Origin of the sequence: Sphingomonas sp. (assembly GCF_035944535.1) — a bacterium.
GTDB lineage: Bacteria > Pseudomonadota > Alphaproteobacteria > Sphingomonadales > Sphingomonadaceae > Sphingomonas_B.
This window is the reverse complement of sequence record NZ_DASZBC010000007.1, coordinates 222156-331799: the sequence shown is the minus strand read 5'-3', so window position 1 is coordinate 331799 and position 109644 is coordinate 222156. Positions and strand designations below refer to the sequence as shown.

116 protein-coding genes, 4 tRNA genes and 1 pseudogene (2 of these 121 running past the window's edge) are annotated in these 109644 nt (G+C 65.8%); 41 read left to right on the top strand and 80 right to left on the bottom strand.

Annotated features, from left to right (window positions below):
• From VGT77_RS08630 to VGT77_RS08620, 3 genes are all read right to left on the bottom strand, one after another.
• Positions 1-247, bottom strand: partial view of a division/cell wall cluster transcriptional repressor MraZ gene (locus tag VGT77_RS08630; RefSeq protein ID WP_327461533.1) — the 5' portion only. The gene continues 224 nt to the left of window position 1, outside the view; the window shows 247 of its 471 coding nt (coding positions 1-247); it begins with the start codon at positions 245-247; its stop codon lies off the left edge, out of view.
• Positions 248-542: 295 nt separating this feature from the next.
• Positions 543-788, bottom strand: a complete 246-nt coding sequence (locus VGT77_RS08625; RefSeq protein ID WP_327461532.1) for a hypothetical protein — start codon at positions 786-788, stop codon at positions 543-545.
• A 63-nt stretch (positions 789-851) separates the two neighbouring features.
• A complete protein-coding gene (locus VGT77_RS08620) occupies positions 852-1826 on the bottom strand; it encodes a cysteine synthase A (RefSeq protein WP_327461587.1) in 975 nt (324 codons plus the stop codon).
• Positions 1827-1902: 76 nt separating this feature from the next.
• Between VGT77_RS08620 and VGT77_RS08615 the strand changes: the two genes are divergently transcribed.
• On the top strand, positions 1903-2397 hold the full coding sequence (locus VGT77_RS08615) for a DNA-deoxyinosine glycosylase (RefSeq protein WP_327461530.1): 495 nt from the start codon (positions 1903-1905) through the stop codon (positions 2395-2397).
• A 100-nt stretch (positions 2398-2497) separates the two neighbouring features.
• Positions 2498-2881, top strand: coding sequence for a hypothetical protein (locus VGT77_RS08610; RefSeq protein ID WP_327461528.1), 384 nt, complete (start codon positions 2498-2500; stop codon positions 2879-2881).
• A gap of 39 nt (positions 2882-2920) precedes the next feature.
• Here the strand turns inward: VGT77_RS08610 and VGT77_RS08605 are convergent, their stop codons facing one another.
• Both VGT77_RS08605 and VGT77_RS08600 read right to left on the bottom strand, forming a co-directional pair.
• A complete protein-coding gene (locus VGT77_RS08605; protein ID WP_327461526.1) occupies positions 2921-3742 on the bottom strand; it encodes an acyl-homoserine-lactone synthase in 822 nt (273 codons plus the stop codon).
• A gap of 27 nt (positions 3743-3769) precedes the next feature.
• Positions 3770-4420 (bottom strand): helix-turn-helix transcriptional regulator, encoded by a 651-nt coding sequence (locus tag VGT77_RS08600; RefSeq protein ID WP_327461524.1) that lies wholly within the window; start codon positions 4418-4420, stop codon positions 3770-3772.
• A 236-nt stretch (positions 4421-4656) separates the two neighbouring features.
• Between VGT77_RS08600 and VGT77_RS08595 the strand changes: the two genes are divergently transcribed.
• A complete protein-coding gene (locus VGT77_RS08595) occupies positions 4657-6636 on the top strand; it encodes a putative bifunctional diguanylate cyclase/phosphodiesterase (protein ID WP_327461522.1) in 1980 nt (659 codons plus the stop codon).
• On the opposite strand, the gene VGT77_RS08590 is transcribed toward VGT77_RS08595, so the two are convergent.
• Positions 6637-7320 carry a transposase gene (locus VGT77_RS08590; protein ID WP_327461520.1) on the bottom strand — a complete coding sequence of 228 codons (684 nt, stop codon included), beginning with the start codon at positions 7318-7320 and terminating at the stop codon, positions 6637-6639.
• Positions 7321-7456: 136 nt separating this feature from the next.
• Here VGT77_RS08590 and purL point away from each other — a divergent pair, with 136 nt between their 5' ends.
• Positions 7457-9679, top strand: coding sequence for a phosphoribosylformylglycinamidine synthase subunit PurL (gene purL, locus VGT77_RS08585; RefSeq protein ID WP_327461518.1), 2223 nt, complete (start codon positions 7457-7459; stop codon positions 9677-9679).
• A 56-nt stretch (positions 9680-9735) separates the two neighbouring features.
• Here purL and VGT77_RS08580 read toward each other — a convergent pair whose 3' ends face one another.
• The gene (locus VGT77_RS08580) at positions 9736-10368 is read right to left on the bottom strand and encodes a choice-of-anchor C family PEP-CTERM protein (RefSeq protein WP_327461516.1); all 633 of its coding nucleotides are present in this window, start codon (positions 10366-10368) and stop codon (positions 9736-9738) included.
• A 145-nt stretch (positions 10369-10513) separates the two neighbouring features.
• Between VGT77_RS08580 and VGT77_RS08575 the strand changes: the two genes are divergently transcribed.
• Both VGT77_RS08575 and VGT77_RS08570 read left to right on the top strand, forming a co-directional pair.
• Positions 10514-10888 carry a hypothetical protein gene (locus VGT77_RS08575; RefSeq protein ID WP_327461515.1) on the top strand — a complete coding sequence of 125 codons (375 nt, stop codon included), beginning with the start codon at positions 10514-10516 and terminating at the stop codon, positions 10886-10888.
• Entirely contained in the window at positions 10888-11376 is a 489-nt protein-coding gene (locus tag VGT77_RS08570; protein WP_327461514.1) for a 5' nucleotidase, NT5C type, read from the top strand. The genes VGT77_RS08575 and VGT77_RS08570 overlap by 1 nt, the downstream gene beginning before the upstream one ends.
• Here VGT77_RS08570 and VGT77_RS08565 read toward each other — a convergent pair.
• The 3 genes from VGT77_RS08565 to VGT77_RS08555 all read right to left on the bottom strand — a co-directional run bounded on the left by VGT77_RS08565 (position 11373) and on the right by VGT77_RS08555 (position 15694).
• Positions 11373-12221 (bottom strand): copper resistance protein B, encoded by an 849-nt coding sequence (locus VGT77_RS08565; protein ID WP_327461512.1) that lies wholly within the window; start codon positions 12219-12221, stop codon positions 11373-11375. The genes VGT77_RS08570 and VGT77_RS08565 overlap by 4 nt on opposite strands.
• Positions 12218-13945 (bottom strand): copper resistance system multicopper oxidase, encoded by a 1728-nt coding sequence (locus VGT77_RS08560; protein WP_327461510.1) that lies wholly within the window; start codon positions 13943-13945, stop codon positions 12218-12220. The genes VGT77_RS08565 and VGT77_RS08560 overlap by 4 nt, the downstream gene beginning before the upstream one ends.
• Positions 13946-14125: 180 nt before the next feature.
• Positions 14126-15694, bottom strand: coding sequence for a long-chain-fatty-acid--CoA ligase (locus VGT77_RS08555; protein ID WP_327461509.1), 1569 nt, complete (start codon positions 15692-15694; stop codon positions 14126-14128).
• A gap of 107 nt (positions 15695-15801) precedes the next feature.
• Between VGT77_RS08555 and VGT77_RS08550 the strand changes: the two genes are divergently transcribed.
• Together VGT77_RS08550 and sigJ are read left to right on the top strand one after the other, a co-directional pair.
• Positions 15802-16218, top strand: a complete 417-nt coding sequence (locus VGT77_RS08550; protein ID WP_327461507.1) for a hypothetical protein — start codon at positions 15802-15804, stop codon at positions 16216-16218.
• Entirely contained in the window at positions 16215-17045 is an 831-nt protein-coding gene (gene sigJ, locus VGT77_RS08545; RefSeq protein WP_327461505.1) for an RNA polymerase sigma factor SigJ, read from the top strand. The genes VGT77_RS08550 and sigJ overlap by 4 nt, the downstream gene beginning before the upstream one ends.
• Before the next feature lie 45 nt (positions 17046-17090).
• Here sigJ and VGT77_RS08540 read toward each other — a convergent pair.
• Positions 17091-17165 (bottom strand) — tRNA-Val (locus tag VGT77_RS08540).
• Between the two features lie 43 nt (positions 17166-17208).
• Positions 17209-17586: a cell cycle two-component system response regulator CpdR gene (gene cpdR, locus VGT77_RS08535; RefSeq protein WP_327461503.1), complete on the bottom strand. Its 378-nt coding sequence runs from the start codon at positions 17584-17586 to the stop codon at positions 17209-17211.
• Positions 17587-17722: 136 nt separating this feature from the next.
• On the opposite strand from cpdR, the gene VGT77_RS08530 reads away from it, so the two are divergent.
• A complete protein-coding gene (locus VGT77_RS08530; protein ID WP_327461501.1) occupies positions 17723-18577 on the top strand; it encodes an N-formylglutamate amidohydrolase in 855 nt (284 codons plus the stop codon).
• 200 nt (positions 18578-18777) lie between these two features.
• On the opposite strand, the gene VGT77_RS08525 is transcribed toward VGT77_RS08530, so the two are convergent.
• Positions 18778-19347 (bottom strand): cytochrome b, encoded by a 570-nt coding sequence (locus VGT77_RS08525; RefSeq protein WP_327461499.1) that lies wholly within the window; start codon positions 19345-19347, stop codon positions 18778-18780.
• Positions 19344-20117 carry a SapC family protein gene (locus VGT77_RS08520; RefSeq protein WP_327461497.1) on the bottom strand — a complete coding sequence of 258 codons (774 nt, stop codon included), beginning with the start codon at positions 20115-20117 and terminating at the stop codon, positions 19344-19346. Before VGT77_RS08520 ends, VGT77_RS08525 begins: the two co-directional genes overlap by 4 nt.
• Between VGT77_RS08520 and VGT77_RS08515 the strand changes: the two genes are divergently transcribed.
• The 3 genes from VGT77_RS08515 (at position 20116) to VGT77_RS08505 (ending at position 22165) form a co-directional block, all read left to right on the top strand.
• On the top strand, positions 20116-20292 hold the full coding sequence (locus VGT77_RS08515) for a hypothetical protein (protein WP_327461495.1): 177 nt from the start codon (positions 20116-20118) through the stop codon (positions 20290-20292). The genes VGT77_RS08520 and VGT77_RS08515 overlap by 2 nt on opposite strands.
• Complete coding sequence (locus tag VGT77_RS08510; protein ID WP_327461493.1) at positions 20289-20699, top strand: hypothetical protein; 411 nt, start codon at positions 20289-20291, stop codon at positions 20697-20699. The genes VGT77_RS08515 and VGT77_RS08510 overlap by 4 nt, the downstream gene beginning before the upstream one ends.
• Positions 20700-20785: 86 nt before the next feature.
• Positions 20786-22165 carry a DEAD/DEAH box helicase gene (locus VGT77_RS08505; protein ID WP_327461491.1) on the top strand — a complete coding sequence of 460 codons (1380 nt, stop codon included), beginning with the start codon at positions 20786-20788 and terminating at the stop codon, positions 22163-22165.
• Here VGT77_RS08505 and VGT77_RS08500 read toward each other — a convergent pair.
• Positions 22162-22584 (bottom strand): Lrp/AsnC family transcriptional regulator, encoded by a 423-nt coding sequence (locus VGT77_RS08500; protein WP_327461489.1) that lies wholly within the window; start codon positions 22582-22584, stop codon positions 22162-22164. The genes VGT77_RS08505 and VGT77_RS08500 overlap by 4 nt on opposite strands.
• Positions 22585-22686: 102 nt before the next feature.
• On the opposite strand from VGT77_RS08500, the gene VGT77_RS08495 reads away from it, so the two are divergent.
• On the top strand, positions 22687-23253 hold the full coding sequence (locus VGT77_RS08495; protein ID WP_327461487.1) for a cysteine hydrolase family protein: 567 nt from the start codon (positions 22687-22689) through the stop codon (positions 23251-23253).
• Between the two features lie 87 nt (positions 23254-23340).
• Here VGT77_RS08495 and VGT77_RS08490 read toward each other — a convergent pair whose 3' ends face one another.
• The 3 genes from VGT77_RS08490 to tgt form a co-directional block, all read right to left on the bottom strand.
• The gene (locus VGT77_RS08490; protein ID WP_327461485.1) at positions 23341-24246 is read right to left on the bottom strand and encodes a sulfotransferase domain-containing protein; all 906 of its coding nucleotides are present in this window, start codon (positions 24244-24246) and stop codon (positions 23341-23343) included.
• Positions 24247-24344: 98 nt separating this feature from the next.
• Complete coding sequence (locus VGT77_RS08485) at positions 24345-24938, bottom strand: PilZ domain-containing protein (protein ID WP_327461483.1); 594 nt, start codon at positions 24936-24938, stop codon at positions 24345-24347.
• Between the two features lie 33 nt (positions 24939-24971).
• Entirely contained in the window at positions 24972-26120 is a 1149-nt protein-coding gene (tgt, locus tag VGT77_RS08480) for a tRNA guanosine(34) transglycosylase Tgt (protein ID WP_327461481.1), read from the bottom strand.
• A 71-nt stretch (positions 26121-26191) separates the two neighbouring features.
• Between tgt and VGT77_RS08475 the strand changes: the two genes are divergently transcribed.
• On the top strand, positions 26192-27751 hold the full coding sequence (locus tag VGT77_RS08475; RefSeq protein WP_327461479.1) for an MFS transporter: 1560 nt from the start codon (positions 26192-26194) through the stop codon (positions 27749-27751).
• A 3-nt stretch (positions 27752-27754) separates the two neighbouring features.
• On the opposite strand, the gene VGT77_RS08470 is transcribed toward VGT77_RS08475, so the two are convergent.
• The 16 genes from VGT77_RS08470 to VGT77_RS08395 all read right to left on the bottom strand — a co-directional run bounded on the left by VGT77_RS08470 (position 27755) and on the right by VGT77_RS08395 (position 41343).
• Complete coding sequence (locus VGT77_RS08470) at positions 27755-28285, bottom strand: superoxide dismutase family protein (RefSeq protein ID WP_327461477.1); 531 nt, start codon at positions 28283-28285, stop codon at positions 27755-27757.
• 131 nt (positions 28286-28416) lie between these two features.
• Positions 28417-29553: an OmpA family protein gene (locus VGT77_RS08465; RefSeq protein WP_327461475.1), complete on the bottom strand. Its 1137-nt coding sequence runs from the start codon at positions 29551-29553 to the stop codon at positions 28417-28419.
• Positions 29554-29703: 150 nt separating this feature from the next.
• Positions 29704-30201 (bottom strand): DUF2793 domain-containing protein, encoded by a 498-nt coding sequence (locus tag VGT77_RS08460; RefSeq protein ID WP_327461473.1) that lies wholly within the window; start codon positions 30199-30201, stop codon positions 29704-29706.
• Positions 30202-30212: 11 nt separating this feature from the next.
• Positions 30213-32354 carry a phage tail protein gene (locus VGT77_RS08455; RefSeq protein ID WP_327461471.1) on the bottom strand — a complete coding sequence of 714 codons (2142 nt, stop codon included), beginning with the start codon at positions 32352-32354 and terminating at the stop codon, positions 30213-30215.
• Positions 32336-32710, bottom strand: coding sequence for a peptidoglycan endopeptidase (locus tag VGT77_RS08450; protein ID WP_327461469.1), 375 nt, complete (start codon positions 32708-32710; stop codon positions 32336-32338). Before VGT77_RS08450 ends, VGT77_RS08455 begins: the two co-directional genes overlap by 19 nt.
• A complete protein-coding gene (locus tag VGT77_RS08445) occupies positions 32707-33519 on the bottom strand; it encodes a DUF2163 domain-containing protein (protein WP_327461467.1) in 813 nt (270 codons plus the stop codon). Before VGT77_RS08445 ends, VGT77_RS08450 begins: the two co-directional genes overlap by 4 nt.
• Entirely contained in the window at positions 33516-35732 is a 2217-nt protein-coding gene (locus VGT77_RS08440) for a DUF2460 domain-containing protein (protein ID WP_327461465.1), read from the bottom strand. Before VGT77_RS08440 ends, VGT77_RS08445 begins: the two co-directional genes overlap by 4 nt.
• Before the next feature lie 165 nt (positions 35733-35897).
• Positions 35898-36428, bottom strand: coding sequence for a tail tape measure protein (locus VGT77_RS08435; RefSeq protein WP_327461463.1), 531 nt, complete (start codon positions 36426-36428; stop codon positions 35898-35900).
• On the bottom strand, positions 36421-36696 hold the full coding sequence (locus VGT77_RS08430) for a phage tail assembly chaperone (RefSeq protein WP_414713370.1): 276 nt from the start codon (positions 36694-36696) through the stop codon (positions 36421-36423). The genes VGT77_RS08435 and VGT77_RS08430 overlap by 8 nt, the downstream gene beginning before the upstream one ends.
• A gap of 1 nt (position 36697) precedes the next feature.
• Positions 36698-36991: a gene transfer agent family protein gene (locus VGT77_RS08425; protein WP_327461584.1), complete on the bottom strand. Its 294-nt coding sequence runs from the start codon at positions 36989-36991 to the stop codon at positions 36698-36700.
• Positions 36992-37158: 167 nt separating this feature from the next.
• Positions 37159-37566, bottom strand: coding sequence for a phage tail protein (locus VGT77_RS08420; RefSeq protein ID WP_327461461.1), 408 nt, complete (start codon positions 37564-37566; stop codon positions 37159-37161).
• A gap of 2 nt (positions 37567-37568) precedes the next feature.
• Complete coding sequence (locus tag VGT77_RS08415; RefSeq protein ID WP_327461459.1) at positions 37569-37952, bottom strand: DUF3168 domain-containing protein; 384 nt, start codon at positions 37950-37952, stop codon at positions 37569-37571.
• Between the two features lie 175 nt (positions 37953-38127).
• Positions 38128-38661 carry a head-tail connector protein gene (locus VGT77_RS08410; RefSeq protein WP_327461583.1) on the bottom strand — a complete coding sequence of 178 codons (534 nt, stop codon included), beginning with the start codon at positions 38659-38661 and terminating at the stop codon, positions 38128-38130.
• 98 nt (positions 38662-38759) lie between these two features.
• Positions 38760-40340, bottom strand: a complete 1581-nt coding sequence (locus tag VGT77_RS08405; RefSeq protein ID WP_327461457.1) for a hypothetical protein — start codon at positions 40338-40340, stop codon at positions 38760-38762.
• A gap of 48 nt (positions 40341-40388) precedes the next feature.
• Positions 40389-41036 carry a hypothetical protein gene (locus tag VGT77_RS08400; protein WP_327461455.1) on the bottom strand — a complete coding sequence of 216 codons (648 nt, stop codon included), beginning with the start codon at positions 41034-41036 and terminating at the stop codon, positions 40389-40391.
• A gap of 22 nt (positions 41037-41058) precedes the next feature.
• Entirely contained in the window at positions 41059-41343 is a 285-nt protein-coding gene (locus VGT77_RS08395) for a hypothetical protein (protein ID WP_327461453.1), read from the bottom strand.
• A 176-nt stretch (positions 41344-41519) separates the two neighbouring features.
• Between VGT77_RS08395 and VGT77_RS08390 the strand changes: the two genes are divergently transcribed.
• Positions 41520-42245, top strand: a complete 726-nt coding sequence (locus tag VGT77_RS08390) for a hypothetical protein (protein ID WP_327461451.1) — start codon at positions 41520-41522, stop codon at positions 42243-42245.
• Here the strand turns inward: VGT77_RS08390 and VGT77_RS08385 are convergent.
• From VGT77_RS08385 to clpP, 9 genes are all read right to left on the bottom strand, one after another.
• On the bottom strand, positions 42242-43663 hold the full coding sequence (locus VGT77_RS08385) for a DNA-packaging protein (protein WP_327461450.1): 1422 nt from the start codon (positions 43661-43663) through the stop codon (positions 42242-42244). The two genes, VGT77_RS08390 and VGT77_RS08385, sit on opposite strands and share 4 nt — an antisense overlap.
• Before the next feature lie 70 nt (positions 43664-43733).
• Positions 43734-44045, bottom strand: a complete 312-nt coding sequence (locus VGT77_RS08380; RefSeq protein ID WP_327461448.1) for a GIY-YIG nuclease family protein — start codon at positions 44043-44045, stop codon at positions 43734-43736.
• Between the two features lie 114 nt (positions 44046-44159).
• Positions 44160-44663 carry a hypothetical protein gene (locus tag VGT77_RS08375; RefSeq protein WP_327461445.1) on the bottom strand — a complete coding sequence of 168 codons (504 nt, stop codon included), beginning with the start codon at positions 44661-44663 and terminating at the stop codon, positions 44160-44162.
• A 391-nt stretch (positions 44664-45054) separates the two neighbouring features.
• A complete protein-coding gene (locus tag VGT77_RS08370) occupies positions 45055-45192 on the bottom strand; it encodes a hypothetical protein (RefSeq protein WP_327461443.1) in 138 nt (45 codons plus the stop codon).
• 311 nt (positions 45193-45503) lie between these two features.
• The gene (locus VGT77_RS08365) at positions 45504-45905 is read right to left on the bottom strand and encodes a hypothetical protein (protein WP_327461441.1); all 402 of its coding nucleotides are present in this window, start codon (positions 45903-45905) and stop codon (positions 45504-45506) included.
• A gap of 2 nt (positions 45906-45907) precedes the next feature.
• The gene (locus tag VGT77_RS08360) at positions 45908-46702 is read right to left on the bottom strand and encodes a hypothetical protein (RefSeq protein ID WP_327461439.1); all 795 of its coding nucleotides are present in this window, start codon (positions 46700-46702) and stop codon (positions 45908-45910) included.
• A 385-nt stretch (positions 46703-47087) separates the two neighbouring features.
• Positions 47088-48053 carry an IS1595 family transposase gene (locus VGT77_RS08355; protein ID WP_327461437.1) on the bottom strand — a complete coding sequence of 322 codons (966 nt, stop codon included), beginning with the start codon at positions 48051-48053 and terminating at the stop codon, positions 47088-47090.
• Positions 48054-48172: 119 nt separating this feature from the next.
• On the bottom strand, positions 48173-48817 hold the full coding sequence (locus tag VGT77_RS08350) for a glutathione S-transferase family protein (protein ID WP_327461435.1): 645 nt from the start codon (positions 48815-48817) through the stop codon (positions 48173-48175).
• A 215-nt stretch (positions 48818-49032) separates the two neighbouring features.
• Positions 49033-49680, bottom strand: coding sequence for an ATP-dependent Clp endopeptidase proteolytic subunit ClpP (gene clpP, locus VGT77_RS08345; protein ID WP_327461433.1), 648 nt, complete (start codon positions 49678-49680; stop codon positions 49033-49035).
• Between the two features lie 128 nt (positions 49681-49808).
• Here clpP and VGT77_RS08340 point away from each other — a divergent pair, with 128 nt between their 5' ends.
• A complete protein-coding gene (locus VGT77_RS08340) occupies positions 49809-50423 on the top strand; it encodes an ATP-dependent Clp protease proteolytic subunit (protein WP_327461431.1) in 615 nt (204 codons plus the stop codon).
• A 106-nt stretch (positions 50424-50529) separates the two neighbouring features.
• Here VGT77_RS08340 and tig read toward each other — a convergent pair whose 3' ends face one another.
• Both tig and VGT77_RS08330 read right to left on the bottom strand, forming a co-directional pair.
• Entirely contained in the window at positions 50530-52152 is a 1623-nt protein-coding gene (tig, locus tag VGT77_RS08335) for a trigger factor (RefSeq protein WP_327461429.1), read from the bottom strand.
• 51 nt (positions 52153-52203) lie between these two features.
• Positions 52204-52288 (bottom strand) — tRNA-Leu (locus tag VGT77_RS08330).
• A 94-nt stretch (positions 52289-52382) separates the two neighbouring features.
• On the opposite strand from VGT77_RS08330, the gene VGT77_RS08325 reads away from it, so the two are divergent.
• Positions 52383-52547, top strand: coding sequence for a hypothetical protein (locus tag VGT77_RS08325; protein WP_327461426.1), 165 nt, complete (start codon positions 52383-52385; stop codon positions 52545-52547).
• 121 nt (positions 52548-52668) lie between these two features.
• Here VGT77_RS08325 and VGT77_RS08320 read toward each other — a convergent pair whose 3' ends face one another.
• The 3 genes from VGT77_RS08320 to VGT77_RS08310 form a co-directional block, all read right to left on the bottom strand.
• The gene (locus VGT77_RS08320) at positions 52669-52854 is read right to left on the bottom strand and encodes a hypothetical protein (protein WP_327461424.1); all 186 of its coding nucleotides are present in this window, start codon (positions 52852-52854) and stop codon (positions 52669-52671) included.
• A 97-nt stretch (positions 52855-52951) separates the two neighbouring features.
• Entirely contained in the window at positions 52952-54175 is a 1224-nt protein-coding gene (locus tag VGT77_RS08315) for a pyridoxal-dependent decarboxylase, exosortase A system-associated (RefSeq protein ID WP_327461422.1), read from the bottom strand.
• Positions 54172-55731 (bottom strand): acyl-CoA ligase (AMP-forming), exosortase A system-associated, encoded by a 1560-nt coding sequence (locus VGT77_RS08310; RefSeq protein WP_327461420.1) that lies wholly within the window; start codon positions 55729-55731, stop codon positions 54172-54174. Before VGT77_RS08310 ends, VGT77_RS08315 begins: the two co-directional genes overlap by 4 nt.
• A gap of 49 nt (positions 55732-55780) precedes the next feature.
• Here VGT77_RS08310 and VGT77_RS08305 point away from each other — a divergent pair, with 49 nt between their 5' ends.
• Both VGT77_RS08305 and VGT77_RS08300 read left to right on the top strand, forming a co-directional pair.
• Entirely contained in the window at positions 55781-56776 is a 996-nt protein-coding gene (locus VGT77_RS08305; protein ID WP_327461418.1) for a GNAT family N-acetyltransferase, read from the top strand.
• Positions 56777-56787: 11 nt separating this feature from the next.
• The gene (locus VGT77_RS08300) at positions 56788-57057 is read left to right on the top strand and encodes an acyl carrier protein (protein WP_327461416.1); all 270 of its coding nucleotides are present in this window, start codon (positions 56788-56790) and stop codon (positions 57055-57057) included.
• 122 nt (positions 57058-57179) lie between these two features.
• Here the strand turns inward: VGT77_RS08300 and trxB are convergent, their stop codons facing one another.
• Positions 57180-58145, bottom strand: coding sequence for a thioredoxin-disulfide reductase (trxB, locus tag VGT77_RS08295; RefSeq protein WP_327461414.1), 966 nt, complete (start codon positions 58143-58145; stop codon positions 57180-57182).
• A 102-nt stretch (positions 58146-58247) separates the two neighbouring features.
• Between trxB and VGT77_RS08290 the strand changes: the two genes are divergently transcribed.
• The 6 genes from VGT77_RS08290 to VGT77_RS08265 all read left to right on the top strand — a co-directional run bounded on the left by VGT77_RS08290 (position 58248) and on the right by VGT77_RS08265 (position 61694).
• Complete coding sequence (locus tag VGT77_RS08290; protein ID WP_327461412.1) at positions 58248-59879, top strand: methyl-accepting chemotaxis protein; 1632 nt, start codon at positions 58248-58250, stop codon at positions 59877-59879.
• Positions 59880-59967: 88 nt separating this feature from the next.
• The gene (locus tag VGT77_RS08285; protein WP_327461410.1) at positions 59968-60489 is read left to right on the top strand and encodes a DUF2975 domain-containing protein; all 522 of its coding nucleotides are present in this window, start codon (positions 59968-59970) and stop codon (positions 60487-60489) included.
• Between the two features lie 2 nt (positions 60490-60491).
• The gene (locus VGT77_RS08280) at positions 60492-60722 is read left to right on the top strand and encodes a helix-turn-helix transcriptional regulator (RefSeq protein WP_327461407.1); all 231 of its coding nucleotides are present in this window, start codon (positions 60492-60494) and stop codon (positions 60720-60722) included.
• Positions 60719-61177: a hypothetical protein gene (locus VGT77_RS08275; protein ID WP_327461405.1), complete on the top strand. Its 459-nt coding sequence runs from the start codon at positions 60719-60721 to the stop codon at positions 61175-61177. The genes VGT77_RS08280 and VGT77_RS08275 overlap by 4 nt, the downstream gene beginning before the upstream one ends.
• 90 nt (positions 61178-61267) lie before the next feature.
• Complete coding sequence (locus tag VGT77_RS08270) at positions 61268-61399, top strand: Entericidin EcnA/B family protein (RefSeq protein ID WP_327461404.1); 132 nt, start codon at positions 61268-61270, stop codon at positions 61397-61399.
• Positions 61400-61484: 85 nt separating this feature from the next.
• Positions 61485-61694, top strand: a complete 210-nt coding sequence (locus VGT77_RS08265; RefSeq protein ID WP_327461402.1) for a hypothetical protein — start codon at positions 61485-61487, stop codon at positions 61692-61694.
• Positions 61695-61803: 109 nt separating this feature from the next.
• Here the strand turns inward: VGT77_RS08265 and VGT77_RS08260 are convergent, their stop codons facing one another.
• From VGT77_RS08260 to VGT77_RS08230, 7 genes are all read right to left on the bottom strand, one after another.
• On the bottom strand, positions 61804-62040 hold the full coding sequence (locus VGT77_RS08260) for a hypothetical protein (RefSeq protein ID WP_327461400.1): 237 nt from the start codon (positions 62038-62040) through the stop codon (positions 61804-61806).
• Between the two features lie 24 nt (positions 62041-62064).
• Positions 62065-62322 (bottom strand): hypothetical protein, encoded by a 258-nt coding sequence (locus VGT77_RS08255; protein WP_327461398.1) that lies wholly within the window; start codon positions 62320-62322, stop codon positions 62065-62067.
• Between the two features lie 177 nt (positions 62323-62499).
• Entirely contained in the window at positions 62500-62790 is a 291-nt protein-coding gene (locus VGT77_RS08250) for a hypothetical protein (protein WP_327461396.1), read from the bottom strand.
• Between the two features lie 26 nt (positions 62791-62816).
• Complete coding sequence (pspC, locus tag VGT77_RS08245) at positions 62817-63197, bottom strand: envelope stress response membrane protein PspC (protein ID WP_327461394.1); 381 nt, start codon at positions 63195-63197, stop codon at positions 62817-62819.
• A gap of 1 nt (position 63198) precedes the next feature.
• Complete coding sequence (gene pspB / locus VGT77_RS08240) at positions 63199-63477, bottom strand: envelope stress response membrane protein PspB (RefSeq protein WP_327461392.1); 279 nt, start codon at positions 63475-63477, stop codon at positions 63199-63201.
• Positions 63478-63481: 4 nt separating this feature from the next.
• Positions 63482-64150 (bottom strand): phage shock protein PspA, encoded by a 669-nt coding sequence (pspA, locus tag VGT77_RS08235; RefSeq protein WP_327461389.1) that lies wholly within the window; start codon positions 64148-64150, stop codon positions 63482-63484.
• Positions 64151-64221: 71 nt separating this feature from the next.
• A complete protein-coding gene (locus VGT77_RS08230) occupies positions 64222-64365 on the bottom strand; it encodes a hypothetical protein (protein ID WP_327461387.1) in 144 nt (47 codons plus the stop codon).
• Between the two features lie 174 nt (positions 64366-64539).
• On the opposite strand from VGT77_RS08230, the gene pspF reads away from it, so the two are divergent.
• Together pspF and VGT77_RS08220 are read left to right on the top strand one after the other, a co-directional pair.
• Positions 64540-65574: a phage shock protein operon transcriptional activator gene (pspF, locus tag VGT77_RS08225; RefSeq protein WP_327461385.1), complete on the top strand. Its 1035-nt coding sequence runs from the start codon at positions 64540-64542 to the stop codon at positions 65572-65574.
• A gap of 32 nt (positions 65575-65606) precedes the next feature.
• Positions 65607-66161 carry a tetratricopeptide repeat protein gene (locus tag VGT77_RS08220; RefSeq protein ID WP_327461383.1) on the top strand — a complete coding sequence of 185 codons (555 nt, stop codon included), beginning with the start codon at positions 65607-65609 and terminating at the stop codon, positions 66159-66161.
• A 104-nt stretch (positions 66162-66265) separates the two neighbouring features.
• On the opposite strand, the gene VGT77_RS08215 is transcribed toward VGT77_RS08220, so the two are convergent.
• Both VGT77_RS08215 and VGT77_RS08210 read right to left on the bottom strand, forming a co-directional pair.
• Positions 66266-66502 carry a hypothetical protein gene (locus tag VGT77_RS08215; protein ID WP_327461381.1) on the bottom strand — a complete coding sequence of 79 codons (237 nt, stop codon included), beginning with the start codon at positions 66500-66502 and terminating at the stop codon, positions 66266-66268.
• 49 nt (positions 66503-66551) lie between these two features.
• Positions 66552-67004 carry a DUF6456 domain-containing protein gene (locus VGT77_RS08210; protein WP_327461379.1) on the bottom strand — a complete coding sequence of 151 codons (453 nt, stop codon included), beginning with the start codon at positions 67002-67004 and terminating at the stop codon, positions 66552-66554.
• 96 nt (positions 67005-67100) lie between these two features.
• Here VGT77_RS08210 and VGT77_RS08205 point away from each other — a divergent pair, with 96 nt between their 5' ends.
• Complete coding sequence (locus VGT77_RS08205) at positions 67101-67664, top strand: helix-turn-helix transcriptional regulator (protein ID WP_327461377.1); 564 nt, start codon at positions 67101-67103, stop codon at positions 67662-67664.
• Between the two features lie 1253 nt (positions 67665-68917).
• Positions 68918-69022, top strand: a pseudogene (locus VGT77_RS15615) (PEPxxWA-CTERM sorting domain-containing protein); the annotation flags it as partial.
• Between the two features lie 114 nt (positions 69023-69136).
• On the opposite strand, the gene VGT77_RS08195 reads toward VGT77_RS15615, so the two are convergent.
• From VGT77_RS08195 to VGT77_RS08185, 3 genes are all read right to left on the bottom strand, one after another.
• A tRNA-Val gene (locus VGT77_RS08195) sits at positions 69137-69212 on the bottom strand.
• A 114-nt stretch (positions 69213-69326) separates the two neighbouring features.
• Entirely contained in the window at positions 69327-69623 is a 297-nt protein-coding gene (locus tag VGT77_RS08190; RefSeq protein ID WP_327461373.1) for a PilZ domain-containing protein, read from the bottom strand.
• Between the two features lie 10 nt (positions 69624-69633).
• Complete coding sequence (locus VGT77_RS08185; protein WP_327461371.1) at positions 69634-71679, bottom strand: FecR family protein; 2046 nt, start codon at positions 71677-71679, stop codon at positions 69634-69636.
• Between the two features lie 164 nt (positions 71680-71843).
• Here VGT77_RS08185 and VGT77_RS08180 point away from each other — a divergent pair, with 164 nt between their 5' ends.
• The gene (locus tag VGT77_RS08180; RefSeq protein WP_327461369.1) at positions 71844-73496 is read left to right on the top strand and encodes a ShlB/FhaC/HecB family hemolysin secretion/activation protein; all 1653 of its coding nucleotides are present in this window, start codon (positions 71844-71846) and stop codon (positions 73494-73496) included.
• Positions 73497-73503: 7 nt separating this feature from the next.
• Here VGT77_RS08180 and VGT77_RS08175 read toward each other — a convergent pair whose 3' ends face one another.
• Both VGT77_RS08175 and VGT77_RS08170 read right to left on the bottom strand, forming a co-directional pair.
• The gene (locus VGT77_RS08175) at positions 73504-75783 is read right to left on the bottom strand and encodes a putative bifunctional diguanylate cyclase/phosphodiesterase (RefSeq protein ID WP_327461367.1); all 2280 of its coding nucleotides are present in this window, start codon (positions 75781-75783) and stop codon (positions 73504-73506) included.
• 80 nt (positions 75784-75863) lie between these two features.
• Positions 75864-77117 (bottom strand): hypothetical protein, encoded by a 1254-nt coding sequence (locus VGT77_RS08170; protein WP_327461365.1) that lies wholly within the window; start codon positions 77115-77117, stop codon positions 75864-75866.
• A gap of 653 nt (positions 77118-77770) precedes the next feature.
• Here VGT77_RS08170 and VGT77_RS08165 point away from each other — a divergent pair.
• A tRNA-Gly gene (locus tag VGT77_RS08165) sits at positions 77771-77844 on the top strand.
• Positions 77845-78033: 189 nt separating this feature from the next.
• On the opposite strand, the gene VGT77_RS08160 is transcribed toward VGT77_RS08165, so the two are convergent.
• Together VGT77_RS08160 and VGT77_RS08155 are read right to left on the bottom strand one after the other, a co-directional pair.
• Complete coding sequence (locus VGT77_RS08160; protein ID WP_327461363.1) at positions 78034-79650, bottom strand: recombinase family protein; 1617 nt, start codon at positions 79648-79650, stop codon at positions 78034-78036.
• Positions 79647-80072 carry a DUF2924 domain-containing protein gene (locus tag VGT77_RS08155; RefSeq protein ID WP_327461361.1) on the bottom strand — a complete coding sequence of 142 codons (426 nt, stop codon included), beginning with the start codon at positions 80070-80072 and terminating at the stop codon, positions 79647-79649. Before VGT77_RS08155 ends, VGT77_RS08160 begins: the two co-directional genes overlap by 4 nt.
• A gap of 368 nt (positions 80073-80440) precedes the next feature.
• Here VGT77_RS08155 and VGT77_RS08150 point away from each other — a divergent pair, with 368 nt between their 5' ends.
• From VGT77_RS08150 to VGT77_RS08140, 3 genes are all read left to right on the top strand, one after another.
• Complete coding sequence (locus VGT77_RS08150) at positions 80441-82744, top strand: TonB-dependent receptor (protein ID WP_327461359.1); 2304 nt, start codon at positions 80441-80443, stop codon at positions 82742-82744.
• A 78-nt stretch (positions 82745-82822) separates the two neighbouring features.
• Entirely contained in the window at positions 82823-84115 is a 1293-nt protein-coding gene (locus VGT77_RS08145; protein ID WP_327461357.1) for an alpha/beta hydrolase family protein, read from the top strand.
• Between the two features lie 19 nt (positions 84116-84134).
• The gene (locus tag VGT77_RS08140; RefSeq protein WP_327461355.1) at positions 84135-84893 is read left to right on the top strand and encodes an SDR family NAD(P)-dependent oxidoreductase; all 759 of its coding nucleotides are present in this window, start codon (positions 84135-84137) and stop codon (positions 84891-84893) included.
• Here VGT77_RS08140 and VGT77_RS08135 read toward each other — a convergent pair.
• From VGT77_RS08135 to VGT77_RS08125, 3 genes are read right to left on the bottom strand one after another with little or no spacing between them, the layout of a single operon-like run.
• Entirely contained in the window at positions 84855-85553 is a 699-nt protein-coding gene (locus VGT77_RS08135; protein ID WP_327461353.1) for a TetR/AcrR family transcriptional regulator, read from the bottom strand. The two genes, VGT77_RS08140 and VGT77_RS08135, sit on opposite strands and share 39 nt — an antisense overlap.
• 25 nt (positions 85554-85578) lie before the next feature.
• Positions 85579-86568 carry a VOC family protein gene (locus tag VGT77_RS08130; RefSeq protein ID WP_327461581.1) on the bottom strand — a complete coding sequence of 330 codons (990 nt, stop codon included), beginning with the start codon at positions 86566-86568 and terminating at the stop codon, positions 85579-85581.
• A gap of 5 nt (positions 86569-86573) precedes the next feature.
• Entirely contained in the window at positions 86574-88382 is a 1809-nt protein-coding gene (locus tag VGT77_RS08125; RefSeq protein ID WP_327461351.1) for a PQQ-binding-like beta-propeller repeat protein, read from the bottom strand.
• An 89-nt stretch (positions 88383-88471) separates the two neighbouring features.
• Here VGT77_RS08125 and VGT77_RS08120 point away from each other — a divergent pair, with 89 nt between their 5' ends.
• Positions 88472-89509, top strand: coding sequence for an alpha/beta hydrolase (locus VGT77_RS08120; RefSeq protein ID WP_327461349.1), 1038 nt, complete (start codon positions 88472-88474; stop codon positions 89507-89509).
• On the opposite strand, the gene VGT77_RS08115 is transcribed toward VGT77_RS08120, so the two are convergent.
• Both VGT77_RS08115 and VGT77_RS08110 read right to left on the bottom strand, forming a co-directional pair.
• Positions 89457-91397 carry a beta-galactosidase gene (locus tag VGT77_RS08115; protein ID WP_327461347.1) on the bottom strand — a complete coding sequence of 647 codons (1941 nt, stop codon included), beginning with the start codon at positions 91395-91397 and terminating at the stop codon, positions 89457-89459. The two genes, VGT77_RS08120 and VGT77_RS08115, sit on opposite strands and share 53 nt — an antisense overlap.
• The gene (locus tag VGT77_RS08110; protein ID WP_327461345.1) at positions 91397-93481 is read right to left on the bottom strand and encodes an alpha-galactosidase; all 2085 of its coding nucleotides are present in this window, start codon (positions 93479-93481) and stop codon (positions 91397-91399) included. Before VGT77_RS08110 ends, VGT77_RS08115 begins: the two co-directional genes overlap by 1 nt.
• 24 nt (positions 93482-93505) lie before the next feature.
• Here VGT77_RS08110 and VGT77_RS08105 point away from each other — a divergent pair, with 24 nt between their 5' ends.
• Entirely contained in the window at positions 93506-95017 is a 1512-nt protein-coding gene (locus VGT77_RS08105) for a sodium:solute symporter family transporter (protein WP_327461343.1), read from the top strand.
• Between the two features lie 149 nt (positions 95018-95166).
• Here the strand turns inward: VGT77_RS08105 and VGT77_RS08100 are convergent, their stop codons facing one another.
• The 3 genes from VGT77_RS08100 to VGT77_RS08090 are packed head-to-tail and all read right to left on the bottom strand — an operon-like array spanning position 95167 to position 98746.
• Positions 95167-96624 carry a porin gene (locus VGT77_RS08100; RefSeq protein ID WP_327461341.1) on the bottom strand — a complete coding sequence of 486 codons (1458 nt, stop codon included), beginning with the start codon at positions 96622-96624 and terminating at the stop codon, positions 95167-95169.
• Positions 96624-97625 carry an inorganic phosphate transporter gene (locus VGT77_RS08095; protein ID WP_327461339.1) on the bottom strand — a complete coding sequence of 334 codons (1002 nt, stop codon included), beginning with the start codon at positions 97623-97625 and terminating at the stop codon, positions 96624-96626. Before VGT77_RS08095 ends, VGT77_RS08100 begins: the two co-directional genes overlap by 1 nt.
• Positions 97625-98746, bottom strand: coding sequence for a DUF47 family protein (locus tag VGT77_RS08090; protein WP_327461579.1), 1122 nt, complete (start codon positions 98744-98746; stop codon positions 97625-97627). Before VGT77_RS08090 ends, VGT77_RS08095 begins: the two co-directional genes overlap by 1 nt.
• Before the next feature lie 173 nt (positions 98747-98919).
• Between VGT77_RS08090 and VGT77_RS08085 the strand changes: the two genes are divergently transcribed.
• The 4 genes from VGT77_RS08085 (at position 98920) to VGT77_RS08070 (ending at position 104110) form a co-directional block, all read left to right on the top strand.
• Positions 98920-99603: a hypothetical protein gene (locus tag VGT77_RS08085; protein WP_327461338.1), complete on the top strand. Its 684-nt coding sequence runs from the start codon at positions 98920-98922 to the stop codon at positions 99601-99603.
• Between the two features lie 178 nt (positions 99604-99781).
• A complete protein-coding gene (locus tag VGT77_RS08080; RefSeq protein ID WP_327461577.1) occupies positions 99782-100504 on the top strand; it encodes a response regulator in 723 nt (240 codons plus the stop codon).
• Positions 100501-101841 (top strand): ATP-binding protein, encoded by a 1341-nt coding sequence (locus VGT77_RS08075; RefSeq protein WP_327461336.1) that lies wholly within the window; start codon positions 100501-100503, stop codon positions 101839-101841. The genes VGT77_RS08080 and VGT77_RS08075 overlap by 4 nt, the downstream gene beginning before the upstream one ends.
• 115 nt (positions 101842-101956) lie before the next feature.
• Complete coding sequence (locus VGT77_RS08070; protein WP_327461334.1) at positions 101957-104110, top strand: penicillin acylase family protein; 2154 nt, start codon at positions 101957-101959, stop codon at positions 104108-104110.
• Positions 104111-104204: 94 nt separating this feature from the next.
• Here VGT77_RS08070 and VGT77_RS08065 read toward each other — a convergent pair whose 3' ends face one another.
• The 7 genes from VGT77_RS08065 to VGT77_RS08035 form a co-directional block, all read right to left on the bottom strand.
• Positions 104205-104882 carry an ATP12 family chaperone protein gene (locus VGT77_RS08065; protein ID WP_327461332.1) on the bottom strand — a complete coding sequence of 226 codons (678 nt, stop codon included), beginning with the start codon at positions 104880-104882 and terminating at the stop codon, positions 104205-104207.
• Entirely contained in the window at positions 104879-105085 is a 207-nt protein-coding gene (locus VGT77_RS08060; protein WP_327461330.1) for a hypothetical protein, read from the bottom strand. The genes VGT77_RS08065 and VGT77_RS08060 overlap by 4 nt, the downstream gene beginning before the upstream one ends.
• A gap of 91 nt (positions 105086-105176) precedes the next feature.
• On the bottom strand, positions 105177-105848 hold the full coding sequence (locus tag VGT77_RS08055) for an HAD-IA family hydrolase (protein WP_327461328.1): 672 nt from the start codon (positions 105846-105848) through the stop codon (positions 105177-105179).
• Complete coding sequence (locus VGT77_RS08050; protein WP_327461326.1) at positions 105845-106441, bottom strand: FMN-binding negative transcriptional regulator; 597 nt, start codon at positions 106439-106441, stop codon at positions 105845-105847. The genes VGT77_RS08055 and VGT77_RS08050 overlap by 4 nt, the downstream gene beginning before the upstream one ends.
• Positions 106441-107568, bottom strand: a complete 1128-nt coding sequence (locus VGT77_RS08045) for an RluA family pseudouridine synthase (protein ID WP_327461324.1) — start codon at positions 107566-107568, stop codon at positions 106441-106443. The genes VGT77_RS08050 and VGT77_RS08045 overlap by 1 nt, the downstream gene beginning before the upstream one ends.
• Positions 107523-107873, bottom strand: coding sequence for a fluoride efflux transporter CrcB (gene crcB / locus VGT77_RS08040; RefSeq protein WP_327461322.1), 351 nt, complete (start codon positions 107871-107873; stop codon positions 107523-107525). The genes VGT77_RS08045 and crcB overlap by 46 nt, the downstream gene beginning before the upstream one ends.
• 123 nt (positions 107874-107996) lie before the next feature.
• Entirely contained in the window at positions 107997-108449 is a 453-nt protein-coding gene (locus VGT77_RS08035) for a peptidylprolyl isomerase (protein WP_327461320.1), read from the bottom strand.
• 115 nt (positions 108450-108564) lie between these two features.
• On the opposite strand from VGT77_RS08035, the gene mgtE reads away from it, so the two are divergent.
• Positions 108565-109644, top strand: partial view of a magnesium transporter gene (mgtE, locus tag VGT77_RS08030; protein WP_327461318.1) — the 5' portion only. 324 nt of this gene lie beyond the right edge of the window; only the first 1080 of its 1404 coding nucleotides appear in the window; its start codon is at positions 108565-108567; the stop codon falls past the right edge of the window.

Genomic DNA, 109644 nt, shown 5'->3' with positions numbered 1-109644 from the left:
GCGCCCGGCGCTTGGCGTTGAAGTCGATCGCGTCGCCCTGCGCTTCCAGCGTTTCTTCGCGGCGCTCCAGGCGCTCGTGGCTGCGCTTCAACCAGGCGGGGTCGTAGGCGATCAGGCACGGATCCTGGGGGTGAAGCGAAATGACGACGGTGCGGGGATCGCCGCCGCCGGCTTCGACATTGCGTTCGATCACGGCGCGCATGGATGCGGGGATCGCGACGCGGCCTTTGCCGTCGACCGCGGTCATCGCAAATCCGTTAAAGGCCTCTCTTTCGCCCACGCACACCCTCTCGGACGGGGCGCAAAACCTCTCGTTCCGAAAAGCGCGTCTGCCACGCGCCGCCCGGTCACGAATCGCATCAAGGGATTAGCCCCGCCTGTCCAAGTGTCATAACTCGGGCAGCCGTGGGAAACAACGGGATTTTACGGGAAAATACGGGTTCTACAGCATGGGAAGCACGGTTCTCGCAGGGGTCTGCCGGCAGAGCGGCTGCTGTTCATGTTCTGTTGCCGGGAAAGCACGGGAATTTGCCCCTGGCAGGCTATTTGGAGGCTTGGGCGTTGTTAGCCGGGGCACCGGGCGTAACGCCGATTTCGGCCAGTGGTTCGCTCGGCGCCTCGCTGCCGTTGGCGGATACCATGTTGGCCACACTCTGCTCCGACTGATTGAGCGTCGTGTTGGTGCCGCTGCCAGGCTGGTGGCTGGCGGTTTCGAAAATAGCGGCAGAGATGGCGACGATGAGCAGCACCGCGCCCAGGCCGGTCAGCCCGACGCGGATTCTCTGCATGCCAGCGCGTTTGTCATCCGACATTGCGGCCAACTGTAACTTGCAAAAACGCCGAACGCAAAATCAGGCGTTTGACGCCAGTCCTTTTGCCGCCAGCCACTCCGGATTGTAGAGGGTAGACAGGTAGCGAAAGCCCGTATCGCACAGGATGGTCACGATCCTCTTACCGGGCCCGAGCTGCCGCGCGAGCGCGACGGCACCCGCGACGTTGACGCCGGACGACAGGCCGAGGCACAGCCCCTCCTCCTTCAGCAGCGACTGGACATAAGCCAGCCCTTCCGCGTCGGAGATGCGGAACTGGGTATCAATCGGGGCGCCCTCCAGATTGCCGGTGATCCGCCCTTGGCCGATGCCTTCGGCCACCGAGTTCCCTTCCGAACGAAGCTCGCCACAGGCGAAATATTCGTAGAGCGCGGCGCCATGCGGGTCGGTCAGCGCGATGGTGACCTCCGGATCCTTGGCTTTCAGCCCGAGCCCGACACCGGCCAAAGTGCCGCCCGTGCCGACCGCGCAGGTAAAGCCGTCGATCCGCCCTTCCATCTGGGCCCAGATCTCTTCGGCGGTCCAGCGGATATGCGCCCGGCGATTGGCGATATTGTCGAACTGGTTTGCCCACAGCGCATTCGGCGTTTCTTCCGCGATCCTTCGGGAGGTGTGCACGAAATGGCAGGGGCTGGAATAAGGCGCGGCCGCGACGAGGACCAGTTCGGCGCCGAGCGCCCGCAGCGTATCCATCTTCTCGCGGCTCTGCGTCTCGGGCATGACGATGATCGTCTTATAGCCCTTGGCGTTCGCCACGAGCGCCAGGCCGATGCCGGTGTTGCCGGCCGTGCCCTCGACGATCGTGCCGCCGGGGGTAATCAGCCCCCGCTCCTCCGCATCCTCGACGATGCCGAGCGCAGCCCGATCCTTCACCGAGGCGCCCGGGTTGAGGAATTCGCACTTGCCATAGATTTCGCAGCCGGTCGCCTCACTCGGCCCTTTAAGGCGCACGAGCGGCGTGTTGCCGATGAGCGCCAGCGTGTCGGATATGGTCATGCCCAGCAGGTAGGCGGCAGCGGTGGCGCGAACAAGCAGCCTTGTCTTCGCCACGGCGAAGCGATCATTGGCACCGATGCGTCATGCTTCCTTCCCCGCGGTCGTCGACGCGCACACGCATACGCTGCTGCTCGGCAGCCTGCCGGGTGCCGCATCGTTGGCCGCCCGTCGCTACTATGCCCATCCTCGCAATCAGTTCTGGCGCTTGATGGGCGACGTCTCGGGGCTGCCGTTGCCGGAGCTTAGCTACCAGGAACGTCTCCAAGCCCTGCTGTCGCGCGGCGTCGGGCTATGGGACGTGGTCGCCGATGCCGAGCGGCAGGGCAGCCTGGACGCCGCCATCAAGAATCCCGCCGCCAACGATCTGCAAAGCCTCGTTCTGAGCCTGCCGTCGCTGCGCCTTATCGCCTTCAACGGCGGCACCGCTGGCCGGATCGGAACCTCGGCGCTCGGCCGGCTGGCGAATCGCTATCGTTTCCTCGTGCTTCCCTCCAGCAGCCCGGCGCATGCGATTCCCTACGAACGCAAGCTCGAGCGCTGGCGGCAGCTCGTCGATTGCCCGGCCAAATAGCGGATTTTCCACGAATGACATCGCTGGACAGGCGAACGTCATGTGACAGAATAACGACACACTTGACCGATGTTGCTGCGCCCGCGAAGACCGGACTCCTATGACGAAGATCATTCCCCTTTCCGCCGTTGCGGCGCTGCTGGTCCTCGGCGCGTGCAACAAGTCCAACGAGCCAGAAGTGCTCGACACGAATCCGGATCCGATGGCGAATCAGATCGCCAATGCGGCGCCGGTCGAGCTACCGCCGGCAGTGACTGACAGCGGTATCTATCGCTGCAAGGACAACTCGGTGGTCTATGTCGACTTCCTTGGCGACAAGACCAGCGCGAACGTGCGCACCTCGAAGGACGGCACGCCCACCCAGGTCAAGGCCGGCCCCGAAGGCGGCACGATGACCGGCGGCAACGGCTTCTCGGTCTCCGGCACCGGCAAGACCATCCAGATCGCCGTCAATGGCGGCGCTGCGCAGAGCTGCACGCGCTAGGCGGCTTGTATAAGGGGCCGGCGCCAGCGCCGGCCCGCTTCAGGCCGCGCTGCCCGCGGCCGCCACTCCGAACTGATTGCGGCGGACATATTCGAACGCGCGCTTGTTGAGCTTAGGGTTCGACACCGTCCGCATGATGCTCTGCGCGACTTCCCGCGAATCATGCTCTTGCGGCATCAGCGATGCGGTGAGAGCAGAGGACAGCGCCAGGTCCGCGGCCCGCTCGTGAACGGACCGATCATCGGCCGCGTCAGGCATCAGCTTGATATAGCCCTGTTCAGGCAGGTCGAAGTCCCGACGGATCTTGGCGATCGCCACGTCGCTGGCATCGATCTCGAATGCGATTCCGGTGCCCTCGCCGAAATCGATCGGATCGCCGAGCAGCTTCACCCGCCAACCCATCTGAATGAATAGCGGCAAGAGCCGCACCTCGGCAAAGGCGACGCAACGGGTCCCGCCAGCAGCGCGGGCCAGTTCCAGCGGCGTGATCATCTGGCAAGCGCGCCGGCGCTGATTGTGGCGCGCCCCGCCCGTTTCGAGGCAGATGCCGCGAGTGATCTCCCACACGCCCGGGCCCGTCGGATCGGGCGTGCCGGGGGCAAGGGCGTGGCTGAACACGTCCATCAGCAGCGAGCGATCGTCCGTGGGGCGGTAACGGCACGCCATCGTCAACTGGTCGTTGGCATCGAAGGAGAAGCCATAGACGGCGCGATCGTCGTCATACTGATCGATCTCGAGACCATCCCGCACAGGGATTTTCCAGCCGAGCTCGTCGACGAAGACGGCTTTTCTCAGGCGATGGAATTCCTCGATCTCACGCTCGTAGAGCGCGCGATTGTCCTTCGCGACAACGTGCAGCATGGTAAGCGACCCCCGCCCCGACGGCTGTTAACCGTTCTGGGTCAGCTTATACGTGAATTTTTGGGAACTTGAAGAGCAGTTCTCAAGATTCGTCACAGCTAGCCAGCCACGCCGTGCGGCAAGGGCGATCGCCTCGCCCAAACTGGCCGCGCCGAGCTTCCCGATCGCACTGTCCATCGCTTCGGCAACGGTAGCGACGGTCAGTTCCGCTTCCGCCGCGATATCAACCGGCGCGAAGCCGGCCAGTCGCCGCCCAAGCACAAAGCGCTCGCGCAAGGTGAGGCCGCAATCCGTCTCAATGTCATCAGCGAGTTCCTGAAGCGCGAGCACGCGCGCCGCGAACAACTGCGCATAGCCGCGAACCCGCGCCAGCTGGTCGCGATCGAGGGGCCGGCCCGGGCCGGCGAGCAGCACGCGCGCACCTGGCAACACGCTCGCGTCGAGATCGACGCTTAGGCAGTCGGCCTTGGTCATCAAGCTCGGCATGTCGCCAGCCACAGGGACCAGCGCGTCGCCCGAGCGAGCCAGGCAGAAATGGCCGGAGATGCCGTGCTCAGCGAGCGCGCCGGCGAACAGCTCCACCAACGACTCCGTATCGGGAGCGATGAGCAGCCCGGCGCGCAGCCGCGCGGTCGCGGGCAGATCATTGGGGGCGGCATGGCGAAGGGCGGCACTCACGGTTTAAAGCAATGCCTCAAGAAGGTTAACAGAGGGTTTCCGCGCTAGGGGGTGAGAAGGTAAGAACGCGTTAACCCTTCGCCGGTATCCCCCCTCTTGTGAGGGAAGCGAAGCGACAGGGGGAGGTCGGGAAAAGCCGGCCAGGCGCAAGGGCGCTGTGCAGCCCGGAGGCCGCTGCAAAGGCGCTCGAGCTTGCCGGTCTCGCAACCCTCATCGTCCCTTCGTTACAAGGCACGGTGACCGCGGACCCACGGGCGACTGCCCTGCTCGCGTGCAAGGCGCGAACTCAAGGCTGCTCCCTCCTCCGCCTGGTCGATCGCGCAATGGGACCGGTGGTAATCCGGGCAGTGCGCCAGGCGCTGAGCGGCTCGCCGGTGACGATCGCCGTCCAGGGGAAGACGACCGGCGGCGCGGTGCTGCACGTCGATGCCGGCTTCAGCATCACGCATCTGGATGATGGCAGCCCCGCGCTCTTCGTGACCCTGATCGACCGCACCGAAGAGCGCGAAGAGATCGCCGATCTGAACCGCACGGTCGAGCACCTCTGGTACACGGTGGAACTCAACCCCCAGCTTCCCTGGGTGGCCGACAATGACAAGGGTGTCACCCGCGTCACCGAACGCTATCTGAAGATGGTCGGGCTGAGCGAAGACCAGGCGCTCGGCTTTCTCGGCTGGATGCATGTGCTCCACCCGGAAGACCTGCCTCGAATGCAGGCGACCGTCGGCACGGCGATGATGAACGGCGCTCCGCACGACGTGCGCTGCCGGTTCAAGATGGCGGACGGCAGCTATCGCTGGATGCGATCGCGCGCCTTTCCCCGGCGCGACGACGAAGGCAATATCGTCCGCTGGTACGGCTATACCGAAGACATTCACGAGATCGTGCTGACCGAAATCGAGACGCGCTGGGCGGCCGAGCACGACACACTGACCGGCCTGCCCAACCGCAACCTGTTCAACCAGCGCCTCGACGAACTCACCGGCCGCGCCGCAGACGGGCTGGGCCGTTTGGGGCTCGTCATGCTCGACCTCGACCATTTCAAGGACGTCAACGACATCCTCGGCCATCATGCAGGCGACCGGCTCCTCACCCAGTTCGCCAAAGTGCTGCGCGAGACGATCACGATGGAGGCGACGGTCGCGCGGCTGGGCGGCGACGAATTCGCGATTCTGCTGCCGAACATCGAAGGCCCCGAAACGATCGAGACGCTCGTGGAAGATCTGTTCACCGCGCTCAAGACGCCGCTGCGGCTCGGCGGTCGCGAGTTCGACTGCCGGGCGAGCGCCGGCTCGGCCATCTTCCCGCTGCATGCGACCAACGCGTCGGAGCTGTTCAAACATGCCGACATCGCGCTCTACGAAGCTAAGAATGCCGGGCGCGGCCGCTTCATGAGCTTCGAGCCGGCGATGCGCAGCAAGATGCAGCGCAGAGTCGCCATGATCAACATCGGCCGCGAGGCGGTCGAGAACAAGCGGCTCATCCCCTATTACCAGCCCCAGGTCTCGATGGAGACGGGGCAAATCGTCGGCTTCGAGGCGCTGCTCCGCCGCCGCGATCGCTCTGGCCAGATCTGTCTGCCGGGCACCATCTCCGAAGCGTTCAACGATTTCGAGGTGGCCGAAGCGATCGGCATTGCGATGCTCGACATGGTCATCGCCGACATGATCGAGTGGCGCGACCAGGGGCTCGAATTCGGCAAGATGTCGATCAACGCCTCGGCGGCCGAGTTCCGCAACCGCGACTTTATCACCCGCTTGGTCGACCATATGGATGGCGCCGGCATCCCCCGCGACCGGCTGGTCATCGAAGTGACCGAAGGCGTGTTCGTCGGCCGCTCCGCGCCGATGGCCAACGACCTGATCACCGAGCTCAAACAGGCCGGCTTCGGCATCTCGCTCGACGATTTCGGCACGGGCTACGCGTCCCTCACCCATTTGCGTGAAATCCCGGTCGATGCGCTGAAGATCGACCGCAGCTTCATCCAGGACCTGTTCGCCGACACCGGCGTCGACAGCGCGGCCATCGTCTCCGCCATCATCAAGCTGGGCCAGGGTCTCGGCAAGACGGTTGTGGCCGAAGGCATCGAGACCGAACGCCAGGCCGCCTTCCTGCGCCAGCATGGCTGCTCGGCAGGCCAAGGCTATCTGTTCGGCCGCCCCGCCCCGAAGTCCGTCGTCGAAGACCTTCTCTCCCAGCGTTTGCAGATCGCCTGACTAACGGCCTCCGGACCTCAAAAAATAGGGACCAGTCCCTATTTTTCGGGGACGACCGCGCGGACGCCGCAGGCTCTGTTCACTCGTTCCTCCAATCGCCGTATTTCCGATCGGCCGTCCACTGCGCAACGCTGCTTCGATAGCATCATCCCGATCCGCAGCTTCGGCTCCGTCGGTGAGATACGCTTTCCAGTTCGACGCAAGCCCGCCAAGCTCGCCGATCTCTGTCAGGCCATCGTTCGTGAGGCCAAGGTGCGCTCGGGCGCTCGACCAGCGCCAATCTGCCGCATTGGCGGCCATTCCGGCCTTGACGGGATTATTCTCGACATACCGCACTGCCGCCAACAGGTGACGGTCATCCATCGGGTAACTGGCAAAGCGCCCTTGGAAGAGGTGCCCCGACTCGCCCAGCCGCTTGTTGATCCTGAACGAGTAGGCCGTATGCACGCTCGCGAGCGGCGCGCGCAGCCCGTCGGGCGTGGTGGGCCTCAGGATCAGATGCACATGATTATCCATTAGACACCAGGCAAGGCACGTGGTCTCAAAGCGCCTCAGCGCATCGCGCAGCAGCGTCACATAGAGGCGCCGATCGGCATCGTCGTGAAATATCCGCTGCTGCCGGTTGCCGCGCTGAATGACGTGGTGCGGAAGTCCGGGAACGACGATCCTCTGGCCACGCGGCATATCAGCTCGAAAAACAGGGACAGTCCCTATTTTCTACGCGTCAGCGCCGGCGCGCACAAGTGGCAGTTGAAAATAGGGACTGTCCCTATTTTTGGAGCGGTTGGCGTTCGGACGCGGTGAAGCTAGGGCGCGGGGCATGTCCGAGATTACGCCTGAAATCGTTGCCGAACACGGCCTGTCCCCGGAAGAATATGAGCGCGTGCTGCACGCGATGGGGCGCGAGCCGAACCTTACCGAACTCGGCATCTTTTCGGTCATGTGGTCGGAGCATTGCTCCTACAAATCGTCGCGCATCCACTTGAAAAAGCTGCCGACCAAGGCGCCGTGGGTAATTCAGGGTCCGGGCGAGAATGCCGGCGTGATCGACATCGGCGACGGGCTCGCCGCCATCTTCAAGATGGAGAGCCATAACCATCCATCTTACATCGAACCCTATCAGGGTGCGGCGACCGGCGTCGGCGGCATCCTGCGGGACGTGTTCACCATGGGCGCCCGCCCGATCGCCAACATGAACGCGCTGCGCTTTGGCCGGCCCGACCATCCGAAGATGCGGCACCTGATCGCTGGCGTCGTCCACGGCATCGGCGGCTATGGCAATTGCGTGGGCGTGCCGACCGTCGGCGGCGAAGTGAACTTCCACCCGGCCTATGACGGCAACATCCTGGTCAACGCCATGACGGTCGGCATCGCCGCGACCGACAAGATCTTCTATTCGGCCGCTGCCGGCATCGGCAATCCGGTGGTCTATGTCGGATCCAAGACCGGCCGCGACGGCATTCATGGCGCGACCATGGCTTCGGCCGATTTCGACGATGCTTCGGACGAGAAGCGTCCGACCGTGCAGGTCGGCGATCCCTTTACCGAAAAGCTGCTGATCGAGGCCTGCCTGGAGCTGATGGCGTCAGACGCCATCGTCGCCATCCAGGACATGGGCGCCGCCGGCCTTACTTCATCTTCGGTCGAAATGGCGTCGAAAGGCGGCGTGGGGATCGAGCTCGACATGGATGCCGTGCCCTGCCGCGAGACCGGCATGACGCCCTATGAAATGATGCTCTCAGAAAGCCAGGAGCGCATGCTGATGGTGCTGAAGCCCGGGCGCGAGGCGGAAGCCGAGGCGATCTTCCGCAAATGGGAACTGGACTTTGCGGTCATTGGCCGGATCACCGACACTGGCCAGCTGGTGCTGAAGTGGCAGGGCGAGACGGCAGCGGACATTCCGCTGGGCCCGCTCGGAGACGATGCGCCGGCTTATGACCGGCCCTGGGTTCCGACTCCGAAGCCTGCACCGCTGTCCAACGTTCCGGGCGAGAATATCGACATCGCCGCCGACCTGCTGAAGCTGATCGGCTCGCCCGACCTCGCCTCGCGCCGCTGGGTGTGGGAGCAGTACGATCACATGGTCGGCGCGGACACCGTCCAGCGCCCGGGCGGCGACGCGGCGGTCGTGCGCGTGCACGGGACGGAGAAGGCGCTCGCCATCACCACCGACTGCACGCCCCGCTATTGCTTCGCGGACCCGGTGGAGGGTGGCAAACAGGCCATTGCCGAAGCGTGGCGGAATCTCACGGCCGTGGGCGCACGCCCGCTCGCCGCCACCGACTGCATGAACTTCGCCAACCCGCAGCGGCCGGAGATCATGGGCCAGTTCGTCGGCTGCATAGAAGGCATGGCCGAAGCTTGCACTAGGCTCGACATGCCGATCGTGTCCGGCAACGTGTCGCTCTACAATGAGAGCAAGGCGACGGGCGGCGGCTCCGCCATCCTGCCCACGCCGGCGATCGGGGCGGTTGGTCTCCTCGAAGACTGGACCAAGTCGATGACGATCGGCTTCAAGGGCGTCGGCGACGTGATCCTCTGCGTCGGCGAGCGGACCGGCCATCTCGGTCAATCCCTTTGGCTACGCGAAATTCATGACCGGGAAGAAGGCCCGCCACCGCCCGTCGATCTAGATGCCGAGCGCCGCACCGGCGACTTCATCCGCGCCGCGATCGAGCATGGCCATGTCTCGGCCTGCCACGATGTCTCGGACGGCGGCATCGCGATTGCATTGGCCGAAATGGCACTGGCGAGTGGCATTGGCGCAATGATTGACAAGCCCCAGCCATTCGGTTGTGCGCGCAGCTTCTTCGGCGAGGACCAGGGAATTTACGTCGTGACGGTGCCCGACGGCGCGCTGATCGAGTTCCTCAACACCGCTCACGTCGCCGGGGTCACCGTCGAGCCGCTCGGCCGCACGATCAAGAACCGGCTGATCTTCGAACGGCCCGAGCGCGACTGCGTGGTCAGCATCGAAGACCTTCGTGCCGCGCACGAAGGCTTTTTCCCACAGCTAATGGGTGCTGACGCCGCGCTCGCCTGACCACGAGAAAGGGCGCGGAGATCGAACCTCCGCACCCTTTCAATCGGTCGAAAACCTCAGGCGAAAACGGCGTTGCTCCGGCGGCGCCGAGCGGCCGCGCCGAGCAAGGCGAAGCCGCCGATCATCATCGCCCAGCTGGCCGGTTCCGGCACCGCGGCGATGCGGACATTGTCGAGCGCAGGGCCGAAGCAGCAGCCTCCCGAACTGTCCGAAGCGAAGCTGATCAGCGCCGACGAGCCGGTCGCCAGGAAACTGTAGCTAACCGTTTCCCATTTCATGTTCGCGCGGTTGCTGGTCGCGTCGCTATAGCTGAAGTTGAAGGTCTGGCCGCCCGCCGTGAACACGCCCGTGCGCGGCGTCACGCCGCCGTCCGGATTGCGCGACACGTCGAAAGTTACGGTGTAGGACTGGCCGGCAGTGAGGCCCGTCACGACCTGGCCGAGCGTACCGATTGCGTTGCCCGAAAGGTCGACGCTGCGAACTCCGTCAGACGCCTGCCAATAGGAGCCGATATAGTCGACCGAGCCGCCAAGAACGGTCCAGTCGGTTATCCCATTGCTGCCGGCGCCCAAGGTCGTGAAACTACCGGGATCGATGCCGTTCTCGAAACTGCCGTTCGCGATCGTCACGGCACCCGCCGCCGCCGGCAGAGTCACGGCAACAAGTGCCGAAATCAATAACTTGCGCATATCCACCCCCTTACGCAGCTGAACTCCGCTGTCTTCTATATATTAACCATGATGTCCTGGCCACGATGCATGCAAAATCTTGTGTGCCGATACGGCACACAGGTGCCGGCGCAACTCCTGCAGCACGTTCCCCGTTGAGACGGAAATGGGACGATCTCAAGTGACCGGATGGCGGCTTGACGCGGAGGAGCGCAAGCAGCTGCTGGATCGGTTCGCGCCGAAATTCCGGGACATTGTCGCCGACCATGTGACGCTTCAGTTCGGCGGAAGTTGCGCGCTGCCCACGGAGCGGTCGGGAGAGGTGATCGGCGAGATCGACGATGGCGCCGGCGTGCAGGCACTCATCGTCCGGATCGGCGGCACCAGCGATCGGCCGGACGGCTCGACCTATCACATCACCTGGTCTCTTGACCGCAGCCGTGGCCGCAAGCCGGTCGAGAGCAACGACGTGATCCGCGCGCTCGGCTGGCGCCCGCTCGCCGAGCCGGTGCCGATTACGCTCCAACCGGCGAGGCTTTGATGCAGCTTTATCTCGATTGCGATGGCGTGCTCGCAGACTTCGACAAGGCAGCGACCGAGCTGCTGGGCATGCCGCCGCGCGTGTTCGAAAAGCGGCACAATCCGGGCGAGTTCTGGAAGCGGCTGGCGCGGCATCCGGACTTCTATGGCACGCTGCCGCTGATGCCAGATGCAATGGAGCTGTTCGAGGCGGTGCGGCACCTCGATCCGATCATTTTGACCGGCCTGCCGCGCGGGAACTGGGCGGCGCCGCAAAAGGTGCGCTGGGCGGCCGAGCACTTCCCCGGCACCCGGATCATCACCTGCATGGCAGTCGATAAAAAGCGCCATGCGCGCGACGGCGATATCCTCGTCGACGACACGGTCAAATACCGGCATCTGTGGGAGGAGGCGGGGGGCATATTCATCCACCATCGCTCGGCCCGCACCACGATCGAAGAACTTAGAGCCGTGATCCCGGAACTCACGTCACCGGCAGCAAGCGGCTAGAACCAGGCCCGCAGGCCCAGAAGGAAGTTCCAGCTGCCCGCCCGCTCTCCCTCCGCACGGGCAAAGCGCGCCGTGTCGCCAAAGCGGCGCTCGTAACCCACGCCGAGATAGGGCGCGAACTCGGGGACGAACTGGTAGCGGAGCCTTAGGCCCAGGTCTGCGGAGGACAGGCCTGAGCCGATGCCAAGTTCCGGCACGTCCTGCGCCGCCAGCTCGAATTCAATGCGTGGCTGAAGGATCAGCTTGTTGGTGATGCGCTGGTCATATTCCGCTTCGAACCGGGCCGTCAGGTCGCCCGTGGTCGATAGAAAGGCGGCGGCGTCGATCTCGAACCAATAAGGCGCCAAGCCCTGAATGCCGACGACGAGGTGAGCGCGATCAGGCCGCGGCCGGACGTCATACCGAACGCCAAGTTGAAGATCGAAAAAGGGCCGTATCGCGCGGCTCCACAGCGCCTGCACTTCGGCTTCGTCGAGACTGCCGTCGAACTCGCCCTCGCCTTCGGTCTTGAGCCACAGCTTGTCGTAATCGCCGCCGGTCCAGGCATCGCCTTCCCAGGCATAGCCGTTGCGGCCTTTGCGTGCCTGCAGCTCCAGCCGATCGATCAGCATGCGGCCGGTGGTCATGCCGCCATGTTCAGCGATCAGCGCAGTCCGGCGCTTGGCTGCCATGAGGGCCGGATCCCAGATGGTGTCTGCCGCATGCTCGGGTCCGGATGACGCAGCGGGAGGCAGCAGCGTCTCCGCCTTCGCAGCCTTCGGCGTGCAATGGCCCATGGCAGCGTGCTCAGGCGTACAGGGATCGGCCTGAGCGAGCGCTGCAGCCAGCGCGAGCGGCCCGATCACGCCTTCGGCTCGTTAAGCGGCCGCACCTTGACCACGTTCATCATGCCTGCGTGCATGTGGTAGAGGAGGTGGCAGTGGAACGCCCAGTCGCCGGGCGCGTCCGCGGTCAGGTCGAAGCTCGCCTTGCCGCCCGGCATCACATTCACTGTGTGTTTGATGGGGTTTCCGTGCGGCTGGCCGGTGACGACCTCGAAGAAGTGTCCGTGCAAGTGGATCGGGTGGTTCATCATCGAGTTGTTGATCAGGTTCACCCGCACCCGCTCGTTCCGCTCGAAGCGGATCGGCTCGGCGCCCTCGTTGAGCTTGCGGCCGTCGAACGACCACATGAAACGCTCCATATTGCCGGTCAGGTGGATGTCGACCTGACGCGCGGGGGGGCGCTTGTCCGGGAAGGGCACCAAAGGCGAAAGCTGGTGATAGGTGAGCACCCGATGCGGCGCGTCCTCCAGCCCCGTCGGCCGGTCGCCGGTGCGATCGGCTGGCATCGGCGCGACCATGTCGATCCCGGGCCCGCGCTTCACGTGCGGCGGCAGCAGCGACAGGTCGCGCATCTTGTGGTTCATCGCGCCGCCCCCGGGCGTGCAATGGCCCATGGCCGCGTGCTCGGGCGTGCACCCGGCATCGCCATGGCTCATGCCCATGTCTTTCATGCCGAGCGTCGGGCGGGGGCGGAGCGCCGGCACCGGCGCGACCATGCCGAGCCGCGGCGCCAGCGTCGCCCTGGCCATGCCCGACCGATCGATCGACTCCGCGACCAACGTATAGGCCCGGTCGCCGGGTGTGACGACCACGTCGTAGGTCTCGGCGACCGAGACCTGCAGCTCATCCGTCTCGACCGGCCGCACATGCTGGCCGTCGGCCTGCACCACCGTCATCGGCAAGCCCGGTATGCGGATGTGGAAGATCGACATTGCCGAGGCATTGATGATGCGCAGCCGCACGCGCTCGCCGGGACGGAACAGCCCGGTCCAATTCTCTTGCGGGCCATGGCCGTTGATCAGGTAAATGTAGGTGGCGCCCGTCACGTCCGCGATGTCGGTCGGGTCCATGCGCATGCGGCCCCACATCAGCCGGTCGGACGCGCTCATCTGGCCGCTCGCGAGCGTCTGGCGCTGACGGTTGAAATAGCCGCCTTCCTGCTTGAGCTTGGCGATCACCTGGTGAGGGTGCCGCCAGGTCCAATCGCTCAGCACGATCACATGTTCGCGGTCAAACGCGATCGGATCGGCGCCGGCTGGGTCGATGACGAGCGGCCCGTAATGGCCCATCTGCTCCTGCAGGCCGGAATGGGAATGGTACCAATAGGTCCCGTTCTGGACGACCGGAAACTCGTAGGTGAAGGTCTTGCCGGGTGCGATCCCGGGAAAGCTGATGCCGGGCACGCCGTCCATGTGAAAGGGCAGGATCAGCCCGTGCCAGTGGATGGAGGTGTCTTCGTCCAAGCCATTCTCGACATGCAGCCGCACCCGCTGGCCTTCGCGCAGCCGAATGAGCGGCGCCGGCAGCACGCCGTTGATCGTGATCGCATGACCTTCCCTGCCGCCGACGCGAAAGGCGCTGTGGCCGACGCGCAGGCGGATATCCTCACCCGACAGGGTCTGCGGACTCGCCATTCCAGTGCTGCCGCTGGTTGCCCAGGCGGGCAGAAGCGCCGACAGCGCAAGACCGCCGGACCCGAAGGCCGCACCTCGCAGCAACTGCCGACGATCAATCACGAAAAACATACCTCCGCGCTCGTGGACTAGATAGTGCTCACCCCCTTCACCGCAACGATAAAGCCTCTCGTCGTTGCAGCAGCGGGCGTTCGGGCGTCTCCCAAGATCGCGAAGGCGGCCCAGCAATAGGGATGGGACGTGTTCGCGTCGTTTATCAGCCCGACCGGCGCATTGCGCAGAACATACGCCTTAGCCGATGCGCCGCTCTCCCTCTGGCCAATAGGGCCGGCGCAGCTCCTTTTTCAGGATCTTGCCGGACGGATTGCGCGGCAGCGCATCGACGAAATCGATCGATTTCGGAACCTTGTAGCCGGCGATCCGCTTACGCGCGAAAGCGATCAGTTCGTCGGCTTGTGGCTCGCGTCCCGGCTCCGGCACCACCACCGCCTTCACCGCCTCGCCCCATTTCGGGTCCGGTACGCCGATCACCGCGCAGTCGCGCACTCCCGGATGCTCGTGCAGCGCATTCTCGATTTCGACCGGATAGATATTCTCGCCGCCGGACACGATCATGTCCTTCACTCGGTCGTAAAGGTAGAGATAGCCGTCCGCGTCGAGATATCCGGCGTCGCCCGTCCGGTACCAGCCGCCCTCGACGAACGCTCCGGCGGTCGCATCCGGCAGCCTGTGATAGCCGCCCATCACCAAGGGCGATCGCACCAGCACTTCGCCGATTTGGCCGCGCGGGAGCGGATTGCCGGCAGCGTCGGCGATCCTTAGCTCCACCTCGGGAAAGGGCTTGCCGCAGCCGGCCATGCGGGGCGTGCCGTCGACATGGTGATCCTCGGGCGGCAGATAGACGATGGTGCCGCTGGTCTCGGTCGCGCCATACATCTGGACGAAGCGGGCGTTCGGGAACAGCGCCATCGACCGCTTGAGGATGTCGAGGGGGATCGGCGAGGCGCCGTAGAGCAAGGTCGTCAGGCTCGAAAGGTCGGCGCCTCGTGCGCGCGGATGGTTGAGGATCATCGCCAGCACGGCAGGCACCGCGAACATCTTGGTGACGCGCTGCCGCTCAATTGCGTCGATGATGTCCTCGATCTCCGGCTTGCCCAGCAATATGCCGGTCGCTCCGGCGTTGAGCGTGTTCACCGTCCAGCCGGTGCCGCCGATATGGAATTGCGGCATGGCGATCAGCGAGACATCCTCCTCCACCCATGCCGCCCAATCCTCGCCGAGCAGGCGGCTCTGGTGCATCGCCGCGGATAGGCTGCCATGGGTCAGGATGGCGCCCTTTGGCGCGCCAGTGGTGCCGCTGGTGTAGAGCTGGATCGCACCATGATGCGCCTCGCAGGCGTGGCAATCGGGATCGGGCGCAAAGCCGCGGATCCAGGCTTCGAACGGCGGCAAGCCGTCATGCTTTGCGTCGACCAGCAGCACACGCCCGACCGTGCCCGGCGTGATCTGCGGCAGCCGCTCGGCTTCGGTGACGAGCAGCGCCAGCTCGGCATCTTCGGCAATGTAGGCGACTTCGCGCGCGACCAGCCGCCAGTTGATGTTGACCGTCACTGCGCCAATCCGCAGCGCCGCCTGCATCAGAACCGCATAGTCGATGCTGTTCAAACCAAGATAGCCGACCCGGTCGTCCGGTCCGATGCCCAGCAACCGGAGCGCCGCGACTGCCCGCAGCACCAGATCGTGCAGTGCGCCATAGCTGAGCCGCCGGTCGCCCAGCACCAGCGCGGTCCGGTCGGGTGCGGCAGCGGCTCCGCGCTCGGTCATGTCAGCCAGTACCAGCGGCCGCGCTTCTCTCTGCATGGGCCCTCCCCATTTCTGGCAGCAGGTTGCGCGAGAGGGGGAGCAAGCGCAACTTGCCCTGTCACAGATTGGAGTGTCACGCCGTCTAAGGGGGGATGGAGGGTGCGATGAACAAGATCATGCGCTCAGCCGCGGTGCTGGCGGCGTTGCTCGGAGCGGCAATGGCGGCGAATGGCTTGGCGATGCTCGGCGATCCGCAGGCCTGGTATGCGCGCGTACCGGGCGTGACCGCGACCGGCGCCTACAACCAGCATTTCATTCGCGACATCGGCCTTGCCTATCTGCTGACCGGCCTTGGTTTCATTGCGGGGGCCGTGCGGCCGGCGCAGCGCACCTGGCTATGGTTCGCCTCGAGCCTGTGGCTGGCGGGCCATGCGCTGTTCCATCTGTGGGAAGTGGCGGTAAGCATTTGCGGCCCGGACGCGATCGGCCGGGACTTTACGGGCGTGACCCTGCCTGCGCTGATCGGGCTGGCTCTGGCCTGCCTTGCGTGGAGGACCGGCCCGGCCGAGGCGGCGCGATGAGCGATCCCTTCACTCAGGTCGAACCGCGCCTGCGGGCGCTCGCCTATCGCATGCTCGGTTCGCATGCCGATGCGGCCGATGCGGTGCAGGACACGGCGACCAAATGGCTGGGCGCAGACCGAGCTGCGATCCTGAACCCCGAAGCCTGGCTGGTCAGGACCTGCACCCGCGCCTCGATCGACCTGCTCCGCCGCCGCAAGCGCGAGGCCTATGTCGGGCCGTGGCTGCCAGAGCCCAGCACCGAGGAACCGACCGAAGCTCCGGCGCTCGCCGAGTCGGTACGGCTTGCTTTCCTCCTGATGCTGGAGCGGCTGTCACCCGCCGAACGTGCCGCCCTTCTCCTCCACGACGTGTTCGACGAAGATTATGCCGACATCGCCGCCGTGCTCGGCTCCAGCGAAGCGGCGGCGCGCCAGCATGTCTCGCGTGCCCGGCGCCGGATCGCGGAGGATCGCCAGCGCTTCGTCGTGGCGCCTCATGCGGAGCGCGCGCTGATGGAGCGCTTTCAGGCGCTCACCGCTGCCGGCGATCTGGCCGGGCTGACGGCGCTGTTCGCGCCCGATGCGCAGTTGGTGAGCGACGGCGGCGGCAAGCGGATCGCAGCGCGGAACATCATCACCGGCGCCGATCGTATCGCCCGCTTCTTCCTGGGCGTTGCCGTCAAGCGCCCGCTGGCCTGGCGTCAGACCGTGCTGAACGGTGCGCTGGGCTGGATCGCGACTGAAGGCGACGATGTCATGGGCGCGCTCGGCTTCGCCACCGACGGCGAGCGCATCACCGGCATTTTCCTCCAGCGGAACCCGGACAAGCTGGCCCGCGTGCACTGAACAAGCAAAAGCCCCAGAAAACCTAAGTTTTCCGGGGCTTTAGAATGGTGGGCGCGGCAAGGATTGAACTTGCGACCCCTGCGATGTCAACACAGTGCTCTACCACTGAGCTACGCGCCCAAGAGGTGCGGCCTCTAGCGAAGGCCTATGCCACGCGCAAGCGTCAGTTGAGGCCGCTCGCACTGCCGATGTCGAACAGCCGGTCGACTTCCAGCACCAGGTCGCGCAGGTGGAAGGGCTTGGACAGAACCTTGGCCTGAGGGACTGCCTTGCCGGCCTTGAGCGTGACCGCCGCAAAGCCGGTGATGAACATGACCCGCATGTCGGGCGCGATGGCGCCGGCGCGCTGGGCGAGCTCGATGCCGTCCATTTCCGGCATCACGATATCGGTCAACAGCAGGTCGAACCGCTCCTGCTCCAGCAGCGGCAGCGCAGCCGTGCCGCGATCCACTGACGTCACGGAATAGCCGGCCCGCTCGAGCGCGCGCTCCAGATACTGGCGCATCGCGTTATCGTCTTCGGCCAGCAGGATACGGATCATCGACAGCCTCATCGCGCCGCTTCCAAACGCATGAGAAGCGGACCGCGACGCGAGTTATGCGCGTAGAGATTAATTTTTTCTAGGCCGCGCGCCAAAGCGTTGCCGCAGGGCGGTGCGAAGCCTAGCAAAGCTGTGGATGACAGGCGCATCACCCGCGTTCGAGCTGATCGAAGCCGCGGCCGCAGGGCCAGTGGTGCTGTCCGTGCCCCATGCCGGGCGCGAATATTCGGCCGAACACCGTGCGCTGGTCCGCCCTCCCGTCGAGCGGCTGCTGGCGCTCGAGGACCGGCTGGTCGACGAACTGGTGCGGGGCCTGCCCGACACGCCCACGCTGATTGCCACTGCCCCGCGCGCCTGGATCGACCTCAACCGGCACGAAGCGGAGTTGGACCCGGGCCTTGTCGAGGGCGCGGTCGCGTCGCGGCTGATGTTGACCGCAAAGGTGCGAAGCGGTCTGGGGCTGGTGCCACGGCGCTTGGCCAATGTTGGCGAGATTTGGCGTGGGCGATTGCCGCTGTCGGACGTGGAGACGCGACTCGCCGCGGTCCACCGGCCCTATCACGCAGCGCTCAGATCGCTGCTGCGGACCAGCCTCGATGCGCACGGCACCGCCATCCTGCTCGACATTCACTCTATGCCGCCACTTACCGCGAAAGAGGGACAGGCCGCGCAACTGGTGATCGGCACGCGGTTCGGTCAAAGCGCCGCCAGTTGGGTTGCTTCAGCGATCGGCGCAACCTGCGATCGGCTCGGGCTCGCCTGGCAGGAAAACACACCCTATGCCGGCGGCCATATCGTCGAGCGGCATGGCAGCCCGCAGCATGGCATCCATGCCGTGCAGCTGGAGTTCGATCGCTCGCTCTATCTCGACGATCAACTGCGCGCCTGCGACCCGGCCCGGCTCGTCCGCACGCGGCGTCTGCTCGCAGAGATTGTCGGCGATCTCAGACATGCCGCCCTCGATCAGGCGCTGCCGCTTGCCGCTGAATGAAAGAAGCCGCCCCGTGCAGATGCACGGAGCGGCCAAGGTTCAGGGAGGAACACGCCCGAAGGCGTGATCGACGCGGGGAGAAAGGGGGGAAACTCCCGGGCGTCGAAACATAAATTAATGAGCGGTCGAAAAGTTTCAACCTGCTCGTCCCGAAAACGGCACGGCTGGCAAAGAAATGCTTTTTCCTGGAATGGTTTGGCTCAGACGCCCCGTCGCGGCCACATGCGCCAGAGAAAGCCGGGCGCGTCGGCGAAATGGTGCTTCAGCGCCGCTCCGACATGCAGCACCAGCAGCGCGATCAATGCATAGCCCAGGATTTCGTGGCTCTCATGCGCGAAGTCGCCGATGCCCTTGTTTCCCTGCACCGGCAGATAGGGCAGGTCGAACATGCCATACCAATGGAACGGCCGGCGCTGCCCGGCGGCGGAGATCATCAACCAGCCGGTGAGCGGGATCGCGATCATCAGCAAATAGAAGAGGCCGTGCACCGCGCGGGCGCCGACCGCTTCCCAAGGTCGGATTGTGTCGGGGAAAGGCGGAGGGCGATGCGCGAGCCGCCAGGCGCCGCGCAGCAGGCTCAGCACCAAAATGGTAAAGCCCGTCGCCTTGTGCAGCGCCATCGCGCTTGCCCGCGCCGGGCCTTCCCAATCCTCGGTGGCAAACGCGCCGATCAGATTGGCGATGATCAGCAGCGCGATGACCCAGTGGAAAGCTATGGCGCCGCCCGAATAACGGGAGCGCGTGGCACCCGGTTCGGGCGGCCGGCTCACGCGGCCACCCCGATCGGCGGCACCTTGCCCTGCTGCGCCTGCCGACCATAGATTTCGCGCATCAGGTCGAGCGAGAAGATATGGGCCATGATCAGCGTGATCATGCCGTTCTGCGTCATCTTGCGCAGCTGGTCGCCACGCAATTCGCGAAGCTTCTCTTCATTGACCATCTTGAAGCCGCGATAGATGTGCGGCTGCTCCGCGCCTTCGGGCTGGATGGTGACCTCGCCGTCCATCAGCAGGGCCAGGTCCATCAGTTCCTTGACGAAGGCGCCGGTCCGCTGGGCCGACTGCTCGAAATGCTCGCAGAACTGGAGGATGTCCTTGGTGCCCTGGCTGGGCTGGCCATTTTCGAAGAACTTGATGAAGTCGCCATCGGGGCCGACCGCGTCGGACGTCGGGTCGAAGCATAGCGATAGCTCGTTGGCGTCTTGGCCGAGTTGCGCGAGCATGAACGGATAGCGGCGAATATAGGCTGGCACATAGAGCCGCTCGGCGAACTTTCCATCTTCGCCAAGGAAGACGTTCACGCCCTCGTTCAGCCCCATCAGCGCCAGCGGCACGGGATTTTCGGCATCGGCGAAGATGATCGGGAAGTGGCGCTGCACCTGCACGAACTCATCGACCGTGACCGGCACCGCATGCTGGCTTTTCAGGAAGTGCGCGCCTTCCAGCGTCTTAGTGCCCCAGTCCCCATGCTGGGTAGAAGAAAGTGGAACCAGGTCGCGATAGAGGATGGGTAGGCCGGTGGCCTGGGGCGCGGTCGCCATGAACAACTCCGAAGAAAAACATGGGGCCAAAACAGCCCCGGACAGAGCGGCGGTCTATGAGGCGGCGGCTCCGGACGCAAGGCTCGAAGGTCTCTGCGCGCCGATGATAGGTAAAACATTCATCTGGCGTTCAATCTTCGCGCTTCATCCGCAATCGATGGGGTGCCTGCGGTGACAGTCGGAATGATTGTCGCGCTGCTGCTGGCTGGCGGCGCGCAAGAGGCTCCCATGCTGCTTGCTCAGCTGACCATCCGCCAGCAGGTGATCATCCGCGTGCCGGCGCGGCCCCAGCCCGTGCAGCCAATGCGATGGAAGGAAAAGGGCGGCCCCAAATGCATCCCCGCCGCCGGCCTCGCCGGAGCGCAGATCTCACGCGAGGGCGTCGACCTGCTGCTGAAAGGCGGCGCGCGGATTCGGGCCAAGCTGCAGCGCTGCCCGCCGCTCGACTATTATTCAGGCTTCTACATCAGGCCGGGCATTGACGGACGTGTCTGCCAGGACCGGGACACGATCCGCGTCCGCTCCGGCGGCAGTTGCGAAATCGACGTGTTCAAAAGTCTGGTGCCGGTGCGCAAGAAATAGCCTTTTCCTTGACTTCGGAGCCCGGTTCCAGCAAGCGCGCGACGGGCTGAAGCGGCCTTTTGCCGCCCCATTTTCTCGGATTTTAGATGAGCTTTGCCGATCTCGGCCTTTCCGATGAGCTTTTAAAGGCCGTCAGCGACTCCGGATATGATGATCCGACGCCGATCCAGCGCCAGGCGATCCCGCCGGTGCTGATGGGCAGGGACCTGATCGGCATCGCCCAGACAGGCACCGGCAAGACGGCGAGCTTCGTGCTGCCGATGATCGACATCCTTGCGCATGGCCGCAGCCGCGCCCGCATGCCGCGCTCGCTGATCCTCGAGCCGACACGCGAACTCGCCGCTCAGGTCTCCGAGAATTTCGACAAATACGGCAAATATCACAAGCTCTCGATGGCGCTGCTGATCGGCGGCGTGTCGATGGGCGACCAGGTCAAGGCGCTGGAAAAGGGCGTCGATGTGCTGATCGCGACGCCCGGCAGGCTGATGGACCTGTTCGGCCGCGGCAACATTCTGCTGACCGGCTGCGAATTGCTCGTGATCGACGAGGCCGACCGCATGCTCGACATGGGCTTCATTCCGGACATCGAGGAGATCTGCACCAAGCTGCCGAAGAAGCGGCAGACCCTGCTCTTCTCCGCGACGATGCCGGCGCCGATCAAGAAGCTGGCCGACAAATTCCTGACCGATCCGAAATCGGTCGAAGTGGCGCGGCCCGCCAGCGCCAACATCAACATCGAGCAGAAGCTGGTCGAAACCTCGTCCCGCAACAAGCGCGACACGCTGCAGGAGTTGCTGCACGCGGACGATGTCGCCACCGCCATCGTCTTTTCCAACCGCAAGACAACCGTTCGCGAACTCGCCACCAGCCTGAAGCGCGCGCGGTTCGCAGTCGGCGAAATCCATGGCGACATGGAGCAGGCGGATCGCCTCAAGCAGCTCGACCGCTTCAAGTCCGGCGAGATCAACATTCTCGTCGCCTCCGACGTCGCAGCGCGCGGACTCGACATCAAGGGCGTCAGCCACGTCTTCAACTATGACGTGCCCTGGCACCCGGACGATTATGTCCACCGCATCGGCCGCACCGGACGCGCAGGCGCCACTGGCAAGGCGTTCACACTGGTCACGCCCGAGGACGCCGAGGCGGTCAGCAATATCGAGAAGCTGACCGGCCAGAAGATCGAGCGGGTCGGAAGCAAACCCCGGATCGCAGCCCCGGACGCGGAGGAAGCCGAAGCCCCCGCCGCCAAACGGCCACCGCGCAGACGTGCGGGCAAGCCTCGTGAGGAAGAAGCGACAGCCGCACCTTCCGTCGAACGCGCCGAACGCTCCGCCCCGGCCGAACGGCCCCGGCGTGACGATCGTCCTCGTCGTGGCCAACAGCAAGCCGAGGCGGTCGACTCCGGTGACGAAGGCTGGAACGGGCCGATCCCGGCCTTTCTCGAATTCGGGTTCGCCTCCAGCTAACCCAGATGGCGTTCGAGCACGATCGCCGTGCCGACGCTTGCCACTCCAGGCACCGCTGCAATGGTGGAGCGTGCCTGCTCGACGGCTGAGACCGTGTCGCAGTCGACCCGCAGGATCAGGTCGACCGGACCGGTCAGCGAGTGGATGACGCTGACGAAGGGCACCTGCTTCAACTTCGGCACCACTTCCGCGCACCTCTTCCCTGGCACCAGGGTCAGCGACAAATAGGCAGACTGCCGCGCCCCGTTTCCCGAGCCCTCGACGGTGGTGAAGCCGGCGATGGCTCCGGTTGCCTGCAGCTTAGCGAGACGATCCTGAGTGGCGCTGCGCGACAGGCCCAGATCTCGCGCCAGGGCCACGATCGAGCGGCGCCCGTCTCGCCGCAACAGCGTCAACAGCAATCGGTCCTTGTCGTCCATGCATCCCCGCCCACCGGCATTATGCCGGCCGTTCCGGCATCATGCCCAGTGAAACCGGCCAAGGAAATGGCGATCGGCGCTTCACCACGAAGGAGGAAGACGATGATCGACCTGAATAATGCCGTGCTGCTGCCGATCGACATGCAGATGGGCTTCGATGATCCCGGCAACCCGCCGCGCTGGAACCCCGACGTGGATGCGAATGGCCTGGCGCTTCTTGCTGCCTGGCGGGCTGCGCGCCGGCCGATCATCCATGTGCGCCACGATTCGGTGCAGCCTGGCTCCACCTTCCGCGTCGGTCAGCCCGGCAATCGCCACCGGCCGGGCTTTGTGCCGCAAGGGGACGAACCGCTTGTGACCAAGAGCGTCAACTCGGCCTTCATCGGCACAGACCTCGACCTGCGCCTTCGCCGGCTTGGCGCCAAGCACGTCGTCGTGTTTGGCCTGGTCACCGACATGTGCGTGTCGACCACCATCCGCATGGGCGCGAACATGGGCTGGGACATGATCCTTGTGCCGGACGCCTGCGACTGCTTCGCCCTGCCGGATGGACGAGGCGGCACCATCCCTGCCGAACAGATCCACGCCGCCCACGTGGCCACGCTCGCGCACGAATTCTGCCGGGTGATGGGCGTGGCCGAGCTAACCGATTGGCGAAAGGCGGCCTAACGTATCAGCCCGTCACTCCCGCGAAAGCGGGAACCCAGTTCTTCTTCTACTGGGTTCCCGCCTGCGCGGGAATGACGAAGGTGATGTTCAGGCCCGTCCCCCATTTGCCAACCAGTCGGCGCACTCCGCACCCAGCTGCTGCGCCGCCAGTTCCTCATAACGCCGGCAATCCTCCGGCGTCAGCACCTCACGCCACTGACCGTTCGCGCCCTTGTTGATGAATGTGCCTGGACCGCCTTCCCAAGGCGCACCGCCCAGCGGCACCACCTTCTCGGCATTTCGCTTCATATAGTCGAAGCTGCAATGCTCCAGGATCACCGGCCAGGTCTCTTCCGCCACCTCGATCTCCAGGAACGAAGCGACGTCGCGGATCATCCGCTCCGGCTCGCGCTTCAGGTCGGCGAAGTGAACCAGCATCATGTTCGGCAAGTGGCGATACTCCCACCAGGTCCGGATATTCTCCCAGAAGGACCAGAGCGGCGCGCCGTCATTCTCCATCCACTCGAGGAAAAAGGCACGCACATCGACGGGAAGCTTGGGCATGGGCGGTCCGACCCGGCCCGGCGTGTCGTTCAGCAGGGCAAGGAACTCGTCCTTGCACTTGGTGAAATGGTTGTGGGCGCTCCACGCGACATCGCGCCCGTCGCGGGCGATGTAGAGATATTTCGCCTTGGGGCTGAAGACCAACGCATCGAGCGGCAAATGCGTCTTGATGAAACGCCGGTGCGTCTGCGCCTCGAGCATGGCCGTGATCTCGGCGCGCGGCAGGATGCGCATATCGAGCCAGGGAGAAATGGTGGAAACGTCGATGCCTTCGGAGCCGCCGAAGATTAGCTGCGAAACGATCTGCTGCGTCCAGGTCGTGCCGGACTTGGCATAGGTGCCGATGACGATGTCATCGTCGCGGAAGCAGAAATCGTTCCACACGGTCGAATCCATGTGGTGATTGTGCAGTTCGCGGGTCTTTTGCGGCCAGCTCGTCCGTTGCAGCATAAGGCATCTCCGTCGGTGCGCCGCGCCAATGGGCGCGTGCTTCGGAGAGCGCATCTATGCTGCGACTAAGGCTCCAGCTGTGACGACGGGCACGCTGTTCAGCAGCGACCGTTCGCACCTTCGGCGGAAAGCTCGCGGTGCAGCTTGCGAAGCAATTGCTCGGCCTCGTCCAGCTGCTGCAGTACCACTGCATAGCGGGTCAGCACATAGCTGTCGTTCGCCAGTGCCTCGCCGACGCGCTCAACCAGCCGCTGTGCAAAGCCGATCTCGTCCACCAGCTTTTTGCCGACCGCCGCGGCGCCGACCAGCGCTTCCGTCTCCTGATAGGCGGGCACGGCCCGATTCTCGCGCAGCGCCCGCTGGATTGCATCGACACGTGCCTGATGCACGGGCGTCGCCTCACTCGGCTTGGGCCGCTTGATCAGCTTGTCGACTTTTACGTGCGCGGAAAAGGACAGCCCGCAGCGGTTCCCGGCCGTCCAGACGACCGTCGAGGCGATTTTCTGATCGTCTCGGTGCAACACGACGCTCTCGCCCGGCAGCGGCAGCAATCGCCCGTCGACCATTGCACCCGACGCCGAGAGATTGCGCACGAACACGGGGTGCCGTTCGCCGTCGAACTCCAGCATCGCGGCGAGCATCGTGTTGGTCCGCGCTGCGTTGCGCGCTTCGGTGATCGCTTCGGCGGCCAAGGTTATCCCCGCATGTTCTGCTTTGCGGGCCTCTTACGCCGAAGATGATTGCGATTTCGTTTGCACGTAGCGCGCGTGAAATCCGTTCGCGAAGGCAGCCAGCCGCCGCTCGTTGATGGCCGCCCTCAGCGTCTCCATCAGCTGCTGGTAGAAACTCAGATTATGCTCGGTCATCAGCATAGCGCCGAGTATCTCGCCGGCGCGGACGAGGTGGTGGAGATAGGCCCGGCTCCACCTTGCGCAAACGGGGCAGCCGCACGCCGGGTCGATCGGCTCCTGGTCCTCGGCAAAGCGGGCGTTGCGGATGTTGATCGGGCCGTCCCAGGTGAAGGCCTGGCCAGTCCGCCCGCTCCGGGTCGGCAGCACGCAATCGAACATGTCGATGCCGCGCTCCACCGCGCCGACGATATCATCCGGCTTGCCGACGCCCATCAGATAGCGAGGGCGGTCAGCAGGCAGCTGGCCCGGCGCATAGTCGAGCACGCCGAACATCGCCTCCTGCCCTTCGCCGACCGCCAGCCCGCCGACCGCATAGCCGTCGAAGCCGATCTCGATCAGCGCCTCGGCCGATTGCCGCCGCAGCTCCGGATCGAGGGCGCCCTGCTGAATGCCGAACTGCGCCGCCGCCGCCGCATGCGCACCGTCGCCGAGAAAAGCGTCGCGCGAACGGCGCGCCCAACGCATCGACCGCTCCATCGCCGCCGCTTGCACGTCACGGCTGGAGGTGGTCGGCACCAGCTCGTCGAACGCCATGACGATGTCGGACCCAAGCAGCCGCTGGATCTCCGTCGACCGCTCCGGCGTGATCATGTGCCGCGCGCCATCCAGGTGCGACTTGAAAGCCACACCGTCTTCCGACCTCTTCGTGAGTTCCGAAAGGCTCATCACCTGATAGCCGCCGCTGTCGGTCAGGATCGGCCGCTCCCAGCACATAAAGCGGTGCAGCCCGCCCAGCCTGGCGACGCGCTCGGCGCCCGGCCGCAGCATCAGATGATAGGTGTTGCCCAGGATGATGTCGGCGCCCGCCGCGCGCACATCGGCCGGCTTCATCGCCTTGACTGTGGCGGCGGTGCCGACCGGCATGAAAGCGGGCGTCCGGATCTCGCCGCGCTGCATGCTGATCGTGCCCGTCCGGGCGGCGCCATCGGTGGCGGATATGCTGAACTTGAAACGGTCGCTCATCGGCAAAAGCCTTTGGCAGCGCGTGCTTTGCTCTGCTAGCCCTTGCCGATCACCGCACAAGGACGCGCTGCTTGGCCGAAACCGATACGACCGCCGACGCCCAACCGGGCGGACGCTATGCCTGGTACGTGCTGACCATCCTGGTCGTCGTCTATGTGCTGAACTTCATCGATCGGCAGATCATCTCGATCCTGGCCAACGACATCAAGCGCGACCTTGGCCTAACCGATGCCGATCTCGGCTTCCTCTACGGCACGGCGTTCGGCGTCTTCTATTCGCTGTTCGGCATCCCGCTCGGCAAGCTCGCCGATAACTGGCATCGCGTTCGGCTGCTGACGATCGGCCTCGGCCTTTGGTCGGCGATGACTGCCCTGTCCGGTTTCGCAAAGACCGGCGGCGCCCTGGCGGCCGCTCGGGTCGGCGTCGGCATCGGCGAAGCAACCGCCAGCCCCTCGGCCTATTCGCTGATCTCCGACTGGTTTCCGAAGAAGCAGCGCGCCACCGCACTCGCCGTTTATTCCTCCGGCCTGTATCTGGGTGGTGGCCTGTCGCTGCTGATCGGCGGCGCCATCGTCGAGCGCTGGAATCATGCTTTCCCCGGCGGCGGACCGATGGGTCTGGTCGGATGGCAAGCTGCCTTCCTGGCCGTGGGCATCCCCGGCCTTCTCGTGGCCTTGTGGGTCGCGACCTTGCGCGAGCCGATCCGCGGCCAGGCAGACGGCATTGTCACCCCGTCCAGTCCTCGGCCGTTCCGCAGCTTTTTCGACGAGCTTCTGACCGTCATCCCGCCGCTGACGCTGATTGGCGCGATCCGCCGTGGCCCAACTGGCCTCGCCATCAACCTCGCCGCCGCCGCCCTGATCGCCGTGGCTGCCTATGCGCTGATCGCCGCAACGGGCACAGTCGCGCAGTGGATCGCCGTCGGCGTCGGCGTCTATGCCGTCTTCTCCTGGGCTTCGGGTCTGCGCACGCGCGATCCGGCGACGTTCAGCCTGATCTGGGGCACCCCCGCCTTTCTCTGCACGACCCTGGGCTATGGCCTGATCGCATTCCAGAGCTATGCGGTGAGTTTCTGGGCAGCGCCCTATGCGGAAGCGGCCTTCGAGATCGCCAAGAGCGAGGCCGGCTTCTGGGTGGGCGGGCCTGGTGCCCTCGCCGGCTTTCTCGGCGTGATCGCTGGGGGACGGCTCGCCGACTATGCCCGGCAGCGCAATCCGGCAGGGCGCATTCTGGTCGTCGGCGGATCGCCGCTGCTCGCGGCACCTTTCGTCGTAATTGGCTTTACCACGGACAGCGCGCCGCTCTTTTATGCCGCCCATTTCGTCGCCGCACTCTTCACCAGCGCAGCGTTGGGGGGCGCCGCCGCCACCACCCAAGATCTCGTGCTGCCGCGCATGCGGGGCGTCGCCACCGCCACCTTCTTTTTGGCGACGACCTTGGTGGGCCTGTCCCTCGGACCCTATATGGCCGGCTATGTGTCGACGCTGACCGGCGACCGCTCGATCGGCATCCTGTCGATTCTCGCCGTGGCACCGATCTCGCTTGTCCTGCTGATCGCTGCCTATCGTCAGTTGCCGAACGCGGAAGCGTCGGTGGTAGAGCGCGCCCGCGCGGCCGGCGAGCCTATCTAGACTTTAGGGACGCGAGATCACGCCGCAGGCAATACGGCCGCCGCTATTGCCGCTGGGATCGGTGCGGTAATCGTCGCCGGCGGCATGCACCACCAAGGCTGCGCCGTCCGCGTCGAACAGGGACGCGAGGCTCGCCTCCGGAACCGTGAAGTGCAGCGTGCCGCGCCCGTCCGCCCCTGCCGTCACGTTCGGCAGGTCGCCATGATGCGCCCCTTGGGGATTATCGCGGCCATGCTGCCGACCCGCCGGGTTCCAATGCGGCCCCGCCGAGGCAAAATCAGGCGCGTCGCAGCGGCCGGTCGTGTGAATGTGAATGCCGTGCGTCCCCGGCGGTAAGCCCTGCAGCTCGGCGTGTACTTCCAGGCCGCCGCTCCGCTCGCTCAGCCGGGCAGTGCCCTTTGGCGCCCCATCCGCGCTCACCAGCGTTACTCGTGCTCCTGAGGCTGTGGACGAGGCGGTGCCCGCCCTTTCGCTGCTGGGCATGCACGCGGCAGCCGTCAACAGCGCGCCTACAGTTAACAGGGTGCGATACATTCAGGCCTCCCGATCGTTCCGGGCCTGACGCCTAACCAAGCGTCCGGGTTCCCGCCAGGGGAACAACGCGCACAAAAAAGGGGCCGGTCGTTTCCGACCGGCCCCGATTCTTCAGACCTGTAAAGTCAGGCTTACATGCCCGAACCCGGACCGTAGGTGATTTCCACACGGCGGTTCTGCAGTTCGCGGACGCCGTCCGCGGTCTGCACGCGCAGGTTGGTTTCGCCGAAGGCCTGGGTCGTGATCACGCCCTCACCGATGCCGCGACCGGCCAGGTAGGACTTGACCGCATCCGCACGGCGCTGGGACAGGCCGAGGTTATAGCGCGGCGTACCCGAAGTGTCGGTGTAGCCGGCCAGCATGACCTGGGCGTTGCCGCAGCTCTGGTAAGCCGAGACGGCATTGTCGAGGATCGACGCCGCTTCCGGCGTGATGTCCGACTTATCCCATTCGAAGAACACGATATACGGTCCCGGCGTGCACACCACGGCCGGCGGCGGAGGCGGCGGCGGAGGTGGCGGCGGGGGTGGAGGCGGCGGCGGGGGCGGCGGCGGCGGAGCCGGCGGCGCACCGAAGTTGAAGATCACGCTGCCGAGCAGGCTGTGCGACCGGAAGCGAGCTTCGATATTGTCGCCGTTCAGACCAACGAGCCGCAAGCGCGAAGCGTTGAAGAAGCGATATTTCAGCCCCACATCGATATTGTCGGTAAGCGGAGCGCGAACACCAGCAATAGCCTGCCACGCGAAACGGGTGTCGGAGTCATCGACATAGCCGCGACCGCTCGCCGCGAGGCGGTAGTCGCTGAACTTCACGCGAGCAACACCTGCACCACCACCGATATAGCCGGAGATTGCAGTCTCATCGCCGAAATCGAGCAAGCCGTTCAGCATGAAGCTCAGCGCGGAGGTCGAGCCGCCCGGCCCGCGAACCAAAGTCGCCGGAGCCAGAGAACCGTTGACGCCAACTGGAGTGGACAGCCCACTCTCGAAATCTTCCAGAACGGCCCGCTTATAGGCCACTTCCGCCTCGAGGCGGAACACGCCGAAGTCGTAGCCGACGAGACCGCCGACGTCATAACCATAGTCATGGCCGATTGTCGCAATACCGGTCGAGCCCGTTGCGCCCGTTCCACGAGCGATGTCGAACTCAATGTCCTCGACGATCATCGCCCCGCCTTCGAGGCCGATGTACCACGAATCGTCTCGCGCCAACGCGGGCGAAGCGATCGCCGTGGAGGCCAGCGCCATCGCAATGGCAAGCTTCCGCATAGAAATCCCCTTTCTTAGGTGTCACTCGGACAGCGGAAACTCACTACGGGCTGCATTGTTTCGGTGCAAGCCCGCAATTCCCCAAACTGTTGCAGAAGCGCCACACATCGCACGGATTTCTGCGGATCGGTTCGCCACGGCAACAGCGGCTCAGCTGGCGATCAGTCCATGTTCGGCAAGGCGCGCGATGATCAGGCTGATGGCCGCTCTCGCCTCGGCGTCGACCGTTCCACCGCCGCTTGGGGGCGTAACGGAGCCAAGCCGCGGGCCGACCACGGGCACATCGCCTATCACCAGCCGCTCGCCTCGGACGTCGCCTGCCACCCATCCACCCGCAGTCCGCTCCGCCCAGATCTGATCGGCAGTCAGCCACACGCGCATACCTTGGCCCGCAGGCAGAAAGCGCCACCCGCCTTCTGTCCAGCAGGCAAGCGCATGCGGCTGCCCCGCCCAGGCGCCGGTCGGAACGGCCCCTGCAATCCAGCACTGACCTGCCGTCGGTGCGGCCGGCGGAGTATTCAGCCCCATCGCCTCCGCCGATGCGTGCAGCGCCGCATCGATCAACGTCAGCGCCTCATTATGGGTCAGCTCTTTCTGTGCTTGCCCTGCGGATAGCAGCGGCAAAGGATGTCGCGCGGTGTTGGGCATTATCCAGTCCTTCAAGGCTCGATGATAAGAACCGCCGGCCGCGACAGCGCGCCGCTACCGACTTGGCTGACCTCCAGCCGGACCTCGCCAAGAGCGAGGTCGTCGGCGGCGATGAGGGCGCCATAGCCGAACGATGGTTGCCCGAGCTCATGCACGCGCGAGCTGCCATCGGCTCGCAGGACGCGGAGACGATAGCGCTCCTCCACCTCCCCAAGCGGTGCGTCCATCCCATCGATCCAAGCCCAGCCGATCCGGCTCGACCGGACCCAGTGCACATCGAAGCCGCCATCGCTTCTGCGCGCCGCGGTGAAATGAGCCGGCGGCGGCGGACGCAATGCTTCGCCCACAGCCAATGTGACCGCCTCAACAGGCGCAGCATCGCCGACGCCGGAAGCGAGCATCCTGACTTCACCGCCCGCCTGGCTCTGCGGCGGGTCATAGGCGAGCAACGCGTCGGGCTCGATCAGCACGAAACGCTCGCCGGCCGCATGGGCCATAACAGCGCTCCCTCGCCGTCCGCGCACCAGCTCCGACAGCCGCCAGCTTCCTCCGCCAAGAGGCTCTGCGCGACCGAATTGCAGCAACTCCCCGCCGCAACACGCCAGGTTCGCACCGCCAAGCAACCGCGCCTCATCGGCATCTTCCAACATCATGTCATCGTGAAGCAGCTGCACCTCTAGGCTGTTGATCCGGTCGAAAAGCTCGGCCGAGCCAGATGCGAGGCCTGTCGTCAGCACGCCCATGATCGCCGGCGCGGCTGTCGTGCCGACACGCTCCCAACTTTCACCGGCATCAAGGCTGACCATCAGCTGCGCCCGCCGCCAACCAGGCGATGCTCCCGCCGCAGCCACGTACAGGCGGGGAGCTGCTGGCGCTGTTTCCTCCAGATTGGGCAGGTCGAGCAGGTGGAGCACCGTGGCCCCATGCACCTGGTCCGGCGCGTCCACGCTGCGTCCCGGCTCGGCCGGCAGGGCGGCAAGACTCGCGCTCCGCACTCGCCTCAGCTCCAACTGGACACCGTCGCGCAAGACGGCGCGCTCGCCGACCCGCCACCAATCTGCGGTGCCGGGCAGGCGCACCAGGCGTCCGGGCGCAAGCTCCAGCCGCTTCCAGCCGCACCTGATCTTTCTACGCCCCTGCTCCCGCGCGCGGCGCGCCAGCGCCTCCTCGGCCAGCTTCCGCGCCGCCACGGCATTGATCGCCGCAGGGAGCTCGACCCGTTCGGTGGCCGTGCCGCCCGGCCGCCGCGCGACCTGCACACCCGCCTGATAATCTCGCGCCGGTTCATAATAAGTCAGCGACAGCGCGCCGGGCACCTGCCCCGCCCCCGGCAGCGCCTCGCTCCCGTCTTCGCCCAGCCCGGCGGCCGCGATCTCCGTAACCGCATCGCAGTCGCTCGCCAGGCGAAGGGTCATGGCACCATCGGTCAACTCCACCGGCAGTGCCGGTCGAAGCGTCTCCACCAAGCTGGCGACACTGTCGCCCATGGCCGCAAAGCCACCCAGTTCCGCGCCGCCGCTTCCGGCCACCAGCCCGCCGCTCAGTTCCTCCAGCAGCGGCGCGATCGCCACCGGCCCCGGATCCGCTTCCACTTCGAACGTCAGCGAGGGGATGCGATTGCCGAAACTCTCCAGCGCCATATGCTCGAACACGGCATAGGCGCAGCCGCGATAAGCCGGCGCTTCCTCAGCTTCTACGGAGGCGATGAACGGGTCGGGCGCCTGTTCTTCACTACCCAGATGCAGCCGGAATCCGGTTTCACTCTTCCAGTCCCCCGCACTGCCGCGGAGCAGATTGCCGTCTGCCCAGATGCGGCCCACCGACCGGATCGGCCTCCCCGACAACAACACAGCGAAAGAGGCGCTGTAACTATACGTCGTCGTGGACGGCCGCCCCTTGCCCCCGCTCTTCTTCGACCGGTGCTCGATCAGGTCGGTCGACCAGATCACGGTACCGGCCACCCGCATGGTCCCGAAAAGCTTCGGGATCGCCGCGCCATAGCTGGAGGTCTGCACCTTCAGGTCCTGCAGTCTCGGCCCCTTGCGGCTGCCGGCGAGCAAGCGTCCGTCGATCGCCTGCCCGATCAGCGCGCCGACTGCACCGCCGACGGGCCCCAGCAGCGACCCCGCCGCGGTCAGGACAAGCGTCGCCATATTCCCAGCACCTCCCAAGCCGGCGGCCCCGGCCGCTCGACAACACGGCGCAAGCCTGCATCGGCATGCACCATTCCATTGCGCGTCCTGATCCCCAGATGAAGCTGACCCGGCCCGGGCCGCATCGCCACCACGTCACCCGGTGCCAGGTCCCCGACCCGTACCCAGCCCGCGCCTTTCAGCGCCGCGCCGACCTGCTCCAGCTTCCCACCGCGGAGCGCATACCCACTTGGCGCACGAACTTCCGCAGCCAGCGCCACCACGCCGATACAATCCAGGCCGCTCGCCGGATCGCGCCCGTGGAGCCTGAAGCGACTGCCGACCAGCGCCAGCGCCGCCGCCTCGACCGCGTTCACGCGCCCGGATAGCGTGTCAGCAGGTCCATGCCCGGCAGATGCGGCTCACCCCGAAAGTTCGGCGCATTGCCGAACCGCTGCCGGCACGTCTCGAACCTCTTGTCGCACCCTTCAATCACCTCAACCCGAGCGCCCGCAACAGCCGCGAACACCGGCGGCTCCGCCAGGATCAGCTGACTGCCACTGCTCGTCAGTATGGCGCTGCTCAGCCCCGCATTGGCGCCGTCCAGCCAGCGCAGCCGCCCGCCGCCCCAGCCATTCTCCACGGGCTCGATCTGATCTAGCTCGACCGAATCCCCCTCCGCACCGACAATGGTCGCCAAGCGTCGCCGTCCGGCCATGTCGACCCGGCACCGTCGATCACCCAGCTCCGCTCGGCACAATGGCGAGGTTTCCTCCGTCACCGGCCGCGCCAGCGCCGCCCCCGGTCCCTTCAGCGCAACCGTGAACCGCCCGCGCTCGATCGACACCGGGCCAAGCTCGCCCCGCAGCAACTGCACCCATTGCGACGGATCGCTCCAGTCCACGGCCAGCAAGCGCACGGCAGCTCCGTTCCACCGCCCGCTCCGCAGATCCCGTTCACTGATCCCGCTCCCCGTCAGCGCCCCCGCGACATCGAGCGAGTCCGCCTCCAGCACCTCGCCTTCGTCAATCGCCGAAGGCGCGACACCGGGCGAAGCCCGGTACCGGAACCCGTCGACGATCAGATCCCGATCATGCCCGGTAAACCCTAGCGCCACCCCATCCCGCCGCTCAATTCGCCAACACAGGGAAAAGCTCGTCAGGGGCAGATCGAGAAAGCCGCTCACTCCCGCACCTCCACCAGCGGCACGCTGACCGCCTCGCCGGCCAGGAAGGTCGCGCGGTTGATCGACAGCCGGTCTTCGGCGAAGCGCACCGGCACGTCGAAGCGGTAGCCGGCGGCAACCTCGACGCCTTCGCCCGGCGCTTCGTCAAGGATCACCACGCCGCTCGCACCCAACGTCCAGGCACTCGTCTCGGCCCCATCCACCGCCACGCGTACGCTTCCCGCCACCGGCCGGGTGATCCGCCGCGCCACGCCTTCATAGTCCTTCACGAGAGGAAAGGTCGTACGCACCCCGTCGCCAGCCCCGAGCAGCTGATCCAGAGGTCCGGGCAGACCCGCCAGTCCGTTCGAACTATCGTCCAGCGGATCGCGGAAGCGAAAAGCCTGGGCCGGCCCGCGCCGCGCCCGGAAAAAGGCGAGCAGCGCGCCCAGATCGGCTTCCGACCGCACGCCCGGGCCGGCGTCAAAGTGCAGTCGCGCCTCGGCCCATTCGGCGTTGCGCTGTTCCGCCCCGCCGGCGCCGGCTGCGATGGCGGTGGAGGTCTCCGCCTCCACGCTCGCCTCGCGGCCGATCTCCAGCGGGAACGCCACATCGGCGAAAGCCTCCACGTCATCCTCCTCGTCGAACCAGGTAAAGCCGTCGCGGATCACCTGCGGCAGCGCCCAGACAAAGCGTTCCGCGACACCGCGCTCCTCCGCTGCAGCAATGGCGCCGCCAATCGGCGCCCATTGCGCCCGATCCTCCGGCCGCAGCACGAAGCCGCTCAGATAATGCTGCCTGTCCGGAGCATAGCCGAGCCGCGCCGTCACCGTTGCGGCACCACGTGCGCTCGCACCGGTGTCGCCGGCCGTCACCCATTCATAATCTTCGAGCTGCAGCACATCGAAGGCAGGCGAGGCCCAGTCGATCGGCACCAGCGCCTCTTCCCGCCCGCGCACGGTCGGCAGATAGACCAGCAGCAGCGTCTCGGCATCGGCATGAGCCGCCTTGACCGCCCCGCTTAGCGCCGCCGTCGACTCCGCCAGCATCGCCCCCGCCTGCGCATCGCTGGGCACTCCGCCCGCGGCAGCCAAAGCCGCCACATCGTGCACGCACAAACTTCCGCCCGCCGCCACCCACCACCAGGGCTCACCGACCTGGAACCGCACCCGCAGCCCGGCCGCATCGGCGATCCCCGCAAAGGCCAGGGCCACCGCCTGCAGATAGGCCATGGCCGTGCCGTTCGCCGGCGACAGCAAGGTCGAAGGAGGTACCCATCCGGTCAGCGCCGGGCTGCCGTCCGCCGCCCGCTGCTTCCAGTCCTCAGGACAATGTTCGTCGAACAGTTCATAGCTCAGCGACAGGATCAGCTCATAGCCAAGCGCCTTGGCCCGCGCCGCGAAGTCCGCGTGCCAGGCCGCGCAAGGCGCATTCAGCGCCCCTCCGGTCAGCGTCACCTCCCCGCTGCTCAGGCGGAAATAGTGGCTCATCCCGAGATAGTGGTTGATCAGCCCGCGATAGCCGAGCCCGGCCATGTTCCGCAGCAGCCGCTCGGGCGTGACGTTATACGCATCGTCATAGCCGGTCGCGATCCGCAGCGCGTGCGCCGGCACCAGCACGTCGCCGATCGCCAGCACCGATCCGGAGCCCTCGCAGGCAATCTCGGACAGCTCCGTCCAACCCTCGACAGGCGCGGCCAGATCGCCGCCCGCTTCGTCATATCCGGGCGGCACCAGCGAGATGAACATCCGGTCGACATCGCCCGCCCACACCAGCTCCCCGGGCAGCGCAAACCCGCTCTCCAGCCCAGCAAAGTCCAGCGTCACCACCGCATCGTCCGAAGCGCCAACGGCATAGTTCCACAGCCGCACATACCAGCTGCGTGCCACGCCCGCTTCGTCGCGCCCTTCGATGGTCAGCGTCGGCCCATGCAGCGCATCGAGCGGCACCACACCCGCGGAACGCCACCGGAACCGCAAGGTGCAGCGCCGGAAATCGCGGTCTGTCTCATAAGCCAGCAGCGGATGATCGTAGCGGTCCTCCGACCACCAGATCAGCCCGGCCAAGTCGCTCTTGCGGTAGAAGACGGCATCGGCCCGCAAGCTGTGCGGCCCTGTAGTCACGACCGAAGCCATCATCGGCCGCGGAAAATCCACCGTCCAGAACCGCGCATCGAACCGTTTCAAGAACGCGCCCTCCTGGCACGTCCGCGACGCAGCCAGCCAATACCCCATGTTGAACTCCTCGATGTTCGCGCGGAGGCCCGGAGGCGCAGAGAGCCCGCGCCCGCGACGAAGTCGCAGTCGATCCCTTACGCTCGGCGGAAGAGGCGCTGCACCTCCGGCAAAGCGCCGGTCTCTCCGCGTCTCCGCGCCTCCGCGCGAGACAACCTTCTTCTTCTACGAGGACATCGCCCGCCGCACGGCGCGCGCGACTTGCCGGCTCGATCGCTCCAGCGCCCGCGGCGCCTCGCGCCCTGCCGGTGCATTGAGATTCACCGTCACCCGCACCTCGCGCCCGGCCGCAGCGACGGGTGCCGCCACCTGCCCCGCGCTGGTCGGTACGAAGACTTCCGGCCCCCGCTCGCCCACAACATAGGCGCGTCCGGGCGAGACCGGCCCGCCCGTCGCCCGGCCCGGCAAGCCGCCGATCACCCCGCCAATCTCCGACAAAATCGAGCCGACGCCCGCCTTGACGGCGCTCGCGGCGATCTGGCTCAGCACGCTCAGCGCAACCCGCCCCAGATCCTCGAAGCCCAGCTTGCCGGTCCTGAGCGCCCGCGCCAGCACCGTCTCCAGCGCTCTCCCGGCCCGCTCCGCCGCGTCGCCGAACGGCCCGTCCAGCTCCGCCCGCATCGCCGCCACGTCGCGGGCAAAGCCCTGCGTGTCCGCGCGCACGGCCACCACCATGCGCTCCAGTTCGTCATCCATCGGGAAACAGCTCCTTCAGCCGCGCCAGCTCATCCGCCCCCGCTACCGCCTCGCGCTCCGGCCGCATCGCTCCGAACACCGCCGCCAGCTCCGCCGGCGTCGCGCTCCAGAACTCACCCGGCCGCCATCCGAGCAGCGCCCCTGCCAGACCCGACAGCCGCAGCGCGGATGAACAAAAATCCCCGTTCGCTTCGATCGAAGTCGAGAAGCAGCCATCCCCAGGCGACCGTGTCTCGGCTTCGCTCGACACGAACGGCGCATGTGTCATGTCACCGCCCCTGCAGCACCTGCCGCAGCAGCACGCGGAGCGCCGGCGTCGCAGCAACCATCCCGCCGTCGGCGAGCCCATCGGAAAACGCCTCGCGCGTCAGCCCCGCCGGCCGCTCGCCCAGGCAATGCCAGAACAGCCCGGCCATCTCGGACAACTTCAGCCCGCCCGCCGCCGCCCGCTCCACCAGCGCGAACAAGGGTCCAAGCTCCTCCTCCGCCGCCACCAGCGCCGAGAAAGACGGCCGCAGCACCAGCACCAAACCGCAAACCCGCAGCGCCGCTTCCCCGCGCACCGGGTTGGCGGGAGGATTTCCGTTCGTATCGAGCGAAGCCTGTCCTGAGCCCTGTCGAAGGGTCGAGATACGCTTCTCGACTTCAGCCGAAGGCTGAAGTTCATCCTGAGCGACGCCAGCAGGCGGCGTCGAAGGGCTCGAAGCGAACGGAGAAGTGGCCGCAGCACTCATACCGCCACCACTTCGCCCGAGCTTTCCAGGCTCAGCGTGTAGCTCCGCTCGCCATTGAAATCCCCGGCATAGTCCAACCGGGACACGAGAAACTTGCCCCGCATCCGCTCTCCGCTCTCGAAGCTCAGCTCATAGTCGTCGAGCACGCCCGACAACGCATTGCCTTTCAGCCGCGTCTCCGCCGCCGACCCGGTGAACACGCCCGCCCCGGACACCGACACGCTCCGCACGCCCGCGCCGGACAGCAGCTCGCGCCACCCGCCCGATCCCTTGTGCGTCACCACCACCGCTTCGCCGTTCACGCTCAGCTGCGTCGTGCGCAGCCCCGCCACCGTCGCATAGACGGGCGGCGCCGCCCCGTTTCCCACCTTCAGCAGAAAGGCGGAGCCTCGTTCGATTCCCATCTTCAGGCCTCCATTGCTCTGATCCGAAACTCGACGGTGCCGACCCACTCGCCGCCGGCGCCCCGCAGCGTCTTCGCCCGCTGCAGGATCACGCTGCCGACCGACCATCCGCCGATCGACCGCGGCAGCGCCTCCAGCGCCCGCGCCACTTCCCCCTGCAGCGAGACCGTCCGCGCCCAGCTTTCGCCTGCATCCTGCACCCGCACGGACACGCGCACCTCACGGCCCTCGGCACCCTTGGCGCCCCAATCGGCGCTCAGCATCTCGCCGAGCACCAGGTACGGCACGCTCGCTCGGGCGGGCCGCTCCAGGAACACGCCATTGGTCCCCGGCACCGCTGCCAACGCCTCCAGCATTGCCTCCTGCAGCGCAACTTCAAAGCTCATGGGCTCGCCTCCCTCATCATTCCCGCGAAAGCGGGAACCCAGTCTGTTCTTGGTTCGCGCGGAGGCGCAGAGACGCGGGGAGTTCGCGCGGGCGACAGCTTTGGAAGCAGATCACAAGAGCGCTGAACGCAAAGACGCTCTCGAACCTCCGCGTCTCCGCGCCTCCGCGCGAGCCCTAAACTTCCATCCTCCGCCACGGCCGCCACAGGGCGGCGACCGCTGCCGGCGGCGCGCCTTCCCGCGCGTCGTCGCGGTGCGCGTAAAGGTGCGTCGCCAACCGCACCGCGCCCTGGCGCAGCGCTTCCGGCAGCGCGTCCCACCCGCTCGCCAGGCCGGCCTGGTAGGTCACCCGCACCCGCCCGGCCGCACCTGGGGCGGTCACCCGCACCCAGCCTTCTCCGTCCGCATCGATGTCGATCGCATAAGAGCCCACGGGCAGCGCAAAGGCTGAACCCTCCGCCGGCAGCCCCTCGACGGCGGTGATCGCCCGCACCGGCCCGACTCCCAGCCGCTTCCACGCAGCCGAACAGGGCAGCACCTCGACCGCTTCGCGCGCGATCCCGATCCGCCGCGTGAACGCCTCGCACAGCAGCAAGGTGGTCGCCGCCAGTTCCTCGATCAGCTCGTCCTCGGCGGCCAGCGCCACCCGCGCATAGCTTTTCACCGCCTCCCGTGCCGCGGCCAGATCGGCCTCGGCAAATCCCGCCATCGTCAACACGCGCGCCTCCCTCCGCAGCGCCGCCGGCGCCGCGTCCCCGTCTTGTTCGAAGTTCGATGTTCGCCGGCGAAGGCCGGGGCCCAGATGGCTCAGACAGTCCGCTCGTAAGCCCCCGCCGCACCGGTGCCGTCGTTCCGCCGAGGCACCCCCGCCAAGTCGTAACGCAGCACCGCCCGCCCGGCCGGCACCCGGCCATAAGCCGCGTTGCTGGCCCCGGTCAGCGCATAGCTGCCAACGCCGGCACCGCCCGTCCCAGCCTTGTTGTCGGCAAAGGTCACTTTCGCCTCGCCGGCGACGACGACGCTGCCAGATTCGACATACTCACCTGTCCAGTTGCCGTTTGTGCCGGTCCCGCTTTCGTTGGCCGCAGAGGCAAGCGCGCCCTGTGCGTCGCCCGTGACCGTCACCACGCCGACATTCCCGACGCCATAGCGATAGCGCCAGCTGCCGGTCCGCCCCGTGTTCGTCACCGTGCCGACGGGGCTCCCGGTGAACGTATCGCCCTTGGTGTTCCGCTGATGCAGGAGATCGAACATCTCCGTCATCGTCTTCTGCACGCTCGCCGACGCGGTCACGTCTGCATAGCAGGCGTTCTGGCGGCCGATGTTCGACCCTGCGACGCCGACGCCCGGAATCGTGTTGTGCATCGACAGGAAGTTGGTGATCGCCGCCAGCTGCCCGTCATTGCCGATGCCGAACGCGGGGGAGCTGGAGAAGCCTGAAGTCTCGAACACGTTCTGCACGCGGGCGAAGTTCACCAGCGCCCGATCCTGCGCCAGCAGGTTCGCCGTGCCCTGCTTGAGGAAGCGATTGTTCGCCACGATCGAGCCGGTGTGCGCAAAGGCATTGCTGTGGCTGGCCGGGAACTCGCCGACCGCCAGGCCCTCGAACGTGTTGCCGACGCAGGTATAGGGCGCGCACTTGCCGCTGACGGTGAAGTTGCCCGTATTGCCGAGGATCAGCGCCGCCGCCGTGCGGTTGGTGCTGAAGGTGTTGAACGGCGTTACGGCCACGTTGGTGAAGGTGCAGTTGCGCCAGTAGACCAGGCCGATCGCATAGACGAGCGGCGTGCTCGGCGTCGCCGTATAGGTGATGCTGGCGCCGTCGAAGGCGATCCGCCGCACGTTCGGGCTGGAGTTGGTGAACCCGACGTTGCCGGTGGTGCTGACGATGATCGGGCAGCGCACGCGGAACAGGTCGGCCGTCGAGACCGCGCCGCTCGGTGTCGCGCGCACCTGCCCCGTCGCCAGGGGATCGACCCGCACATCGGTCCAGCACTTGCCCGCCGCAATCGTATTGGTGGCGCCGATCGCGTGATCGAACGCGCCGCCCGCGCCATCGTCCATCAGGTAGATGGTCGAGCCGCTATGGTCGGCATGGCCCTTCGTCGTGCCATTGGCAGTCGCAATAGCGCTGAGCGCCGCCTGCACCGTCGCATAGGGATTGGCGCGGTCGCCGACTGCCGGCGTGCCGCCCGCGCCCGCCTTCACCCAGGCGGTCAATCCGCCATAGCTGCCCGTCTTGTCGCACAGGAAGCGGAGGGGTGTCGCGCCATAGGGCACATCGACGGCGCTGCCGGCAGTGACCGTCCCCTGCGCGCCCTTGGCCGCGTCGCTCGTGTCGAGCACGGCCGAGGCGTCGCCGATCCACGGATAGACGATCGCCTTCACCTGGGCGAGATCGCCCTGCGCGATGTTGGTCAGGTCGATCGTCGCCTTTCAAGCCTCGGCGATGTTGCCGCCCGTCTGGATGCTCGACAGCGCGGGCGCGGAGACGATCACTTCCGGCGACAGCCCGGTGCCCGCCGCGTCGCGCGCCCGCAGCTTCACGCACGCGACCTGCTGGCCATTCATCGCGTGCCGGTGATAGGCGAACAGCTCCACGGCCAGCGTGCCGGCGTTCACCCGCTCGTGCTGGACGTTAGCCCAGCCGACCCTCGGCAGCTCATAGGCGAGCGTGGAGCCGTTGCTGATGCCGGCGATCGATCCCGCCGCCGCCGCGCCATAATAGCCGGCAGCCGCATTCGCCGCCGTCACCGTCGATCCGGCATAGATCACGTCGGACAGCGCGAAATAGACGGTGCGCGTGCCGGAGGTGGCGGAGTTCAGCCGCTGCGTATTGTTCGCATATTGCCGCCGCACCACCGCCGTGCCGGTGATCGTGCGCGTCACCGTCGTCGGATTGCCCGACGTGTCGGTACCGGGATCGGTGACGGTCAACGTGATCTTCCTCGAATCGAACCCGGAGACACCGTCATCCGGCAGCACGGCCTTTGCCACCCACCCGTTCGGCACCGCCGCATCGGCCCCGTCCGGCAGCGGCGCCGGCCCCAGCACCTCCAGCGACGAGATCGCCGCCAGAGGCACCGCAGCCGCCGCCGCTCGGCCCTCAGGGCAAAGCCGAAGCCGTTTCGAGCGAAGCCTGTCCTGAGCTCTGTCGAAGGGTCGAGAAGCCGGGCGAGATCGAGGAGCCCCTCAACACCTGCACATAAGCATTCCCATGCAGCAACAGGTGCGAGGCAACAGTCTCCACCAACCCCTGCCCACCCGAAGTTGCCGCCACCAGCCGCGCCACCTCAGGCTCGGAGCACAGCACCGGTGCCGCCCCCACGCTCTCCGCCACGAGCCGCACCGCCCGCTGCGCAACCGGGTTCAGAGCATATGCTTCCCGCACCTGCGCCTCATAGGATCGCGGCCATTCCCCCGACCCGAACGCCACCCCAAACCCACGCGAAAGCGCCGGCCGAGCGGCATCCCGCCCGGCCTTCCGTCCGAACCATTTCATCCCATGTCCCTTCTTGTCTTGCGAGCCTCACCGGCGCAGACTGCCTCCCTCAGGGGGACAATTCGATGCCTGTCGCGCCTCGCCGCAGCTGGTTCTTCACGGTCGTGCCTCTACTTGCCGTCTCGATGGCGCTGATTGGCTTCTGGCCTCAATATTACGGCCGCCTGACCAGCGGGTTGGCGCTGCAGCCCAAGTCGAGCCACCCGCTCATCCACCTCCACTCGACGCTGTTCCTCGGCTGGCTTCTGATACTCGCTGGCCAGTCGCTTCTCGTCCGCACCGGGCGCACGGTCCTGCACCGCCGCATCGGGCCGACGCTGGTCGCCTATGGTTTTGTCGCGGCGATTGTCGGCACAGTGGCTGGCCTGGTGCTAGCGGCGCGCCAGGTCTCCTTCGGCATTCCGATCGAGGCCGCCGCGACCTTCGTCGCCGCACCTTTGCTCGACATGATCATGTTCTCGGGCTTCCTCGCCGCCGGCATTCTCTACCGCCGACGGGCCCAGATCCACCGCGTGCTGATGCTCTTCAGCGGCTATTCCTTCGCCTTTATCGGCCTGGTTCGCTATCTGGTCCGGATCCCTTCGGTCGTGTCCAGCCCGGCCCTCTTCACCGCGCTGCTCCTTGTCCCGGTTCTGCTCTGCATCCTTTGGCAGGCGGTGATGCATCGCCGGGTCCACGCCGTCTGGTTCGTCGGACTCAGCGTCTTCACCGCGCGTCTGCTGATCGAATTCGGCGCCGCTTATCCGGCTTGGCAGCCGATCGGCCAGGCACTGATCCGGCCCTTTCTCTAAATTACCCGCACCGCCGGCTCGGCCCGTCCGCCCAGCATCAGCTCCGTGAGCGCCCAGACCAGCGCGTCCGCGCGGTCTGGCGAGCGCCCCGGCCCGTGATAGCCGAGGCCACTGGTCATCCCGCACAATTGGTCCTCCAGTTCTGGAAAACCGCCCAGATGGCGGACCAGCCCGCGCTCATACAAGGCGGCCACTGGCTCGGCTCGCGCCGCCTTGCCGCGGCTGGCGTGCACCGCCTTGACCGGCGTGCCCGGATCGACCTGCCGCAGCAGGGCGGTGACCATGTCGCCGCCGTTATTCACCTCCGCGACCACCCGGTCCGCACCGTGCCGCCGCGCTGCCCGGCTCACCGCCTCCGCCCAGCCGACCGGCGTCTGGCCGGCAATCGTCGCGTCCTCCATCAAATAAGCGAGCCCGTTCGCGCCCCTGCCGGCCACGATAATTCCGCACGCATCGCCATGCTCGGATGCCGGCGGATCGACGCCGATCACGACGCGAACCAACTCCTCCCCGGGACGGGGAGGGGGACCGTTCGGCGAAGCCGGACGGTGGAAGGGGGCATCCGCCTCACGCCCCCCGCCGTCAGCCTGCGGCTGCCACCTCCCTGTCCCGGGGAGGATCGATGCTCGACACGCCTCCAGCATGGCGCGCGTCCACAGCGTGCCCTCGATGTCCTCGATCAGCTCGCCGTCCAGCTCCTGCCGCCCCAGCCGCGTGCCCGCATAGGTGGCGCGCATCACCGCCAGGAAACGATCCTCCAGTACCAGATTGTCCGTCGTCCGCCCCCGCGTCGTGATCGTCAGCGGGTCCGCCCCGATGCGCTTCAACAGCGGGATCGGCCTGGGCGTCGTCGTGACCAGCGCCCGCGGCCGCATGCCCGCCCGCAGCGCCATCTGCAGATTGTCCCAAGTCTCGTCCGGCTTCGCCCATTTGGCGAGCTCGTCGCACCAGGCAAAATGATGCGTGCCGCCCCTCAAGCCATCCGGGTTCTCGCCCGAATAGAGCTGCGCGACGCTGCCGTTCGAGAAGCGTAGCCGCTTCATCGCCGGCTCCCAAACCACCCGCCGCTTGCGTCGAGCGAGCACGGAGAGCAGCCCGCTCTCTCCCTCGACCATCACCGCCCGCGCCTCGTCGATCGTCGCGCCGACCAGTGCGATCCGGCAGGGCTGCCCGAGCGCAAGGCCCGCCACCCACTCCGCTCCCGCGCGCGTTTTCCCGTAACCGCGCCCCGCCTGCATCAGCCACGTCCGCCAGCCCTCGGGCGAAGGTTCGATCTGCCCCTCATGCATCCAGGCTTCGAAGCATGTGTCGTACTTGATAAGATCGGCGACCGTCATGGTTGCGAGCAACGCCGCGATCTCGTCGACCTCCTTGCGCACCAAGGCCAAAGTCATGTCGCGTCCGAAGGGGTTCCGCATCGTCTTCCCTCCCCGCGTCCAGATAAAATTCTTCGTCATTCCCGCGAAAGCGGGAACCCAGCGAAGCCGCTCAGCCGAGCGGCTCGAAACCAAGTTCCTCGGCCAGATCGCGCCAGTCGGGATTGCTCGCTTCAATCAGCTCGAGCTTCCAGGCCCGGTTCCACTTCTTGATCCGCTTCTCACGCTCGATAGCCGACTCCATCGTTGCGTGCATCTCGAACCATACCAGTAGCTTGACGCCGTATTCGCGCGTGAAGCCGGGCACCTGTCCCTCACGGTGCTGATGCAGCCGGGCGATCACGTCAGACGTCACGCCGACATACAGAGTGCAGTTCCGCCGCGACGCGAGCATGTAGACGGCAGGCGCGAAATCGCGGTGCATGACGCCTGCTTAGCTGGGTTCCCGCTTTCGCGGGAATGACGAAGTGGGCGTGATCATCCGTTTCCACCCTCGGGGGACATTCCCCACGTGGCTAGCCTCGACACCCCGCAGCATTCATCCCTTTACGGGCTTCTCCACCAGCTCCCCCCGCGCGATCATCTGATCCCGCAGGCGCCCGATCCGCCGCATGATCCGCGCCCGGATCTCCTCCGCATCCTCTTCGCTCACCTCGGGCTCGGCCTCCGCTGCATTGTCGCGGTGCAATCGCAGCAGGGTCAGCGCGATGGCGTTCGGATATTCGTGCGTCCGGTCGGTCGAGCCATCGGCCTTGGTCACGGTCTTCACCGTCCCGTTCATCGCCCGGTCGAGCATCATCAGCTCCAGGTTCTGATAGGCCGCGCCGATCGCCTCCGCCCATCGCGCGCGGAAGGCCGCGTCGCTGGCCTTGTGCTTGTAGACGGTCGCGCTCGCCACCCGCGCCCGGCGGCACGAAAGCGTCACGTTGCACGTCGCCGCCAGCTCGGCGAAGAACCGATCCTGCTTCTTCGCGCAAAAGGCGGAGGCGCGCGCCGCCGCCACCCGCGGCTGCTTGCCGCCGATCAAAGTCGTTCCAGCCATGTCGGGTGCTCCAAACAGTCCGGGCGGCCCATCCATCCGGAAGAACCGCCCGACTCACATTTCTTCAGCGTTCCCGTTTTAGTGGCGTATATGTAGCTTACAAACCCAAGGCTTTGGCGATGCCGTAAGCCAATGATCCTGCAACGAAAGCAGTAGCGGCCCACCATTCGAGTGCTTCGCCACGTGCTTTCCAATCCGGTTCGCGTTCCATCGACGAGCTTGAAGCACAGGCGCGAGGGAATAGGACAGTGGCGTTTGCCGACGCGGCTTCCTTGGTGTAATCAGGCCTGTCTCGGTTCCAGGACCAGCTTTGCTAGCGGTATCCTCAGTTCCGGGACACCAGCGGCCCACGTTAGGGCGTAGTGACCGGGGCTTTGCATCGGTCGGGCCGCTACTCTGGCTTTTCCACCGGCTTGTGCTTCACCAGCTTCTTGAGCCTCTCCTTGAACCGCTCCGGGTCGTCGTCCGTCTCTAGCTGACGAGCGGCTTCCTTGAACTTGTCGAGCTGGGATTTGTCAGGCTCCGTCATATGGCCTCCAAGGATGTAACCAGTTTCCACCGACCGATGCGACGATCTTGAAATTGCAACCCCGCTCCCTATTTTGTTTGGGAGCGTTGCAAAAAAGGCACGCTGAAATTGACAACCCCGAAACCGACCGAGTAGTAGGGCGTTACGAATCGTCGCGAAGCTTTAGAGGTGAGAACCGCCTCCTCACACACCACCTTGGTTGCGGCCATCGTGGTACAGTAGCCCCGCAAGGGGTGAAGAGATCCGGGTGTGGGCATCCCGGCTAGGCTTCGCAAAACACTAGGCCCCCCGGAGAAATTCGGGGGGCCTTTTCATACCATATATACCCGCTTTAGGTGTCCGGCCTCTCTCCGCTTCGCAACCTTCCCCTCTGATACGGGATAGAACGTGGTCACATTATAACGGCCATGATCGTCCACACTGATCTCAACCGCCACCAGCATGAACTCACCTAGGGCAGCGGGTTTCCCTATCAGTTCGATCTTGCCCTCATTCCGAAAGTCGTCTCGTGCATAGAGCGGCGTTCCGATGATTGCCGCAACGTGTGGAAAGCACCGGGCAAAATCCTCAGGATGCTTTTTGCGAGCATGAAACTGGGCATTGACTGACATAATGGTTTCGCCCGCATCAAGCTCCAAATCGAGCGCAGCGTTGATCGCTCGGACAGGGAGCTGCCCAAAGGACGAAGGGACAAGGCGCGGCTTTTTCGACAAAGCTAGGCGCCGTCTTTGATCTCAATGGTGATCTCGTCTTCCTCACCATAGACCATCCCAAAGGCCATCGCAGCCATGCGGAGCCAGGTCACACGGCTTGCGGCTGTCCAGGTGTCTCCGGCTTTGGGAAGCTTTTTGATCAAAGCGGCGATAAGCGGATCAAGCTCGCTATCGCTTCCACCTCCTCCGCCCCCACCTCCATTGCTGCCGCCACTATGACCGGAACTTCCCGCGTCATCCTCCTCTTTGACCTTGGCGGCGCCAGATATGCCGGGTTGAACAAGTCGGTTCCGACCATGTTCAAAAAATCCGGCGTACTCGGCGGAACGCTCGAATACCTGCCGCGCACGATCTTTTTGCTTCGGCGCGACGCCTAGACCTTCGATTTCGCGCTCCAAAGCGGCAGTTGGCGGAAGCACTCCGCCCTTAAACTTCTCAAAGATTGCGAGGTAGAGAGGAACCGACAGAAAAGCCCGCACCTTGGCTTCGCGGGCCTGTTGCGGGTCCACAATCGCTTTGCCGAGTTCCGTAACCCGGTGCTTGCCGCCCTCACCAGCAAGGAGGCCGAAGGTGCGCGCTGCGTAGACCTGTACTCGGAAGGTGCTGCTCTTTGCGCTCTGCCCGGTCCACGCTGCCAGTTGGTCGTATTCACACTCGCCCCCAGCGACATTTGCAAAAACGGCCTCGGCCATATCGGCCGCCGCCTTGAGGTCCATGTATGGGAACGCAATAGTGGACCGCTGGCGCGCCTTTTGATCCTTCACATCCGCTTCCACGGTTTCGGCGACACCGTCCATGAGGTTAGCTCCCATACAGCCTTACGGCCTGCTCCTAACCGCTCCTAATGCAGCCGAAACCGAATTGCAACGCTAACCGAGAAGGCGCGGTCAGGACCGCATTAAGCGCATTGACCTTCTGCGAATGAATCCATTAATGGCTGGAGCAGGAGGTGATCTATGCTTAGGAGGGTTGCTCTAGCCGTCGTCACGCCCACGGACGCGGCACGGGCAAAATGAAGAAGCCGCCAGACCGATGGTGCGGTCGGCGGCTTCGAGGTGGGCCAACAAGATGGTAGCTCTAGACTGGCTGCGGTGTTCATAGCACCGCCGCCTTTTCTTTGAAATCCCCTTCCGGCCTTTCGTGATCCACCGCGTCTTTGGCGCTTTGGCGACGCGCTTCTTCTTAGGCGTTGAGGTCAGGCCTTGCGTAGGTGAGGCGCTTGCCAACGATGCCCTTGAGGCTCTGGACGGCCCGCTGGCGATCATCGACGCCATTAGCGATGCGGTGATTATACCGGAACTCGAACTCGGCAAGGTAGCGGTGCAGGTGCTGCTCGCCACAGTGCTGATAAACGCCCTTCATGCCGCGCTTGAAAATCGAGAACGCGCCTTCAACGGTGTTCGTGTGGATGGTGCGATCTTCCGGGTGCACATACTGGCGGATGCCGTGAAGGGTGGTGCCGTGCTCGGCAAAATCGGTGCCCAGCTTATGATACATGCGGCTTTCGTCGGTCATCAGGCGCGCCTCGCGGCTGATGTTGGCGCGAACGATCGGGTGCACGGCATCAGCGCGGAACTTGTCAAAGGTGAAGGTGCGCATCGTGCCGGTAGTGCGATCGACCAGCGCCAGCACGCCGAACTTGTGCGCGTGGCCGCCACGAGCCGGGGCCGCGCCCTTCTTGTTGCCGAAATAGGTTTCATCCACCTCGACAGCGCCACCGCCCGAACCGAACGGGGCAAGGTCGCCGGAACGCATGGCTTCGCGGATACGGTGCGCCAGGAACCAGGCGGTCTTATACTGGACCTCTAGGACGCGGCTAAGCTGATGGGCGCTGATGCCCTTCTTGCTGGACACCATCAGGTGAACGGCTTGCAGCATCTTGTGGAGCGGCATGCGGGCATGCTCGAAAACGGTGCCGACTTTCACGGTGAACTGCTTGCGGCACTCGCCACACTTCTTGAGGCCGTGACGGACAACGCCTTCCGGGTTCTTGACGTTCGCCTTGGAGCGGACACCGGCCAGATCGTAGATGCGACCACCGACCACGCCACAATGCGGGCACGTCACGCCATCGGCCCAGACGATGCTCTCCAGAAACGCGAAGGCCTTGGCTTCGTCGTGGAAGTGGGAAGAGGAGAGAACCGACATGGTGAGAGCCTTCTGTTGAGGCCCTTACCTAGCGAATGTCAGTGGGTTTGTAAACTACATAATGGCCCGTTTAGTGCCAGATCATCATCACGATGTCAAGAACAATTTACCGATATGGTTCAAGCTGCCCGCCGAACTATGGCCTGCTCCCGCTCCAGCAGTGCTGCGACGCCGGGCCGCTCCAGCCAGCTCCTGGCCCAGGCCGAAAGTCTCGGATAGCGCGCCGGGTCCGGCATGGTGCCGGTGTGCATCATGTTCACGAAGGGGCTCGCCACCGCGATATCGGCGATCGACAGCCGGTTGCCGACCAGGAACCCACTCGCTTCGGGCACGACCTTCTCCAGATAGTCGTACACGGGCGGCAATTCCTCCGCCGCCGCCTTGTCGGCCGCGGCCAGATCGCCTTCGCGCCCGATCAGCTTGGCCACGACGCGGTTGAAGAAGATCTTGCCGCCCACGGCGACGAAGATCGTGTCCGCCAGTTCCTCGAACCAGACCGCCCGCGCCCGATCCTCGGGCGTCGAGGGATACATGGGCGGCTCGGGATATCTCGCATCGAGATAGGTGACGATTGCGGTCGAGTCCGAGATGCGGAAGTCACCATCCTCGAAGCCGGGCATCTTGGCGAACGGGCTGCAGGCGAGGAAATCGGGGTTGGGCTGTCCCAGCCCAACCGGCACCACTTCCAGCTCCAGCCCCTTTTCAGCCGCAACCATCAGCACCTTGCGCACATAAGGCGACAGCGAAATCCCGTAGAGCTTCATAATCCTCCCTCTCCCATCAGGAGAGGGCGACTCGCACTAGCGAGCGGGGCGACGGGATCGGCGGCATGACGGCGCGCGCGCGATTCCCTCACCCGGACGGCTCCGCCGTCTCGACCTCTCCCGACGGAAGAGGTAATCTCCTCTCACCAAGAACACAAAGGGCACGAAGAGAAGCTCCCTTCGTGCCCTTCGTGCTCTTCGTGAGAACCAGAAAGCTACGCCGCCTGCTGCGTCGGCTCCTCGGCCGGGGTCGGGCGCTTGTCGAAGACTTCGTCGATCAGGCCGAACTCCTTCGCCTCATTGGCTTCCAGGAATTTGTCCCGCTCCATCGCGTCGTTGATCACTTCGATGGGCTGCCCGGTATATTTCGAATAAAGCTCGTTCATCCGCGCCCGGATGCGCAGGATCTCGCGCGCCTGGATCTCGATATCCGTCGCCTGCCCCTGCGCGCCGCCCGAAGGCTGGTGGATCATGATCCGTGCGTTGGTCAGGGCAACGCGCATGCCCGGCTCGCCGGCCGCCAGCAGGAAGCTGCCCATCGACGCCGCCTGGCCGATGCACACCGTGCCGATGCGCGGCCGGATGTACTGCATGGTGTCGTGGATCGCCATGCCCGCCGTGACGACGCCGCCCGGCGAGTTGATGTACATGTAGATGTCCTTCTTCGGGTTCTCGGACTCGAGGAAGAGCAACTGGGCGGTGATCAGCGAGGCCATATGGTCTTCCACCTGGCCCGTCACGAACACGATCCGCTCGCGCAGCAGCCGCGAATAGATGTCGAAGCTGCGTTCGCCCCGGTTCGACTGCTCGATGACGATGGGAACAAGGGCGCCGAGAATGTCGGCGTGATCGGGAGTGGGCATCAGGCGTCCTCAGCTTGAATCTGCGGTCGCTATGTCGTCGGTTCCGCGGCTTGGTTCAAGGGCCGCGTCCGTTGCGCCGCCGGTTGGCGGCGCTTACGTAGCGCGCACAAGCAACCACAGGTGATCCCATGACGCTGATGCCCGGCTTTCGCATGACCGACGACGATGAGGATACCAATCCCGGCCCCGATCGCAGCACCGCGGCGATGATGACCAAGTTTCTGGAGGCGCGCACCGTCCTGCTGTTCGGGCCGGTGGATCAGAAGGTCTCGGAACGGATCGCGACTCAGCTCCTCTATCTCGACCATGTCAGCCAGGAACCGATCAAGCTGATCATCAACTCGCCCGGCGGCCATGTCGAATCCGGCGACACCATTCATGACATGGTCGGGTTCCTGCGCTCGCCGGTGGCGGTGATCGGCACCGGCTGGGTCGGCTCGATCGCGGCCCATATCTTCCTTGGAGCGGCCAAGGAACGCCGCTTCTGCCTGCCCAGCACCCGCTTCCTGATTCACCAGCCCTCAGGCGGCGCCGGCGGCCGCGCGAGCGACATCGCCATCCAAGCCCAAGAGATCATCAAGCTTCGCGAACGCATCGCGCAGGTCATTGCCGAACGCACCGGCCAGCCCGTGGAACGCGTCCGCAAGGACATCGATCGCGATTACTGGATGTCGACCGAAGAGGCCAAGGAATATGGCATCCTCGGCACCGTCATCACCAACATGAGCGAAGTGAAGTTCTAAGGGGATCTGCGGCTCGTCATTGCGAGCGGAGCGAAGCAATCCAGTTCGGCGTATGACGTCGTGGATTGCCTCGTCGCTCCGCTCCCCGCAATGACGAGGAGGGAAATTACTCCGCCGCCTTCTTCGCCCGCTTCGGCTTAGCGGGAGCCGCCTCGGCCTCGACGCCCGGCGCCACCTCGGCAACAGGCTCGGCAGCCTTCTTGGCCGCGCGCTTCGGCTTGGCCGGAGCCGCTTCGATCTGCTCGGCCACGGCCGCGACTTCGGCCTCGGCAGCAGCCTCATCGGCCTTTGCCACCTTGCTCGTCTTCTTCTTCGTAGCTGGCTTGGCTGCCTTCGCCGGAGCCGGCGCGTGATCGTGATGATCATGGCCGCAGCCCGGGCCATGGACATGCCCGTCCTCGTCCGCCTCGATCTCGGCTTCGACTTCGGCGCGGGTCACGCTCCGCTCGGTCACCTCGGCTTTCGAGAACAGGAAGTCGACCACCTTGTCCTCGAACAGCGGCGCGCGCAGCTGGGCAGCGGCCATCGGCTCGTTGCGGATATACTGGACGAACTTGTCGCGGTCTTCCGGCCGGTATTGCTGCGCCGCCTGCGCGACCAGCATGTTCATCTCCTGCTGCGTGATCTCGACGCCATTCTTGTTGCCGATCTCCGACAGCAGCAGGCCCAGGCGCACGCGGCGCTCGGCGATGCGGCGGTAATCGTCGCGATCCTTCTCCATCTCGGCGCGCGCGGCTTCCGGATCGGCCTCGTGACCGGCCTCATGCTCCAGCTGCGCCCAGATCTGGTTGAACTCGGCGTCCACCATCGAGGGCGGCACTTCGAAATCATGGGCAGCCGCCAGCTGGTCGAGAAGCTTGCGCTTCATGTGCGTGCGGGTGAGCTGGTTATGCTCCTGCTCCAGCTGGCCCTTCACCAGCTCGCGCAGCTTGTCGATGCCTTCCAGGCCCAGCTGCTTGGCGAAGTCGTCGTCGAGCGCGGTTTCCTTCGGGCAACGCACTTCGTTGACGGTCACTTCGAACTTGGCCGCCTTGCCGGCCAGGTGCTTGGCGCCATAATCCTCGGGGAAAGTGACCTCGACCGTCTTCTGGTCATTGGCCTTCACGCCGACCAGCTGGTCCTCGAAGCCGGGGATGAACTGGCCGGAGCCCAGCTCCAGGGACACGCCTTCGCCCTTGCCGCCTTCGAACTCGACGCCGTCGACGGAGCCAACGAAATCCATCACCACCAGGTCGCCGGTCTTCGCCTTGTAGGTCGGCTTGGCGGCCGCTTCGAACTGTTTGTTGCTACCCGCGATGCGCTTCAGCGTCTCGTCGATCTCGGCATCTTCCACCGGAACGGTCAGCCGCTCCAGCTTCAGCCCGTCGATCGCCGCTTCCGGCACCTGCGGCAGCACTTCCAGCGTCACCTTGACCTCGGCGTCCTTGCCGGGCGCAAAGCTCTCGTCGAGCTCGACCGAAGGCTGCATCGCCGGGCGCAACTGCTTCTCGGCAATCAGCTGCTGCACGCCTTCCTGCACCGCGGTCTCGAGCGCCTGCTGCTCGAGCGCGGGCCCATGCATCTTGCGGACGAGATTGGCGGGCACCTTGCCGGGGCGGAAGCCGGGCATCTTGATCTGCGGCGCGACCTTCTTGATCTCGCCATCGACGCGCGCTTCGATGTCCTTGGCGGTAATCTTCAGCGTGTAAGCCCGCTTCAGGCCCTCGTTCAACGTCTCGACAGTCTGCATGTCTCGCCTTCAAGAATTCGTGTGAGAGTCCAGTGCTTTGGGCCTCGGGATTGGTGCGGGCGAAGGGACTCGAACCCCCACATCTTTCGATGCCAGAACCTAAATCTGGTGCGTCTACCAATTCCGCCACGCCCGCGGCCGGACCGCCGGTCGCGGGCGTCTATACCAGCCCTTCCTATTGAGCAACCCGCTTAAGCCGCGGGCGTTGGGTCAAAGGAGAGGAGACACTGATGGCCACCGTGCCCCCGCCCGACTCGGTTCCGGAGACCCCGCCGATGGATCCCGGCCAGGCCCCGGACGAAGTCGGCGCACCGCCGCCCGACACCGACATCCCCGATCCGGGCGACGGGGGCGAGACTCCCGGCCTAGGGGAGGCCGAAGCGCATCCGAGCTGATTGCCCCCTCGTCATTGCGAGGAGCGCAGCGACGAAGCAATCCAGACGGCCTTGGTGCCGCACTGGATTGCTTCGCTAAGCTCGCCATGACGAAACCGGCTCCCGCCAATCGCACTCTACTCTAGCGATACCATTCGCGGTTGCGTTTGATGGCGGAGTGCATCGCGCTGTAATTGTAGCGCGGCTCCTTGGGATGATCGCCTTCGTCAGGCTGCTCGCCGGCGTCTGCCTGAGCTTCGTTCAGCTGCGGCAGGAACGGGTCTGGAGCAAAACCGAACCCGTAAGGTGCGTTGGCGTAGCCGCTCATTCTGCGTCATCCTGGTTGCCTGCTGCCAGGATAAACCCGTTACGCTTCGGAAAGGTTAATCAGGTCATAACCTTGAGATCGCTCGCCTAATCCGCGGCTAGACCACCAGTTCCCGCGCCGGGCCATGGCCGAGAAAGGCCGATGGGCTCGCACTCGCGCCATAGGCTCCGGCGAGGAAGATCGCGATCAGGTCGCCCACTCCGGCGCGCGGCAGCGCCACCTGATCGCCTAAACGGTCGAGTGGGGTGCACAGGCAACCGCAGACATTCACCGTCTCGTCCGGCTCGGCGCCGAACTTCTCCGCCACGGCGATCGGATAATTGCGCCGGACCACCGTCCCGAAATTGCCCGATGCGGCGAGCTGGTGATGCAGCCCGCCATCGACGATCAAAAAGGTCTGGCCGCCGCTTTCCTTCCGGTCGACGATCCGCGTCAGATAGACACCGCACTCGCCGACCAGCCACCGCCCGAGCTCCAGGCAGAAGCCGGTCTCCCGCAGCACGGCCGGCCGCCCGGCATAGCCGGCCTCAAGCGCCGCGCCGATCCGCTCCACGTCGAGCGGCGCCTCGCCGCCGAAATGCGGGATGCCGAAGCCGCCACCCAGGTTCAGCCGCTTCGGCTCGACTCCCGCCGCTTCGGACAACCGCGCGGCCAGCGCGATCGTCGCCGCCTGCGCCTCGATGATCGCTTCCGTGTCGAGCGACTGCGAGCCGGCAAAGATGTGGAAACCACGAAACTCCGCGCCAGCTTCGACGATGCGCCGCACCAGCGCCGGCACGCGTTCGGCGTCCACTCCGAACGGCTTGGCGCCGCCGCCCATGCGCATGCCGGACCCGCGCAACTCGAAGTCAGGATTGACCCGCACCGCCAGCTTCGGCGTCCTGCCGAGCCTGTTTCCGATCGCCAGCACCCGTTCCGCCTCGCCTTCGGACTCGAGGTTGATCGGCACGCCCTGCCCGATCGCCACTTCCAACTCGCTGTCCCGCTTGCCGGGGCCGGCAAAGGACAGGCAGTCGGGCGTCACGCCGGCGCCCAACGCCACCCAGGCCTCGCCCATCGACGCAATGTCGACGCCGTCCACCATCGGCGCGATCCGCTTGACCAGCTCGACGAACGGGTTCGCCTTCAGCGCATAATGAAGATCGATGCTCGGGAACGCCGCCCGGAAGCGCGCCACGCGCCGCTCCACCACCGCCATGTCATAGACGAACAATGGCGTATCGCCCGCCCGCGCGACCAGCGCCTCCGCCCGTGCGCCCCCGATCAGCAGCTGTCCTCTCGCCGGCACGAAGTCCGCGGGGATCGGCCCGGTCGGCTTCACGCGAACTGCGCCTTCAGCGCCGCCCGATCGATCTTTCCGTTGGGCGAGCGCGGCAGTTCGTCGAGCCAGACGATCCGCGCCGGCTGCATGAAGCCGGGAAGCTCGCGTTTCAGCGCCATACGCAACTCCCCCTCCGCCTTTCCGTCGCCCGGTGCAACCAACAGAATTGCCTGGCCGAGCTTGTCGTCGGCAAGCCCGAACGCCGCCGCCTCGGCGACGAGTCCGGTTCCAGCCACCGCCTCCTCGATCTCGGTCGGGCTGACCCGATTGCCGGACGTCTTGATCATCTCGTCCGCGCGCCCGATGAAGCGGAGCAACCCGTCCGCCCCGCGCACGACCGTGTCGCCCGACCAGACCGCCATGCCGCCATAATGCGAGTCCGCCGGCGCCGGCCGGAACCGCTCCGCCGTCCGCTCTGGATCGCACCAATAGCCCTGCGCCACCAGCGGCCCGCAATGCACAAGCTCTCCCGGCTCCTCGGGCTCACACAGAGACCCATCCGGCCGCACGACCAGAATCTCGGCATGCGGAATAGCGGTGCCGATCGCCGTCGGATGCGCGTCGATCAGCTCCGGATCGAGATAGGTGGACCGGAACGCCTCGGTTAGCCCGTACATGGCATGGAGGTCGGCGGCGGGAAACAGCGCCCGCAGCTTGCGCACCAGCGGCTCCGTCAAGGCGCCGCCGCTATTCGTCAGCCGCCTGAGCGTGGTCGCGGCCGGCCAATCCGCCTCCGCCAGCTGCACCCAGAGCGGCGGCACGCCCGCGAGCGTCGTAATGCCGTATCTCTCCACTGCCTTCACAACATCGCGCGGCAGCAGATAGTCGAACGCCACCGCACACCCGCCCGCTGCCCAGGTCGAAAGCAGCTGGTTCTGCCCATAGTCGAAGGCCAGCGGCAGCACGCACAGCGTGCGGTCGCCGGGCGTGAGCTTCAGATAATCCGCGACCGCCACCGCCCCAAGCCACAGATTGGCATGGGACAGCATCACGCCCTTAGGCCGACCCGTGGAACCGGAGGTGTAGAGCAGGGCGCACAAATCCTCCCCGGGACGGGGAGGGGGACCAGCCACAGGCTGGTGGAGGGGGGCCGTCGCGGGTATTTGTGTCCAGCCCCCCTCCACCACCGCTTCGCGGCGGTCCCCCTCCCCGTCCCGGGGAGGATCGAGGAGAATCTCACACCCGCCGGGTACATCCCCCGCCCCCAGCGTCCCAGCCCGCGCCGCTTGCGTCACCAGCAAGCGGGCACCGCTGTCGTCCAATATATACCCCACCTGCGCCCGCTTCAGCGCCGGATTGACCGGCACATGCACCGCCCCGATGCGCGGCGCGGCGAGCGGCATCAGGCAAGCCGTCACCGTCTTGGGCAGCCAGGTCGCCACCCGGTCGCCGGGCGCGACGCCCTGTTCCTGCAGCCAGGCGCCAAGCGCCGCCACCCGCGCCTCCAGTTCGGCATAGGTCAGCGTCTCGCCGCCGGCGATCAGCGCTGGCGCGTCGGGCGCCCCGCAGCGGGTCAGCGCGTCGATCCGCCGCACTTGGGCGCCAAACTCTTGCAACCGCCGCCCTTCCCCGTCCAAACGTGAGCCGAGCGGGGGAACTAGCGCCTTGTGGGTCACCGGGGAATATTTCGACTCGATGCGGGCAGCCGAGCTCGCCGCGCGCGGCCGGCTGTCCTCCGCGCCCGAGCCTTTTGCCCGGCTCGACTGGTTCAAGCGCGTCTGGGACCATGCCGCACCTGGCGAGCGGCCGCTGATCGCCCGCGCCCGCGCCGGTTCGGCGGAAGCCTGGCTGTTCCTCGGCCGCACAAGGCCCGACCGCGCCACCGCCACGCCCGGCCCGCATTTCGCGCGCTTCCAGCCGATCTTCCTCGGCGACCCCGATGAGGCGCTGAAGCGCGCGCTGGTCCGCGCCGCCGCGCGCCGGCTGCGCCTGTTCGGCCTGGCACGGCTGACGCTCGAGCCGATGCTGCCCGAACATGCCGCGCTGCTCGCTTTTGGTTTCAGGCGGGGCGGCTGGACGGTGGCGGAGCGGCCCGGTCCTGCCAACTTCACGCTGGAGGTACGCGACCGTCATTTCGAGGACGTGTGGGAGACCTGCTCGGCCCGGCTCCACGAACGCATAGCGGCCGGCGCGCGCCGCCTCCATGTCGAGATTGCGGATCTGGTCACCCCGCGCCTCTGGGAAGAAGTCGAGCTGCTCGGCGGCACCGACGCCTTTCTGCGCGATCTCGGCCAGGACGCGACGCTCGACCGCACCTTGCGCCTCGGCATCGCGCGGGTCGGCGACGCGCCGGTTGCCGCGCAGCTCTGGACGGTCGAGAACGGCCAGGCCTTTGCCCATTGGCGCGCGGAGGACCGGGAGGCGAAGCACCTCTTTCCCTCCGACCAGCTGACTTCATCGATGCTGCGTTATGCGATCAATGTCGATCACGCCCAGCATATCGATTTTGGCAATGGGCGGGAGGCCGATCTCGCCGATTGGGCGGACGATCGCCGCGTGCTCCGCCGCCTCGACCTGTTCAACCCGCGAAGACCCGCCGCCTGGGCGCCGGCGCTCGCCGCCCGCGCCGCGGCCCTTGTCCGCCGCCCGCCGCTCGACTAGCGCGGCGAGCCATGGTCCCGGAATATCACGAAACGGTCGAACGCACCGTGCGCGCCGTGCTGGTGGATGTGCTCGGTATAGCCCCGGAACGCGCTGCGACGTTCCAGGCGGAGACCGGCCTGTTCGGCTCGCTGCCCGAGCTCGACTCTATGGCCGTCGCCGGCCTGTTGACCGAGATCGAGGACCGGCTCGGCATTGTCATCGAAGACGATGAAGTGGACGGCGAAATGCTGAGCAGCTTCGGCGCGCTGGTCACTTATCTCGATCGCAAGGTGCAATGAATCACCGTCATCCCGAACTCGTTTCGGGATAAGCTTTCCACCGGACCGATGCTTGAGGGTCCGCTCTAACGCCGCGTGACTGCAGCCTTATCCCGAAACAAGTTCGAGATGACGGATATGAGCTAAGCAGCCGCCGCCTTCTTCTCGGCGAACTCCGCTTCCGCCAGAAACCGCTCAGCATCGAGCGCGGCCATGCAGCCGGTGCCGGCTGCGGTCACCGCCTGGCGGTAATGCTTGTCCATCACGTCGCCGCAAGCGAACACGCCCGGGATCGCGGTGCGCGAAGTGCCCGGCTCGACCGTGATATAGCCCTCGTCCAGCGCCAGCGCGCCGGCGAACAGCTCGGTCGAGGGCGAATGGCCGATCGCCACGAAAGCGCCGTCGCAGGCGACATGGCTGTGAGCGCCCGTCACCGTGTCCTTAAGGTCCACGCCGACCAGACCTTCGGGCGAGCCGCCGGCCACGAACCGCTCGACCTGCTTGTTCCACAAGACCGAGATGCGCTCATTGTCGAACAGCCGCTCCTGCAGGATTTTCTCGGCGCGCAGCGAGTCCCGCCGGTGGATCAGAGTCACGTCCGGCGAGTGATTGGTCATGTACAGCGCTTCCTCGACCGCGGTGTTGCCGCCGCCGATCACCACCACTTTCTTCCCGCGATAGAAGAAGCCGTCGCAGGTGGCGCAGGCCGACACACCCTTGCCGGCCAGCGTCTTCTCGCTGTCGAGGCCCAGCCATTTCGCCTGGGCGCCGGTCGCGATCACCAAAGTCTCGCCTTCATAGACATCGCCGCTGTCGCCGGTAAGCCGGAACGGCCGGCGCGACAGGTCGACGCCCGTGATGATGTCGTACATCATCGTCGTGCCGACATGCTCGGCCTGCTTCTGCATCTGCTCCATCAGCCAGGGGCCCTGGATCACGTCCGCAAAGCCCGGATAATTCTCGACGTCCGTGGTCGTCATCAGCTGGCCGCCCGGCTGGATGCCTTGCACCACGATCGGCTTCAGCCCCGCGCGCGCGCCGTAAATGGCGGCGGACAGGCCAGCGGGGCCTGAGCCCAAGATCAGCATGCGGGTCTTGTGAGTCGTCATCGGCGCAGGAGTCCTTGTTTGAGCCTGCAAATAGGGAGGGCGCCGTCCGCACGCAAACCGTTGACGCGCCCTTAACCAATCCAGGTCATAGAAGCTGCCGGCATGAGCGCGCGCACTTACCTGACCTCACTGCTGCTACGGCTTCGCCTCGGCCTGCGCGCCGAGCGGCGCCGCGTGACGCGCAGCTTCCAGGTCGGGCCGGAGATTGTCGATGCGCAGGTGCGCGAAGTCGCCAAACAGCTCAGGCAGGCGGTCCCGATAAACATCCTGTCGGCCATCATGCTGGCGTGGATCTTCATCGACATCGACCATAATGTGCCGCTGCTCGCCAGCTGCGCGGCGCTCATCGGACTGACGGTCAGCAGCCTATTTTACCTGCCGCACATGCCGTTCTGCCGGGTGCGCCATCATAGCCCGGTTCAGCAAAGGCGCGTCCTCCACATCTATTCGTTCATCACCGGCGTGGTCTGGTCGGTGATGATGGTTCTGCCGCTGCTCACCGCCAGCGAAGCTGACCGGATCTACCTCTTCTCGATCCTCATTGCCGCGATGTGCGTCGGCGGTCTGATCCTGGCCATGCTGCCGGTCGCTGCCCTGCTCTACACCGGCGTGATGGGCGCGGCTGTGGCCTTCGCCTTTGCCATGCAGCCGATCCATATTCCTGCGGCGCTGTACTTCGGGACCGCGGTTTACGTGTTCATGCTGGTCCGCGTCTTTTTCGACCTCGCCAACCTGTTCGTCGGCCAGCTGACATCGTCTGAGGAACTGCGCCGAGCGGAGCAACTCGAGCGCGAGCGCCAGCGTCGCGAACTTGAGCGCCGCGCTGACGAGCAGCGCGCGCTCGAAGCCGAACGCGACCGTGCTCGTGCGCTCGAACAGGCGCGCCACCGTGAGGAGCTGCTGCGCCTCGGCACCCAGTTCGAAGCGAGCGTGCTGGCCGTCGTCCGCAGCCTGGGCGAGGCCGTCGGGCAGCTTCAGACATCATCGGGCACGCTGCACGATATCGGCCGCGAAGCGAGTGCCAAGGCGGTCACCGTGTCGGATCGCGCCACCAGCGCCAGCCGCGCCGTCGCGAGCGTCGCCGCGGCGTCCGAACAGATGGTCGCAGCAGTCGGCCATGTCTCGGCCCGCGTTTCCGATCAGGTCAAGGCCAGCGGCACCGCGCGCCGGTCGGCCGAAGAGACGCGTCATGCGCTCAACGAGCTTGCCGTCAGCGCCGAAGACATCGCCAGCGTCGCGACCCTGATCCAAGACATCGCCGCCAACACCAATCTCCTGGCGCTGAACGCAACCATAGAAGCCGCTCGCGCCGGTGAGGCGGGTCGCGGCTTTGCTGTGGTCGCGCAGGAGGTGAAGAGCCTCGCCACCCAGACCGGCGCCGCGATCAGCCGCATCGGCGCCACCGCTGCCGCGATCCGCGAGCGCGTCGCCGGAGCGCTCGCCGCGGTCGACAAATCTTCGGCGGAAGTCGAGTCGGTGCGCGAAGGCGCCGCCGCGATCGCCGAGGCGGTGACCCAGCAGCGCCAGGCATCCGATCATATCGGCCAAAACGTGGCCGCTGCCGCCGAGGACGCGGAAGACGTTCAAACCAACATCGCCCAGCTCGCCGACCGCGCCCGGCAGACCGACGAACTCACCGAATCGATGCGGGCGCTTGCCGGCACCCTGGACGCGCAAAGCCGCAGCCTGACTGCGGCGGCCGGCGACTTCCTAACCCGATTGAGAGCTGCCTGACTCCCGTACACATCGAAAATCGATAAATCTCTTGCTGATCTTCAGCATAGATGATATCGATATTCGATAATATTTTGGGGAGGACGTCGTGTCGGGTCACTATTCCGCAGCCTTGCCGGTCGCCTATGTTTTGCTGCGCATCCTGGTCGTGCTGAACTGGCTGATTGCGGCGGCGATGATCGTGCTGGTCATGGTGATGCCGGCGGAACGCTGGATCATGTCCGCGCTCGAACTGCAGCCGGGCGCCGAAGCGGATCGGATCGTCTTCGGGCTCTACATTATTGCCGGCATTGGGCTGATCGGGGTCCCGATCAATCATTTCCTGCTGACCCGCATGCTGGCCATGGTCGATACCGTCCGTCGCGGCGATCCGTTCGTGCGCCCAAACGCCCGCCGGTTGCAGGCAATCGCCTGGGCCCTGCTGAGCCTGGAGATTATCGGTCTCGTCATTGCCGCCATCGCCGAGAGCCTGTCGAGACCGGGCCACCCGATCGACATCGACGCGGGACCCTCGATCGCGGGATGCCTGGCGGTGCTCCTCACCTTCATCCTCGCCCGGGTGTTTGCGGAAGGGGCTCTGATGCGCGAGGATCTGGAGGCGACGATCTGATCATGGCGATCAAGGTCACACTGGACGATGTGCTGCACGATCGCCGCATGACGCTCAGCCAGCTCGCCGAACGGGTCGACATCACGCTCGCCAACCTCTCCATCCTCAAGACCGGCAAGGCCCGCGCGATCCGCTTTTCGACGCTTGATGCCATCTGCGAAGCGCTGGCCTGTCAGCCCGCCGACATATTGCGCCACGTTCCGGGCGACGAAGACAAGGAGCAAAGTCGATGATGGAACGGCTTTTCCCGCGCCTGATTGACAACCGCTTTTCCGGCAAGCGCGCCGCTTTGTGGCTGCTCGCGCTGCTGGTTGCGCTGAAGCTGCTGATCGGGATCAACTCGGTGCTGAACACCAGGCAGGTCGCAGCGGGCGCCGACGGTTTCCCGCTCGACCGCTACGGACCGGAAGCGGCGAACAGCGTGCTGATGCTGTTTGCAGCCAATGCCGTCGCCCAGATCGCGCTCGCCCTGATCGGTGTGCTGGCGCTGGTCCGCTACCGCGCGATGACGCCGCTCGTCTTCCTGCTGTTCACGCTGGAGTTCGCGGCCCGACGCCTAGTCATCGCCGCCTATGCGGTCGAACGCACCGGCAGTTCCCAGGTGCCACTCTACGTCAATGGAACAATGGCGTCGCTGCTGCTTGGCGGCCTGCTCCTGTCGCTTTGGCCTGCTGCCCGCGCGGACTAGCGCCGCTTCCGGAACCGGCTCGCCAACGCGGATGTTTCGCTGCCCCGCCCCTGCAGCGATAGGCTGCTCGGGAGGCGAATGGAGACGATGATGAAAAAGCTTTTCGTGATCCTGGCCGTTGCCGGTGGCCTTACTCTGTCAGGCTGGAACACGCTGCGCGGCGCTGCAAACGACGTCGAGTCGGTTGGCGACTGCGCCGATGGCCGTAAGGGCAATTGCTGACTCTGCAAGGATCGTTCCGCAGCAGCAACGAAGGTTAAGCGAAGCTTAATCGGCAGCTGGTAGCATCGGGCCTATCAAGGAGATCATGGTGCGATCACTGCCGAAAAAGCATGCACGGTGGACGCCTGAAGAGGATGCGGAGCTGCGCCGCCGCTGCGAGGCGGGCGAGTATCTGGTGGATATAGCCCGGCTGATGGGACGCACCCAGGAAGGGCTCCGCACCCGCTGTAACCTTCTCGGTATTGCTTGCCGCTCCGCACCGCGCCAGTCCAAGGGCTCGCTCGCGGCCGAGTAGCACTTCGTCATTGCGAGCGCAGCGAAGCAATCCAGTCCAGTGACCTTTCCGTGGGTCGCGTCGTCGCTTCGCTCCTCGCGATGACGATCCAAGGGAACGCGATCGAGCCCTAGAGATCCACCCCCGCCGCAATGGCTTCGAGCTTGCGGATGCGCTCCTTCAGGTCGGCTATCTCGATGCGCGAGGTCATGTTCGGCGCCGGCAGCGTGTCCTCCTGCCGAGCCGCTTGCAGTTCCATACGCTTCAGCTCCAGCCAGCCCTTCCAGCCGCGCAGCGCGCCGGCGGTCATGATGCCGATGCCGGCCAGGCCCACCATTCCCATTTGCAGATAGACGGTCGGTTCCATCTTTTCTCTCCTCCCGGCACGCGCTCAGCTGTCGCGCGACCGCAAAGCCTCGATTTCGCGCTCCAGCTCGCGGGAGCCGCGATCGTCGGTGATCAGCCGCTCCAGCACCGCGACCCGCTCCTTAAGCGTGCGGACTTCTTCCCGAAGCCGGCGGCTTTCACCGCTGTCGGCCGCCACGCTGCCCGGAGGACCGAAGCGGCGCCCGCTGCCAAGCTTGGTCTGGATGATCCGGCCTATCGTCACGATCAGCACGATGCCGATCACCATTTCGAACGGGTTCATGTCACGTCTTCCTGTCTGGGTGCTGTCCCGCCGCGAAGCGGCGTGTGCTTCGATCCAAATTCGACAAACCTGCCGCTGGTTTCGATCAAGGGCGCTCAGTTCGGCAGGCGCAGCCTGTCAGCGCGATCACCGGCGCCATGGTTTCGAAAAATGCGAGCCTGTCCATGCTATCCTCCCTCAGCGCAGCGCGTCGATTTCGCGCGCGGTCCGCTCGGCGGGGTCGGTGGCGATGCGTTCCAGCACCGCGATCCGCTCCTCGAGCCGAATGACCTGGCCGTGCAGCTTGCCATTCTCGGCCTCCAGCAGCTCGACCTTGCGTTTGTTGGCGAGGTCGCCCTTGCCGACCGTGCCGCCCCATTCGCCTTCCACCGGATAGCCATGCCTGGCCCTGATCCATGTCGTCGCGATCCACGAGACGAAGGACATTCCGATAATGGCGAGGATGAATAATGGTCCACCCCAACTCATTGCGATTCTCCCCTATTCAGCCGCGCTCAGCGCAGGCTGTCGATCTCGTCGGCCAGGCGGCGGTTGCGGCTGGTGTAATAGAGTTCGACGTCGGCCAGGCGGCGATCGATGTCGCGCAGCTTGCCGCGCACTTCGCGGGTGGTCCGCGCCGGCGAGCGGCGGACGCCCTGCCAGAACTGCTCTTCTTCCTTGTCGCTATAAAGGCCGTATGGCTTGGGCTTGGCCACCCAGTTGGCGGCGAGATAGGCGATCACCGACCAGGGAAAGGCACCGGCGAGCGTGATCACCACCATACCGATCCGGACCAGGGTGACATCCCACCCCATATAGTCCGCGATCCCGGCGCAGACGCCCAGCCACTTCTTGTTCTGCTTGTCGACGTAGAAACGCGTACGGCTCTCGGCCATCTTATCTCTCCCTGATCTGGCGGACTTCGGCGCGCGGCAGTTCGGGCGAAGGGCGGCGAACCTCGAGCTCCGGATTTTCGGCAATCATGATGCGCTCGATCGAGTGCAGCCGGTCGTCGAGACGGCGGGCCGTTTCGTACAGCTCTTCGAGCAGATTCTCGTCTTCCCGGCTGATCGTGCCGGTCTGCTGTTTCCACTTCGTGATATAGTGGAGGATGATCCACGGCATCCCGATGAAGAGGATGCTGCAGATGATTACGGGCATTAGGACTTCGTCCATCTGATCACGCTCCCCGGCTGGCCAGACGCGCCTTCAGCGCTTCCAGCTCTTCATCGACCTGATCGCTCGAGCGCAGTTCGGCGAACTGGTCTTCCAGCGTCTTCGGCTCGCCCATGCCGGCCGCGTCGGCGCGGCCCTCGGCCAAGTCCACGCGGCGCTCCAGCACTTCGAAGCGGCTGAACGCATCCTCGACCCGTGCGCCCGAATAGGCCTCGCGCAGCTTCATGCGATTGTGGGCGCTTTCCAGCCGCGTCATGATCGTGTTCTGGCGGGCGCGGGCTTCGCGCAGCTTGCTCTGCAGCTTGGCGATATCGGCCTCGGACGCCTGCAGGGCGTCGTCGAGCACTTCGATCTCGGCCTTGAGCTGGTCGGCCATGTCGGCCGCCTTGCGCTTTTCGAGCAGCGCCGCCTTGGCGAGGTCCTCACGGCCCTTGGACAGCGCCAGCTCGGCCTTCTCGTCCCAGCTTTCCTGCAGCTTGTCGAGCTTGGCGATGTGACGGCGCATTTCCTTCTGGTCGGCGATCGTGCGCGCGGCGGAGGCGCGAACTTCGACCAAAGTCTCCTCCATCTCCAGGATGATCATGCGGATCATCTTGGCGGGGTCTTCGGCACGATCCAGCAGATCGGTCATGTTGGCGGCGATGATGTCTCTGGTTCGGCTGAAAATACCCATTGGAGAACTCCTGAAACTGAAAGGGTGCCGGGGCGCTACAAGGGGGCCAAGCGCCCCGGCAGGTTGTGCCGTCAAGCGAGAGGGGTGCTGACGGCGGAAACCGGACGAACCTCGACCGCCCCTGCCGGTCCGACCGCGCTCAGCACGCAAGTGGCGCTGAAGATCACGGTGCAGAGGATGGCGGAGAAGGTCTTCTTGGCTTCGAACGAGAACATGGCGTGCTCCTTTGATCCTGTCTGTTCGCCGCCTTGCCAGCGGCCTCGCAAAATACTTTGCAGGGCGCGTGCCAACTCCAAAAAGTGACGGAAAACTGCGGTTTCCGCCCGACAAAGCTAGCTCGGGATAATTGCCGCTTGCCAAGCCTTGGCATTTTTCGCCATGTTTCGGCGATGGAGCGGGAAGGGGCATTCATCGGCCAGTCGCTGGCCTTTCTGGACTCGGTCGAGCGGGCCAGCCGCGCCGCCGCGCTCAACCGCCCGGTGCTGGTGATCGGCGAGCGCGGCACCGGCAAGGAGCTGGTCGCCGAACGCCTTCACCGCCTCAGCCCGCGCTGGGACGGTCCGCTGATCATCATGAACTGCGCGGCACTCCCCGAAACGCTGATCGAAGCGGAACTGTTCGGCCATGAAGCGGGCGCTTTCACCGGCGCGACCAAGGCGCGACCGGGCCGCTTCGAGGAAGCCGATGGCGGCACCCTGTTCCTGGACGAACTCGGCACGCTGTCCGCCGCGGCGCAGGAGCGGCTGTTGCGCGCGGTCGAATATGGCGAAGTCACCCGGATCGGCGCCTCGCGGCCGATGCGGGTCGATGTGCGCATCGTCGCCGCGACCAACGAGAATTTGCCGGCACTGGTCGAGCAGAACCGCTTCCGCGCCGACCTGCTCGACCGGCTGAGCTTCGAGGTGATCACCCTCCCCCCCTTACGCGCCCGCGAAGGGGATGTGCCGGTGCTCGTCGACCATTTCGGCCGGCGCATGGCGGCGGAACTCGGCTGGGAGCGCTGGCCGGGCTTCTCCAAATCCGCGATGGAGACTCTCGTCGGCTATGAATGGCCGGGTAATGTCCGCGAGCTGCGCAACGTGGTCGAGCGCGCCGTCTATCGCTGGGAGGATGCCGGGCGGGCCATCGACGCGATCGAGTTCGATCCCTTCGCTTCACCCTGGCGGCCGAAAGGCGATGCGGCACGCTCGATGACGCCGGCCCCGCAAGTGGTTCAAACGGCCTCGCCTGCCCCTGCCAATGACGATCTCGACTGCAGCGACTTCAAGGCGGCATGCGAAGCGCATGAGCGGCGGCTGCTGGAGGCGGCGCTGCGCCGCTGCCGCTACAATCAGCGGCTGACCGCGAAAGCGCTGGCGCTGACCTATGACCAGTTGCGCCATGCGCTCAGGCGGCACGACCTGTTGCACGCCGAGCAATCATGATAGACTGGCGCCGTCCAGCGATGGAGGGTCGAATGCGCTCTTTCCTCTCGCTTGCGGCGGCCGCGCTGCTGTTGCCCGGTGCCGCCGAGGCGTCCAGCCTGGTGATCGGATCGGGCTATGCGCGGTCGTGCTTCGAAGCCGCGGACAAGGAACGGGCGTCGCCCGGCACGGTCGAGCTCTGCGACAAGGCACTGGCCGAGGAAGCGCTGAGCTTCGAGGATCAGGTGGCGACCTATGTCAATCGCGGCATCCTCCGCGCCCGGCTGAACGACTGGGCCGGCGCGACTGCCGATTACGACCGCGCGATCAGGCTCGATCCGGCCGAGCCCGATGCTTATCTCAACAAGGCGGCCCTGGTGCTGAAGGTGAAGCAGGACTGGCGCCAGGCCCGCGACCTGTTCGGCGCCGCGATCGAACGGCGCACCCGCCGCCCGGAGCTGGCGCATTATGGCCGCGGCATCAGCAGCGAAATGGGCGGCGACTATGCCGGCGCGCTTGCCGATTACCAGAAAGCGAGCGAACTCGCTCCCGAATGGGACGTGCCGAAGCGGGAGCTCACGCGCTTCACGGTCCGCAAGCGCGGCTGAGTCCGCCTCTCGTCATTGCGAGGAGCGCAGCGACGAAGCGATCCAGACGGGACTCGCGCCCAAGCTGGATTGCTTCGCTTCGCTCGCAATGACGATCTGGCAGTCTACCCGTCGAAATCGGCCCTGGTCGGCACGAATGTGTCCGCCTTCATCGACTTTTTCAGGCGCGTGTGGCTCGGATCGTCCCCGGTCGCTGTCTTCAGCTCGTCGAGCGAGCCAAGCGCTTCCGCCGGTCCGGCGCCAGACACACCGCTGTGCGAGGGCGTCGGCTCGATATTCTCGATCAGATCCTTGTCGTCATGCGCGCGGGCGGCGGCAATGCGGGGATGTTCTTCGGCCATGTTGCTCTCCTTGTTCGGGAAATCCGAACGCGGGAGCGGCGGTGCGGGTTCAGCGGATCCGGTAGAAATCGGCCAGCCGGTCGAGCGCGAGGCCCAGCACCAATTTTCCTGCCCGCGCCGGCCAGCCCAGCCCGCGCTCGGCATCCGCCAGCCCCTCGCCCGCGCAGGCGACGCGCCACAGCACGTCTGACAGCCCACTGCCGACATGGGCGATCGCCGCGTCGAAGCGGCGCTTGGCGTCGATCTGACTGGTGGTCGGATCGGGTGCCGCCGCCAGCGCCCCGCCCTTGACGCCCCTCGGCGAGGCGTCCCAGCGCATCGTGACGCTGGGGCTGAGCCCGGCTCGCTCCCAATCGGCACGGAGCGTTTCGCCCGCGATCAGCTGCCGTTCGCTGATCCGGCCCCGCGAGGCGAGCCAGCCCAGCGGCGATTCAGCCAGATTCACCGTCACGCTGCGGTTGCCCGGGCCCTTCAGCCGCCGCTCCGCCAACACTCTGCCCATCTGCTTGCCTCCGCGAATCACCACGCGATGGGGCTTGCCACAATGGCTGGGATGTAGGACAGCAGTGAACCGATTTGGTTTCACAAGGATCGCCCGATGATCACCGCCATCCGCGAAGTGCGCCGCGCCAAAGGGCTGACGCTGGAAGAGGTCGGCAGGCGCTGCAAACCACCCACCACCGCCCAGACGATCGGCCGGCTCGAGACCGGCACACGCACCGTCTCGGTCGGCTGGCTGAACCGCATCGCGGCGGCACTGGGCGTGGAGGCGGCCGATCTGGTCAAGCTGCCGGAACGGCCGGACCTGCCGGTCGCCGCCTTGATCGGACCGGACGGCGCCCGGGCGCCGCGCAAGGAGGGCGTGGTGATCGCGCCCCAGCCCGCGCCTGAACTGGTGGCGGTGATCGCCGAAGCCTCGGTCGGCGACTATCGCGCGGGCGACGAAATCTGGTGCGAACGCCTGTCGCCGGACGCCTTCACCAGCGCCCTCAACCGCGACGTGCTCGTCCCCCGCCCCGCCGGCCGCTTCGCCTTCGGCCGTCTGCTCGGGCGGGAGGAAGGGAAGATCCATCTACTCCCACTGGGCGTCGGCGCCCGGCAGCAAGTCTATGCCGATCCACCCTGGCTGGCCCGCGCAGTCCGGCTGGTGCGGAGCCTCTGACCGGCACCTGCGTGCCGATTTGACACAGAAGCTAGGCCATTCGGCCTAATGGCTGTTTCTTCCTATCTGCCCCAAAGCTCGAATGGCTAACGAGTCGTTAGCGACTCGATTTCCGTCGCTTGTTCAGGGGGTTAATCATGGTAGCTTTTCATCGGGCCGAGCTGTTCGCGTCGGCTGCAATCCTGGCCGTCAGCGTCTCTTCGCCGGCCCACGCGCAGAAGCAGATTCTCAGCGCCATCACGACCGAACTCGAGGACGACGAGACGGAAATGGATCGCGTCAGCACGGTCGCGGGCCGTTTGGTTTCCTTCAGCGACGCGACGACCAATGGCCGCGTGCTGACTGACTATGGCGTCAACAAAGTCTATTCCAGCAGCAGCCTGCTGCAGGACCAGACCGCGACCTCTGCCTGGATGGACACCTACACGGCGCAAGGGCCGGCGGGCACCAAGGTCAAGATGAGCCTGTCCTTCACCGTCGACGGCCTCGCCGATTTCAAGGGCGAGATGGGCGACGACGCTCCTGAATATGGCTTTAAGGTTTATGCCATGCGCGGCGGCGGCTGGACGATAGCGGCCGTCAACGAAGAGGCACATGGCGGCCGTTTCGCCGCGCTTTCCCCCGGCCGTGGCTATGACACCGTCTATCTCCAGCGTCAGCAGCCGAACGGCAACTTCACGCAGATGAACATGGGCAACGACGCGCGGACGGTCACCAACTTCCGCAACAATGCCGGGCAGCCGGGCGAACTCGCCAGCGAGCTCACGCACGACGTGGAAAACGACGTCTTCCGGATCGTCACCTACAATGCGCAAGGCGGCTTTTATCAGGGCGGCTATTACTACAAGGACTTCTTCCGCGGCGGCACTCCCGATATGCCGACCGGCCAGCCCATCTTCTACAATAACGGCACGCCCTTGGGCACGACCTTGGGCAACACCCGCGCTACCCTCGCGAGCGCGCCCGCCATTCTGGACATGGCGTCGCTGTGCGTCGAAGAGGTGAGCTGCATCGAGCGGTCCTGGGACCCGACGACGCTGACGCTCGACTTCGAGGTGCTTGCGGGCGAAAGCTTCACCCTCGCCGCCTGGATGTACGCCGACAGTGTCGATGAAGGCGCCACGATCGACTTCTTCAACACTGCGAAATTCTCCGGACTGACCGCCACCACGCAAGCCGGTGAGGCCGTGCTGGTCACCTCGGCGAGCGGTGCGCTGGTCGCCAAGGCTGGCGGCGGCTTCGGCTATGTCGCCGCGGGCGTGCCGGAGCCGGCCAGCTGGGCGATGATGATCGGCGGCTTCGCCCTGATCGGCGCGGCGGCACGGCGTCGGTCGCGGCCGGTGGTCACTTACGCCTGATCTTTGAGGCGGGCGGCGCGGGCAAAAGCCCGCGCCGTCGGTCCCCGCTTCACGCGAGGCCGGCCGCGCTTGCCGGCGTGCGCGCCATGTCGGCGCGTCTCGCCTGCTGCGCAGTGGTGGGCGGTGACGGGCTCGAACCGCCGACCCTCTCGGTGTAAACGAGATGCTCTACCAACTGAGCTAACCGCCCATGCGCGGGTTTCCGTGCATTTGCGTGGCTTTCGGGCCGGCGTCAATCGAGCAGCGCGGAGAGCGCGGCGGTTGCCCGCCGGCCGCTCCGGTCTTTGCGCAGCCTACTCGGCAGTCAGGCGATCAGCTTTTGCAAGGTCGATTGCGGCAAGGGCAGGCTGAAGCGCAGGCCAGCCCGGTGATCCCGCGCCCAGACCACCACCGCCTTGTACGAAACGGATTGGAACTGCAGGGAAATCCAATCCCTGGGCCGCATCGTTTCGGGCGTCGCGATCATCGCGCCGGTGAGCGACACATTCAGAATGTGGGCACGATTGGGGGTGCCATTCTGCTCGACCGCACAAGGCAGGAAAGTCTTGTAGCGGTTGGCAGCGCGGGGAGCGGTGTCGGCCGCGCCAGGTCCGGTCGCCATGGCGGTCGCCTCACATCTTGGCCGGAGTGATGCCAAGTTTCTTGATCGTCTCCTGAGCCGAGCCCGAGGCCTGCTTGGCCGCGTCTTCGGCAGCCTTCTCTGCGGCCTTCAACGCGTCCTCGGCCGCTTTTTGCGCCGCCTTGGCCGCCTCTTCCTGAGCTTTGGCTGCATCGGCCGCGGCCTGGGCTGCAGCCTGTTCGGCCTCCCGCGTCAGGCGGTCGGCTTCCTTCGCGGCTTGTTCCTGGGAGGCCTTCAGCGCCTCCTCGGCAGCCTTTGCCGCAGCCAGCGCCGCCGCTTCGGCCCGCTGCGCTTCTGCAAGCTTCGCGGCTTCGCGCGCGGCCTTGTCCAGCTCGGCCTGCGCCGCCTCTTCAGCGGCCCTGGCAGCCTTTTCGGCAGCTGCCTCCGCGTCCTTCACTGCCTTGGCCACGAGTTTCGCAGCGTCTTCCTCCGCGCGGCGAGCGGCTTCCCGAGCAGCCTCTTCGGCCGCCTTGGCAGCCTCGGCGGCGAGCCTTGCAGCTTCCCTGTCGGCGTCACGAGCGACCGTGTCGGCAGCAGCCTGGGCCGCCTGTTCCGCCGCCTTCTGCGCGTCCTCGGCAGCCTTGGCAGCGTCGCGTGCGGCCTTTTCGGCAGCGGCCTGTGCGGCGGCGTCGGAACCCGCCTTCGCCGCCTCCTCCGCAGCCTTGGCCGCGTCCTTGGCGGCCTTGTCGGCAGCGGCCTCGGCGACAGCCTTTGCAGCCTCCCGCTCCGCACGCGCCGCTTCGGCTGCAACAGCCGCCGCGGCTGCAGCTTCAGCCGCCGCTGCCTTGTCCGCCGCCTTTTGGGCCGCAAGCTCGGCAGCCTGGCGAGCAGCCTTGTCCTCGGCCGCGCGCTTCGCCTCTTCGGCGGCCTTGGCCGCTTTACTCGCCTCGGCTTCGGCCTTGGCTTGCTGCGCCAGCTTGGCGTTGCGCTCCGCTTCGGCCGCGCGGGCCTGCTCGGCGGCCGCTTCCGCTTCCTTCGCAGCCTTGTCGGCCGCCGCATCGGCAGCAGCCTTTACGGCATTGCGCTCGGCCTGCTCAGCGGAAGCCTTTGCCGCCTCCGCAGCGGTCACCTCGGCCGCAGCCTTGGCTGTTTCCGCAGCCTGATCGGCCTTGGCCTTCGCAGCCGCAGCAGCTTCGGCCTCGCCGGTCTGCTTCTCCGCCGTGGCATTGGCCTGGACCAAAGTCTCGCCGGTCGAGACGACGAGGCTCGCCAGTTGAACCGCTTCCACGGTGGATTTGCTCGCCTCCGCCGTCACCTGGGAGGCGCTGGTCAAGGCTTCTAGCTCGGCCGGAGCGCCGCCGACCACGCCTTTCACCAGCCCGCCGGTCGTGTCCTCGAGCGACACCGGCTGCTCGACCACGGCTTGCGTGATAACGGTGGCTGCCGGCTGCTCCTGCGGAGCGGAGGCGACGATCACCGCCGGCTGCTCCGCCGGAGCCGGGGCGGGGGCGCTGCCAGAGCCGGTGCTGTCGATCACGCGCTTGGTCTGGCCGTCATCGACCTGCATCCGCCGCAGATTGTCGGCGCCGACCAGCGCCACCGTGCCCGGCCGCAACAGGTCGCGCGCACCGCCATCCAGCGTCGACACGTCGACCGCGCCTTCCAGCACCTGCACCGAGGCGCCCTTGGGGCCGACGCCGACCGAGAAGGTGGTGCCCTTCACCACCGCGGCCAGATACGGCGTCTTCACTTCGAAATGCGGCGTGATCTTTTTCTTGATCATAAAGACGACGTTACCGAAGTCCTCGAACACGCGAGTGATGCCCTTGCCGCTCTCCTCGCCGGGAAGCCGGAGCTGCGACGACGGCGCGACCATCATATATTCGGTACCGCGCACCAGCACGGCGCGGCCGCCGCGCCCGGTGGTGACGACGCCGCCGGCCTTCACCGCCACGCCGCGCGTCGCGACCTTCACCAGACCGTTGTGCGAAATCTGCACGGGGCCCGAAGACTCGCTGACCGTCCATTCCGGCGTGCCCGCGGCGATCGCCGCGTTGGAGCAGGTTACGGCCAGAGCCGCCATCATCAAGTTACGCATCGCGTCCTCCCCCCGGCGCAGGCCGGGTCCTCCGACCTGTCATGCTCGGGCGCAGGTTACCGGGGTCTTCCCGGATGCGCTTAACCAGCCGTTAGGGCTGTTGCAGCGTTAAGCTTTTCACAGTGTTAGCTCTTTATCGGGTGGCGATGGTCAAAGGCGCGTCGATGAAGCGATCCGATCTGTTTATCACGGCTGCCCTCGTCAGCCTGCTGCTGTCGCACCAAGCGGCAGCACAGGTGATTCTCGATCGTGCCGACCCGACCATCACCGAACAGGCGCTGCCGACGCGCGGAGTGCAGGAGCCAGCGCGGCGCGCAGCCCCTCTCATCGCCGCGCCGTCCGCGGCGGTCGCCCTGCCCGCGCTTAAGGTCACGCCCCAGGCGATTCTCGTCACCGGATCGGAACTGCCCGCCGATCGCTTTGCGGACGTCATTCTCCGCTATGTGGGGCGGGAACTCGACAGGACGGAACTGGCCAGCCTCGTCTCCGACGTGGCGGCAGAGGCGCGCCGCGCCGGCTACCCTTTTGCGACTGCCAGCATCGAACCTCAAGATATGGCCGGCGGCGTTCTCCGCGTGCAGGTTGACGAAGGCCGCATCGATGCGGTGCGCGTCGTGGGCGCGACCAGCATCCGCGCCGATCGCCTGCTCAGCCGCACTCTGGTCACCGGCCGTCCGGTCCGGAGAACCGATCTGGAGCGCGCGCTGTCGCTGGTCGGCGACCTGCCGGGCGTGACGGTCACGGAAAGCCGGCTGACCCGCGAACAGGGTTTCAGCATTATGCTGGTCACCATCGCGCGGGACCGGGCGAGCGGCTATGCCCAGCTCGACAATCGTGGCAGCGAGGAAGTGGGCCCGATCCGTTCGACGCTGCTGGGGTCGGCGCGCCAGATCCTGCAGGACGGCGACGAACTGGCGGTCCTGCTCTCCAACACCGCACCCCAGTTGTCCGAGTTCGTCTTTCTGCGCGGCCGCTATCAGATGCCGTTCGGTCCCGATGGCGGGGCCATCTCGGTCGCGGGTTCCTATGGCAGGTCCCGGCCCGGCGCTCTGCTCAAGCCGCTCAGGATCGTCGGTGAATCCGTCGACGCTGCAATCCTGGTCAGTCAACCGATTGCCCGCACGCGCTCGGCAAGCGTCGTTGGCGCGCTGGAGCTGCGCCATATCGAAACCGATCAGCGGGCCAAGGGGGGAACCTTCCGGCGCGACCGGCTGGACACGCTCACCGCCACGCTGGACGGCATCGGCAAAGTGGCGGGAGGCACGGCTCGCGGGCAGTTCGCCTTCACCATAGGCTTGCCGCTGGACCGCGTGTCCCGCCTCGGAGAGCCGCTCCGCTCCCGCGTCGATGGCGACGCGCGCTTCGTGGCGCTCGGCTTCACCGCGGACTGGATCCGCTCGCTATTTCCGCGCACCACCCTGTTGCTGTCCGCCTCAGGTCAAGTCGCCTCGCGTGCCTTGCTCGCCACCGCCGAGATCGGCGCCGGCGGCCCTGCCTTCGGCCGCGGCTATGATTTCGCGGAACGGACCGGCGACGAGGGCCTGCTCGGCTCGGCCGAACTGCGCTTCGACACCGGCAAGATCGCCGACAGGCTCATCGAGCGTTCGCACCTCTATGTCTTCGCCGATGGCGGCAAGGTCACCAATCGCGGCCCGGAAAAGACCGGAGGCACGCTTGCCTCCGCCGGCTTCGGCACACGGCTGGGCCTGGGCAGGTTCGAGGCGATGGCGGAACTCGCTTTCCCGCTCGACAAGGACCGGTTCGACACCGGCGACAAGCGCCCCCGCATCTCGCTGCGCCTGTCGCGGGTTCTCTAGCCAGCCTTCAAGCGGCGCGGCGGGCGTCGGTCGTCAGCAGCATTTCGAATGCCTCGGCGGGCACCGGCCGGCTGATCAGATAGCCCTGCGCGATGTCGCAGCCGATCTCGCGGAGGAAGGCAAGGCACTCCTCCGTCTCCACCCCCTCGGCGACCACCTTCAGCCCCAGCTCGTGCGCCATTTGCACGGTCGAGCGGACCAGGACCGCATCGTTCGTGTTGATATGCGCATTCTGCACGAAGCTGCGGTCGATCTTCAGCTCCGACACCGGCAACTGGCGAAGGTAGGACAAGGTCGATTGCCCAGTCCCGTAATCGTCGATCGAGATGGTGATGCCGAGCTGCCGATAGCCTTCCAAGATGGCGGCCGCTTCGTCCGAGTCAGCCAGCGCCGCCGACTCCGTCACCTCGAACACCAGCGACGTGACAGGCCCCGTACCGCGCGCGAGCAGCCGGCAGAGCTCGTCGTTGAAGCTGTCGGAGCCGAGCAATTTGGCCGAAATATTGATGGCAGCGGAGATGCGGTTGCCGCGCCGGTGCCATTGCGCGAGATCTTCCAACACCTGCTCGACGACATGGAGCGTCAGCGGCGCGATGCGGTCGGTCTGCTCGGCCAGCCCGATGAACAGATCCGGGCTGATCATGCCCCGCTGTTCATGCTCCCACCGCACCAGCGCCTCGCAGCTGATGATGCGGTTGGTCCCGACCGACATTTTGGGCTGGTAGAAGACGCGGATCCGGCGATCGAGAATGGCGCGGTCGAGCTCGCCCATCAGCGAGACCTGGTCGGTCAGCTGCGCCTCGTCGCTCGCGAAGCGGCGCCAGAAAGTCCCCGCCGCCGCCGCCTCCTCGGCCGCGAGCGCCGCCTGGGCGAGACCCGCGCCCCCGTCCGTACCGACAATGCCGAGCGAGACCGACGCATCGACGCGTCGTCCCCTCACTTCGACCGGCTGAATCATCATGGCGCGCATGCCGCCGAGCGCTTCCGCCCCCTCCGGGGCATCGCTGAGCCCAAAGGCCAGGAGACGGTCCGCGACGCGATAGACGCGTCCGCTCTCCGCGAAAAAGCGCGCGCGTTCGGCGAGGCGCAGCACCAGATCGCCTTCGGCTTCCGCCCCGAGCACGGTGAGCAGGCTTTCGAAGTTCGTGATCTGAAGCACCGCCAAAGTCGCCGGCGCCCGCTGCTTCTGGTCGATCGTCATCGCGGCGCGATTCGGGAGGCCGGTATGCTGGTCGGTCAGGCGCTGTGTCTCGAAGCTCTCCCCGACGCTTAATCCAAGACGGGCCAGCGCCGCCGTGGCCAGCAGCACCAGCCCCGCGCCGATCGGGAGCATGATCTGCCAGACCGACTGAAGAACGATCGCGCTTGCCACTAGGGTTGCGGGCATCAGCACCGAGGCAATCGCGCAGCTTCGGGGCGAGCGGGACCGGAGCACCGGTAGCGCCAGGATCAGTGCGATCAGGAGCGCGGCCGGCTGCCCGAGCGCCACCGGCATGCCGGCGAAGAGCGTCTCGGCCGCGAGCGCCTGGATGACAACCCCGGGCAGGACGCCGAAGCGCGGGGTAGCGTAGCGGTCGCCCATCTCGATTGCGGTGGCGCCGATCAGCACCTGCCGCCCGCGGACCGCCGCCGGGTCGAAGCGGCCGTCGCGCACATCGACGAAGCTCAGCCGCGGAATACGGCTCGCGTCGATGCTGTAGTTGATCGGGAAGGCGCGATCGGCGGAGCCCGAACGCCCCGCTATATAGGCGGACAAGGAAGGTCTCGGCATACCGCTGGTGATCGTCGCGAGCGGCGCCGAGCGCACCGTGCCGTCCGGATCGGGCGCGATGCTGACCGAAGCCATGGCGACATGGTCACGGAATGCCGGCAGCGGCAGATTGTCGATGCTCCGCCGGTCGCGCGCATTTGCCTGCTGGGCGAAGGTCGGCAGGGCGACCAGGCCGCCGCTACGGGCGAGCGCGGCCGCAAAGGCGGCATCGCCGTCCGCCGTCGAGGGTGAGGAAAAATCGACGTCGAACACGATCGATGAAACGCCGGCCTCCCGGAGCCGGTCGACGGCCGCGGCATAATGGTCGCGCGGCCAGGGCCAGCGCTTGATCGCGGCGGCGCTCGCGGCGTCGAGTTCGACGATGACCAGTTGCCCCGAGGGCTCCTGCGACCAGGTCGAGAAGCGCACCGGATCGAGCGCCCGATCCATCGCCGCGCCAACCCCCGAAAGCCAGACCAGGCAACCGGCAGCGAACGCCAGCAGGGCCAGCGCCGCTTGTCCACGCCACCCGTCCAAAGATGTGTAAGCAAAGCGCACCCCTCGCGCATAGGCGGAACAGCCTAAGAAGTGGTTTGCGGTGGGGCGGCCCCGCCCGGCTATTTGCGTCGATGGGCCGTGATCAGGACCGACAGCTCGTCGGCCCGCGGATTGATGAAGTCCAACCGCACGCGGCCATCGTCGAGAGTAGTGATCGTGGCCGGCGACGAGCTGTTCGAAAGCGTCCACCCCTTGGGAAGAACCACAGCATTGACCGGGCGCCCGAACGATCGGTCCCAGACCAGCGTGTCGCCCTCGCGCCTGTAGCGCTCGGGATCGGTATAGGTCTCCGATATGCGGATCCGGCGAGTTTCACCGGCTCCCGGCGGCTTGAAACGGAACAGCACGGCCTCGGTATCGGCCGTGGCATCGGGCGCATCGCCACCCGCCTTTGCGATGGCGGCGCCCTTCAGCGTTTCGGCGCTCAGTCTTTCGCCCGTGTCGAGGTCGAGGGCGGACGGATTGGTCACGCGGCTGCCCGCGCGCACGATGTTCGTGTAGACGCTCACCCCCGGTCGGGTCTCGGTATAGTCGTGGGTCAGGTCGAAGCTGTGCGTTTCCGGCTCGCCCAGGTAATAGACGATCTCGCGAGATTGGCTGGCCCGCTCCTGAAGGCGATCGGCAAGGCTGGCCGGTGGAGCGGCCGGCGCCTTCGCCCGTTTCGCCTTGACGACAAGCGGCACCGCCGCCGGGCCGACGTTCCAAAAGCTCAGCTTGATGCGGCCGTCACGCTCTTGCAGCGCCTGCACGGGATAGTTCACGGCAACCGGCTCATAGCCGGGTGGCAAGACGACCGCGTTGCGCTTGACGCCGAGCGACCGGTCGAAGGTGATGGTGTCGCGATCGGCGATATAGCTTTTCGGGTCGGCATAGGTCTTGTCGATGAGAATGCGCGCCTCTCCACCCGCCGGGACAGGCCGGGCCAGCGTCACGCGGATATATTGCCCATCGGCATCCGCGCCGCGCACGCCACCAGCGCGCGCGACTGCGCCGCTGACGATCTCGAAAGGCAGCGCCTTACCCGTCGCGCGATCTATGACCCGCTCGTCGGTGGCGATGCTGCCCTTGCGGATCGGGTTGAAGTAGAAGCGCGCGCCGGGCGTCGTGGCAGAGACCTCGTAAAGAATGCGGAACTTGCCCGAACCGGGCTCCAGCAGTTCGTACCGGCTATAGGCGTCGCTTTCGCTTTGCTCCGCCGGCGCGCTGCCAGCGGCTGGTGCCAAGGCATAGGCCGCCGATGAATGAGCGGCCGAGACGAGGGCGATCGAAGCTGCGAGGATCGCGGCACGGCCATGATGCGGGGATGCTTTCATTGGGCCGCCTCCTGCTGGCTGAGGACATTTCCCGAACATGGTTCCAAAGCCATCGCCAGAGGTAACGACACCGATGAACGGAGACAGGCGCCCAGATGATAATGGGGGCTGATGTTGCCATCAGCCCCCACTTTCCCGGCCCGCTGCGCTGCCCCGAAGGGTGGCCGCAGGGCTGGGCGGATCGGAAGTCCTTTGCCTCTCGGTCAGGTGCTCCCTCTCGGGTCTCGCAAGTGCATCGCTGCACCGGTGATCCCCTGGTCGGATTGGCTGTCAAAGCATTGCTGCTCGCTCGGCCGCTCCTTTCGCTATCCCCTCGCCCAAAGGCTCAGGTTTCGCTGGACGGTCCGGACAGTGCGAACCGCGTGAGGCTTGCGCCTCTTGCCGATCTCATCGTCCTCGCTCGCCCCGCCTTTCCCTGCCCGCTCTCGAAAGAGCTTGGCGGTTCGGGCGGTGTTCCAAAGCTCGCTTGCCGTTTCCGGCCGGTCGCTCCGAACCACAAAGAGAAGCTCTCATGAGATCCGAGTCGCGGCAACCCACAGGCGCCTGTGGATTACGTGGATATCGGGCATCGAATCACAGTTTGTTGCCGCCTTCGATTGGCCGCGCCACCTTGCCCGTGCTCGAGGCCGCAGCTAAGTGTGCCGGCGCGCCATGCGGGTATGATGTAATGGTAGCCTGTCAGCTTCCCATGCTGAACGCGCGGGTTCGATTCCCGCTACCCGCTCCACGCAGTCCCCCGATCGGAGTGTCTCCGGCGGCGAGGCGCCTGCAGGCGGATAATTCGCGATAGTTCCGTCACATACTCGGGCGCTAGAAGGCCAGCTAATCCGCAGAGACGGCTTCGACATCGACAAGTCCGCTCAGAGCGGGCTCGGTTCTCCCGAGCGGCAATTCGCGAAATCGGTTTAGATGCGGGCTAGATCGAGGCGGCAGGCGAGCAGAAGGCTCGGCGCTGCTCAGCCCAGTCGAGCGCGATGTCGCTGAGGTGGCGAAGGCTCGTTCCGGCTATGACCTCGGGAGTCTCGCCGGAGACAATGTTAGCAACGATCGAGGGGGCCAAGAAGCTCAGTCGCAGAAGCTGCTTCACCCGCTGCTCGGAGACGCCGGCGAGCTTGGGGAGCTGCGCGAGGGTCCTGGATGGATGCGCTTGCGACAGCTTCTGGGCTGCCCTTGCGTTAGCCAGGATCTGCACAAGCTGTTCGTCAACGCCCCCGCTCGAACTTGGCTCGGCACGAACAACGATCCGCGTGCCGTTTCCGCATCGGATGCGGCCCAGAGTTGCCATTAGCAGGGTCGGACGCAGTCCCTCCACAACGCGGGTCTGGATAGAGAGTCGTCCTGGCCCAAGCTGGACACGTTCAACATACCGCCGGATGGTTGCCTGTTGATCGGCGGGAGTCGGCTCCCGCAGCATCGCGATATCGGCGCGGCTCTGCGCGAGGCGGGCTGCCACCAGGTCTGCATCGGCGCGATCGACTGGTTGAGCAGAGCTAAGCCATTCAGCGATCCGGCTGGTGACTGCCTGCTCCAGCAGCGGAGCGGAGAAGCGGAAAGCTGCATGGTTCACCTGATGATCTGCCAGCGTCACATAGTAGCGGTACCGCTGACCGTTCTTTACGGCATGGCTCGGCGTCATCCGCCCCCCATTCGCATCCCACAATAATCCGCTCAGGAGGCTCGGCTCCGTTGCCCGGCGACCTTCACCCCGATCGACTGCCGCGGCCGCAAACTTGGCCTGAACGGCGTCCCAGAGCACTCGGTCGATGATTGCTTCATGCTGTCCCTGGTAAACGCCACCTTTGAAGTGCACCTCACCCAGATAGAGCGGGTTTTGAAGAAGGTGTCGAAGGCTGCCGCGGCCGAACGGGATGCCGGCTCGGCCAGCCCGCGACTTGGTGGTAACGCCCTCCTCATGCAGGCGCTCCAGCAGTGACCGCACTAAGCCAGCTTCGAGATAGCTGCTGAAGATGTGGCGAACGGTGTCAGCCTCGGCGAAGTTGATGATCAACTTTCGGTCCGCGACATCGTAGCCGAGCGGCGGATTGCCACCCATCCACATGCCCTTCTTCTTGGCTGCGGCAATCTTGTCGCGGAGGCGCTCGCCGGTCACTTCGCGCTCGAACTGGGCGAAGGAGAGCAGCACGTTGAGTGTCAGGCGCCCCATGCTGGTCGTGGTGTTGAACGATTGTGTGACGCTCACGAAGGATGCTCCGGCCGCGTCCAGCACATCGACGATCTTGGCGAAGTCCGACAGGCTGCGGGTCAGGCGGTCTACCTTGTAAACGACAATCACAGCGACCTTGCCGGCTCTGACCTGATCCAGCAGCGCGGGAAGCCCGGGCCGATCCAAGTTGCCGCCGGAGAAACCACCATCGTCGAACTGCTCGAGGATGAGGCTCCAGCCCTCGTGCTTCTGGCTGAGGATATAGGCAGCGCAGGCCTCGCGCTGCGCGTCCAGGCTGTTGAACTCCTGCTCGAGACCCTCCTCGGTCGACTTGCGGGTGTATATGGCGCAGCGGACAAGCTTGGTCATGCTGCCCTCTCCGTGAGGCCGAAGAAGCGCGGGCCCGACCAGCGTGTGCCGGTGATCTCGGTCGCTATGGTGCTCAGCGACGAGTAGCTCCGGCTTTCGAACAGAAAGCCGCCTTCCGTGACCAGCACCGAGTAGGTCGTCCCACGCCAGCGGCGGACGAGCCGATTGCCGGGCTTCAGCCGAAGTCTCGGGCCTGTCTTCTCTGGCTTCTGACCCGGAACGGAGATAGTCGCACGGCCGTCAAGCTCGCGACAAAGATCGATCGGCAGCCCACCCCACGCCCTCTCCTGCAGGCGATAGGCGATGCCGCGCTCCACTTCATGACGCAGAAAGTGCGGCAGCCACTTCGAGTCATTCCAAGAGCAGTTCGATCCACGTGAGTTCCTGATAATCGAGCCGAGTGCTGGCACCGGATCATTCATCCGACTCTTTCCAGAAGGCTCGCTGGGCTTCGACGTAGAGCCGAGATGCTCAAGGATCGACATTGCAGATTCCAATGCGGGAACGACGCCGCGGTCTGCGTCCACACCGGCCTGTCGCGACCTGCCACCGGGAAGGTGGATGATCGCAGCCACCGTTGGGTCTGATGACGTCCTTTACAACAACAAGCTTTCTTGGCTGAGGAAAGTGGCGCCGCTAAGACCGAAAGAGATGGTGCACGTATGTTATATTGACGACTTGTCCAACAACGCGGTATGAGGAGGAAAGAACAAGGGGAGAGGGTTCCGTGATCAATCGAGTTTGTCGTTGGTGGACTGCATCGGCAGCCGCGTCTGCGATCATCGCGGGCATGAGCACGCCCGGTCAGGCGCAGGAAGCGCAGGCGGAGGCACGCGATACGGTGGGCGAGATCATCGTCACCGCTCAAAAGCGCGCCGAGAACGTTCAGGACGTGCCGATTGCGATCACTGCCCTGACCAGCGCCGACCTTGCCGCCGCGCGGATCGAGGACTCTAAGGACCTGCAGTTCAATGCGCCGAACGTCACCCTGTCGGCCAATCGCAACATCACCATTCGTGGCGTCGGCTCGGCCTCGTTCGGCGGGACCGGCGACACCAATATCGGCGTGCTGGTAAACGGCGTCTTCCTGCAGTCAGGGAGCTCCTTTGGTGAGTTCTTCGATCTTGAGCGGATCGAGGTGCTGCGCGGGCCACAGGGGACGCTGTTCGGCCGCAACACGACGGGCGGCGTCATCCACTTCATCACCAAGCGCCCGACTGAAGAGTTCGAAGGCTTTGTCGACGCGCAGCTTGAAAATTATCGCGGTGTCAGGCTGTCCGGTGCAATCAACATCCCGATCGCAAACGGCATTTCCCAACGCTTTGCGGCGAACTTCATCAAGCGCGACGGCTATACCCGCAATCTTTTCGACGGCTCTCGCATCGACGGTCGCGATCAGTACACGCTGCGCTCGACGACTCGGATCGAACCGACCGACACGACAACGGTCGATCTGACCCTCACCTACTTCTCTGAGAATAGCGATCGGCAGAACGCGGCCAAGTCGCTCTGCACGCCCAACGCTGCGTTCGGCTGCGGGCCCGACTCGGTCTCGACCGCCTTCCCAACCACCAACTTCCGCATCGATGCGGCTTTCCTGCCCGGCGCCGTGCGGCCCGGCACCTTCACCACCAATCCCCGCAACCTGCGCGAGGTCAGCATCGACGTCGATCCGGTGCAGAAGGCTGAAGACTTTCTCGGCACGCTGGAGATCAATCAGGAAATCGGCGCGCTCACCCTCACTTCGGTGACCGGCCTGCGCGACGGCGACAACAGCTCAGTGCGGGATTTCGACCAGGGGTCGCGCCCCAACGCCTTCAATCCCGGCACGTTCAATACGCCCCTGGGACCGGTGACGCTCGCGAATGACGGACGCGGCAATGGCGTGCTCACCTATCTGCTCGGTGACGGAAAAACCGTTACCACCACGGATTACCGCACGGCGCAGGAGGGCCGGGGCTCGGCCAAACAGTTCAGCCAGGAACTGCGCCTCGCTTCGGACTTCGAAGGCCCGTTCGATTTCCTGGTTGGCGCTTATTATCTGAACGCGCGGGCTAGCGGCTTCGTCGCCACCTATGTGCCGGCGAACCGGACCTTCGGTTCGATCGCGATCGGCGACACCCGGCTCGGCAAGGTGGTCTCCAAGGCAATCTTCGGAGAGGCCTATTTCGATATCACGCCCGAACTGAAGGTGCTGGGCGGGCTGCGCTATTCGGAAGATCGCAAGCGGATCGTCACCGCCAGCGGGACCTTCGTCACGCCAGCGCCGTTCCGGGGCAAGGCGACCTTCGACAAGGTGACCGGACGCGCCAGCATCAACTGGAACCCCGCCAACGATCTGACCGACGATACCAACATCTATCTGTCCTTCTCGCGCGGCTTCAAGTCGGGCGGGTTCAATCCGGGCAACGTGGCAGTGCCGACCTTTGAGTCCGAGACGATCGATGCGATTGAGTTCGGCCACAAGAATGTACTGCTGGACGGCCGGCTGCGCGTGAACATGGCGCTGTTCAACTATGATTATCGCAACCTGATCGTCGGTAACATCGTCGGCACGCTCGCGACCAACGTGAACATCCCGAAATCGCGTGTGCGGGGCTTCGAACTCGAAGTAGTGGCGACGCCGGTGCCTGGGCTGCGCTTCGAGAGCGCGCTCGGCCTGTTGGACGCGGAGATCCGCAGCGACTTCCTGTCTTCCGATCCGACGCGCGGGGGTGCCCGCTTCCAGCTTCGGGGCAATCAGCTGCCCAACGCGCCGCGTCGCACGCTCAAGCTGGCGGCGGAATATACTCATGAGTTCGGCAATGACTGGTCGATCCGCCCACGTGTCGACTTCTACTCGCAAAGCGGCTTTTATTCGCGCGAGTTCAACCTCGGCGCCGACCGTGTGGACAGCTGGAAGCAGCTCGACGCCTCGGTGCAAGTAGCGCGCGGCGGCGACAAGGATCTGAGCGTCAGCCTGTTCGTCAAGAACGTGCTGAACGAAGACGCAATCACTTTCCTCGAGGCGAACTCAGAGCTGGTCGGCAGCTTCCGCAGTGCGTTCCTGCTCGATCCGCGAGTCTATGGCGTCGCACTCCGCGTCGGCTTCTGACAGGACAAGGGCCTCCCACTGGGATGGCGGAGGCTTTCCTCCGCCATCCATTTTGGCCGGCAGAAACCGGGGCACGAGATGAGATCGATTTGGCCGAGAGTCCTGGCGCTGGCAGCCACCCTGGCATTGGGAGCGCCCGCCTTTGCGCAGCCTCGTGACTTGGAAGCGCCGGTGCTGGGCCGGGCAGGCGAAGCGCCGGTCGGGACCCGGACTTTGGAGCTGGCGCTGGGGCCGCGTGTCGGCCTTACCGCGGTCGCGGAGCCGCGCATCATCGGGGTTCGGCTCTGGTATCCCGCGCAAGCAGGGACAGGGCCGGCGGCCATGTACCGGCATGTTGCGCGCTTCGCGGCAGGCAGCGCGCTGGAGATCGTGGAGCGGGGCGTCGCGCGCGACAATGCCGTCCCGGCAAACGGAACGGTGCCGCTCGTCCTTCTTTCCCACGGCTATCGCGGGTGGAGCGCGCATCTGAGCCGGCTTGGAGAGCATCTCGCGTCGCGCGGCTATGTTGTCGCTGCGCTCGATCACCGCGATACGCCCTTCGACAGCCCGGCCACCTTTGCCATTGCGTTCGGCCAGGTGCTGATCGACCGCGCCCGCGACCAACGCGAAGCGCTCGGACGGTTGCTCGCGATGCGATCGGACCGGACGAGCCCGCTCAGTCGTGTCGATCCGGCCCGGATCGGCCTGATCGGCTATTCGATGGGTGGCTATGGCGCACTCGGCACGGCCGGCGCCGATTATGACACAAACAGCAAGGTTTACGCTCCGATGCCGGCGGTCGGCCGGGCGACGCTCGTCCCGGACGCCGCGACGGCCAGAAAAATCAGGGCGCTGATCCTGTTCGCGCCCTGGGGCGCTGCGCCCGATAACCGCGTCTGGCAGGGCGCCGCCCTCGCCAAGGTCCGTGCACCGACGTTGATCGTGTCCGGCGACCAGGACGACATCGTCGACTACAAAAACGGCGTCCGCTGGCTGTTCGACTCCCTCACCGGAGCGAACCGCCACCTGCTCGTCTTCCGCGAAGCGCGGCACAATATCGCTGGCAATCCGGTGGCCCTGTCCCCCGATGCGCCGTTCGCGGCGGTGGATGCCTTCCACGAGCCAGTCTGGCGGCACGACCGCATCAACGAGATCAACCAGCATTTCGTCACGGCCTTTCTCGACCTTCACCTCAAGGGCGAGAGCGCCAAGGCTGGATATCTGGACGTGCCGGTACCCGTTGCGGGCGATGGAGTGTGGCCCAGCGCCTTCGGCCAGCAATGGGGTGGAACGACGGCGGGCCCGGATCAGCCTGGATATTGGCGGGGCTTCCAGCGCCGATGGGCGCTTGGCCTCGAACTGCATCACCGGCCGGCAAAAGCGGCCAAATGACTTTGAGCGGGAGTATTCGATGTTCGATCTGAACGGCCATGTCGGCCTGGTGACCGGCGGCAATGGCGGCCTCGGCCTGGCCATGGCGAAAGGGCTGGTGAAGGCCGGCGCGCAAGTCGCCATCTGGGGGCGGAATGCGGAGAAGAACGCCGATGCCGTTGCCCAGCTTGAAGCCATGGGCGGCACCGCGGCCGCATTCGCCTGCGACGTCACGGACGATGCCGCCGCTAAGCGGGCCTTTGCCGCGACGCTGGAACGTTTCGGCACTGTCCATAGCTGCTTCGCCAATGCCGGCGGCGCCGGGGTCCGCGGGCCGTTTCACGAGCTCAGCCGATCCGACTGGTCGCAGACCATCGACCTCAACCTGCAGAGCGTCGTCACCACCTTTCAGCTCGCCACGCGTCACTGGCTGGAGCGGCAGCAGCCGGGCAAGCTGATCGTCACCTCGTCATTGGCAGCGATCGTCGGGCTGGCGGGCGCGAGCGGCTATTCGACGACCAAGGCGGCGGTGATGGGCCTGGTGCGCGCGCTTGCGATCGAACTGGGCCGCGCGAACATCCAGGCGAACGCAATCCTGCCCGGATTCATCGAAACCGAAATGTCTCTCGACACGCCCAAAGCCTTTCAGGACGCGTGCCGCCGCCGCGCCGCGTCCGGGCAGATCGGACAGCTGGAGGACATGGAAGGGATCGCCGTGTTCCTGGCGTCGCAAGAGAGCCGGTTCATGACCGGCCAGTGCCTAATCCTCGACGGCGGTCACTCGATCTTTCCGCTGTAGCCGCCCGGTCGCGAACGGGCTTGCCGAAGGACGCCCCAGCGGTTGCCGGCGGATGAAATGCTCGCTCTTCAGATGTGCGAAGGTGCCGACGATCATCGTGACGGTTAAGTCCTCGAGCGTCTGCAGGTCCATGCCGTGGCGGTGCAGATAGGCGCCTGCAGACGCCGGCAGGCCGAAAGAAATGTCCGTTGCCGCGCGAGCGAGATCGCCCGGCAGGCCGAAGTGGCTGATGACGATATCGGTTAGATAATCGACCGCCGCTTCGCGGCCGAAATCGGTCGGATCGTGAATGTCAGAGACGCTCGGCTCGACCTGCAGACGTTCGATGATCAGCCCACGCTCGGCGATATAACTCAGATAAACATGGGTGACGGCGCGGACCAGGCCCTCAAACGTGTCCGCGCTGTCGGCCGCCTCGGCCTGCAATCGACGCAGCCGCCGCAGCTCGCGCTTCAGCAGCTCCTGGAGGAGTTCGGTCAGGTTCGGGAAGTAGTTGTAGACGAGCGACTTGCTGATGCCGGCTTCCTTGCCGATCCGCTCAATGGTGACTGCCGCGACGCCCTCCCGGGCGATGATGTCGGCAGTATGGTCGAGGATCAACGACCGGCGTGCTTCCGGGCTCAACCGGCGGCGTTGCTGCGATGATGCCCCTTTTGCCATCGCCGGGGCGATAGCAGATTTCACCTCACCGAACAGGCGGGTAGTTGTGCGTCCAGGCGGCGATGGACTCCGCAATGTCGCCACCGACATTCTGTTGCACTGAGAACAGGTTCCCGTCCGGGTCATAAGCATATTGGACGGACCAGCCGCCGATGCGCATCGGCTTGCCCGCCAGCCTTACGCCAAGACCTTTCAGCCGCGCCTGCTCCGCTTTCAGACTCGGCACTTCAAAGCCGATTCCATTGTATCCGATCGCGTCCAGCCTCTGGTCACCGGACGGGCGCGGAGTCTGCGGGCGGGCATATTGCCACACTTCGATCTCCATATTGCCGACCCCGAACCAGCCGCCCTTGATCGCAAGATTGTCGATGTCCGCGATCTCGTCGAGCGGCTTGCGGTTCTCCTGCTCGGTCGTGCGCCAAGGCTTGAAGCCGAGGAGCCGCGTATAGAAAGCGAGCATTGCTTCCCGATCTGGCGTGACGGTGGCGATGTGACTAACCCAAACGCGGTCGTTCCGCTTGGGCGACGTCAGCACTTCGTTCTCGATCATGATGCCGTCGGGATCGCGGCCATAGGAATAGACGACGCCGTAGCCGCCAATGTCGATCGGCTTGTCGCCGCGCGAGACCATCTCCAAGCCGGCCTGGCGAAATCTGGGCTCGGCCGGATCGGCAGCCGGGGATTGAAAGCAGATATGGGTATAGCCTGGACCGATCACCGGCCGCTTGGCGGCCGCCTCCCGCCGCTCGGGGTCGAAGTCCATCAGCTGGATGAACATGTTCGGCATGCGGACGACAGCAATCTCGACGCTGCCGCGCCGCGCCTTCACCAACCGGGCGGGAAAGGCGCGGGCCGGCACCATAAAGCGCTTGACGACAGGATATGGGATCGCCTTGCCGTAGAAGGTCAATGTGTCGTCGATGTCGGATACGGTGATGCCGATCGTCCTTATGCCTGTGATCGGACCGGCAGAGGCCGGTGCGGCCGCCCCGAGCAAGAGGCCAACCAGCATCATCCGCGTCACGGGCGTTTCCTTTCCTTGTGTCCGAAAACGAGCAGGACATTGCCGGGAATCTGCCCGAATTTGTCGTAGCCGGAGTTCACGATCAGCAAACCGCCCGCCACGACCGGGCCGGCGGAATCGATCGCACCCCCCATGCCCTTGACGCCGTTGATGGTGGGAAAGGCGCGGTGGGTGTCGACCGACCAGAGGGTGCGGCCATCCGCTGTCGAATAGGCCATGAGCTTGCCGTTCAGCGCTCCGGCGAAGACGATGCCATCCGTCAACGTGATCGCCGCGGACAACGCAGTGCGGCACTCATGCTTGTTTTCGGCGCAGACAAGCGGCTCGATCCGACTCCAAAGCGGCTTGCCGGTCAAGACGTCGAAGGCGTGCAGCCCCTGGCGGGGTGGGCCGGTCGGGGTCAGATGGCCCGGTGTATCGGCTATCCCGACGTAGAGCGTGCGGCCATCGGTCGCCATGCCCCAATGCACGCCGCCATTGAAGCCGCCCATGCCGGCGCGCTGCTGCCAGACGATGCGACCCTTCGCCGCCGGATCGAGCGCATAGATCATGCCCGATTTCTGCCCCGCCAGCAGCAGATCGCGGCCGTTCGCGAGCTTCACCAGGATGGGCGGAGCGCCGAAGTCGAAGTCGGGCCCATCCTCTTCGGGGCAGTTGACGCGATTGTTCTTGGGGCCGCAGGCCGCGTTCCAGGCGTCGCCGCGCACCGTCTGCCGGACCCAGCGAGTTCTCCCGCTGGTCATGTCGAAAGCGACGATCGCGTCGCTCATGTCTGTGGCCGGCGACGAGTAATTCTCGCCCGTGCCGACATAGATCAGCCCGCGCTTTGCATCCACGGTGGGCGAAGACCAGACCGGCGCCCCGGATGGACCCCAGGACGGCACGCCCTTCGGGTTCTCGCCGGTACGCTTGGGCGGCGGCACTGTGTAGCTGCGCCAGAGCGGCCGTCCGTCGGCAGCGTCGAGCGCCACGACGCCGCCCCTGAAGGTGCAGCATTCGTAATCGGGGCTATAGGCGCTAACCACCTCGGTCGACGACATCGGCACATAGAGCCGCCCCTTATGGAGCGTCGGCGAGCCGGTGATGGTGCCGGCTGGATGATCCTGCACCTTGCGCTTCCATATGAGCCGGCCGCTTCGAGCATCGACGGCGTAAACATTGGCGTTGAAGTCGCCGAAATAGAGCCGGTCGATGCGACCGGACGCGTCCTGGCCGAGCGTGGGAGCGCTGCGCACTTCGCTGTCGGCATCGAACGTCCACCAGACGCAGCCATCCTCCACGCCCAGCGCGTAGACGCGGCCGCTCTGACTGCCGGTAAAGATCGCTTCTCGCGTAACCGCGGGCTGGGACCGGGCGCGTGCTGCGTCCGGGAAAGCGAAGGCCCATTTCAGTTCGAGGCTGTTCGCCTGCTCCGGCGCGATACCGCCTTGCGCGACCTCTTGATAGCGGTCGTTGTGAAGGCTGTTGCCCCAGCGGTTCCAGAGTGGTGCTTCGGAGAGTTCCAGCCTGCCTGTACAGGCTTTCGTCTGGGCAGTGGCATCGACCCGGAGCTTGGCGCCGAGATGCTCGGCCAGCAGCCCGCGCTCGGTCGGCGTCAACGCATCGCCCTGCGGCTTCATGACGCCAGTCTCGAGTGCGGCGCGGATGCGGGCGGGCGTCAGTTGGCCGATCGCGGCGCGGGTCGGGGCTCCCCCGGCCCCATTGTCGTGACAGGCAGCGCAGTTGCTCCGGTAGAGCTGCTCGGCCTGCCCGAAGACATCGCTCCCGCTCTCCTGCCCGAGACCGCACGAGGCCCACAAGACCATCAAAGCAGCTGGAAGGAACGGGAAAATGCGAGCCATAGGACAGGCGTAGCATTATTGACGGAACGTGCAATAGTGCATAGCACAGCCCAATGAGGTGGCTCGAAACCCTTTGCCTGCTGCTGAGCGCGCTCGCCGGCGTCGGTCCGGCACTAGGTGCCACGCCGGCGGTAGAATACGCTAACCGGGTCACTGCAGGCCCTGTCCAATACCGTGAAGGATCGTTCGGCAGCAGCGATGAACGCCTCCACTATGTTGAAACGGGGAGCGGACCGCTCGTCATCCTCTACCATGGCTTCCCATCCCTCTGGTTTTCCTTCTTCGACCAGATGGAGGCGCTGAAATCGCGCTATCGCGTGGTCGCGGTGGACGGCCTCGGTGCCGGCTCATCCGCCAAGCCGGAAGGCGAGGCGCCGTATCGGATCGACCGCCTTGCCGCGCAGCTGGACCGGCTGGCGCGCCACCTGGCGGGCAACGAGCGCTTCGTGCTGATCGGCCATGATTGGGGCGCCGCGCTCGGATTCGCTTATGCGCAGGCCTATCCCGAGCGGCTCCATGCGGTCGTCGGCCTGAGCGCGCCGCCATATAATCTCTTCCTCGATCTGGTGGCGCGAGACCCGGAACAGCAGGCACGGTCCGCCTATATGCAGCGCTTTCGTTCACTAACGCTCGCCAGCGTCTCGAGCGGGGACATAGCGGAGCGCATTGCGCGGCAATCCTATGCCGGGCTGGTCGAGAGCGGAGCGTTGACGGGAGAAGAGGCAGAGCTGTTCCGCAAGGCCCTGTCCGACCCGCGCGCAATCCATGGCGGCATGAACTGGTATCGCGCCAACATACCAAGCTTCGAGGCAATCACGCCACAAACGCGCTGGCCGGCAGCCAATCCCAAGATCAAGGTTCCCGCGCTGCTGATCTGGGGCGATCAGGACCGCACCTTTGTCGAGCAGGCCTGGTCGCGCTTCGGCGAATATGCCGAGCGGCCGACAATCGTGCGGCTGCCGGGCGTCGGTCATTGGGCGACGATGGAGAAACCACAGCTCGCGAATGAAGCAATCGAGACATTCCTCAAGATGAATATCAGGAGCGCCAGACCGCGACATCGGCGGGCGCCAGCGCCGCGCCACCAATGATGAAGTCCGGGCCATCGGCCACGGGCAAGCGGACCTCGTCGTGCGAATAATTAAAGGCAAAGCATAGTCTTCCGGCACGACGCACGCGCACGCCTGCAGGCAAGTCGAGCGTCAACAGGCCCGCTTCTGCCGCCATGCGGCCGACCAGCCGGTCGAGCAGAGCAGCGTCGGGCCAGCAAGCGACATAGCGTATGCGCCCCGAGCGATAGACGATGGCTCTGCCGTTGTTCAGCGACTCCTCGGCCGGCAGGTCCGTCTCGACATGCTCCAGCCATTTCCCGACGTCGACACCAACGCCGGTTTCGATGCAGCCGGGCCGGAGTGACTCCACCCGCACTACCCGCAGCGGCACCAGCGTGTGAAGCGGTCCGGGCGGCAGGTTGGGCGGAATGTTGAAGCTCTCGGTCTTGCTGCCCGAACGCGGGCCGACCAAGACCGGGCCGCCGAACTCCGCCAGCCGGTCCACCAGAGCGTCCGGAAAGATCGGCAGGCATGGGATGACAACTATTCCATAGCCGTCAAGCGGCGCATCGGGCGCGACGATATCGACGTCGAGACCGCGCCGCCTCAACGCCGAATAGGTCTCGAAGGCCAACCGAAGGGCGCTGAAGCCGCGGCCTTGTGGCTGAGTGTCGGTGACCCAAGCCGCATCGTAGGAGAAGATCAGCGCCACGGCTCTAGGCGGCGCGCCGGCCGGACCGATCCGATCGATATCGACCGCAGCGTGCCGGGCCTCGACGGCGCCCTGGTCATCGGCCCGGTCCGGCCGGAGCAGCCCGGCGTGCATCTGCTCCTGGGCAAAGGGCGCCTGGCGCCAGCGGAAATAGGACACCAATTCGGCGCCATGCGCCATCGCCTCCAGGGTCCAGAGCCGGACCATGCCTGGCAGAGGCGCGGGATTATAGGGGGCCCAATTCACCGGCCCTGGCTGCTGCTCCATCACCGACCAGCGGCCCTTCGAACAGCCACGATAAAGGTCGTGGTGGAACGCCGCGATGTCGGGATGGCCCTGGCGCAGATAGGCCTGCTTCTCTTCCGGCGAAAACCAGAATTGCTCCAGGAAGCCCAGCGGATAGCTATCCCACGACGCCACATCCAGAGCACGGCCGAGCTGATGATGATCGAACTCGGTGAAGAAGCCCATGAAGTTGTGGATGATGTCGCGGCCCGGCGACCGGGCCCGGACGATCTCCGCCTGCACTTGATGGAACGCCACCACTTGATCGGAGGAAAAGCGGCGAAAGTCGAGCATATGCGCCGGGTTCGGCTCGGTGACCGTCAGATTCGGCGGCTCGATTTCGGCAAAGGAGCGATACTCCATGCTCCAGAACACATTCCCCCAGGCGGCGTTCAGCGCCTGAATCGTTTCGTAGCGCCTTTCCAGCCATGCACGGAACGCCTGGGCAGCCGCGGGCGAGTAGCTGACAACCGTGTCATGGCAGCCATATTCATTGTCGATTTGCCAGCCGACGATCGCCGGATGCAGGCCATAGCGATCGGCCATTGCCGCGGCGATCCGGGCGGCCTCGCCCCTATATCCTTGATGCGAGAAGCAATAATGCCGCCGCGATCCGAAGCCACGCGGCCGGCCGTGTGCGTCCAGCGGCACCATGTCCGGCATGCGATCGACCAGCCACTTGGGCGGCGTTGCCGTCGGCGTGCCCATGAGGATGCCGAGCCCCGCCGCATGCAGCGTGTCGACGGCGCGGTCGAGCCAGTGCCAGTCGAACCGGCCCGGCTCCGGCTCGATCCGGCTCCAGGCGAACTCGCCGATACGGACACGGCTCAGCCCCATCTCGGCCATGCGGCGGGCATCGTCGGCCCACCAGTCCTCGGGCCAATGCTCGGGATAATAGCAGACGCCCAGGCGCATCTTTTCGTCCGCCATCAAAGTGCCTCCACCGCGATCAGCCAAGCCGTCTCCGGATGCGTCAGCGGCAAGGCCAGGCCGATTTCAGCCAGTGCCGTGCCCGTCAGGACAATGCCTTCGCGCCATAGATCCGGCGCGGGAAGGTAGCGGGACGCCTTCGCCGGCCAGGGCTCGGTCAGTCGGACCCGGTGCTGACGGCGGGGATCCAGCCCGGTCAGCCGCACCGGCCGAGCGTTGAAGTCGCGGTTGAACTGCGTCTGCGCGGCAAGCGCCAGGCCCAGATCGCCGCGCCAAGCGAACCAGCCGAAGATGCCTGGCGCTTCGCAAACGATCTCGCTCAACCGCCCTTCATGCAGCACCGGCCGCCACTCCTTGTACAGCGCGATATGGGCTGCCAAGTGTGCACGATCCTGCTGCGACATGGCGGCGGGTTCGGCTTCCACCCCCATATGGCCGAACATCGCCACCTTGGCGCGGAAGCTCATATCGAGCCGCCTGCCGGTGACCGGATTGGGGCTGGGGCCAACATGGTTGCCGGTGACGCGCAGCGGCAGAAAGCGGAACCAGCCGCGGTTGATCCGCAGCCGCTCGATCGCGTCATTATTGTCGCTCGCCCAATAACGTTGGCAGCGCGACAGCATCGCGAAATCAACCCGGCCGCCGCCGCTCGCGCAGGTCTCGATCTCCACCCCCGGATGGGCGGCGCGCAGGCGGTCGAGCAGGCTATAAAGCCCCCGCGTCTGCGCGTGCCCCTTGCCCGCAAGCGGGAAGAGATCGCGATTATGATCCCATTTGAGATAGGCGATCGGGTGATCGGACAGCAGTCGGTCGATGACGTCGAACAGATGAGCGGTCACGTCCGTCCGGGTCATGTCGAGGACGAGCTGATGCCGCTGCATCGGGCGCTCGCCTGCTACATGCAGGCACCAATCGGGATGTGCGCGATACAGGTCGCTGTCGGGGCTCACCATTTCCGGTTCGACCCACAAGCCGAAGTCCATGCTGCGCGCCCGCACGTGATCGACGATCGGCTGAAGGCCTTCGGGGAAGCGGACGGGGTCGGGCCGCCAATCGCCAAGGCCAGATCGGTCGTCAGCGCGTCCGGCAAACCAGCCATCGTCGACCACAAACCGTTCCACGCCCAGCGCGGCCGCATCGTCCGCCAATGCTGTGAGCCGCGGCACGTCCATGTCAAAGCCAAGCGCTTCCCAGCTGTTCAGATGAACCTTGCGGGGGCCTGGACTGGGCGGCAGCTGCGCGTGAAAGGCCTGCGACGCCGCCGCCCGCCCCTTATCCGTGATCCTGAACAGCGCGTCGGGCGTAGCGAAGCTTTCGCCGGGCTGCAGCACCACCTCGCCCGGTTCGAGGCGTGCCGCCATCGACAGCACCGCTTCGCCCTCGGCATCGCGTTCGATCCGCGTCTCGTGGTCGCCGCTCCAGGCGAGATGCGCCGCGACGACCCGTCCTGCCTCTTCGGTCGCGCCCGTGCTCTCGAGCCAGACCCATTGGCCACCGCCAAAGCCGGGCCGTCCTCCGCGCGACGCCATCTCGACCGCGCCGGCGGGCAGAGCGAGGCGCTCGGCCTGCATCTCGCCTGCCCACCGGCCGGAATAGCGGACCAGCGTGCGCGCCCAATCGGGCAAAGGCAAAGTAAGCGATGCGAGGCCGAGCACGACCAGCGGCTCTTGTCCGAGATTAGTCAGCCTTGCGCTCGAGACGGTGAGCCCGGAAGCGGCAATGCGCCAAGTGAGAACCACGTCCACACCGGCAGCTGCATCGGCAAACGTGAAGGTCGCGCCGTACTGGTCCCGATGGACGCGCAGCAGCGAAAGACCGGCCACGGTCAGTCGCTCCCCGCGCATCAGGGCGACTGAGGGCTTTCCCAGATAACCGGTACCGGCTTGCGGGAGCAGCGACGGCGCGACGGGACGGTCGGGCTGAGATTCATGGTGTCCCCGTCGCCTCGCCTGAATGAGAGCATCCCCGTCCTCGTGGCCCGGCAGGCTTGGCCCGGCATAGAGGAGCTCCACTCCGCCGTCCCGCAGATGAAATGCAAGGCTCGTGTCGCCGCGATCCAGGCGCAAGAAGGTCGGGTCCGGCATTGCTGCTTCCCTTGAGGCACTATTGTGCTAATCGTCAATAACCAGCTATCGGAGGTGGCAGTGGAGACCGGCCTTTCGTCGAGCGGACCCGTCCAGGTCGCCATTTTCGTCGCGCTCACCCTTCTGGTCGCGATTGCCACATACCTCAAGCTTGGGCGCCGGCGCAGCTCACCCGACGGTTCGGGCAAGGACGTGTTTCTGGCGGGCGGCGCGCTCACCTGGCCGTTCGTCGCCGGCTCGATCACGCTCACCAACCTGTCGACGGACCAGCTGGTCGGCATGAATGGCAATCAGATGTTGCTGCTCGCCTGGTGGGAGATTGCCGGCTTTGTCGGTCTGATCATCCTCGCCTTCGTGTTCGTGCCAATCTATTATCGTGAGCGCTGCACGACGGTGACCGAGCTGCTGGAAAGGCGCTATGGCGGGCGCAGCATCCGCACGCTTATTTCAGCGCTGTTCCTGCTCGGCAACGTGCTGATCTACCTGCCCGCTGCGCTTTACAGCGGCAGCCTCTTCATGCGGACCCTGTTCGGGACGGACATTCCACTGCTCGCCTTTGCGACGGGCCTCGCAGTGATCAGCGCCGCGTACACGATCTTCGGCGGCCTTAAGGCGGTTGCGATCATGGACACCTATTCAGGCATAGGCGTGCTTGGCCTGGCCTTGCTGATCGTATTCCTGGCGCTCGCCGCCGTCGATTTCGACCTGGTGACAAGCGTACCGATGGAGCGGCTGTCGATGATCGGCGGTCCGGACTCGCCGATCCCCTGGCAGACGCTGCTGACCGGCATGATCTTCATCCAGATCTATTATTGGTCGACCAATCAGAATTTGACGCAAAAGGCGATGGCGGCGCCCAACATCCGCGAGGCGCAGAAGGGTGTAGTCGCGGCCGCCGTGATCCGCATCCTCATCGTGCCGCCGATCGTCGTCGTGCCCGGCGTTGTCGCCTTCAAGCTGTTCGGCGACATCGGAGACGCAGCCTATGGCCGGCTGGTCGGCGAAGTATTGCCCGGCTGGCTGGCTGGCGCGTTCGCCGCGATGGTGGCGGCCGCCGTGATCACGACCTTCAGTGCCGTCTTGAACAGCACGGTCGCACTCTACGCCATCGACTTTCACGAGCAGTTCGTCGGCCAGGTCCGCGACCACTGGCGGCTGAGCGCGACGGTCTCGACGATTGTGACACTGTTAGCGATCCTGCTCGTGCCGCTTTACCAGAACGCAGAGAGCATCATCAATCTGCTGCAGCAGCTGAACGGATTGACCTCTATGCCGATCCTCTCAGCGTTCGTCGTCGCGCTGCTCTTCCGCAACGTCAGGGCGGAGGCGGCGATCGCCGGCGTGCTCTGGGGAATTACCCTTTACGGCACCTACACGTTCGCCTGGCAGCCTGCGGGATTGATCACTCTTCACTACATCCACTTCATGGTAGTGGTGTTAGTGACTTCCATCCTTATGGCTCTCGCCACTAACGCGATTTTCAGGTGGTCCCGCGCACTTCGAGCAAGTTCGGGCCCCTCCTCAGACGTCGATTAAGCAGGATCGAAAAGCGCTGCTGAGGCCCGCCGTGTCGAGGGTCCCCGGCCGATGCGCTCTCCCAGGCGGAAGGCGCCAAGGCAGGCACGACGGCTTATTAGGAGGTGGACAACCTGCGCTGAGCGTGGAGCGGTTGGGCCGCCCCTCGCCTAGAAGTCCCAGGCCGCGCGGATGGCGGCGGTGTCGAAGCCGAAGCTGCGTTTTTCGACCGGGAGGATGCCGTTCGGGTTGACGATCAGCTGCAGCGGCCCGGCGGTCACCTCGCCATGCGCATACTGGAAAGTGAAGCGGACATAGTCGTTCGGCTGCCAGACCAGGGCGGCCAGATAGCCTTCCTGCTCGCCCCCATCGACCGTGTTTTCTGGCCCTGCCCCGCCGCGCCTGTCGCTCAGGTCCAGGTGATCATAGCGGAGGTTCAGCGACACCGCGCCGATGCCGCCCTTGCCGAGCGGCCTTAGCGGGCGAGTTCGCGCCCAAAGCCCGTTCTGATAGGCGCGCGTTTCCCCTGTGAAGAAATAGCCGGCTTCGGCGACCATGCCAAAAAAGGTCGGGTCGAAGCTGGTGCGGCGGCCGAGCGCCGTTTCGTTCGGCTCCAGCAGCTGGCCCGGCCGGATCGTGTTGGCGGTCAGCCACTGGCCTTCGGTGATGAAATGAAAGGGTCCACGGATCGCAATGAACTCATAGCCGAGGATGCGGTCGCTGGTGAGCGCCAGGTTGCCAGTGTTGACGAAGCGGGCGTCGGTCGTCGCGACGAACGGCCGCGCGCGATAGGCGAAGCCCAGCTGCGAGCCCGGATAGGTGCGATAGGAGGCATTGGCGCCGAGATGGAGCTGCGTTTCCCCGATCTTGGGCGCCCAGAATGCTCTGCCCGCGAGGGTGAAGCGGTCGCTGCTGCGGTCGGCACCAAAGGCATCGCCGAACACGCCGGCGGAGACGCGCAGCTCATTGTCGGGCGAGATGTAGGTCGCGAAGGCGCCGACACGGCGCACATTGGCGAAGGCCTCGTTATACTCGCCGCGCTCGATCGTGCTGGTGTAGCGGGAGCTCGAAATCTGTTCGAAGCCGTTGAATGGCTCGGTGTGGCCGAGGCCGATCTCGAACGGCGCTGTTTTCGAGGCGCGGTAGGTCAGCATCACATCGGCGGCGCGTGCAACGCCGTCGGCGAAATCCACTTCGGCCTTATAGGCAAATCCGCCCGGCGTATCGCCCTCCACGCCCAGCCGGATGCGGCGGAAGCGGGTTCGGAGCCCCAGGTCGGGCGAGACAAGGATGTTCTCCGGCTTGCTGACATAGCCCAGATCGAGATTGACGCGGCCGCGCAGCTTGAAGCGCCAGCCGTCGCTGGTGGTGAATTCGGGCGACCCCTTGAAGGCGACGGCAACTGGCGGCGGCGAGGCAGGCTTAGGTGCCGCAGGAGCGGTAGCGGCGACGGGAGGCGGGGACGCCATCGCCGGCGTTTCCGCCTTGGCCTCGAGCGCCGTCAGCCGGGCGGTCAGCGCGTCGATCTGTGCCTGCTGCTTCGCGATGATCGCGCGCAGCTCGTCACTGGTCTGCGCCGCCGCGGGCGCCGCAACAGAGGTCAGGGCGAGGAACAGGCAGCGTTTCATCAGAACAACGTTGTAAGAGCATAAAAGAGAGCAGCGACAGCAGCCGAGGCGGGGATGGTGATCAGCCATGCGACCACGATCCGCCCTGCCACCCCCCAGCGGACGGCAGAAGCGCGGCGCGCCGCCCCCACGCCGACCACGCAACCGGTGATGGTGTGCGTGGTGGAAACTGGAATGCCGAGGCCGGTCGCCACGAACAGCATGATCGACCCGCCCGCAGAGGCGCTGAAGCCCTGATGGTGCGACAGCTTGGTGATGCGCGTGCCCATCGTCTCGATGATCTTCCATCCACCCGAAAGCGTGCCGAGCGCGATGGCGATATAGCAGCTCAGCACCACCCAACCCGGCACGTGGAATTCGCCGCCGAGCATCCCCTGGGAATAGAGCAGCACGGTGATGATGCCCATCGTCTTCTGCGCGTCATTGGCGCCATGGCCGAGCGAATAGGCGGCGGACGACAGCAGGTGCAGCTTCTTGAACACCCCCTCGGCCCGTTGCGCTGTGGCGCGGAAGAACAGCCACGACGTCGCCAGCATGATCAGCATCGAGACGATCAGCCCCACTGTGGGCGACAAAACGATCGCCGACGCGGTCTTGAGGACGCCCGACCAGACAATGCCCTCCATGCCCGCCTTGGTCACGCCCGCGCCGATCAGCCCGCCGATCAGGGCGTGGCTGGACGAGGATGGGATGCCCTTCACCCAGGTCAGCACGTTCCAGAACATCGCACCGATCAGCGCGCCGAAAATCACCTGCGGATCGACAATATCCTTGTCGATGATGCCCTTCCCGATTGTCTCGGCAACCTTGAGCCCGAACACCCAATAAGCCGCGAAATTGAAGAAAGCGGCGAACAGAACCGCATGGACCGGTGACAGCAGCCGCGTCGATACGACCGTGGCGATCGAGTTAGCGGCGTCGTGCAGGCCGTTCAGAAAGTCGAAGGCGAGCGCAAGCGCGATCAGCCCGACCAGCAGAGGAAAGGCGAGCGTGGCGGTCATCAGGCGTGGTCGATCACCAGCCCGTCAATCTCGTTCGCGACATCCTCGAAGCGATCGACCACCCGTTCCAAGTGGCTGTAGATCTCGCGATTGACGACGAAGGCGAGCGGGTTCTGCTCGCCTTTTTCCCGAAACAGCTTCTTCAGGCCCGTGGCGTGGATGTCATCCGCCTGTCCCTCCAGCTTGACCAGCCGCTCGGTCAATTGATGCAGACGGGCGGCGTTGGGCTTTATCTCACGCAGAAGCGGCAGCGCCTCGGCCGTGACGCGCGCGCAATCGACGATGATTGCCGCCATGTCGCGCATCTCATTATCGAACACCTTCACTTCGTAGAGGCTGACCGCGCCAGCCGTTTGCTGCATCTGGTCGATGGCATCGTCCATCGATCCGATCAGGCCGATAATGGCGCTGCGATCGAATGGCGTCAGGAACGTGCGGCGCACGCTCTGCAGCACCTCGCGGATGATCTCGTCCGCTTCATGCTCGCGCTCCTCGATCTCACGAATATGGTCGGCCATGCCGTCGCCGCCCTGGAGCAGCCGCACCAGGGCATCGCTTCCGGCCAGTAAGGTGGCGGCATGCGCCTCGAAAAGGCCGAAGAAGTTGCCCTGCTTCGGCATCAGCGCGTGGAACCAGTGAAACATGCCTTGCCTCGTCTTCTGGCCGATCACCGTCGGCGCGAGCGGAAATGTACGGGGAGGTGCCACCTCCGATGCGCGGAAGGAGCAGATGATGTCCTTCAGCTCCGGCTCTTGTACCGCGTCGGCCGCTTCCCGTAGCGAGAACCAGCGCCGCTCCCGCTCGTCATCCTCGTCCCACTCGTCGAGCTCTTCGGTGACGGCGATCGGGAAGACCTCCACCTCGACCATCACGGAGGCGCCGCTGCTCTTCCGCTTGCGATAGCGATAGCGGCCGATGGACGCGGGACAGGCGCCGCCGCGTACGCCCGCTTCTTCCAATGCCTCATGCGCGGCCGAGTCATGCGCGCTCAGGCCCGCGACCAGATTGCCCTTGGGCAGCACCCAGCGCCTGGACTGCCGCGACGTGACGAGGAGAACAGACACGGCAGCGTCAACGGCAGGACCGGCGGTGCGGTAGGGCAGGGCAGCGATCTGGCGGATTGCAACGTCCAAGCAACAGAGGTTCAAGGGCCGGCGCGAAAGCCGTCGAGCGCCCCCTGTAACAAAACAGAAACAATCACTACAAGCTGCGTTGCCCGTTCATCCCCAGCCGCAATCAAATCTTAGCGAAGAGGCTGTTATTCACCCGTGAAGATCGGGAGGAGTGTGGCGCGATGAGCATGATGGAGGTGGGGGCGGAACGCGGACGGTTCGCCGTACCTGCAGGCGTGCGCGACACCACCGAGTTCTTCGACACGCTTTACTGCCTGACGCCGCAGGACCTGGAGCGGCTGCCAGATGGGGATGAAGCAGCGCTGACAGCGGCCGCTGTGCTGCTCGCTACGGCGCAGGAGTTCGTGGTCGACGGCCTCGCCGATCTGTTTCCCTTCTGGCGCCAGCCGGTCTCCGACCGCGTCGCCTTGGCCGTGCTCGCTTTCACTGCCATTCGGATCGAGCGCGCCTCTGCGCGCGAGTTGCCGGGCCGTGCGCGGTTCGACGCGATCAATGGCGGGCTGGAGATCATCTGCGGCTTTGCGGCGCAGGTTGCCGAAACCGACCTCCGCCCCGAGCTCGCCTATCTGACTCACAGCTTCGACGCTGCGCGCCGCAGCGGTCTGCCCGACGAACCCGCCCGCTTGCTGCGGAGCGCGCTGATGGAGCTGCTCGTCGACCCGGCGCACCTGCCGGCTCACGGTATGCGCGTCGCTCTCCTCGTCCGCACCGCGGTCGAGTGGCTGCAGCAAGATCTGGCGCCTGCCGCCGCGCATCGGCTGGCGGCGTGCTGGCCCGGCACCGCGACAGATTGCGACAATATCGTGCGGCGGCTGACAAAGGCAGGCGACGCTTCGGTCCGATAGGCGGTCGGGCGAAGGAGCGTTCCGGCCCCGTTGCGGCCCGGATGCTCCTCCGGCGCACCGCGTCTTCACCCCCTGTGGCGCGGCCGCCGGAAAGAGCGGGCGGAGCTTGTGCTTCGCCCGCTTTCGCATGTCTGCTCGTGCGGTTAGGAGCGACACAAGGTGCAAGCGGAGCATGAATTTGGACGATAAGCCGCACATCCTGCTGGTCGACGACGAACGCTCGATCCGCGAACCGCTCGCCACCTATCTCGGCCGCAACGGCTTTCGCATCACCCAGGCCGCAGACGCTGCCCAGGCACGCGAGCGGCTGCACGGCTATGCCATCGACCTCGTCATCCTGGACGTGATGATGCCCGGCGAGGACGGGCTGAGCCTGTGCCGCCATATCCGCGAGACGTCCGATCTGCCGGTCATCCTGCTGACCGCCATGGCCGAGGAGACGGACCGGATCGTCGGGCTGGAAATGGGCGCTGACGACTATGTCGTGAAGCCCTTTTCTCCGCGCGAACTGGTCGCGCGCATCAAGGTCGTGCTGCGGCGCATGGGCCGTGGCGGCGGCGTCAAGCAGCGAGCGCCGGAGACCGGCAGCTATGCCTTTTCCGGCTGGGTGCTGAAGGCTGGCGAACGCGGCCTGGTCGATCCGGATGGCGTTTCGGTGCCGCTATCCACCGGCGAGTTCAACCTGATGCTGGCATTCGCGACCCACCCGCACCAGGTGCTCAGCCGCGACCAGCTGCTCGACCTCGCCTATGGGCGGGAGGCGCATGCGTTCGATCGCGCGATCGACAACCACATCAGCCGCCTGCGCCGCAAGATCGAAGCGGACCCGAAAAACCCAGCGCTGATTAAGACCGTCTGGGGTGGCGGCTATACCCTAGCCGCGGACGTGACCCGCCTTTGAAGCGGCTTTGGCCCAAAAGCCTTGGCGCCCAGCTTGCCCTGCTGGTCGCACTTGCACTTGGGGTCGCGCAGGCGGTCAATTTCGCGCTGCTGCTGCAGGCCACGGAGCGCCAGAATCATGTGCAGACAGCGACGCTGGCGATCGCCCGATTGGCCGAGGCCGTGCAGCGCACCCGCACCGGCCAGACCACGCCGGCGATGATGCGTGGATCGCTGTCGACCGCTCAAAGCCCGGTCAACGGCACGATGAAGCTGAAGCCCGAAGTCGTCGCCCAGGCGCGCGAAATGCTTGGCCAGGTCGGCATCGTGGTCGGCGAGATCAGGGCGGCACAGGTGCCCGCCCGCGAGTTCCAGGTGCAGGTCGATGGCCAAGGCCGGATGCTGCGGCGCGCGGCGGTGCTGGAGCGCCGCGTCATTGTCGTGTCGGCGGAGATCGCCAGGAACCGCTGGATCACCACCGCCGCGCCGCTGCCGCCGCTCAATCGGGGCGTGTTCGGCTGGCTGATCTTCCAGACCTTTGTGCTTTACGGTTTCGTGCTGCTGACGGTGCTGTGGGTCGGCGGACGGCTGGCGCGGCCGCTGGCGGAGTTGCGCCAGGCCGCCGAGCGGTTCGACCGCCGCACCGCGCCCGAGCCCATCGCCGAACAGGGGCCTGCCGATATCCGCCGGCTGATCGCGGCCTTCAACGAAATGCGCACTCGCATCACGGGCATGCTCGACGAGAAGGACCGGATGCTCGGCGCGATCGGCCATGATCTGCGCACGCCGCTCGCCTCGCTTCGCGTGCGCACCGAGCTGGTCGAGGACGAGGCCGAGCGGGCGCGGATGGCCGCGACGATCGACGACATGAACCGCACGCTCGACGACATCCTCTCGCTCGCCAGGCTCGGCCGCCCGAGCGAGCCGGAACAGCGGGTGGACCTGCCGGCGCTGGTCGATAGCGTGGTCGAAGAGTTCGAGGATCTGGCCGCCGATGTGACGGTCGAGGAAGCGGACCGTTTGGCCGTGCCGATGCGCCCGAACCTGATCAAGCGCGCGCTCCGCAATTTGATCGAGAATGCGCTCAAATATGGCGTGCGCGCCCGGCTGACGGTGCGGCCGGATGGGGCGGACGCGCTGGTGCAGGTCGATGACGACGGCCCCGGCATTCCGCCCGAAGAGATTGAGCGCATGTTCCAGGCCTTTACCCGGCTCGAGGCCTCGCGCAGCCGCGACACGGGCGGCTCCGGCCTGGGCCTCGCCCTCGCCCGCGCCATCGTCGACGCGCATGGCGGCACGCTCACACTTGCGAACCGCGAGGGAGGCGGGCTTCGCGCCGAAATGCGCCTGCCGCTTTGATCGCCGTTCGTTTCGAACGAAGTCGAGAAACGCGTCTGGGGCGAAATGTCGCTTCTCGACTGCGCTCGAAGCGAACGGAGTTTAGTTTCCTATCGTAATCACCTAGCCTCGACCGATGCTCGCCTTCGCTATCCTCCTCGCCGCCGCCGCTCCCGCTCCAAATGCCGACCTTCCCCGCTGGCACGCGCAGGCGGCGCGGGTCACGATCACGCGTGACAGTTGGGGCATCGCCCATGTGCGCGGGCGGAGCGATGCGGATGCGGTGTTCGGCGCGATCTACGCCCAGGCCGAGGACGACTTCCCCCGCATCGAACGCAACTATCTGACCGCGCTCGGCCGCCAGGCTGAGGCTGATGGCGAAGGCGCGATCTGGGACGATCTCCGCCACCGCCTCTATCTCGACGAGGCCGAGCTTCGCGCCGCCTACGCCCGCAGCCCCGCACCGATGCAGCGGCTGATGCAGGCCTGGGCCGACGGCCTCAATCACTTCCTTGCCACCCACCCGGAAGTGAAGCCTAACGTGCTCACTCGCTTCGAGCCATGGATGGCGCTGTCCTTCACTGAAGGCAGCATCGGCGGCGACATCGAGCGGATCGATCTCGACCAGCTCCGCCGCTTCTATGGCGAGGAGTCGCCCGCCATCGTCGCGGCGGATCCGGTGCCGCTCAAGGAGCCGCTCGGCTCTAACGGCTTCGCGATCGGGCCGGCGAAGAGCGCGACCGGAAATGCCCTGCTGCTGATCAATCCGCACACCAGCTTCTATTTCCGTTCCGAGCTGCAGATGACCAGCGAAGAAGGGCTGAATGCCTATGGCGCCTCCACCTGGGGCCAGTTCTTCATCTATCAGGGCTTCAACCAGAATATCGGCTGGATGCACACGTCGAGCGTCGGCGCCGACAATGTCGACGAGTTCGCGGAGACGATCGTGCGCGGGCCTAAGGGGCTCGGCTACCGCCATGGCGGGACGCTGCGGCCGGTCGAACAGCGCATCATCCGCATCCGTTTCCGCCAGCCGGACGGGAGCCTCGGTACGCGCGAGTTCACCACCTTCCGCACGCATCACGGCCCGATCGTGCGGGCGGAGGGGGACAAGTGGATCGCCACCGCCTTGATGAACCGCCCCGTCGAGGCGCTGCAGCAGAGCTGGCTGCGCACCAAGGCCAGCGACCTCGCCTCATTTCAGCAAGTTGCCTCGACCTACCGCGCCAACTCGTCCAACAATACGGTCTTCGCCAGCCGCAAGGGCGAGATCGCCTTCCTGTTTCCGCAGTTCATGCCGCGCCGCAATCCGGCGCTGGATTACACCAAGGCCGTCGACGGCAGCGATCCGTCGGGGGACTGGAACGGACTGCTGCCCGTCGATCAGCTGCCCGCAGCGATCAATCCCCGCACCGGCTGGGTGCAGAACACGAACAACTGGCCCTGGTCCGCGGCCGGGGTGAACAGCATCCGCGCCGAGGCCTTCCCGCGCTATATCGAGACCGGCGAGGAGAATCCCCGGGGCGAACATGCGCTGATGCTGCTGCAACAGCCGCGGCGCTTCACGCGCGACAGCCTGCTGGAGGCGGCGTTCAGCCCCTATCTGCCCGCCTTTGCCGAGACCATTCCGCCGCTGCTCGCCGCGTATGAGGCACTGCCGTCTTCCGACCCGCTCAAGGAAAAGCTGCGGGAGCCGATCGCTCTGCTTCGCGCCTGGGATTACAGATGGGGAACGGGCTCGGAAGCGACCAGCCTCGCCGTCTTCTGGGGCAATGAGATGAGCCGGGGCCTACCCGCCGACGCACGCACGGCGGGCAAGGCGACCGACTGGTATGCGGCCGCTCCTGCGCCTTACAAGTTGAACGCGCTTTCGGCGGCGGTCGACCGGCTGCAGCGCCAATTCGGCCGCTGGCGCATGACCTGGGGCGAGATCAACCGCTTTCAGCGCATCACCAGCGACATCAAGCCGCGCTTCGACGACACTCAGCCGAGCATTCCGGTCGGCTTCGTCTCCGGCAACTATGGTTCGCTCGCCGCCTATGGCTCGCAGCCCTATCCGAACACCAAGCGCTGGTACGGCAATTACGGCAACAGCTTCGTCGCGGTGGTCGAGTTCGGCCCGCGTGTGAGCGCCCGCGCCGTGACCGCCGGCGGCGTCAGCGGCGATCCGCAGTCGCCGCATTTCGCCGATCAGGCCGAGCGCTATGCGAGCGGAGATTTTCGCGAGGTCTATTTCTACCCGGACCAGCTGAAGGGTCACACCAAGCGGGTGTACCGCCCGGGCGAGTGACCCCCTCTGCCGTCATCCCCGCGAAAGCGGGGATCCAGCGGCTGAATACTGAGCGCGTTCCCTTCTGGGTTCCCGCTTTCGCGGGAATGACGAACTAGAGGAGGTACAGGAACCGCACCGCCGCGTCCCAGTCGCGCCGGCGTGCCTCGCGCGCTTCGAGTGCGAGTGCGTCCTCGCCCCACAGTTCCTCCTGCCACAGCTCGTCGAGATTAACGGCGGACCAGAGCTGTTCCGGCTCGAACGCCCTTTCCAGCAAGGCCAAGCCGACCACCAACGAGCCGCCGATGGTGACGATCGGCGACAGGGCGGCGAGTTCGAAATCGGTGCGCGCAAACGTTGCTTCGCGCAACCGCGCGACGGTGGCTTCGGGCTGCGGCTGGTGCATGATGCCGCGGACGACATCGACATGCACATCGTAGCGCGTGCGCACCCAGTCGAGCAGCGGGTCCCACTCGCGCGCCTGCCGCGCGATCAGCTCGTCGGGACTGGTCGCCCGATAGGCAAGCAGATCGGTCTCGCCATAGCGGGCGAGATTCTCAGCGAACGCCTGATGATCGGCGGCCACGATGTCGATTGCCGCATTGGCGAGGCCAGTCAGCGGCAGCGCCTGCGGATCGAGCTCCTCGCCCACGCCGTTCCATTCCGACGCCATAGCCTCGGCCAAGGCCGCGCTGGGGACCTCCAGAAGATTGCGCTTCGGCGTGCGGACCGGCCGGCCGTCGAGGAGCACCTGCCTGCCATCGGCCCGCGCCTCTTTCCAGAAGCGCTTCATTCCGGGCTCCGCCAGCGCCGGGCAAGCAGGCGCGGCGCGATCGCGAAGCCGAATGCGCCGATCAGCACTCCGACCATCCCTGCCTCGGGCGGCCAGCCTTCCCATCGCCCTGAGGCGACGACCAGGCTCAGCAGCATCAGCACAGCGCCGCCCAGCCGAACTGCCGAGATAATGAAAAAGCGATTGCGGGCTGGGTCGGTCATTCAGATGGGCATCCAAAACTCGGTTCGGCCTGAGCCTGTCGAAGGCCTCCCTTCTTTCGTCGATGTAGAAACAGGGAGGGCTTCGACAAGCTCAGCCCGAACCGGGTGGGAGAGCGTGGAGATAGTCGACGAGAGCCGACGCCGTGCCAACCACCTCAGCCGCCCCCGCCGCGCGCAGTTCTTCCGGCGCGTGATAGCCCCAGCCGACGCCGAGCGCATGGGCGCCGCCGGAGACAGCCATCATCATGTCGAAGCTGGTGTCGCCGATCATGACCGTGGTTTCGGGCGACCCGCCGGCTTCGGCGATGGCGGCGTGGAGCATGGCCGGGTGCGGCTTCGACGGGTGGCGGTCGGCGGTCTGGAGCGTCACGAAGCGCATGTGGATGCCGTGATGCTCCAGACAGAAGCGCAGGCCGCGGTCCGACTTGCCGGTGGCGACGCCGAGCAGCCAACCCTGCGCCTCCAAGGCGTCCAGCGCGTCGGCCAGCCCATCGAACAGCGGCTCCCCGACCAATCCCTGTTCGCGGTGGCGGAAGAATGCCTGTTTGTAGCTCTGCGTGAGGGAGTCGTGCAGCGCTGCCTCTCCTTCCGGGAGGAGCGTGCGCATCGCCTCAGGCAGGCTCAAGCCGACGATGCGCCGCGTCGCCGCTCGGTCCGGCGGCGTCAGGTCATGTTCCTCGAAGCAAGCCGTCATGGCCCGGCAGATCGACGCCTGACTGTCTACGAGCGTGCCGTCGCAATCGAACAGAGCGAGGCGGTTCATAGCGACTGCATGGCCTCGGCCAGGCGGTGATTGCCGCTCGCCCAAAGGCCCGCGATCACGCCCGCAATGTCCTCAGCCGGCTTGTTCTGGCTCAGCTTGCGCGTGACCCGCACCGCCGACACCTCGACCTCGAATCCGCGGATCGCCTTGCGCATCGCATCGAACTTCGCCGGATCCATCTTGCCGCGCGTCCAGGGCACGGGGCTGAGGCCCGGCTCGTGCAGCTCCGCCAGCCTATCGAGTTGTTTGATCAGCGCCTCGTCCGGCATCAGCCGAGCGATGCCGTCCAACTCGACGGCCAGATAGTTCCAGGTCGGCACCTGGTCGCCCGGCGGATCATACCAGTTGGGCGTGACATAGCCGTGCGGCCCCGTCAGACTCAGCAGCACCGTCGCGCCGTCCAGATGCGCCGTCATGCGATTGCCGCGCGCCAGGTGGAAGCGGAAGGCCCGCTCGCCGTCCCGTACGATTGGCGCATGCGCTACCATCGGCCCGGCCTGGGTGCTCGCAAAGATGTGCGCGAAGGCGATCCGTTCGGCCAACGCCATGGCCTGCTCGTCATCCAGGTCGTGAAAGGCCCGGTTGGCATGCATCAGCTGCGGCCTCGCCCGCGCCGTTCGCCCTTGCGCTCCTTGCGGCGGGCCTTGGCGGCGGCGCTTTCCGCGCGCTTCTTGCCTTCGGGCGTTTCGCTGAACTTCACTTCGTCGAGCGGCAGGTCGCCTGCCTCGAGCTCGAAACCGAGCAAGTCGAGGCTCTCGGCGAAATGCGCGGGAAGGTCCGCCTTTACGTCGACGCGGCCGCCATCGGGATGGTCGATGCGGATGCGGCGGGCGTGGAGGTGCATCTTGCGGCTGATGCCCCCGGTCAGGAATGCCTCCTGCCCGCCATATTTGCCGTCGCCGACGATCGGGTGGCCGATCGCCGCCATGTGCACGCGCAGCTGGTGGGTGCGGCCGGTAAAGGGCTGAAGCTCAACCCAAGCGGCGCGATTGCCGGCGCGCTCGATCACACGGTAGCGGGTCTTGGCAGGACTGCCCTCCTTCTCATCAACATGCATCTTCTCGCCGCCGGTCCCCGGCTGCTTGGCGATCGGCAGCTCTATGAATCCGTCCTCGATCGAAGGCACGCCGGTGATCAGCGCCCAATAAACCTTGCGCGCCGTGCGGCTGGAGAAGCTCTTGCCGAAAAAGGCGGCGGCGCGGCTGGTGCGGGCGAGCAGCAGCGCGCCCGACGTGTCCTTGTCGAGCCGGTGGACCAGCTTCGGCCGCCCCTCCGCCTCGAACTGCAGCGCGTCGAGCAGGCCGTCGACATGCTCGTGCGTCTTGGTGCCGCCCTGGGTGGCGAGGCCCGGCGGCTTGTTGATGACGAGCGCCTGCGCATCCTTGTGAATCAGCAGTTCCTTGGCGAAGGCGATCTGGTCGTCGCTCATCACCGGCCTCTGGCGCTGCGGCTTGGCCTTTTCGGGAGCGGGCGGTTCGGCGGGCGGCACCCGGATCAGCTGACCGACCGCGATGCGATCGCCTGGCGTTGCCCGCTTGCCGTCGAGACGCAACTGACCCGTCCGGGCCCATTTGGACACCTGAGTGAAGCTGATCTCCGGCAGATGCCGCTTGAACCAGCGGTCGAGCCGGATGTCGTCGTCGTCCGCGCCGACCTTGAAAGTGCGCACTTCGCTCATGCCGGACGCCCAATCAGCAGGCCGCCGTGCAGTGCCAGGCATGCGCCGAGAATTGAAGCGAGCACATAGGCGGTGGCCGGCAGGATCGCGCCGCGCTGGATCAACGTCACCGTCTCTAGGCTGAAAGCGGAGAAGGTGGTGAAGCCGCCCAACAAGCCCACGCCCAGAAGCAGCCGGACGTTCTCCGATGTTCGCCGCGCTACAAGCATGCCCATCAGCAATCCGCCCAATATGTTCACCGCCAGCGTCCCCCAGGGAAGGACGGAACCGCGGCCGATCATCCCGCCCAGATGATAACGAGCCGTCGCGCCCACTGCGCCGCCGGCCATAACGAGGAGCGTGTTCATGGGGGTGGCTCTACGATCAAACACCCCTCACCGTCACCCCGGACTTGATCCGGGGTCCACCTGCCTTTCGGTCAAGAAGGGGGATGCCGGATCAAATCCCGCATGACGGCGATGTGCGGTTACTTAGGCGACGGTCGCCTTCAGTATCTTGCCCGGATTGCGCGGCGGTTCGCCCTTGGGGAGCGCGTCGACATATTCCATTCCGCTCTCGACGACCCCCCACACCGTATATTGCCGGTCGAGGAAGGTCGCGTCGTCCAGGCAGATGAAGAACTGGCTGTTGGCGCTGTTCGGCTGGTTGGTGCGCGCCATCGAGCAGACGCCGCGGACGTGCGGCTCGCTGTTGAACTCGGCCTTGAGGTCGGGCTTGTTGGAGCCGCTGGTGCCGGTACCCGTCGGGTCGCCCCCCTGCGCCATGAAGCCGTCGATCACGCGGTGAAACACCACGCCGTCGTAAAAGCCTTCGTTCGCCAGCTCGGTGATCCGCTGGACATGGCCGGGCGCAAGGTCCGGGCGCAGGCGAATGACGACGTCGCCGCCGGAATCGAGCGTAAGAGTGAGCGTGTCGCCGGCCATGGTGTAACTCCTGTGGATGAAAGCGGCCCATATAGAGACCGGCTCTCGCGATGGAAGGTTGCCTTTGCCGTTCCGTCGCGCCAATCCCCGGCGGCGCACGGGAAAGGAGGCGAAAATGAGCGAGACCGAACTCGACTTGACGCCCCAGGAGCCCGAAACCCAGCTCGATGAGGATGACCGGCTGAAGCCGGAGTTCGTCCGCGCCGTCATCGATCGGCTGGAGGAAGGCGACGAGGAAGGCGCGCACGCGCTGGTCGAGCCGCTCCACCCGGCCGACATCGCCGACCTGTTCGAGCTTGCCCCGTCCGACTGGCGGCAGCCGCTTGCCGTGGCGCTCAAGGATCTGCTCGACGGCGACGTGCTCGCCGAGATGAACGACTGGGTCCGCGAGGACCTGATCGACGCGCTGGAACCGGCCCAGGTGGCGGACATCGCGGCGGAGCTGGATACCGACGATGCGGTCGCGATCATCGAGGACATGGAGCCGGACGAGCAGCGCGAAGTGCTGCGCGCGATGGAGCCGGACGATCGCGCGGCGATCGAGGAGGCGCTCTCCTACCCCGAGGAGTCGGCCGGGCGGCTGATGCAGCGCGAGCTGATCGCGGTGCCCGAACATTGGTGCGTCGGCGACGTCATCGACTATCTGCGCGGCAATGACGATCTGACGACCGACTTCTGGGAAATCTTCGTCGTCGATCCGGCGCATCGGCCGGTCGGCACCTGCCAGCTCAGCTGGGTGCTGCGGACGCCGCGGTCGGTCGCGGTCGCCGATGTGATGAAGCGCGAGCAGACGCTGATCCCGGTCGACATGGACCAGGAAGAAGTGGCGCTGCGCTTCCAGAAATATGCGCTCATCTCGGCCGCGGTGGTGGACGGGTCCGGGCGGCTGGTCGGCATGATCACGGCCGACGACATCGTCCACATCATCCAGCAGGAAGCGAGCGAGGACGCGCTGCTCCTCTCCGGCGTCGGCGAAGGCGACATCAACGAGCCGGTCGTCCAGAGCTACCGCAATCGCGTGCGCTGGCTGATCGCCAACCTCGCAACGGCGCTGCTCGCCGCCTTCATCATCAGCCGGTTCGAACAGACGATCGAACGCATGGTGGCGCTTGCCGCGCTGATGCCGATCGTCGCCGGCGTTGGCGGCAATGCCGGCACGCAGACCATGGCGGTGACCGTGCGCGCGCTCGCCACC

Bases quoted from the DNA above. Each gene is read 5' to 3' on its own strand.
- VGT77_RS08370 (WP_327461443.1), bottom strand. From the start codon at position 45,192: ATGACGGAGCCTGACAAATCCCAGCTCGACAAGTTCAAGGAAGCCGCT.
- pspC (WP_327461394.1), bottom strand. From the start codon at position 63,197: ATGGCCGAGAGCCGTACGCGTTTCTACGTCGACAAGCAGAACAAGAAG.
- VGT77_RS08085 (WP_327461338.1), top strand. From the start codon at position 98,920: ATGAGCATGATGGAGGTGGGGGCGGAACGCGGACGGTTCGCCGTACCT.
- VGT77_RS08420 (WP_327461461.1), bottom strand. From the start codon at position 37,566: ATGGGAATCGAACGAGGCTCCGCCTTTCTGCTGAAGGTGGGAAACGGG.
- VGT77_RS08070 (WP_327461334.1), top strand. From the start codon at position 101,957: ATGCTCGCCTTCGCTATCCTCCTCGCCGCCGCCGCTCCCGCTCCAAAT.
- VGT77_RS08210 (WP_327461379.1), bottom strand. From the start codon at position 67,004: ATGGGCAGAGTGTTGGCGGAGCGGCGGCTGAAGGGCCCGGGCAACCGC.
- VGT77_RS08440 (WP_327461465.1), bottom strand. From the start codon at position 35,732: ATGGGGTATTGGCTGGCTGCGTCGCGGACGTGCCAGGAGGGCGCGTTC.
- VGT77_RS08280 (WP_327461407.1), top strand. From the start codon at position 60,492: ATGGCGATCAAGGTCACACTGGACGATGTGCTGCACGATCGCCGCATG.
- VGT77_RS08550 (WP_327461507.1), top strand. From the start codon at position 15,802: ATGAACAAGATCATGCGCTCAGCCGCGGTGCTGGCGGCGTTGCTCGGA.
- VGT77_RS08385 (WP_327461450.1), bottom strand. From the start codon at position 43,663: ATGCGGAACCCCTTCGGACGCGACATGACTTTGGCCTTGGTGCGCAAG.
- VGT77_RS08260 (WP_327461400.1), bottom strand. From the start codon at position 62,040: ATGGAACCGACCGTCTATCTGCAAATGGGAATGGTGGGCCTGGCCGGC.
- VGT77_RS08430 (WP_414713370.1), bottom strand. From the start codon at position 36,696: ATGACACATGCGCCGTTCGTGTCGAGCGAAGCCGAGACACGGTCGCCT.
- VGT77_RS08515 (WP_327461495.1), top strand. From the start codon at position 20,116: ATGAACAACTCCGAAGAAAAACATGGGGCCAAAACAGCCCCGGACAGA.
- VGT77_RS08555 (WP_327461509.1), bottom strand. From the start codon at position 15,694: ATGCAGAGAGAAGCGCGGCCGCTGGTACTGGCTGACATGACCGAGCGC.
- VGT77_RS08185 (WP_327461371.1), bottom strand. From the start codon at position 71,679: ATGCGTAACTTGATGATGGCGGCTCTGGCCGTAACCTGCTCCAACGCG.
- pspB (WP_327461392.1), bottom strand. From the start codon at position 63,477: ATGGACGAAGTCCTAATGCCCGTAATCATCTGCAGCATCCTCTTCATC.
- purL (WP_327461518.1), top strand. From the start codon at position 7,457: ATGTCCGAGATTACGCCTGAAATCGTTGCCGAACACGGCCTGTCCCCG.
- tgt (WP_327461481.1), bottom strand. From the start codon at position 26,120: ATGAGCGACCGTTTCAAGTTCAGCATATCCGCCACCGATGGCGCCGCC.
- VGT77_RS08580 (WP_327461516.1), bottom strand. From the start codon at position 10,368: ATGCGCAAGTTATTGATTTCGGCACTTGTTGCCGTGACTCTGCCGGCG.
- VGT77_RS08215 (WP_327461381.1), bottom strand. From the start codon at position 66,502: ATGGCCGAAGAACATCCCCGCATTGCCGCCGCCCGCGCGCATGACGAC.
- VGT77_RS08465 (WP_327461475.1), bottom strand. From the start codon at position 29,553: ATGCGGAAGCTTGCCATTGCGATGGCGCTGGCCTCCACGGCGATCGCT.
- VGT77_RS08355 (WP_327461437.1), bottom strand. From the start codon at position 48,053: ATGTCGGTTCTCTCCTCTTCCCACTTCCACGACGAAGCCAAGGCCTTC.
- VGT77_RS08300 (WP_327461416.1), top strand. From the start codon at position 56,788: ATGGTCCCGGAATATCACGAAACGGTCGAACGCACCGTGCGCGCCGTG.
- VGT77_RS08570 (WP_327461514.1), top strand. From the start codon at position 10,888: ATGCAGCTTTATCTCGATTGCGATGGCGTGCTCGCAGACTTCGACAAG.
- VGT77_RS08145 (WP_327461357.1), top strand. From the start codon at position 82,823: ATGAGATCGATTTGGCCGAGAGTCCTGGCGCTGGCAGCCACCCTGGCA.
- VGT77_RS08250 (WP_327461396.1), bottom strand. From the start codon at position 62,790: ATGAGTTGGGGTGGACCATTATTCATCCTCGCCATTATCGGAATGTCC.
- VGT77_RS08615 (WP_327461530.1), top strand. From the start codon at position 1,903: ATGCGTCATGCTTCCTTCCCCGCGGTCGTCGACGCGCACACGCATACG.
- VGT77_RS08360 (WP_327461439.1), bottom strand. From the start codon at position 46,702: ATGGACGGTGTCGCCGAAACCGTGGAAGCGGATGTGAAGGATCAAAAG.
- VGT77_RS08325 (WP_327461426.1), top strand. From the start codon at position 52,383: ATGGCCACCGTGCCCCCGCCCGACTCGGTTCCGGAGACCCCGCCGATG.
- VGT77_RS08455 (WP_327461471.1), bottom strand. From the start codon at position 32,354: ATGGCGACGCTTGTCCTGACCGCGGCGGGGTCGCTGCTGGGGCCCGTC.
- VGT77_RS08375 (WP_327461445.1), bottom strand. From the start codon at position 44,663: ATGGCTGGAACGACTTTGATCGGCGGCAAGCAGCCGCGGGTGGCGGCG.
- VGT77_RS08415 (WP_327461459.1), bottom strand. From the start codon at position 37,952: ATGAGCTTTGAAGTTGCGCTGCAGGAGGCAATGCTGGAGGCGTTGGCA.
- VGT77_RS08095 (WP_327461339.1), bottom strand. From the start codon at position 97,625: ATGACCGCCACGCTCGCCTTTCCTCTGCTGGTCGGGCTGATCGCGCTT.
- VGT77_RS08140 (WP_327461355.1), top strand. From the start codon at position 84,135: ATGTTCGATCTGAACGGCCATGTCGGCCTGGTGACCGGCGGCAATGGC.
- VGT77_RS08150 (WP_327461359.1), top strand. From the start codon at position 80,441: ATGAGCACGCCCGGTCAGGCGCAGGAAGCGCAGGCGGAGGCACGCGAT.
- VGT77_RS08110 (WP_327461345.1), bottom strand. From the start codon at position 93,481: ATGCCGGACCCGACCTTCTTGCGCCTGGATCGCGGCGACACGAGCCTT.
- VGT77_RS08590 (WP_327461520.1), bottom strand. From the start codon at position 7,320: ATGCCGCGTGGCCAGAGGATCGTCGTTCCCGGACTTCCGCACCACGTC.
- VGT77_RS08435 (WP_327461463.1), bottom strand. From the start codon at position 36,428: ATGGATGACGAACTGGAGCGCATGGTGGTGGCCGTGCGCGCGGACACG.
- tig (WP_327461429.1), bottom strand. From the start codon at position 52,152: ATGCAGACTGTCGAGACGTTGAACGAGGGCCTGAAGCGGGCTTACACG.
- cpdR (WP_327461503.1), bottom strand. From the start codon at position 17,586: ATGATCCGTATCCTGCTGGCCGAAGACGATAACGCGATGCGCCAGTAT.
- VGT77_RS08620 (WP_327461587.1), bottom strand. From the start codon at position 1,826: ATGACCATATCCGACACGCTGGCGCTCATCGGCAACACGCCGCTCGTG.
- VGT77_RS08275 (WP_327461405.1), top strand. From the start codon at position 60,719: ATGATGGAACGGCTTTTCCCGCGCCTGATTGACAACCGCTTTTCCGGC.
- trxB (WP_327461414.1), bottom strand. From the start codon at position 58,145: ATGACGACTCACAAGACCCGCATGCTGATCTTGGGCTCAGGCCCCGCT.
- VGT77_RS08125 (WP_327461351.1), bottom strand. From the start codon at position 88,382: ATGGTCTTGTGGGCCTCGTGCGGTCTCGGGCAGGAGAGCGGGAGCGAT.
- VGT77_RS08115 (WP_327461347.1), bottom strand. From the start codon at position 91,397: ATGGCGGACGAAAAGATGCGCCTGGGCGTCTGCTATTATCCCGAGCAT.
- VGT77_RS08320 (WP_327461424.1), bottom strand. From the start codon at position 52,854: ATGAGCGGCTACGCCAACGCACCTTACGGGTTCGGTTTTGCTCCAGAC.
- VGT77_RS08170 (WP_327461365.1), bottom strand. From the start codon at position 77,117: ATGAAAGCATCCCCGCATCATGGCCGTGCCGCGATCCTCGCAGCTTCG.
- VGT77_RS08340 (WP_327461431.1), top strand. From the start codon at position 49,809: ATGACGCTGATGCCCGGCTTTCGCATGACCGACGACGATGAGGATACC.
- VGT77_RS08050 (WP_327461326.1), bottom strand. From the start codon at position 106,441: ATGCATGCCAACCGGGCCTTTCACGACCTGGATGACGAGCAGGCCATG.
- VGT77_RS08160 (WP_327461363.1), bottom strand. From the start codon at position 79,650: ATGACCAAGCTTGTCCGCTGCGCCATATACACCCGCAAGTCGACCGAG.
- VGT77_RS08520 (WP_327461497.1), bottom strand. From the start codon at position 20,117: ATGGCGACCGCGCCCCAGGCCACCGGCCTACCCATCCTCTATCGCGAC.
- VGT77_RS08610 (WP_327461528.1), top strand. From the start codon at position 2,498: ATGACGAAGATCATTCCCCTTTCCGCCGTTGCGGCGCTGCTGGTCCTC.
- VGT77_RS08255 (WP_327461398.1), bottom strand. From the start codon at position 62,322: ATGAACCCGTTCGAAATGGTGATCGGCATCGTGCTGATCGTGACGATA.
- VGT77_RS08530 (WP_327461501.1), top strand. From the start codon at position 17,723: ATGACAGGCGCATCACCCGCGTTCGAGCTGATCGAAGCCGCGGCCGCA.
- VGT77_RS08220 (WP_327461383.1), top strand. From the start codon at position 65,607: ATGCGCTCTTTCCTCTCGCTTGCGGCGGCCGCGCTGCTGTTGCCCGGT.
- VGT77_RS08045 (WP_327461324.1), bottom strand. From the start codon at position 107,568: ATGCCTGGCACTGCACGGCGGCCTGCTGATTGGGCGTCCGGCATGAGC.
- VGT77_RS08390 (WP_327461451.1), top strand. From the start codon at position 41,520: ATGCCTGTCGCGCCTCGCCGCAGCTGGTTCTTCACGGTCGTGCCTCTA.
- VGT77_RS08120 (WP_327461349.1), top strand. From the start codon at position 88,472: ATGAGGTGGCTCGAAACCCTTTGCCTGCTGCTGAGCGCGCTCGCCGGC.
- VGT77_RS08470 (WP_327461477.1), bottom strand. From the start codon at position 28,285: ATGTATCGCACCCTGTTAACTGTAGGCGCGCTGTTGACGGCTGCCGCG.
- VGT77_RS08625 (WP_327461532.1), bottom strand. From the start codon at position 788: ATGCAGAGAATCCGCGTCGGGCTGACCGGCCTGGGCGCGGTGCTGCTC.
- VGT77_RS08490 (WP_327461485.1), bottom strand. From the start codon at position 24,246: ATGCTGCAACGGACGAGCTGGCCGCAAAAGACCCGCGAACTGCACAAT.
- VGT77_RS08410 (WP_327461583.1), bottom strand. From the start codon at position 38,661: ATGGCGGGATTTGCCGAGGCCGATCTGGCCGCGGCACGGGAGGCGGTG.
- VGT77_RS08265 (WP_327461402.1), top strand. From the start codon at position 61,485: ATGGTGCGATCACTGCCGAAAAAGCATGCACGGTGGACGCCTGAAGAG.
- VGT77_RS08505 (WP_327461491.1), top strand. From the start codon at position 20,786: ATGAGCTTTGCCGATCTCGGCCTTTCCGATGAGCTTTTAAAGGCCGTC.
- VGT77_RS08205 (WP_327461377.1), top strand. From the start codon at position 67,101: ATGATCACCGCCATCCGCGAAGTGCGCCGCGCCAAAGGGCTGACGCTG.
- VGT77_RS08100 (WP_327461341.1), bottom strand. From the start codon at position 96,624: ATGAAACGCTGCCTGTTCCTCGCCCTGACCTCTGTTGCGGCGCCCGCG.
- VGT77_RS08155 (WP_327461361.1), bottom strand. From the start codon at position 80,072: ATGAATGATCCGGTGCCAGCACTCGGCTCGATTATCAGGAACTCACGT.
- VGT77_RS08270 (WP_327461404.1), top strand. From the start codon at position 61,268: ATGAAAAAGCTTTTCGTGATCCTGGCCGTTGCCGGTGGCCTTACTCTG.
- VGT77_RS08460 (WP_327461473.1), bottom strand. From the start codon at position 30,201: ATGCCCAACACCGCGCGACATCCTTTGCCGCTGCTATCCGCAGGGCAA.
- VGT77_RS08230 (WP_327461387.1), bottom strand. From the start codon at position 64,365: ATGTTCTCGTTCGAAGCCAAGAAGACCTTCTCCGCCATCCTCTGCACC.
- crcB (WP_327461322.1), bottom strand. From the start codon at position 107,873: ATGAACACGCTCCTCGTTATGGCCGGCGGCGCAGTGGGCGCGACGGCT.
- VGT77_RS08060 (WP_327461330.1), bottom strand. From the start codon at position 105,085: ATGACCGACCCAGCCCGCAATCGCTTTTTCATTATCTCGGCAGTTCGG.
- VGT77_RS08055 (WP_327461328.1), bottom strand. From the start codon at position 105,848: ATGAACCGCCTCGCTCTGTTCGATTGCGACGGCACGCTCGTAGACAGT.
- VGT77_RS08605 (WP_327461526.1), bottom strand. From the start codon at position 3,742: ATGCTGCACGTTGTCGCGAAGGACAATCGCGCGCTCTACGAGCGTGAG.
- VGT77_RS08560 (WP_327461510.1), bottom strand. From the start codon at position 13,945: ATGTTTTTCGTGATTGATCGTCGGCAGTTGCTGCGAGGTGCGGCCTTC.
- VGT77_RS08190 (WP_327461373.1), bottom strand. From the start codon at position 69,623: ATGGCGACCGGACCTGGCGCGGCCGACACCGCTCCCCGCGCTGCCAAC.
- VGT77_RS08575 (WP_327461515.1), top strand. From the start codon at position 10,514: ATGGGACGATCTCAAGTGACCGGATGGCGGCTTGACGCGGAGGAGCGC.
- VGT77_RS08290 (WP_327461412.1), top strand. From the start codon at position 58,248: ATGAGCGCGCGCACTTACCTGACCTCACTGCTGCTACGGCTTCGCCTC.
- VGT77_RS08180 (WP_327461369.1), top strand. From the start codon at position 71,844: ATGAAGCGATCCGATCTGTTTATCACGGCTGCCCTCGTCAGCCTGCTG.
- VGT77_RS08500 (WP_327461489.1), bottom strand. From the start codon at position 22,584: ATGGACGACAAGGACCGATTGCTGTTGACGCTGTTGCGGCGAGACGGG.
- sigJ (WP_327461505.1), top strand. From the start codon at position 16,215: ATGAGCGATCCCTTCACTCAGGTCGAACCGCGCCTGCGGGCGCTCGCC.
- clpP (WP_327461433.1), bottom strand. From the start codon at position 49,680: ATGCCCACTCCCGATCACGCCGACATTCTCGGCGCCCTTGTTCCCATC.
- VGT77_RS08135 (WP_327461353.1), bottom strand. From the start codon at position 85,553: ATGGCAAAAGGGGCATCATCGCAGCAACGCCGCCGGTTGAGCCCGGAA.
- VGT77_RS08380 (WP_327461448.1), bottom strand. From the start codon at position 44,045: ATGCACCGCGATTTCGCGCCTGCCGTCTACATGCTCGCGTCGCGGCGG.
- VGT77_RS08065 (WP_327461332.1), bottom strand. From the start codon at position 104,882: ATGAAGCGCTTCTGGAAAGAGGCGCGGGCCGATGGCAGGCAGGTGCTC.
- VGT77_RS08495 (WP_327461487.1), top strand. From the start codon at position 22,687: ATGATCGACCTGAATAATGCCGTGCTGCTGCCGATCGACATGCAGATG.
- pspA (WP_327461389.1), bottom strand. From the start codon at position 64,150: ATGGGTATTTTCAGCCGAACCAGAGACATCATCGCCGCCAACATGACC.
- VGT77_RS08350 (WP_327461435.1), bottom strand. From the start codon at position 48,817: ATGAAGCTCTACGGGATTTCGCTGTCGCCTTATGTGCGCAAGGTGCTG.
- VGT77_RS08035 (WP_327461320.1), bottom strand. From the start codon at position 108,449: ATGGCCGGCGACACGCTCACTCTTACGCTCGATTCCGGCGGCGACGTC.
- pspF (WP_327461385.1), top strand. From the start codon at position 64,540: ATGGAGCGGGAAGGGGCATTCATCGGCCAGTCGCTGGCCTTTCTGGAC.
- VGT77_RS08130 (WP_327461581.1), bottom strand. From the start codon at position 86,568: ATGATGCTGGTTGGCCTCTTGCTCGGGGCGGCCGCACCGGCCTCTGCC.